Raw genomic sequence first — 112,081 nt, 5'->3', positions numbered from 1 at the left:
TGCATTGTGTTGGCGGATTCGCTCGTTGCCATCCAGTTGCAGCACGCCCTGTTCCAGCTGCTGCAACAGCTCACCCAGCTGGTGCAGTTGCCGCTGGCGGCGCAGCAGCAGGCCGAGCAGCACCAACGAGGGCAGGGCGCAGACGAGTATCAGCAACAGGAGAAGCAAGGCGCGAGCATCCATTTCGTCGGCTTGGGTGTTCGCATTATGCACGGCGAATATGTGAAGTTCGCCACGCATTTGTATCGGCTTCGTCTGATCGCCGACCACAACTAGGGGAAACATCGGCACGTGCGCCGGGGTCACAACTCTGTGAACCGAAAAAGGAGCATCCGCATGCTGAAGTTTCTCGGAGGTACCGTCGGCATCATCTTCATCATCGGCCTGATCGTGGTGATCGGCCTGTTTCAGCTGATTTTCTGACGCGCAAAACAAAAGCCCCGCTGCCTGGCAGCGGGGCTTTTTTACGTGCGGCTCACAGGCGCCGCTTGTTCTTCTGATGCTGCTCGCAGGTCATGAAGCCCTTGCCCTCGACCCTGCCGTTGGCATCGAAGGTCACGTAGTAGGGCTGTTCCTTGCCCTCTTCATTGAGGATGTAGTTGTTGCAGGTGCCGGGGGTGACCGTGTTCTGCACTTCGGACGAGGGCGGCCCGCCGACGGTCAGAACCTCTTCCTTGGTCATGCCGTCGCTGACTTGCTGGACCAGCGGCTGCTCGGCATAGGTGGCGTAGTCCACCGGGTTTTCCATGGTTGAACAGCCGCTGGCAACGGCGGCCAGCGCCAGTACTGCAAGAGTGTGCTTGTTCATCGTGTCGCTCCGTCGCATGAGCCTGACCGGCTCCCTGCAGATTTGGAGCGCTGCGCTTGCGGCGAAGTTCGAGGTTTTTCCATGCACACGGGCTAGAGGCTCTGGCTGACCCGCGGGTTGTGGCGAAAGCGTTAGCCAGCCGGCAGTTCCTGGTGTGCCGGCTCGCTTTTTCGCCGGCCTGCGAGCAAGCTCTGGCTTTCTTCAGCTGCCGTCACTACAGGAGTACGACCCATGAACAGGACTTCCCCGCTGACTATCGCCCTGGCGCTCGCCCTGGCTGCGCCGGGCGCATTTGCCGACGAAGCTGCGGCGACCGACCCGAGCACCATCAAGGACTCCGCCAAGGCGGCCGTGTCGACGGCGATCACCGCCGGCAAGAACCTGCTCGGCGGCGTGTCCGATGGCGTTACCGAGGGTCGTGTGGAGGCTCAGGGCGCGGATGGTTCTATCGTGGTTTCCAATCTGGAGCAGCTCGATGGCCAGGTCAGCGTGCAACTGCTCAAGGTCGAGACCGTCGAAGACGGCAACCTGAACGCGCTGCTGGGCTTCAAGAACACCACCGACAAGCCGCTGCGCCTGATCAACCTGCGCCAGACCGGCGCCTTGCTGGCCATCGACCAGGAAGGCTACTCCAGCGCGCCGCTGCCAGGCCTGCTCAACCCGGACGACGTGACCATTCCGGCGCTGACCGGCGTGCGGCAGAAGTTCGTCTTCGAAGGGCCGAGCGCGGAAGTGACCTCGATCCGCCTGTGGGGTCGCGATTTCGAGGTGAAGAAGTAACCTACTCCCTCACATGAAAAAGCCCGCGACAGCGGGCTTTTTTCTTTCCGCTGATGCCTCAGCGCTTGGCCACGGTCATGGCGATCAGCCGCGACACCACTAGCGCCAGATACATCACCCCGGCGAACTGCTCGATCATCACCAGCGAGCGCGCCACCGGCGTGAGCGGGATGATGTCGCCCAGGCCGACGCCGGACAGGGTGGTGAAACTGAGGAACAGCAGCTCCATCCAGGTACGCGCCGCCTCGGGCTCGATGGCCGCGGCGAAGCTGCCCGGCGCCAGCAGCTGGCAGAAGGTGAACAGGTGGGCGAAGGCCCAGGCCAGCAGGGTGAAGGTGGCGCCCACGGCGTACAGTTCATCGGTGCTGGCGTGCAGGTCGGCGCTCATGTAGGCGATCAGGCTGGCCGCCGCATAGAAGTAGAACGCCGCCTCGAGGATGGCGATCAGCGCCTCCAGCAGCGTGCTGGGACTGAGCATGTCGAGCAGGTTCAGGCCCACCACCAACAGCGCCAGCAGGCCGGCCACCCAGGTCTGCACCGGACTGCGCTTGACCACGTGCAGCGCCATGCCCAGCACCAGCAGGCCGAAGGCGCCGAACAGCGCGCGGCCGATCTGCGTGTCCTCCATCCAGGGGTAGAGCAGCACGCCGAGCAGCTGGATGAACAGCAGGCCGGCGGAGGGGTGGAGGCGGATATAGGTGATGGGCGACATGGCGTCCTGCGTGGTCGTTAGGTGGGGTGGGCAGTTGCTTGGATCAAACCAGTGTAGAGCCGGAGTCGAGCAGCCGGTGCAGCTGTTCGGCGACGCGCGCCTCGCGCTCGTGCCAGTCGCCGCCGATCTCGAGCCAGGTCTGCCCGTGGCGAGCCAGCCATTCCTTGCATTGCTGGTGGAAGCCCAGGCGATCGGCCAGCAGCGGCTGGCAGCGCTGGCCATCGTCTTCCCAGTCCACACCGTCGGGCGAGAGCAGCAGGTGCAGGTCGTAGTGGCGGTCCAGCAGTGCCGCCTCCAGCCAGCCCGGGCAGTCGCCGAACAGCGTCTGGCTCCACAGGATATTGCTGAGCAGGTGGGTGTCGAGAATCAGCAGCTCGGGCGCCTGGGCGCGGGCGGCGTCTTCCCAGGCGAGCTGGACGCGGGCGATGGCGGGGATGTCCGCCAGGCTGGTGTCGCGCTGTTCCCGGTCGATGAAGTGGCGTACGTACTCGCCTACCACCAGGCCGCCGAAGCGGCGTTGCAGGCGCTCGGCGAGGAAGGTCTTGCCGCTCGATTCGGGGCCGGTGAGCACCACCACCTTCATGCCAGGCTGCTCCGCGCGGCGCGCCATTCGCGCAGACCGAGCATGGCCAGGGCGGTGAACACGCCGTACAGCCCGGCGGTCAGCCAGTATTCCTGGAAGGCGAAGAAGCCGACGTAGAGCACATCGATCACGATCCACAGCAGCCAGCATTGCCAGCGCTTGAGCGCCATCCACAGCTGGGCGAGCAGGCTGAAGGCGGTGAGCAGTGCGTCCGGCCAGGGATAGACCGCCTCAGTCAGGCGATCCATGGCCAGCCCCAGCGCCAGGCCGACCAACAGGGCTGCACCCAGACCTATCAATATCTCGCCACGGCCGGCGTCACTAACCGGCCGCCGGCCGTTGTCGTAGACGCCCTGGCGCCACTGCCACCAGCCATACAGCTGCATGGCGGCGAACACGCCGTGCAGCAGCACCAGCGAGAAGAGGCGGGCGTCGAAGAAGAACCAGGCATAGAGCAGCACCATAACCAGGCCGATGGGCCAGCACAGCGGGTTCTGCCGCACGGTCAACCAGACGGAGGTGATGCCGAGGGCGGCGGCGATGATTTCCAGTGGTGTCATTCGGGATGCTTGATGTTCAGGCCTGCAGGTCTACCAGCAGTTCGCACGGGATCATGCTGTTGTGGTCCCAGGTGTCCCGCTTGAACTGTCGGTGCACGGCATCGACTTCCAGCGTCGACTGCGCACCGATGGCCTCGGCACGGGCGATGTCGCCGCTGCGGATATAGGCCAGCAGGTAGTGCTCGCCCGCCAGCTGCACCTGAAACCAGGACTCGACCGCGATACCCTCGTTACGGATGGACTCGATGGCCTGCTCCTTGAGGCGCAGGATCTGCTCGCGCCAGTCGGCGACCAGGGTGGCGGTGTCGGGCTTGAGGCGGATCAGTACGGCTTTGGCGTCCACGGCTCTGGTCCATGCGTTGGGCCGCACAGGCTAGCGGAAAGCGCCGGGCTGTGCACCCAACGCTCCGGGCTCACGCGAGCAGTTGGTGTGCCAGTTGCTCGGCATGCTGGCGGAGTTCGGGAACGGCGGTGCTCTCCCAGTAGCGCGAACGCAGCATGGGGCTGAGCAGGTAAAGATTCTCCTGCGCCTGCCCTGCAGCGTTCTGCAAGCGGTAGTGGTCGTCGACCCTCAGGCCGATGCGGTTGTCGTCCTGGACCAGTTCTCCGCGTGCTTGCAGCGCCTTGAGCAGCGGCTCGTCGAGGCTGCGCAGGTCGTTGCAGGGACCGGTGCAGTTGATGACGTAGTCTATTTCCAGCACTTGCTCGGCGTGGCTGCCCCGCGGGCAGAGGTGCAGATGCAGCGCCGAGTTCGCCGTGCTGGTGGCTAGCAAGGTGCGTGCGGCCCTGACCTGAAGCATTCCCTGCTGGCGCATCTGCGTGATGCGGCTGGCGATGGCGGGAGCCGCGCGATGGCGGTGAATATCCCAGTAAGCCTGCAGGTGACAGAGGAAACGCCGCTGTTGCCGGCTATCCAGTGCCTGCCAGAGCGCTGGAGTGATTGGCCTGATGGCCGCTACCGCGTCGCGCCAGTCGAACCCGTCCGCTTCGGCGTTACGGGCGAATGCCCTGACCTGCGCCAGGAGCTGACGGATGCTGCCGGTTTTCATCAGCGTGTCGGGCAGCTCTGGCAGCAGCGGGTGATGGCTATTGTCGCGGTGGCCATGCGGTAGCAGCGCCCGGCGGGATATGGCCTGCAGCGGGGTGCAATGGCCTCGGTCGTGCAGTGTCAGGGCCACGTCATACATCGTCAGGCCGGAGCCAAGCAGCAGGACTCGCGCATCCTGCGGGATGCCATCGAGCGCACCGCCAAGCCATGGATCATTGATATAGCGTGGGTTGCCGAGCAACTGGCGCAGGGGCGGCGGGGTGGCCGGGCTGAAGTTGCCCGTTGCGATGACGACGCTGTCGCAGGTGACCAGGCGATCATCGTCCAGCCGGAGTTGAAAGCCTTCGTGCTCGCGGGCCAGATCGATCACATGGGCATGCACGTAATCGAAGCTGACCCCCGGCGAGCGTCTGGCAATGGCCTGATCAAGGCGGTTCTGCAAGTAGTCGCCATAAAGGCGGCGGGGCAGGAAGTCGCCGGGCTGCGCCGCAGGCAGCTCAGCCCGTGCGAAGTCGAGAAAGTCGCTGGGCCTGTCGGGGAACAGGCTCATGCGCTCGGCGGGCACGTTGAGGATATGACTGGCCGAGCGAGTGCCATAGGCCAGCCCACGTGCTAGGCGACCGGAGCGGTTGAACAGATGGATATGCAGGGGGCGATCTGCGCATTGCAGCAGCTGAATCGCCAGGGCCGTGCCGCAGAAGCCACTACCGATGATGCCGATTCGTTCCATGTGCGCCTGTCCCAATGAAAGTGTCGACGGTAGTGATGTTGGCTCGGCGAGACAAGGTATCTGGCGGGGTGTTTCAGTGGTAGTGACTAGGGGCCGCACCCGGTGAAGCAACGGAACAGGGCTAGGAAGCGCGTGGTATTGCCCTTACATGCAATGAGGCCCGCAATTGCGGGCCTCATTTCTGCAGTCTGCTCTTAGCTGTCGTAGCCGAGGTTCGGCGCCAGCCAGCGTTCGGTTACGGACAGTTCCTGGCCCTTGCGCTTGGTGTAGCACTCGACCTGGTCCTGATCGACCTTGCCCACGGCGAAGTACTGCGCCTCGGGGTGGGCGAAGTACCAGCCGGATACCGCGGCGGCCGGGAACATGGCGTAGTGCTCGGTGAGGAACACGCCGCTGCGGCCGGCCTGGTTGTAGTCGGCGGCCGGGTCGAGCAGTTTGAACAGGGTGGCCTTCTCGGTGTGATCCGGGCAGGCCGGGTAGCCTGGGGCGGGGCGGATGCCGGCGTACTGCTCGCGGATCAGCGCCTCGTTGTCCAGGGTCTCGTCCTTGGCGTAGCCCCAGTACTGCTTGCGCACGCGCTCGTGCAGCCACTCGGCGCAGGCCTCGGCCAGGCGGTCGGCGAGTGCCTTGACCATGATCGAGCTGTAGTCGTCGCCCTTGTCCTGATAGGCCTTGGCCACTTCCTCGGCACCGATGCCGGCGGTGGTGATGAAGCCGCCGACGTAGTCGGTCTTGCCGCTTTCCTTGGGCGCGACGAAGTCGGCCAGGGACAGGTTCGGCTTGCTGTCGGCCTTGATGTTCTGCTGGCGCAGGTGGTGCAGGGTGGCCAGCGGCTTGCCGTCGTCACCGTAGACTTCGATGTCGTCGTGGCGCACCTGGTTGGCCGGCCAGAAGCCGAACACGGCACGGGCCTTGATCAGCTTCTCGTCGATCAGCTTGTTGAGCATCGCCTGGGCGTCGTTGAACAGGCTGGTGGCGGCTTCGCCGACGATCTCGTCGGTGAGGATGCGTGGGTACTTTCCGGCCAGGTCCCAGGAGATGAAGAACGGCGTCCAGTCGATGTACTCGGCCAGTTCACGCAGGTCGATATCGTCCAGCACCTGCGTGCCGGTGAAGCTCGGCTTGGGCGCAACGTAGGTGGACCAGTCGAAGTCCAGCTTGTTGGCGATAGCCTCGGCATAGGGCAGGCGCTCGGTGCGCGAGGCGCGGGCGGCGGTGCGCTCGCGCACTACCACGTACTCCTCGCGGGTCTTCTTGACGAAGTCGGTCTTCAGCTCCTTGGACAGCAGCTGGGTGGCCACGCCCACGGCGCGCGAGGCGTCGGTAACGTAGATCACCGCATCGTTCTGGTACTTGGGCTCGATCTTCACCGCGGTGTGGGCCTTGGAGGTGGTGGCGCCACCGATCATCAGCGGCAGGGTGAAGCCCTGGCGCTGCATCTCCTTGGCGACGTGGACCATCTCGTCCAGCGACGGGGTGATCAGGCCGGACAGGCCGATGATGTCGCACTTCTCGGCAATCGCCGTCTGCAGGATCTTCTCCGCCGGCACCATCACGCCCAGATCGACGATGTCGTAGCCGTTGCAGCCGAGCACCACGCCGACGATGTTCTTGCCGATGTCGTGCACGTCGCCCTTCACGGTGGCCATGAGGATCTTGCCCTTGGCTTCCGGCTTGTCACCTTTCTCCGCTTCGATGAAGGGGATCAGGTGCGCCACGGCCTGCTTCATCACGCGGGCGGACTTGACCACCTGGGGCAGGAACATCTTGCCCGAGCCGAACAGGTCGCCGACCACGTTCATGCCGCTCATCAGCGGGCCTTCGATCACTTCGATGGGGCGCGCGCACTGTTGGCGGCACTCTTCAGTGTCTTCGACGATGAAGGCGGTGATGCCCTTGACCAGTGCGTGCTCCAGGCGCTTGCCGACCGGATAGCTACGCCATTCCTCGTCCTCGGCTTCCTTCACCGCGCCGCCGCCACGGTAGTTGTCGGCGATGGCCAGCAGGGCGTCGGTGCCGCCCGGTGTGCGGTTGAGCACCACGTCCTCGACCTTGTCGCGCAGCTCTTTGGGGATCTCGTCGTAGATCTCCAGCTGGCCGGCGTTGACGATGCCCATGGAGAGGCCGTTCTGGATCGCGTAGTAGAGGAAGACCGAGTGGATTGCCTCGCGCACCGGGTTGTTGCCGCGGAACGAGAACGACACGTTGGACACACCACCGGACGACAGCGCGTAGGGCAGCTCGTCACGGATGAAGGCGCAGGCCTCGATGAAGTCCACCGCGTAGTTGTTGTGTTCCTCGATGCCGGTGGCGACGGCGAAGATGTTCGGGTCGAAGATGATGTCTTCCGGCGGGAAGCCGACTTCGTTGACCAGGATGTCGTAGCTACGCTGGCAGATTTCCTTCTTGCGTGCAGCGGTGTCGGCCTGGCCGACCTCGTCGAAGGCCATCACCACCACGGCGGCGCCGTAGCGCTTACACAGCTTGGCGTGGTGCTTGAACTGCTCGACGCCTTCCTTCATGGAGATCGAGTTGACGATGCCCTTGCCCTGGATGCACTTGAGGCCGGCCTCGATCACTTCCCACTTGGAGGAGTCGATCATGATCGGCACGCGGGAGATGTCCGGCTCGGAGGCGATCAGGTTGAGGAAGCGCACCATGGCTGCCTGGGAGTCGAGCATCCCTTCGTCCATGTTGATGTCGATCACCTGGGCGCCGGCTTCCACCTGTTGCAGGGCGACTTCCAGGGCCTCGGTGTAGTTCTCCTCACGGATCAGGCGGGCGAACTTGGCCGAACCGGTGATGTTGGTGCGCTCGCCGACGTTCACGAACAGCGAGTTGCGGTCGATGGTGAACGGCTCGAGGCCCGACAGGCGGCAGGCCTTGGGGATATCCGGAATCACCCGCGGCTGGTACTTGGCCACGGCCTCGGCGATCGCCTTGATGTGCGGCGGGGTGGTGCCGCAGCAGCCGCCGATGATGTTGAGCAGGCCGCTTGCTGCGAACTCCTCGACCACCGCGGCCATCTGCGCCGGGGTCTCGTCGTATTCGCCGAAGGCGTTGGGCAGGCCGGCGTTGGGGTGGGCGGACACATGAGTGCCGGCCTTGGCCGACAGCTCGGCCAGGTACGGGCGCAGTTCCTTGGCACCGAGGGCGCAGTTCAGGCCTACGGAGATCGGCTTGGCATGGCTCACCGAGTTCCAGAAGGCCTCGGTGGTCTGGCCGGACAGGGTGCGGCCGGAGGCGTCGGTGATGGTGCCGGAGATCATGATCGGCAGCTCGACGTTGTCCTCGTCGAACACCTGCTGCACGGCGAAGATCGCCGCCTTGGCGTTGAGGGTGTCGAAGATGGTCTCGATCAGGATCAGGTCGGCGCCGCCCTCGATCAGGCCGCGGGTGGCCTCGACATAGTTCTCTACCAGCTCGTCGAAGGTGACGTTACGGAAGCCGGGGTCGTTGACGTCCGGGGAGATCGAGCAGGTGCGACTGGTTGGGCCGAGTACGCCGGCGACGAAGCGCGGGCGATCCGGGGTTTCCAGGGTCTTGGCATCGGCCACCTGGCGGGCGACGCGGGCGCCGGCCACGTTCAGCTCGTAGGCCAGGCCTTCCATGCCGTAGTCGGCCTGGGACACCTGGGTGGCGTTGAAGGTGTTGGTCTCGAGGATGTCGGCGCCGGCATCCAGGTAGGCCTTCTCGATCTCGGCAATCACATGCGGCTTGCTCAGCAGCAGCAGGTCGTTGTTGCCCTTCACGTCGCTCGGCCAGTCGGCGAAGCGCTCGCCGCGGTAGTCCTCTTCCTCCAGCTTGTAGCTCTGGATCATGGTGCCCATGCCGCCGTCGAGGATCAGGATGCGTTCTTTCAGGGCTTGCTGAAGGGCCTGGAGGCGGGCGCTGCGGTCGGACATGGAGACTACCTGGGTGAGCGGTATAGAAAGGCCGTGGATGATAGCAAAGCTGCATGGCTCTCAGACGCTTGCACGATCTGCATGAAAATGGCTCATATTGAGCCGTTTCGCTGTCATAGCCCTACAATGCCCTGTCGTTGCATAAGGACTTTGCCATGCCCCGTCGTTTTCTCGCCCCGCTGGCGCTGCTGTGTGCGCCGTTGTTCGCTGCCGAGCCGGTCTCCTACAGCCGAGATGTCCAGCCGATCCTGACCAACAAGTGCGTGGCCTGCCACGCCTGCTATGACTCGCCCTGCCAGCTCAACCTGGGCAGTGGCGAAGGTGTGCTGCGCGGCGCCAGCAAGCTGCCGGTGTATGACGGCGGCCGCACCAAGGCGCAACCGTCCACCCGCCTGTACTTCGATGCCCATGGCGAGGCGGCCTGGCGTGACAAGGGCTTCCAATCGGTGCTCGACCCGCAGGGCGGGCAGGCTGCGCTGATCACCCGCATGCTGGAGCTGGGGCGCAGCAACCCGCCGACGCCCAACGCCAAGCTGCCGGAGGACCTGGACATCGATATCGACCGGGAGAACCAGTGCCCGCTGCCCGGCGAGTTCGATGCCTATGCCAAGAAGTTCGCTCATGCCGGCATGCCCTTCGCCGTTGCCGGCCTCAGCGATGCCGAGTACGCCACCCTGCAGCGATGGCTGAAGGAGGGCGCACCGGTGGAGGAGCAGGCGCTGCAACCCTCGGCCGTGGAGCAGAAGCAGCTGGCCGACTGGGAGGCCTTCCTCAATGCGCCTGGCGCGCGGGAGAGCCTGGTCAACCGCTGGCTGTTCGAGCACCTGTTCCTCGCTCACCTGTACTTCGAGGGCGGCGAGCCGGGGCACTTCTTCCAGCTGGTGCGCTCGCGTACGCCGAGCGGCCAGCCGATCGACCCCATCGCCACGCGCCGGCCCAACGAGGACCCGGGCACCCAGGTGTACTACCGCCTATGGCCGATCCAGGGCGTGATCGTGCACAAGACCCACATTACCTACCCACTCAGCGCCAAGAAGCTCGCGCACACCCGTGAGCTGTTCTACGCCGGCGACTGGAAGGTGGATGCTGTGCCCGGCTACGGCGCCCAGCGCCGCGCCAATCCCTTCGAGACCTTCCAGGCGATTCCCGCCCAGGCGCGCTACCAGTTCATGCTGGATAACGCCGAGTACTTCGTGCGCACCTTCATCCGTGGCCCGGTGTGCCGCGGGCAGATCGCCACCGACGTGATTCGCGACAACTTCTGGGCGCTGTTCCAGGACCCGCGGCACGACCTCTACATCACCGATGCAGAGTACCGCGGCCAGGCCACGCCGCTGCTGGCCATGCCCGGCCAGTTCGACGAGATCAGCGACCTGCCAGGCCTGTGGAAGGCCTATCGCGACAAGCGCAACGAGTACGAAGACCTGCGCCGCGAGGCCTATGCCGACGCGCCGCTGCCGGGCTGGTCGACCCTGTGGGACGGCAATGACAACGCATTGCTGTCGATCTACCGCCATCACGACAGCGCCATGGTGCGCAAGGGCCTGATCGGCGAGATCCCGCAGACGATGTGGCTGATGGACTACCCGCTGCTGGAGCGCACCTACTACCAACTGGTGGTCAACTTCGACGTGTTCGGCAACGTCGCGCACCAGGCGCAGACGCGGCTGTACTTCGACCTGATCCGCAACGGCGCCGAGCTGAACTTCCTCCGCCTGCTGCCGCCGGATTCGCGCCAGGGCTACCTGGACGACTGGTACCAGAACAGCGGCAAGCTGAAGATGTGGCTGGACTACACCGAGGCCGATTTCGACACGGCGAGCGGTATCGCGCTGCCGGAACAGGGGGCCAAGGGCGCTTTCGCCCAGGCGCTGCTGGCGCGCTATGCCGACCTCAACGCACGGATCGACCCGATCAACCGCTGCGAGGGCGCCGATTGTCACAGGCCAGGCCTACCGGCCGACCTGGAGGATGCCGAGCAAGCTCTGAGCCGCCTGACCGGGCGCCCGGCCGGTGGACTCAAGGTGATCGACCAGCTGCCCGAGACGACCCTGCTGCGCGTCGAGCGCGCCGACGGCCAGCGCGAGGTCTACAGCCTGTTGCGCAACCGTGCGCACAGCAACGTGGCCTTCATGACCGGCGAATCGCTGCGCTACCAGCCGGGGCTGGACACCCTGACGGTCTATCCGGGCGTGCTCACCAGCTACCCCAACTTCATGTTCAGCCTGCGCGCGAGCGAGGTGCCGGAGTTTGTCTCGACCATGGAGCAGGTGCGTGACCCGCAGGCGTTCGACAAGCTGGTGGAGCGCTGGGGCATCCGCCGCAGCCATCCCGAGTTCTGGCGCTACTTCCATGACCTGTCGGCCTACATCCGGGAGACCGAACCGACTGAAGCCGGTGTGCTGGACATGAACCGCTACCGCAACCTCTGAGTGCAATGAAAAAGCCCGCCGATTGGCGGGCTTTTTCATGCTGCGGCGCGTGCTTAGAAGTGCACTTTGGCCAGCAGGCTGATGGCGCTCTGGTCGGTGCCACCGAGGATGTCGTCGCCGAGGAAGCTGTCGTCGTCGATGCCGTACTTGTCGCTCCAGTAGTCGTATTCCACGCCTACGTAGAACTTCTCGCCCCAGCCCAGGGCCTTGGCCAGGTCGTACTTGATCTGCGGGTTGAAGTGCAGGTTGGCGTGGTAGCTGTCGTCGTTGTCCACGACCCAGTCCATGAAGCCGTCGATCACCACGTTGGAGTTGCCGACCGGGATGGTGTAGCTCCACACCGGGGTGATCTGCCAGACGTTGTCGCCGTCGCGCTTGCCGTCGGTGGTGCGCAGGTAGGTGTTCAGCTGGAAGTAGTCGAAGCCGGGGATGTTCAGGTCCACGGCCGGGCCGATCAGGTAGGAGTCGACGTCGTCTTCGCCGAACTCGTAGGTGGCGGCCAGCAGCACGTCCTTGATCGGGCCGAACGACAGGTCGGCGCCGCTGATCTTGCCGAACGACAGACGCGGGCTGATCTCGCCATAGAAGGTGTGGCCGTCACCGGCGCCGTTGGTGGCCTCGGTGTTGTACTTGATGCCATCGACGAAGACGAACAGGTCACCGAAGCTCCAGCCGCTGGCGTGCTCGAAGGTCACGGTCTGCTGCTTGGGCGGGTCGATCTTGAAGTCGATGCCGTTGAGGTAGGTCAGGCTGTTGTCCTGCCACAGCAACAGGTCGCCGGCCATGGCCTGACCGGTTGCCAACAGGCTGCCGGCCAGCAGCAGGGAGGTGGTGGTGCGATTCATCGAGTGCTCCTGGAATTATTAATGTTTTATGTGTTGAACCTGTCGAATTGGTCAGGCTTTCACTGCTGAGCAAGAACGGCGCCAGTTCTTGTCCCGCGGGACAGAAAACAGGCTTTTTCTCGGATTTTTCCCCTTCTTGCCGGTTTCTCGGCGTAACACCGGGCTGCCCGCTCCGGCGTCACGCTCAAAGCCTTCTCGCGGCCGCTGCTGGCGGCCGTGGCGAAGGCGTTGGTCGAGGTCTTTGCTGCTTCAGGATGGCGCGTTGCTGCGCCATCGCGGGTCATTTCACCAGTCGTGCATCCATGCTGTTCTGCGCCAGGCGTTGCGCCTGTTCGCGGGTCATGCCGAGGCTGTCGTGCATGGCCATGAAGTTCTCGCCGACGTAGCCACCGAAGTAGGCCGGGTCGTCCGAGTTCACCGTGACCTTCACGCCGCGCTCGAGCATGGCCAGGATGTTGTGCTGGGCCATGTCGTCGAACACGCAGAGCTTGATGTTGGACAGCGGGCAGACGGTCAGCGGGATCTGCTCGTCGATGATGCGCTGCATCAGACGCTCGTCCTCGATGGCGCGTACGCCGTGGTCGATACGCTCGATCTTGAGCAGGTCCAGGGCCTCCCAGATGTACTCGGGCGGGCCTTCCTCGCCGGCGTGGGCGACGGCCAGCAGGCCTTCGCTGCGGGCCTTGGCGAACACGCGCTCGAACAGGCGCGGTGGGAAGCCCATCTCCGAGCTGTCCAGGCCGACGGCGACAAAGGCGTCGCGGAACGGCATGGCCTGCTCCAGGGTTTTGAACGCCTCTTCTTCGGAGAGGTGGCGCAGGAAGCTGAGGATCAGGCCGTGGCTGATGCCGAGCTGTTTCTCGCCATCGACCAGCGCCTGCTTGATGCCGCGCAGCACCACTTCGAAGGGGATGCCGCGGTCGGTGTGGGTCTGCGGGTCGAAGAACGGCTCAGTGTGCACCACGCCCTGTTCCTTGCACTTGAGCAGGTAGGCCCAGGTCAGGTCATAGAAGTCCTGCTCGGTGCGCAGGACGTTGGCGCCCTGGTAATAGAGGTCGAGGAATTCCTGCAGGTTGTTGAACGCGTAGGCGCCGCGCAGGCTCTCCACGTTGTTCCAGGGCAGGGCGATCTTGTTGCGTTCGGCCAGGGCGAACAGCAGCTCGGGCTCCAGCGAACCTTCCAGGTGCAGGTGCAATTCTGCCTTGGGCAGCTCGTTGATCCATTGGTGCATGTGGCGAATCTCGTCATCGGGCGATGTTTTGGCCGCGCATTCTAATCGCGCGGGGCGTGCAGGGGCAGGGCAGTGGTCGGGAAACGGCCGGGCATGATTCCGGCCGAATGCGCCGACGCAGAATCTGCTTGCGACCTTCTGAATTAGAGCCAGGCAAGGCAGAAATAGCTGAGAAAGCGCAGTTTACGAGCGGTAAATGAGCATTTCGAAGCTGTTTCTAACGCGGCCTGGCCGCGAGTCAGGAGGTCGCAAGCTGGTTCTCAGGCGGTGGCCTCCTGACGTCGGTAAGCATAGGTGTCGGCGAAGCGCGACAGCATGTAGTCGCTGCAGGAGATCGGTGCGTACTTGGGCGGGTTGTTCGCGTCGAAGCAGCCTGGCAGGCAGCTGATCTCGGTGTCCGGGTGCGGCTCGGCGAAGAACGGCATGGAGTAGCGGTCGACGCCCAGCGGGCTGATCACCCGGTGCGGGGTCGACTTGTACCGGTCGTTGCTCCAGCGCGCCATCATGTCGCCGATGTTGACCACGTAGGTGCCTTCCACCGGCGGCGCGTCGATCCACTCGCCGCGCACGTCCTGCACCTGCAGGCCGCCGGCGTTGTCCTGGTACAGCAGGGTCACGCAGCCATAGTCGGTATGGGCGCCGGCGCCTTGCTGCTCGGCGCTGCTGGCGGTCTGGCGTGGCGGGTAGTGGATCATGCGGAACACGCTGATCGGGTCGGCGAAACGCTGGTCGAAGAAGTCATCCTCGATGCCCAGGGCTTCAGCCATGGCGCGCAGCAGGGTCAGCGACAGCTCGTGCATGTCCAGGTAGTGCTGCTGCATCAGCGCTTCCCAGCCGGCGATCTGCGGGTGCCGGTTGGGGCCGCGCAGCGCCTTGCCGGCGAGCACGTCGGGGTGCGCAGCGTCCATGTGGAAACCCATGTCGAAGGTTTCCTTTAAGTCGCTTGGCTTGCTCGGGTCGAGCTGCTCGGTAGCGATGGCGCCATAGCCGCGATGGTGCGCGGTCTGGGTGATGTCGATGCGCAGTTTTTCCTCGGCCGGGCGGGCGAAGAAGTCCACGGCGGCGGCCTTCAGCTCGGCGATGCGCGCGTCAGGAATCGGGTGGCCTTTGATGTAGTAGAAGCCCCATTCGCGGCAGGCGTGGTCGATCTGCCGGGCGACTTCGAGCCGGGCGGCCTGGTCGTCCTGGTAAAGGGGGGCGATATCGATGATGGGCAGGGTGTTCATGCTGGCTCCAAGAAGTACGGTCCGCGGCGCCGGTCTGGCGGGTGAGCGCGGTCCGGGTTGCTGCGAGTCTTCTCGTACCCATGCAGCGAAGAGGCCGACCTTGGGTCGGCCCTGTGCGCGGTTCTCCCGGAGGAGGGACGGCAGCACGTCTTCAGTAAAACCGCCACGCGGGGTGCGCGGCGGCGGAATTCTACGGCAGTTCGGGGGCGCCTGGCGCCCCCGTTGGCCGGTTACTTCGGCAGTTCGGCGGTGATGCCCTTGACGTAGTAGTTCATGCCCGCCAGTTCGGCGTTGCTGGCCACAGCGCCCTCGGCGATCTTGACCGTGCCGCTCTGGTCCATGATCGGGCCGGTGAACGGGTGGAAGGTACCGGCCTTGATGTCGGCGATGATCTTCTCGGCCTCGGCTTTCACGTCGGCCGGTACCAGGTCGTTGATCGGCAGTTCGATGGTGCCTTCGGCCAGGCCGCCCCAGTAGTCCTGCGACTTCCAGTTGCCATCCATGACCGCCTGGGCGCTCTTGATGTAGTGCGGGCCCCAGTTGTTGACGATGGAGGTCAGCACGGCTTTCGGGCCGAAGTGGGCCATGTCCGAGGCGTAGCCGACGGCGTACACGCCGCGACGCTCGGCGGTCTGGATCGGCGCCGGGCTGTCGGTGTGCTGGAACACCACGTCCACGCCCTGGTCGATCAGCGCGTTGGCGGCGTCGGCTTCCTTGCCCGGATCGAACCAGGAGTTGACCCACACCACCTTGATCTCGGTGCCCGGGTTGTACTTGTTCAGCGCCAGCTGGATCGAGTTGATGTCGCGGATCACTTCCGGGATCGGGAAGGAGGCGATGTAGCCGATCTTCTTGGTCTTGGTCATCTTGGCGGCCAGGTAGCCACCGACGTAACGGCCTTCATAGGAGGTCGACAGGTAGGTGCCGAGGTTCTTGTCCTGCTTGTAGCCGGTGGCGTGCTCGAAGGTGACCTTGGGGAACTGCTTGGCGACCTTGGCAGTGGGGTTCATGTAGCCGAACGAGGTGGTGAACACCAGGTCGTAGCCGCCCTTGGCCATGTTGCGGATCACGCGCTCGGCGTCGGCGCCTTCGGCCACGTTCTCGACGAAGCTGGTCTCGACCTTGTCGCCGAACTGCTTGATCAGCGCCTGACGGCCCTGTTCGTGCTGGTAGGTCCAGCCGTGGTCACCGATCGGGCCGACGTAGACGAAGCCGACCTTCAGCGGGTCCGCGGCGGAGGCGGAGAGGGTAGCGCTCAGGCCGATGGCGGCGGCGATGCCGCAAACCAGGCTCTTCAGGGAAGTGGTGGACATAGGGGTTGCTGTGCTCCGTAGCGGGTTGTTGTAGTGGCCTCTGAGGGCCTTGTGCTCAATGCAATAAATTGACCAGAAAGACAAAAAAGCGCTGTTGCGTGTTGCTTCGGGCTTCTGCGCCGTAACGGCTGGCGCAGAAGTTGGCGAAATGGTCAAAACTGGCGCGCCGTGACGAGCTGCGGCGTGAATCTGGTGCAGTCCGGCGCCCATGTTCAGTGGCCCGCCTTCCACGGCTGGCCGAGGGAAACCGGGGCGTACAGACGGGTCTTGATCGCATCGCGCGAGAGCACCACCAGCACCAGGATGGTCGCCACGTAGGGCAGCATCGCCAGCAGGTTGGACGGCACGCTGATGCCGATGCCCTGCGCGACCAGGTGGAGGATGCTGGCCAGGCCGAACAGGTAGGCGCCGAGCAGCACGCGGAACACTCGCCAGCTGGCGAATACCACCAGCGCCAGGGCGATCCAGCCGCGCCCGGCGGTCATGTTCTCCGCCCACATCGGCGTGTAGGCCAGCGACAGGTAGCCACCGGCCAGGCCGGCCATGGCGCCGCCGAACAGCACGGCCAGGGTGCGCACGCGCAGCACCGGCAGGCCCATGGCGCTGGCCGCGTCCGGGTTCTCGCCGACGGCCTGGAGGATCAGGCCGATGCGGCTCTTCAGCAGTACCCAGGCGATCAGCGCGAACAGGGCGAAGGACAGGTAGACCAGCACGTCCTGGTTGAACAGCATGTGGCCGATCAGCGGAATGTCGGCCAGCAGCGGGATGGCCACCGGCTCGAAGCCGGTCAGCGGTTTGCCGACCCAGGCGGCGCCGACGAAGGCCGACAGGCCGACGCCGAAGATAGTCAGCGCCAGGCCCGTGGCCACCTGGTTGGCCTGGCAGCCCAGCGCCACCAGGGCGAACAGCGAGGACAGCAGCATGCCGGCCAGGCACGCCAGCAGTACGCCGAGCCACAGGTTGCCGCTGGCGAAGGCGACGATGAAGCCGATCACCGCGCCGAACAGCATCATGCCTTCCTGGCCGAGGTTGAGGACGCCACTCTTCTCGCACACCAGCTCGCCGAGGGCGACCAGCAGCAGCGGGGTGCCGCAGCGCACCATGGCATAGAGGATGTTGGACAGCAGATCGATATCCATGGGTACTCCGGATCAGGCCAGGGCGTCGCGGGCGACCGCACGCTTGTGCCACAGCAGTTTCAGCCGCGGCTTGTAGAGGATCAGCACGTCGCAGGCGAGCAGGTAGAACAGCATCATTCCCTGGAACAGCTCGGTCAGCGATTGCGGCAGGTTGAGGTTCATCTGCGCGTTTTCGCCGCCCAGGTAGAGCAGGGCCATGAGCAGGCCGGCGCAGACGATGCCGATCGGGTTCAGGCGGCCGAGGAAGGCCACGGTGATGGCGGCGTAGCCATAGCCCGGCGACACCTGCGGCACCAGTTGGCCAATCGGCCCGGTGACCTCGCTGACGCCGGCCAGGCCGGCCAGGCCGCCGCTGATCAGCAGCGCCAGCCAGACCAGGCGCTTCTCGCGGAAACCGACGAAGCCGGCGGCGCGCTGGTCGAGGCCGAGCACTTTGATCTGGAAGCCGAGGAAGCTCTTCTGCAGCAGCACCCAGACCGCCACCAGGGCGAACAGGGCGAAGAACAGACCGATATGCACGCGGCCGTCTTCGAACAGCTGCGGCAGGCGGCTGGCGTCACCGAACATCGCCGACTCGGGGAAGCTGAAGCCGTTCGGGTCCTTGAGCGGGCCGTGGACGAAGAACAGCAGCAGGTTCAGGGCGATGTAGTTGAGCATGATGGTGGTGAGGATTTCGTTGGCGTTGAACTGCGTGCGCAGCCACGCCGCAAGAGCGCCCCAGGCGGCACCGGCGAGTGCGCCGACGGCGATCACCAGGACCAGCGCCCAGCGGCTCTCCCAGTCGATGATGTGCACCGCCAGGGCACTGCCCACCAGCGCGCCCATCAGCAACTGGCCCTCGGCGCCGATGTTCCAGATCCGCGCCTGGTAGGCCACGGCCAGGCCGAAGGCGCAGAGCAGGATCGGCAGCGCCTTGATCAGCAGCTCCGAGACGCCGTAGAAATCGCTGATCGGCTCGATCAGCAGGGTGTGGAAGGTGGCCAGCGGGTCGTGGCCGAGCGCAGCGAACAGGATCGCCCCGCTGATCAGCGTCAGCAGGCCGGCCAGCAGCGGCGATAGCAGGAGCATGGCGCGCGACTGCTGGGTACGGGGTTCGAGGGATAACAGCATGTCGGGCTCTCGTCAGGCAGCGTCTTGCGGGGTGTCGAACTGGCCGGCCATCCAGCCGCCGACCTCCACGGTATGGGTCTCGGCGGTGGCCTTGAGCGGCGACAGGCGCCCGCTGCACAGGGCGCCGATGCGGTCGCTGATCTGGAACAGCTCGTCGAGGTCCTCGGAGATCACCAGGATCGCCGCGCCCGCGTCGCGCAGGGCGATCAGCGCTCGGTGAATGGCGGCGGCGGCGCCGACGTCCACGCCCCAGGTCGGGTGCGCGGCCACCAGCAGCTTAGGGTTCTGCAGGATCTCGCGGCCGAGGATGAACTTCTGCAGGTTGCCGCCGGACAGGCTGCGGGCCGGGGTATGGGCGTCCGGGGTTTTCACCGCGAAGCGGCGGATGATCTCCTCGGCCAGTTCCAGCACCTTGCCGGCGCGGATCATGCCGCGGCTGACCAGGCCCTGCTGGAAGGCGGTGAGCAGGGCGTTGTCGGAGAGGCTCATCTCCGGCACGGCGCCGTGGCCGAGGCGCTCGGCGGGCACGAAGGCCAGACCTCGAGCGCGGCGGGCGTCGGGGTAGAGGTGGGCCATCGGCTGGCCGTCGAGGGTGATGCGCTCGCGCTCGGCGGTTGGCAGGCGCACCTCGCCGGAGAGCAGGCCGAGCAGTTCGTCCTGGCCGTTGCCGGCGACCCCGGCGATGCCGACGATCTCGCCGCTGCGCACTTCCAGGCGCAGGTTGGCGAAGGAGGTGCCGAACGGGTCCTTGTTGCGCCAGGTCAGGTCGTCCACGCGCAGCCGCGGCAGGCCGCCGGCCACTTTCGGGTAGCTGGCCTCCAGGCCCTCGGCGTCGCCGACCATCAGGCGCGCCAGCTGCAGATCGCTGCACTCGGCCGGCACGCAGTCGCCGGACACCCGGCCGCCGCGCAGAACGGTGGCGTTGTGGCAGAGGGCGCGTACTTCGCCGAGCTTGTGGCTGATGAACAGGATGCTGCAGCCCTCTGCGGCCAGGGCGCGCAGGGTGACGAACAGTTCCTCGACCTCCTGTGGGGTGAGCACCGAGGTCGGTTCGTCGAGGATCAGCAGCTTGATGTCCTGCATCAGGCAGCGAACGATCTCCACGCGCTGACGCTCGCCGATGGACAGGCTGTGCACCAGGCGCTCGGGCTCCAGACCCATGCCGTAGCGCTGCGAGACCTCGCGGATGCGCGGCGCCAGCTGCTTCGGCGTACCGGCCTCGCGTCCCAGGGCCAGGGCGATGTTCTCGGCCACGCTCAGGGTCTCGAACAGCGAGAAGTGCTGGAACACCATGCCGATGCCCAGCTCGCGGGCCTGGGCCGGGTCGCGCACCTGCACCGGCTGGCCTTCCCAGAGCACCTCGCCGGAGTCTGGCTGGGTCACGCCGTAGATGATCTTCATCAGGGTGCTCTTGCCGGCGCCGTTCTCGCCGAGCAGGGCATGAATCTCGCCGGGCTGGATGCTCAGGTCGACGCGGTCGTTGGCCAGCGTGCCCGGATAGCGCTTGGTGATGGCGCGCAATTGCAGGCGTTGCGGCAGATCAGATTGGGACATGGTCGGCTCGGTGAATGGTCGATGTGCGGCAGATAAGCAAAAACATGGCCAGATGGTCAGGATGGTTTGCCGGCCCCGTGGTTGCGGGCTTTGCGACGTGTCGCTGGCATGTGTGGCTGCATCTGTGGGCGATGTTGGTGCGTCTGCTCGTTACTAACGGAAGCGTTGCACCACTATGCTCCGGCGGGCGGAGGCTGCAGGCCACAACCCTTGAGGATCACGTGGGTGAGCGAGCGTCTTGCTCGTTCGAATTCGGCCTCGTCCAGGTGCTCGCGCCCTAGCACGCGGCAGATCTGCGAGCCGAAGTCGGCGTAATGCTGGGTGCTGCTCCATAGCAGGAAGATCAGGTGAGCCGGGTCGACCGGGTCCATGCGGCCGGCGGCGATCCACTGCTTGAACACCGCCGTGCGGCCGATGAACCAGGTCTGGTAGTCCTGATCGAAGTGCTCGCTGAGGCAGGGGCAGCCGCCGATCACCTCCATGGCGAAGATGCGCGAGGCCTCCGGGTGCAGGCGCGAGAACTCCATCTTGGCGCGGATGTAGGCGCTCAGCGCGGTGGCGGGGTCGTCGTCGACGCTGAGGTGATTGAAGGTGCTGTCCCACAGCTCGATGATGTCGGTGAGCACCGCCACATACAGGCTCAGCTTGTTGGTGAAGTAGTAGTGCAGGTTGGCCTTGGGCAGCTCCGCCTGCTCGGCGATGTTGAGCATGGTGGTGCCCTTGAAGCCGTGGCGGGCGAACTCCTGGGCGGCGGCGGCGAGGATGCGACTCTCGTTAGCCTGGCGGATGCGGCCGGCCGGCTTCTCCGCACCGGCCGTATGGGAGGGGATCAGAATGGTCATTGCGGCTCTCGCTGGGGCAGGTGCCGCTCCCTTGCAAATAGCTGACCAATTGATCAAAGGCCCGGATGCATGGGGAATCGAAGTGCAGCGGCCTGGGTAGCCGCCCCGCGCTGAGGCGCGAGTGCGCTTTTGGTGCGACGGATTCTTATTCCTACTGAAATACTAGGACTTTGTCGGGAAGAGGCGATTGGCGTACACTGGCGCCACGTTTGCGAGGAGTTGCCATGAGCGCCATCACCATTACCGACGCCGCCCACGATTATCTGGCTGATCTGCTGAAGAAGCAGAACACCACCGGTATCGGCATCCGCGTCTTCATCACCCAGCCCGGCACGCCTTACGCTGAGACCTGCATCGCCTACTGCAAGCCGGGCGAGCAGAAGGCCGAAGACACCGCTCTGGCGCTGAAGGAATTCACCGCCTGGATCGATGCTGTCAGCGAGCCGTTCCTGGAAGACGCCGTAGTCGACTACTCCACCGACCGCATGGGCGGTCAGCTGACCATCAAGGCGCCGAACGCCAAGGTGCCGATGGTCAACGAGGACAGCCCGATCACCGAGCGCATCAACTATTACCTGCAGACCGAGATCAACCCCGGCCTCGCCAGCCATGGCGGCCAGGTGAGCCTGGTCGACGTGGTCGAGGAAGGCATCGCCGTGTTGCGCTTCGGCGGCGGCTGCCAGGGCTGCGGTCAGGCCGACTTCACCCTCAAGGAAGGGATCGAGAAGACCCTGCTGGAGCGCATCCCCGAGCTGAAGGGCGTGCGTGACGTGACCGACCACAGCAACCGCGAGAACGCCTACTACTGAGTGTTCGCGGTGGCATGAGAAAGGCGCCCTAGGGCGCCTTTCGTCTTTTCTGGCGAGCCGTTTCGCTAGGCCGGCACTGCCTGGCGGCGACCACTGGCCAAGGCCAGCAGCGCCAGGACCAGCAGTGGCAGCATGGCCAGGTTGACCGGGTTCCAGCCCAGGCCGCTGATCAGCGCGCCGGAGGCGAAGGAGGCGCAGGCCGCCACCGTGCCGTTGCCCAGCTCCATCAGGCCTTGGGCCTGGCCGCGTTCCTCTGGCGCATGGCCTTGGCCGAGCAGGGTGGTGCCGGCCACCAGCATCAGGTTCCAGCCCATGCCCAGCAGCAGCGAAGACACCAGGAAGTAGCTCTGCAGCTGCCCGCTCAGGGCGATGCCGGCGCTCGCCGCCAGCAGCACGATGCCGAGCAGGGCGACGCGGCGGCAGCCAAGACGGTCGACCAGCGGGCCGGCGAAGAAGGCTGGCAGGAACATGCCGACCATGTGCCAGCGAATCACCTCGGCGCCGGCCTCCAGCGGCAGGCCGCACAGGCTCATGGCCAGCGGCGTGGAGTTCATCACCAGGATCATCAGGCCGTGGCCGATGGCGGTGGTGGCGATGGCAGTACGCACCACCGGGCGGCTGAGCAGCGTGCGCAGGGCGGCCAAGCCGCCACCATTGCCAGGCGGCAGGGCGCCCTGCTGCAGGCCGGACAACAGCAGCAGGCCCAGGCTGGCCAGGGCGGCGACCGCCAGATAGGCGCCGACGAAGGGCGTGGCCAGGGCGTTCTGTGCCCACAGGGCGAGTGGCGGCGCGAGCAGCGCCGCGCACAGGCCGCCGCCGATCACCCAGGCAGTGGCGCGGCCCTTGTGCGCCTCGTCGACCGCCTCCAGGGCGGCGAAGCGGTAGTACATGGCGGAAGCCTGGTAGATGCCCAGCGGCAGGGCGCCCAGGCAGAACAGCCAGAAGTCCGCCAGCCATATCCCGCTGGCGCTGACCAGCCCGCCGAGGATGCCGCTGGCGGCGCCCAGCAGCAGTCCGGCGCGGCGGCCGTGACGCTGCATGAACAGCGACAGTGGCTGGGTCGAGAACAGGTAGCCGAGTACCAGCAGGGCCAGCGGCAGGGTGGCCAGACCGTTGTAGGGCGCCAGCTGCAGGCCAACCAGTGAGGTCAGCGTCACCCCGATCAGGGTGCAGCTCCAGAACAGCGCCTGGGCGAGGAACAGCCGCAGCAGCGTGGGGTTGCGTAGCAGGAACATGCGGGGCCTCACTGGCAGCCGGCGGGTTTGTGGGTGCGCTCGTTGACGGCCGGGAAGCGCTCCAGCTTGTTGGCCGGGCGAGTCGGACGGCGCACCAGTTCGCCGGCACAGTTGGGGCAGTGACCTTGCAGATGGCTTTCCGCGCAGTCGCGGCAGAAGGTGCACTCGAAGGAGCAGATCATCGCCTCGCGGGAATCCGGGGGCAGGTCGCGGTCGCAGCATTCGCAGCCGGGGCGCAGTTGCAGCATGGTGGTTCTCCTTGGCGTGGTGGTTGGCTTTCAGGCGAAGCGCTGGGCGTAGTCCTGGGGGCTGACCGCCAGGTGCTTGTGGAAGGTGCGGCGCAGGTTTTCCGGGTGGCGGAAGCCGGTCAGGCGCGCCACCGTGCCGATCGACGCGCCGCTGTCCTGCAGCAGCCCGCGGGCAGCCTCCAGGCGCAACTGTTCGACGTAACGCCCCGGCCCCATGCCCAGTTCCTGGACGAACAGTCGCGACAGGCTGCGGGTGGACAGGCTGGCGTGCTCGGCGAGCTTTTCCAGCGACAGGTCGGCGGCGAGGTTCTGCGCCATCCACTCCAGCAGGCCGAGCAGGCGCGGAGTGCGGCTGGCGTCCGGGGCGAGCAGGGCGCTGAACTGCGCCTGGCCGCCGGGGCGGCGCAGGAACATCACCAGGCGCCGGGCCACGGCCAGCGCCAAGGGCCGGCCCAGGTCGGCCTCGACCAGCGCCAGGGCCAGGTCGATGCCGGCGGTGACACCGGCGGAGGTGAAGATGTGGGCGTCGCCGTCACGGCCGCTGGGGTCGTAGGTGTGCAGGCGATCGCCGTCCACCTCGATGCCGGGGTGGCAGCTCAGCGCAGCCACGTCGGCCCAGTGCGTGGTGGCGCGGCGCCCTTCGAGCAGGCCGGCGGCGGCCAGGATCAGCGCGCCGGAGCACACCGAGCCGAGGCGGCGGATCTGTGGCTCGGTCGCGCGCAGCCAGTCGAGCAGCTGCTGGTTGTTGCACTGGTCGATCTCGCCGAGCCCGCCGGGAATCAGCAGGGTGTCCAGCTCGCCGGGATCGCAGTCACTCCAGGCGCGCTGCGCGACCAGCTGGAAGCCGGCGGAGGTGGCTATCGGCCCGCTGGCATCGGCCAGCACCAGCACGCGATAGGCCTCGGGCAGGCCCTGGCGGCGCAGCTCGACGTTGGCCGAGGCGAACACTTGCAGCGGGCCGGTAATGTCCAGGCTCATCACATCCGGATAGAGCAGGCTGGCAATGGTCTTCATGGGCTATCTCCAGGAGTTGGAGAGAGTCTGCGCCTGCCGCCGAATGGCAACAAGGACAACTAACCCACAAATATTGCCAATCTAGTTGCCAGGCGCCTGGCCTCCGAGAAAGCGCAGCAGCAGGCTTTCCTCCTCGCGCAGGCCCTGCCGTGGCCGGCTGGCGCGCAGCTTGGCCAGGCTACCGTCGAGGAACGCCTCGATCACGGCGGGGTGGATGTAGCACTTGCGGCAGATGGCGGGGGTGTTGCCCAGCAGCTGCGACACCTGCCGGGTCACCTCTACCACCTGGCTGCGGGCCTCGTTCTCCGTGGCCGGGGTGAGCTGCCTGAGCAGGTGCAGCGCCTGGGCGCTGCCGGCCCAGGTGCGGTAGTCCTTGGCGCTGAAGTCGCTGCCGGCGTGCTCCTGCAGGTAGGCGTTGACGTCCGCCGAGCTCACGTCGCGACGTTGCCCGTCGTCATCCAGGTACTGGAACAGCTGTTGCCCCGGCAGCTCCATGCAGCGCCGCACGGCACGGGCCAGGCGTGGATGGTCGAGGCTGACGCGGTGCTCGATGCCGCCCTTGCCACGGAAATGGAAGCGAATGGCGCCGCCGCTGACCTCGACATGGCGGTTGCGCAGGGTGGTGAGGCCGAAGGATTTGTTCTGCCGCGCGTATTGCGGGTTGCCGACGCGGATCAGCGTGCTGTCGAGCAGGGCGATCACCGTGGCCATGACCTTGTCGCGGCACAGGCTGCGCAGTGCCAGGTCGGCCTCGACACGGCGGCGCAGGGCCGGCAGGGCCAGGCCGAAGTCGAGCATGCGTTCGTACTTGTTGCTGTCGCGCACCTCGCGCCAGCGCGGGTGGTAACGGTACTGCTTGCGCCCGCGGGCGTCGCGGCCGACCGCCTGCAGATGCCCCTGTGGGTCGGGGCAGATCCACACGTTGCTGTAGGCCGGGGGAATCGCCAGTGCATTGATGCGGCGAACTTCCTCGTCATCGCGGATGCGCTCGCCGTCGGCGCTGAAGTAGGCGAAGCGACCGCGCAGTTTGCGCCGGCTGATGCCGGGCTGGCGGTCGTCGACGTAGTGCAGGTCGGCCGGCAGCTCGGGGCACAGTGGCGTGCCGGTATCGCAACCCTCGTCTGCCGGCAATGGGCGCACGCCGCTGGCCAGGGGCGGTACCCGTTCGCTCATGGGTAGCGCTGCCTCTGCAGCGCGTGGCTCCAGCAGCGGCCGGCGCAGCGTGGGCAGGTAGCTGCCGCGTTGCCTGCCAGTTGCAGGGCGTTGCCGCAGCGATTGCAGGCATACAGGCCGTCTTCGGGAGTCTGCTGGAAGCTCGGGTTGAGCGCTTCCGGCAGCACCGACAGGCCGCTGTGCGTGTCCTCGCCGGGGTAGAAATACAGGCTCAGGTCACCATCGACCTCGAGGATGCCCAGGCGCACCTGGCCCAGATGCTCGACACCGGCGCGGCGCAGCTCCATATGGAACTCGTCGCTGGAGATGTTCTGCTGATCCAGGGTGCCGAGCTCGAACATACCGTCGCGGATGATCACCACCGGCTTGCCCTCCACCCATTCGCCGAAGCGCGGGCAGTGTTTGATCAGCCTGGTCGTCAGGTTGTACAGCAGGAGCAGGGTGGCGAAGACCATGAACACTGGCAGCAGGGCCACGTCGTCATAGAAGGACACATCGCCGGCGGCCGAGCCCAGGGTGAGGATCACCACCAGTTCGAACAGCGACAGCTGGCGCACGCCGCGCCGGCCGGAAATCTTGAGGAAGACGAATACCGCGAGGTAGGCGAGGAAGGCGCGCAATGCCACCTCGCCGAGAAAGGCCAGGGGAAAGTCGTCGAGCAGCATGCGCTGCCAGTCGAAGGCCTGCATGCGCGCCTCCTCACGAACTCTGCGGGTTGCTCCAGGGCATCGACCAGGGCGTGAGCTCGTAACCGTCCTTGCTCAACTCCTGCCGCGCCAGCTCGATCAGGCCGGCCAGGCGTGTGGCGTCGGCGTACTGCGAGCGCGCCACGTGGGGCTGGGACAGCAGTTCGACCTCGCTGTCGTCGAACACGCGGAAGGAGAAGCTGGCGTCCTCGGAGGTCGTCAGGGTGGCGCAGGCGTGGGGCAGGAAGGCCTGCTCGACGATGCTCCGGGCTTCTTCGAGGCTGAGAGGCGTGCTCATGCCGGCTCCTTGGTCCGTGGCTGTTAATCCATAGACGGGGCGGCGGGCGTTAGGTTCGTACAGAAACAACAAGCCCCCTGGCCTTGCGGCTCAGGGGGCTGGGGCTCGGCGGCAGGCCGGGGTCTTGCGAAGCGTTTACTCGGGCATGCTCCACGGATCGAGATCGTAACCCTGGCGGCTGATCTGCTCGCGGGACTGGATCAGGGCATCGGCCAGCTGTGCAGGATCAGCATAGGTGCGGCTGTCCAGTTGTGCCTGGCCCAGGCGGCGGTTGGTGCGGTCGATCACGGCCAGGGTGATCGAGCCGGTGCCATCCTGTGGCTGCCAGGCGACGCACTGGAACGGCTGGAAGGCGCGGCCGGCAATCAGAAGGGCTTCGTTGACGCGGAGCGAGGTATTCATGGGTCTGTTCTCCAAGAGTGCCCAATATGCGATCTGGCCAGCGAAGGCGCGTATTGCCGTGGCCTGTGCCTAATGGATGGCGAAATATGACCTTGGAGTCACATGCTGTCGTAAAAACATAGCAATTTGTCGCATGTAGGGGTTTTTTCAGGGTTTTACCGGCCTGCGTGGTGATTTTTGGATCGTTTTGCAGGGCGGACCTATCTTAGTTGGGTAGCTATTTCGAACAGGAGTGTCGTCATGGGTTCCACTCTCAGCGGTCTTGTCAGCCTGGCCATTCTCGCCCTCGACATCTGGGCCATCATCAATGTGATCAAGAGCAGCGCGGAAACCGGGATGAAGATCCTCTGGGTGCTACTGATCATCCTGCTGCCGGTGATCGGGCTGATCATCTGGGCCCTGATGGGGCCGCGTGGCAACGTGAAGATATGAATGGGCGCCGCTGAGACGGGCGCAGAAAAGAAAAAGGCCGGCATTTGCCGGCCTTTTCGTGCCTGTCAGCTACAGCGTGATCAGGCCCTTCAGCAGGGCCTGGTGGAAGCGCTCCGGCGCTTCTACCTGGGGTGAATGGCCCAGTTCGGGGAATTCGACCAAGGTGCCCTTGGGCAGCGCAGCAGTCGCTTTGCGTCCCAGTTCCGGGTAATTGCCCAGGCGCTCGGCAAGCTCCTTGGGCGCGCGGGCGGCGCCCGGCGCGGTGCGGTCCTTGCCGCCGATCAGCAACAGGGTCGGTGCCTGGATGCGGCCGAACTCGTGGATCACCGGCTGGGTGAACAGCATGTCGGCGGTCTGCGCCTGGTTCCAGGCCACGATCTCGCGGCCCTTGCCGTGGTACAGGCCAACCTGCATGTCCACCCAGCGGTCGTACTCAGGCTTCCACTGGCCGTTGTAATAGAACTTCAGCTGGTAGTTCTTGATGCTCTCGTGGTTGGCCTTCAGCTCACCCTGGTTGAGCTGGTCGATGCTCGCGTAGGGCACGCCTTCGGCTTGCCAGTCCTCCAGGCCGATGGGGTTGACCAGTACCAGCTGCTCGACGCTCTGCGGGTGATTGATGGCGAAACGCGCGGCGAGCATGCCGCCCATGGAGTGGCCGATCACCGTGGCCTGTTTCACCTCGAGGCTGTCCAGCAGGGCCTGGGTGTTCAATGCCAGCTGGTTGAAGCTGAACTGGTAGCCGCGCGGTTTGCTGGAGGCGCAGAAGCCGATCTGGTCCGGCGCGATCACCCGGTAGCCCTTGTCGCTCAGGGTGGCGATGGTCTGCTCCCAGGTGGCGCCGCAGAAGTTCTTGCCGTGCAGCAGCACCACGGTGTGGCCGTTGGCCTGGCCCTTGGCGGCCACGTCCATGTAGGCCATGGACAGCTTCTGGCCCTGGGACTGCAGCTCGAAGCGCTGCTGCGGGTAGGGATAGGTGAAACCTTCCAGTTGCTCGCCATAACTCGGCGTGGCGGCATGGGCCGTGGCGCTGGCGAGCAAGGGGGCGAAGAGCAGGGCTGGGGTGATCCTGGACATGCGCGGACTCCTGACGGGAAAGCGGCAGTTGTAGGACAACTGCCGCCCCGGGAGAAAGCTCCGCTCTGTGCCCGGATGTTTCCGCAGGCGCTCCTCAGCTGCGCTCGACGACGCGCTGGTGCAGTTGCTGCGACAGCTGTTCCAGACGCTCTCCGAGGGTAACCAGCGAGTCCTGGGCTTCCAGCAACTCGGCGGTGGCGATGCGCTGATGCTGGCTCGCCTGGCGCTGGGCAGTGCTGTGGTTGCGCACCTGGATCAGCTGGTGGTGCGCCTGGTCCAGCGCCTGGCTGTGCTCGAGGATGGCCCCGGACAGGTTGGCGGTCAGTGCGGCGTTCTCGGCCAGGGCCTCGCCCACGTCGCTGACCTGCTCGGCGCCGGTATTGACGATCTGCTCGGACTCGCCGAGGACGCTCTGCACGGTGTCGGCGGTCTGGTTGCTGCGTTGCGATAGGTTGCGTACCTCGTCGGCCACCACGGCGAAGCCGCGGCCATGCTGGCCGGCACGCGCCGCCTCGATGGCCGCATTGAGCGCGAGCAGGTTGGTCTGCTGGGCGATGGCGCTGATCATCTGCATGGATTCGGCGATGCGCAGGTTGCTCGCCTGGATCGCCTGCATGCTGGATTGCGCCTGCTGCATGCGGGTGGCGCAGGCGTTGACCTGGCCGCTGCTGTGCTGGGTGTCCTGGCTCAGCTGCTGCATGTGCTCGGTACTCTGCTCCAGGCCGGCGAGAACCTCGTGCACGGCCAGGTCGAGGTGGTGCATGGCATCCGCCTGCTGCTGCACGTCGCCGTCGATGCTCTGGCAGCGCTGGCGCATGCTGTCGAGGGTGGCGTAGAGCTGCTGCGACAGTTGGCGCAGGTCGCCGGCGCTGTGCCGTACTTCATCGAGCAGGCCGGCCAGTTGCTGGGCTCCGGCGGTGGCACTCTTGCCAATGCGCTGGGCCTCGTCCAGGTGCTGCTGGGCACCCTCCAGCGCCTGTTGGCGTACTCGCGCGCTGTACCACTGGGCCAGCCACATGGTGATCACCGGCAGCATGTAGCCGGAGTACTCGTTGAGCATGGCGTCGCGCGGGCTCAGCTCGAACTGCGGCAGCGCGGCGCCGGAACGGTCCAGGCGGATCAGCCAGAACACGAAGATCAGCTGCAGCAGACCCCAGAATGCCGCGCTGCGCCCGCCCAGCAGCAGGTAGGCGAAGCCGATCACCACCAGCGGCCAGAACACATGCGCCGAGTGCAGCCCACCGAGCTGGTAGATGAGGATCATCGCGTAGCTGCTGATCAGCGCCATCGCGAAGTTCGCCGCGCCCCGCGCCGGCAGCCATGCCTGGCGCAGGACCAGCAGGGCGATGGGCATGCCGATGATCAGCAGCAGCGAGCCTTGCACCAGAGCCTCGTTGCCGAGGCGGCCCCATTTGATGCCGCTGTACAGGCCGATGGCGATGCCGCACAGGCAGAAGAAGGCCAGCATGCGGCTCAGCAGCTCGTCGCTGCGGTCCAGTTCGGCTTGCGGCATGAGAGTGGCTAACAGCCCTTGTTGCATGGGTAGGCTCCGTTCTTGTCGTTGTTGCCGCAGCTATCGGCGCGGCTGCGCTGCGGCTTTAGTCGGAAAACCGAATGATGGCACTTGGCCGTGTCGGCAGATTACCCAGCCAAACGGGTGACGTCGCACTTTTGACGACAAACAGGCGGATACGGCGTTTTCGTCGCCCACAAAGGCGGGAAAGTCGCCTTATTCGGACCAGACGGCGTATTCGTTGTCGCTGGGGTCGGCGAAATGGAAGCGCCGGCCGCCTGGGAAGGCGAACACCGGCTTGAGGATGCGCCCGCCGGCGGCCTCGACTGCATTCTGGGTGGCATTGAGATCGGCGCTGTACAGCACGATCAGCGGGCAGCCGCTATCACTGCAGAAGGCCTGCGGTGAGCGGAAGAAGCCACCGTCGATACCGGCGCCGATGAAGCAGCTGTAGTCCGGGCCGTAGTCGGTGAAGGTCCAGCCGAACACCTGGGCGAAGAACTGCTTGCTCGCCTCGGGCTGGCGGCAGGGGATTTCCAGGTAGTTGATGCCGTGGTGCTGGTGCATGACGGGGCGCTCCTTGCAATGGAGGCCCCATCCTCCGGCTTGTCGCTGCGCCGGGCAAGCCTCAGTGGGCTTCCTCGTCGGGGGCGTCCTGCCAGCTGCTGTCCGGATCGAAGCGGGTCATGGCCAGCGCCTGTTTCGCGCCGTCTGGCCCCAGGTCCTTCTCGAATACTTCGCCGTCGTGGCTGATCATGAAGCTCATCACGCCGCTGCTGCCGTAGTCGGCCGGCCAGGCGACTAGCGCGAAGCCGCGGCTCATGATGTTGCCGATCCGATAGTCGTAGGCACCGCCGGGCGCCGAAGGCCCCTGGGCGGTGAGGATGCGATAGCGATAGCCATGCCAGTCGCCATTCGGCAGTTCGTCGCCAAACAGCGGGCCCAGCGGGCTCTCTTCCTCGCCGGGGCGCTCGGCCCAGTACAGGCCATCGTGCTTACCATTGCTGCTGACGAACTTCTGCGCGTATTCCAGGGCGCCATCGCCGTTGCGATCCACCTCGGCATAGTCCATCTGCGCGTCGTGATAGGCGCGAACGGCCTCCAGGGTGGCCAGTTCGTTGCGGCCGATGCGGCGCAGGCGGATGGTCTCGCCACCGGCGCGGGTGTCGAAGAACCAGCCGTCCTTGCCGCGCACCAGTGGCAGCGGCAGCTCCCAGGCACTGTTGCCGACCACCAGGCGCGAGCGGTCACGGGCCTCGGGACGGATCTCGTGTTTCTCCTGGTATAGGGCGAGGAAGGCTTCGACGTCGTCGCGCTGCACGCCTTGTAGCGGGATGTAGTCGCGCCAGTCGTCACCCAGCAATGCGGCCAGGCGCTTGGCATCGGCGTGCTCGGTGCCCAGTGCGGAAACGAAAGCCGCGGCGGCTTCTTCGGGGGCTGAGAAGGCCTGCTGCGCCTGGGCGGGCAGGGCGAGGAAGGGGGCCAGGGCGAGGAGGGTACGCAAAGTCAGATTCATGACGGGTCTCCTTATCAGCGCCGACGGGCGCCGCCGCGAGAGGACATGGCCGGGCGGCTCACCGCGCGCCCGCTGGCGCGCGCCGCCTGCGGCCGGCTGACCGAGGCCCGGCTGGCTTGGCCACGTTGCTGGTAGGCGCGCTCCCGGTCGGGTGCACGCGCGCCGGCGAAGGCATTGTCACGGGCGCCACGCGTGGTGGCGTGCTGCTGGCGAGCCTGTTGGCGGCTCTGCGCCGTGTTGCGCGGTTCGCGGGACTGGGCGCGCTGGCGCAGCTGGTCCGAGTTGCGCATCTCGCGGTTGGCGCTCTGCGCCCGCTCCAGAGCCTGGCGATTGTTGGTGGCGGGGCTCTCGAAGCCATGCTGTTGCAGGCTTTGCCGTGCGCGCTCACGGTCGGCGGCCTGGGCCGGGTCGCGACCACGCAGGGACTGGCGCTGTTCGCCGTTGGCCAGGCGCTGGCTGAATTGCTCGCGGCTGGCCCGGTCGCGGTAGGGCACGCCATCGCGGTTCGCGGCGTTGTGCTTCCAGGTGTTCTGGTTGACGTTGAGCTGACGGTTGTCGTTGATGTTGTTGTAGCGATTGACGTCGATGTCGATGTCGCCGTGGCCCCAGTTGCAGTCACCCCAGAGCGAATCGACTATGGCCACGCCCGCGGCGAAGCCTATGCCGGCGACCACGGCGGAGCCGAAGTAGTAGCCGGGCGGCGGATAGTACACCGGCGGGTAGGATGGATAGGGCCAGGTGCCGTAGACCACGGTGGGGTTGTAGCTGGGCACGTAGACCACCTGCGGGTCGGCCGACTCGATGATGATGGTTTGTTGCGTGCTGCCGGAGCTGGTCACCTGGGCGGGCTCGGCTGGCTTCTCGCTGACCTTCTGCTTGTCGTTGGACTCCAGGTTGCCGGCTGCCTTGGCCTGTTGGCGCAGGCGCTGGACCGAGCTCATCACCGCGTCGGGCTGAGCGAGGAAGGCGTCCCCGACCCGCTGCACCCAGGCCGGGTCCTGGCCCATGGTGGCCAGCACGGCGGGGAAGGCGACCAGCGACTGCACGCTCGGGTCCCAGGACTGATCGGAGACCTGACGCACCGCATCGTCGCCGCTGGCATCCGGGTGCTCGGTGGACCAGGTCACCGCGTCGGCCACATCGCCGGGGTAGGTGGTGGCCATCAGCACTTGAGCCAGCAGGGCATCGGGATACAGAGCCAGCGGGGCGAGCATCTGGTCCAGCTCTTCGGTGCTGAACACCTGTTCGCTTGCGGAGCTGGCGGGGGCCGGCTCCTCGGCCACGGCCGGTGTGATCGGTGTGACTCCCAGCACCATGAGCAGGGGCAGCAGGCCGAGCCCGGTGTGAATTCGCATGGCGTTCCTCCTTGCGCAGATGCGCGAACCTGAGGCGGCTGCCGCCGCGCTCAGCCAAGCATAGGTCAGCTGGGCGAGAGCACTCGGGATGTATAGCCGTCCTTCTTCAGTGCCTTGCTCAGATCCTTCAGGGTCTTTTCCGCTGTGGCCAGTGCCGCTTCCGCACACTGTTGCCAGTGTGCACGCAGGGGCTCCAGATCGGGCTCGTGGGCGATGCGCGCGCACCACTGGAAGTGGTCGTGCCAATCGCCCAGGGCCGACTGGGTGGCCCTGAGTGATGCGAGGCTGCGCTTGGACAGGTCGGATAGCTGCGGATAGGTCTCGGCGGCGTAGCGCACGCGTTTGACCAGCAGGCGCAGGCGGTGGCGGTCATAGCCTGGCGTGGCGAGGGCGCTGGCCAGGCGCTTTGCCTGCTTGTGCAGATGGCGCTGAATCCGTGCCTTCAGGCGGCGCAGTTCGCCATCCCGCTGGGCGTCCCGCAGCTCGCCGGGCCAGGCGTCGAGCAGGGCCAGCAGGCGCTGCAGTTCGTGGCTGTCGAGAATGGCGGCATAGCGGTCTGCCAGGTGTTCGCGGCGAACGCTGGCCAGTTCGGCATAGCCGCGCTCTTCGAGTTCGGCGGCCAGCACCTCCAGGTCTCGCACCGGGGCGCTGAGCGTGCCGAGTGCGGCGGCGGCCTCGTACAAGGGCGGCAAATCGGCGGCCCGGCGCAGCGGCGTGAGCAGGCTGCGCAGGCGGCGCACGCCGATGCGCAGGTCGTGCAGCGCTTCGTCGTCGCTGCCGGCCTCGAGGCGCAGGCCGGCGTGCAGCATGGCAACCTGTTGCGTGATGAGCGAGGCAACCAGCGAGTCGACCAGGCGGGACACCTAGAAGCGCTCTTCGACCAGCCGGAACGGGTAGTGCGGGCTCTTGTAACGGCCGATCTTGCCGCGCTTGGGCAGCTCGATCTTGCTGTCCTTGGTCAGGTCCTCGTAGGGAATCTGGCTGAGCAGGTGGCTGATGATGTTCAGCCGCACACGCCGCTTGTCCTCGGAGTGGGCCATGTACCACGGGGCCCAGGCGGAGTCGGAGGCGGCGAACATATCGTCGCGGGCGCGGGTGTAGTCGTCCCAGCGGCCGAACGACTTGAGGTCCATCGGCGACAGCTTCCAGATCTTGCGGCCGTCGGTGATGCGATCCTCCAGCCTGCGCTGTTGTTCTTCGGCGCTGACTTCCAGCCAGTACTTGATGAGGATGATGCCGGACTCGACCATCATCTTCTCGAAAAGAGGGATCACCTGAAGGAACTTGTGGCTCTGCTCCTCGCTGCAGAAGCCCATGACTCGCTCGACGCCGGCGCGGTTGTACCAACTGCGGTCGAAGATCACCACTTCACCGGCCGCCGGCAGATGCTGCAGATAGCGCTGGGCGTACATCTGGGTCTTCTCCCGCTCGGTCGGCGCCGGCAGCGCTACCACGCGAAATACCCGCGGGCTGACCCGCTCGGTGATGGCCTTGATGGTGCCGCCCTTGCCGGCACCATCGCGCCCCTCGAAGATGACGCAGACCTTGAGCCCCTTGGCCACCACCCACTGCTGCAGCTTCACCAGCTCCACGTGCAGATGCTTGAGTTCGTCCTCGTAGACCTTGCGCTTGAGGGGTTCGGTAACCGGCTGCTTTTCCTTCTTTTTAGGCATTTCCGTATTCCATCAATGGAAGGGGAAGAAGTAGTTCATCCACGACGACATGCGCAGCAGAATCTTGCGCATGATCGCGACGTGGTGGAAGTGCTCGGAATACAGCGCCGCCTGGCCATAGGCACCGCCGGGCATAAGCCCGCGGTACTCGTCGAACCTGGGGTCGATGACTTCCAGCACTACCGGGACGCGCCCGGCCGGCGGCGAGCCGGTAAAGCCGATCAGGTTTCCGCTGGGCTGTACCTGGCCCTCGGCGATCACTGGCAGCACCATCTTCACCTTGGCCTTGAACACCTCGCCGGGGATACCGTCGAAGGCGATCTCCGCCTCATCGCCCAGGGTCAGGCGCAGCTGGCTGTTCTGGCGCATCCAGGCGACGTAGGAGTAGTCCTCGAACGGCACGAAGACCATGGCCGGGCGCAGCGGCATCCGCACCGCGCGAATGCCCGGGCGCAGCGATACCTGGGTTACGTAGCCGCGCGAAGGCGCACGGACCACCGTGCTGTCCAGGTCGTACTGGGCGCCGATGATCTGCGCCTGCAGGTCTTCCACCCGAGCGGTGGTCAGGTCGACGTCGCGGCGGTTGCCGACGTTGCGCCGAGCCAGCTCGGAGGCACGGGACTGATCAGCACGGGCCGAGACCAGTTGCGCCTTGAGCGACTTGACCTTGCTCTCGAAAGGCGTCGGGTCGAGGCGGAACAGCACATCGCCCTTGTTCAGCATCTGGTGCCCCTTGACCGGCACCTCGATCACCATGCCGCTCACGGCCGGCACTATCGGCGTGCTGACGAAGTAGCTACGCGACACCTCGGAGTAGGGGTGGTTGTAGTTCATGGTGAAGATCAGCGCGCCGATGATCACCACGCCACCGAGTACGGCGGTCGGCACCGTCCACTTGTTCAGCGGGATCTTGAAGATCTTGAAGATGGCAACGCAGATGGCGGTGTAGGTGAGGATGAGCAATAGATCCATGGCTCAGCCCTCCTGCCGCGGCAGTTCTGGCGCTGCCGGCGTCGTTTCGATCGGTGGTGGTGACGTAGGCGTTTCCAGCGCGGCCAGGCGTATCTGCATCTCGCCGAGCTGTTGCTCCAGTGCCTGTAATCGCGGGTCGTCCGCCGCTGCGGCGGCCTGTGCCGTGCTGGAAAAGCCCCAGCCACGATCCTCGCGGTAGAGGGTCGCCCAGATCCACAGGAACGGCCAGATGGCATGCAGGGTGAACAGGCTGATCCAGCCCGCCACGTGAATCGCATCCTGTTGTGGATGCTTGCGGTGTACCGCTATCTCGTAAGGGATGTCGTGGATCGCGATCACCCCGTAGAACAGTGTTATGCCAACGAAAATCAAAATCCCCAACGCGACGTAGTCCAGCATCCCAGCCCCCTGATATCTGCTCGCTCCCAGCAGGCTAGCAGGGTAAGTCGAGGGTCGCCACGCTTCGCTATGTCATGAAATGAAAAGCCCCTGTCGTGCGATGAGAAGCACCCCGCGGAGGCCGGTTTTACAGTCCGATCCACGCTATTGGTGGCTAATAACAAGACTGGAGAACAGGCATGGCCAAAGCCGTCCGTTTTTATGAAGCCGGGGGTCCGGAAGTACTGCGCTACGAGGACGTCGAGGTCGGCGACCCCGGCCCGGGCCAGGTACGCATTCGCCACGTCGCCGTGGGCCTGAACTACGCCGACACCTACTTCCGCAACGGTACCTACCCGATCCCGCTGCCCAATGGCATCGGCGTGGAGGCGGCCGGCGTGGTGGTGGCGCTGGGCGAGGGGGTGAACAACGTGGCGGTGGGTGACCGGGTCACCTACACCGGCTTCATCAACACCCTCGGCGCCTACAGCACCGAGCGCCTGATTCCGGCCGCGCCGCTGATCAAGCTGCCCGAGACCATCGCCTTCGAGACCGCCGCGGCGATGACCATGCGCGGCCTGACCTCGGCCTATCTGATGAAGAAGATCCATGCCTTCCGTGAGGGCGACAGCATCCTGCTGCACGCTGCCGCCGGCGGCGTCGGCCTGATCGTCTCGCAGTGGGCCAAGCTGCTCGGCCTGACCGTGATCGGCACCGTGTCCAGCGTGGCCAAGGCCGAGGTGGCGCGTGCCCACGGCTGTGACCACGTGATCGACTACAGCCACGAGGACGTCGCCCAGCGCGTACGCCAGCTCACCGGTGGGCGTGGCGTCGACGTGGTGTTCGACAGCGTCGGCAAGGACACCTTCATGGGTTCGCTGGACTCGCTCAAGCGCCGTGGCCTGCTGGTCTGCGTCGGTACCGCCTCCGGCACCATCCCGCCGTTCGACCCGCAACTGCTGGCGATGAAGGGCTCGTTGTACATGACCCGCCCGGCGCTGGCCGACTACATCGCCGAGCCACAGGAGAAGGCCGCGCTGGCAGAGGAGCTGTTCGGTCTGGTCGGCAGCGGCCTGATCCGCATCGAGATCAACCAGCACTACGCCCTGCAGGACGCGGTGCAGGCACACCGCGACCTGGAGTCGCGCAAGACCACTGGTTCGTCGATCTTCATCATCTGAGGAGGCCGTCATGCGAGTCGAACAACTGACCTGCGCCATCGGCGCCGAGCTGAGCGGCGTCAACCTGGGCGATGCCTCCCGCGACGACGGCCTGTTCGCCGAGATCAAGGCGCTGCTGCTCAAGCACAAGGTGCTGTTCCTGCGTGACCAGGACATCAGCCGTGCCGAGCACGTGGCCTTTGCCCGCCGCTTCGGCGAGCTGGAAGACCACCCGGTAGCCGGCAGCGACCCGGAGCATCCGGGCCTGGTGCGCATCTACAAATCGCCGGAAGTGCCCAACGACCGCTACGAGAACGCCTGGCACACCGACGCCACCTGGCGCGAGGCGCCGCCTATGGGTTGCGTGCTGCGCTGCGTGGAATGCCCGCCAGTGGGCGGTGACACCATGTGGGCGAACATGGCGCTGGCTTATGAGCGTTTGCCGGAAGAGGTGAAGCAACGCATCGCCGGCCTGCGCGCGCGCCACAGCATCGAGGCCAGCTTCGGCGCGGCCATGCCGATCGAGAAGCGCCTGGCGCTGAAGGCGCAGTTCCCGGATGCCGAGCACCCGGTGGTGCGCATTCATCCGGAAACCGGCGAGAAGGTGCTGTTCGTCAACGCCTTCGCCACCCACCTGACCAACTTCCACACCCCCGAGCATGTGCGCTACGGCCAGGACTACAGCATGGGCGGCAGCGACCTGCTGCGCTATCTGGTCAGCCAGGCCTACATCCCGGAGTACCAGGTGCGCTGGCGCTGGAAGCCCAACAGCGTGGCGATCTGGGACAACCGCAGCACCCAGCACTACGCCGTCATGGACTACCCGCCGTGCCATCGCAAGATGGAGCGCGCCGGCATCATCGGCGACAAGACCTACTGAGTCGAAACATCCCATTCGCGCCATCTACTAATAAATATCTGAGGCAACAGGCATGAACTTCCTCGACGGTTCTCTCTTCCCTGAAAACCAGGACAAGCTCGTCATCACCGCGGCCCCTTACGGCCCCGAATGGTTCCCCTCGGACTATCCGGAAGACATTCCGGTGACCATGGAAGAGCAGATCCAGAAGGCCGTCGACTGCTACGAGGCCGGCGCCGCCGTACTGCACCTGCACGTGCGGGAGCTGGACGGCAAGGGCTCCAAGCGCCTGTCCAAGTTCAACGAGCTGATCGCCGGCGTGCGCGAGGCGGTGCCGGACATGATCATCCAGGTCGGCGGCTCCATCTCCTTCGCGCCGCCGGAAGACGGCGCGGCGGCGAAGTGGCTGCACGACGACACCCGGCACATGCTCGCCGAGCTCGACCCCAAGCCCGACCAGGTCACGGTGACGGTCAACACCACGCAGATGAACGTCATCGAGCAGATGGATGTGCGCGACTACACGGGCACCTCCATGGGCAGCGATACCTACGAGGCCTACCGCGAGATGATCGTGCCGTCCGGCCCGGGCTTCATCGAGGAACACGTCAAGCGCCTGAGCGCCGCCGGCATCCAGAGCGCCTTCCAGTTCTACAACATCAACAGCTACGAGTCGGTCGAGCGCCTGATCCGTCGCGGCGTCTACAAGGGTCCGCTGGTGTGCAACTGGGTGGCGATCGGCGGCGGCATGGACCAGCCGCATATCTACAGCATGGCCAACTTCCTGCGCGCCATCCCCGACGGAACCATGCTCACGGTGGAGAGCACCATGCTCAATACCCTGCCGGTCAACGTGATGGGCATGGCGATGGGCCTGCACGTGCGCTGCGGCATCGAGGACAACATCTGGACCCAGGATCGCTCGCGCAAGATGACTTCCGTCGAGCAGATCGAGCAGCTGGTGCGCATCGCCAAAGAGATCGGTCGCCCGGTCGCCAACGGCAAGGAAGCCCGCGAGATCCTCAAGATCGGCGTGTTCTACGACACGGTTGAAGAAACCCTGGCCGCCAACGGCTTCGCCCCGAACCCGAAGGGCGGTCAGCAGGGCTTCCTGCGCAAGCACGGCTGAGGATGCCGGCGGCCCCCGCAGGTCAGGTCGGGGGTCGCCGTGCCGCGTACAGCGAGGACGTTGGGCAAAGACCTCTGCCGCAGGCGGCGCACCGGCCACGATCCGGGCGCGCCACCTGCGGAGCAACGACGGCCCCACCGGGCTGCTCGGGAGGTCTTTGCCGAGAGTCGTCGAAAACGACCTACAACAATAACTAGCAGTACAGAACGAGGAGGCAGCATGGCCTTTCATCACAGCCCCGCGAGCGACGAGGTCGATACCTCGGCCGGCATTCCGCGCAGCTACGCCTGGGTGGTCTTCGCCCTGACTTTCGGTCTGCTGATCTCCGACTACATGTCGCGGCAGGTGCTCAATGCCGTGTTCCCCCTGCTGAAGAGCGAGTGGGCACTGTCCGACAGCCAGCTGGGCCTGCTCAGCGGCATAGTCGCACTGATGGTAGGCCTGCTGACGTTCCCCCTGTCGCTGCTTGCCGACCGCTTCGGCCGGGTGCGCAGCCTGACCCTGATGGCCATCCTGTGGAGCCTGGCGACCCTTGGTTGCGGCCTGGCCGAGAAGTACGAGCACATGTTCGTCGCGCGCTTCCTGGTCGGCGTCGGCGAGGCGGCTTACGGCAGCGTCGGCATCGCCGTGGTGCTCTCGGTATTTCCCAAGCACATGCGCGCCACCCTGACCGGCGCCTTCATGGCCGGTGGCATGTTCGGCTCGGTGCTGGGCATGGCCCTGGGCGGCGCCATCGCCCAGCACCTGGGCTGGCGCTGGTCCTTCGGTGGCATGGCGCTGTTCGGCCTGCTGCTGGCGCTGGTCTACCCGCTGGTGGTGAAGGAGGCGCGGGTATCGCCCAAGCGCTTCGCCGATGCGGCGCGACTGGCCGCGGACAAGGCCGCCAGGCCGCTGCGCACCCTGTACAGCAGCCGCTCGGTGATCGCCGCCTATGTCGGCAGCGGCCTGCAGCTGTTTGTCGGCGGCACCGTGATCGTGTGGATGCCCAGCTACCTCAATCGCTACTACGAGATGGGCACCGACAAGGCTGGTGCGCTGGCCGGCATCATCGTCCTGTGCAGCGGCGCCGGCATGATCCTCTGCGGCATGCTCAGCGACCGCCTGTGCCGCAACGCCCCGGAGCGCAAGATCGCCCTGGCCATCGCCTATTGCCTGGGCAGCTGCCTGCTGCTGTCGCTGGCCTTCGCCCTGTCGGCCGGGCCGCTGCAGCTGCTGCTGATCGCCCTCGGCATGCTGATCGCCGCCGGCACCACCGGCCCGTCCGGCGCCATGGTGGCCAACCTGACGCACTACTCGGTGCACGGCACCGCCTTCGCTACCCTGACCCTGGCCAACAACCTGCTGGGGCTGGCGCCGGGGCCGTTCATTACCGGCAAGCTGTCCGATCTGTTCGGCCTGCACACCGCCTTCCAGCTGGTACCGCTGGTGAGCATCGCCGCCGCCGCGGTGTTCTTCTACGCCCGCTGCCACTACCTGCAGGACATCGCCCGTCTACGTGGCGAGCAGGGCAAGGATGAGCCCGCCGAGGCCATGCTGGAGGCACAGCCGTGAACCAGGCACTACGCATCGACGTGGCCTTCGACTTCGTCTGCCCCTGGTGCCTGATCGGCAAACGCCAGCTCAAGCGCGCCGTGGTGCAGTTGCAGCAGGTGATGCCGCTGCAGGCGGTGAGTATCGACTGGCAGGGTGTGCAGCTGTTGCCGCAGTTGCCGGTCGAGGGCGAGCCGTTCGACGAGTTCTACATCCGGCGCCTGGGCAGCGAGACGGCGGTACGCCTGCGCCAGGCCCAGGTGCAGGAGGCCGCGGCGGCGGTGGGGCTGAGTTTCGATTTCTCGCGGATCGAGCGCATGCCCAATACCGCGGACGCCCATCGCCTGCTGCGCCATGCCGCCGAACTGGGCACGGCGGAGCAGCATGACCGCCTGCTGGAACGTCTGTTCGCCGCGCACTTCCAGTACGCCGAGGATCTGGGGGACGCCAACACCCTGCTGGCCATCGCCGAGGGTTGCGGCTACCCACGCGAGGAGATGGTGCGCGCGCTGTACCGCGACGGCCGTCCCTTCGTCGGCAGCTCCCAGAGCCAGGGCAGCGTGCCGCACTTCGTCTTCGAGGGGCAGCTGGCGCTATCCGGCGCGCACCCTGCGGAGTTGCTGCTGCGCGGCATGCGCGAGGCCCTCAACCTGCCCGAGCGCCGGGGCCTGCCGGCATGACCCGGCGTCATCCGGTGCCGGCCACTCACGTGCCGGCGGCAGGCCAGTGCGCGACGGGCTACCAGCTCAACTCCGACAAGCTCAAGGTCGCCACCTATCTGGTGGAGAAGGACGGCGAGCGCGTCACCATCGTCAGCGAGGATTCCGCGCCATGAGCGCCATCGCCCTTACCCAGATCAATGACCGCGCCCGCGAGCTGGCGCCGGGCATCAGCGTCAGCCTGGTGGTGGCCGCGGCCGCCACCTTCCTATCCGAGCACTACGGCGCGCCGGTAATGCTGTTCGCTCTGCTGCTGGGCCTGTCGCTCAACTTCCTCGCCGGCGAGGGCAAGTGCAAGGCCGGCATCGAGTTCACCGCGCGTACCGTGCTGCGCATCGGCGTGGCCCTGTTGGGCATGCGCATCACCCTGGAGCAGATCGCCGCCCTGGGCTGGAAGCCGCTGGCGCTGGTGGTGATCCTGGTGGTGGTGACCATTTCCGCCTCGGTGCTGGCAGCGCGGCTGATGGGCTTCAAGCGCATCTTCGGCATGCTCACCGGCGGCGCCACCGCCATCTGCGGCGCTTCGGCGGCGTTGGCCCTGGCGGCCGCGCTGCCCAACCACCCGCAAAAGGAAAAGGCCACGCTGTTCACCGTGATCGGTGTGTCGGCGCTGTCGACCCTGGCGATGATCCTCTACCCGATGATCGCCAATGCCTTCGGCCTGTCGCCGCAGGTCGCCGGGGTGTTCCTCGGCGCCACCATCCACGACGTGGCCCAGGTGGTCGGCGCCGGCTACAGCATGTCGCCGGAGACCGGCGACACCGCCACGGTGGTCAAGCTGATGCGCGTGGCCATGCTGCTGCCGGTGATCGTTGTGGCCGCCATGGTCACCCGCCTGCAGGGCGCGGAGGGCGGCGGCAAGCGTCCGCCACTGCTGCCCTGGTTCGCCGTCGGCTTCCTGGTGCTGGCCTGCGTCAACAGCACCGGCTGGGTGCCGGCGCTGGTGCAGGGCGGAGTCAACGAGCTGTCGCGCTGGTGCCTGGTGGTGTCCATCGCCGCCCTGGGCATGAAGACCCAGCTCAAGGAGCTGGCCAGCGTCGGCATCAAGCCGATCCTGCTGATGCTCGGCGAAACCATCTTCCTGGTCGTTTTGGTGCTGCTGTTGCTGCACTGGGGCCTGTGACATGCGCGCCGGCCTCGCGGCCGGCACAACCCGAGAGAGACAGTCGATGAACAAGATCTACCCCAGCGCCCAGGCGGCGCTCGCGGGGCTGGTGGAGGACGGCATCAGCATCGCCTCCGGCGGCTTCGGCCTGTGCGGCATACCCGAGGCGCTGATCGCGGCGCTGGGGGAGACCGGCAAGCGCGGCTTCACCATCATCAGCAACAACTGCGGGGTCGACGACTTCGGCCTCGGCCCGCTGCTGTACAGCCGGCAGATCGGCAAGATGATTTCCTCCTACGTTGGCGGCAACAAGGAGTTCGAGCGCCAGTACCTGGCCGGCGAGCTGCAGCTGGAGTTCACCCCCCAGGGCACCCTCGCCGAGAAGCTGCGCGCCGGCGGTGCCGGCATCCCGGCGTTCTTCACCCGCACCGGCTACGGCACGCAGATCGCCGAGGGCAAGGAGACCCGCCAGTTCGACGGCGACTGGTACGTGATGGAGCGCTCGCTGACCGCTGACCTCGCGCTGATCAAGGGCGCTAAGGCCGATCGTGCCGGCAACCTGGTGTTCAACAAGACCGCGCGCAACTTCAACCCGCTGTGCGCCAAGGCCGGCCGCGTCTGCGTCGCCGAGGTCGAGGAAATAGTCGAAGTGGGCGAGCTGGCCGCGGACGAGATCCACCTGCCGGGCATCTATGTGCAGCGCCTGGTACTCAACGCCAACCCACAGAAGCGCATCGAGATGCGCACCACGAGGAGCTGAGCATGGCCTGGACCCGCGAAGAAATGGCGCAGCGCGCCGCCGCCGAGCTGCAGGACGGCTTCTACGTCAACCTCGGCATCGGCCTGCCGACCCTGGTGGCCAACTACATCCCCGAGGGTATGGAGGTCTGGCTGCAGAGCGAGAACGGCTTGCTCGGCATCGGCCCGTTCCCGGGCGAGGAGGAGGTCGATGCGGACCTGATCAACGCCGGCAAACAGACCATCACCACGCTGCCCGGCAGCAGCTTCTTCGACAGCGCCGAGAGCTTCGCCATGATCCGTGGCGGCCATATCAACCTGGCCCTGCTCGGCGCCATGCAGGTGTCGCAGAACGGCGACCTGGCCAACTGGATGATCCCCGGCAAGATGGTCAAGGGCATGGGCGGCGCCATGGACTTGGTCGCCGGGGTCAAGCGCGTGGTGGTGCTGATGGAGCACTGCGCCAAGGACGGCGAGGCGAAGATCCTCGAGCGCTGCTCGCTGCCGCTGACTGGCGTCGGCGTGGTCGACCGCATCATCAGCGACCTGGCTGTGCTGGACATAACCGCCGCGGGTCTAGAGCTGGTGGAGATGGCGCCCGGCGTCGACTTCGACCAGCTGCAGGCGGCTACCGGCTGCACCATCCTGCGCTGAGCCGCGCAGGCCGGGCGATGCGGCCCGGCAGAGTGTCTGCTGCACCCCGTTACTCCATGGCGGGGTGTGGTGTGGGCCACCGGGGCCTGGCCCCCGGTTTTGTGCGACGGCTGCCGCTCCAGGGGCCGTTCGCATTTTTTCCCGGAGGCGGTACGCAATAACAACAAGAAGCGAGGAAGGACGATGCGAAGGACTGTTCTGCCGTACCTGCTCTGCCTGTTCTGTCTGCCTGTTCATGCCGATTCCCAGGCGCTGCGCCAGCTGCATGAGCTGGACAGCCATAGTCGCCTGCTCTGTGCCAGCGCCATGCTGTACTTCGACCCGCGTGAACGTGATCCCGACCCACGCCTGCTCACCGCGGTGTTCCACCACCTCAACACTCTCGAGACCGACGCCCTGCAGCTGGGCCAGCCGGCGGAACTGATGCAGCCCCTGCTGGTGATGCAGGACCTGTTCCGCGAGCTGGACGGTCTGCCGCGCAGCCAGCGGCAGCGCTATCCGCAACTGGTCGTGAGGCTGCTTGAGCAGCGCCGCCAGCTGGGTGAAGCGGTGGCCCGCGAAGTCGGGCGCATGGGCGCGCCGGCGCAGGCATTTGGCGAGCAGAGCCGCGACCTGGCAGGCCTGCTGCTCGATCATCAGCTGCACCACTACCCACTACCGCAACGCGAGGGCTGGTTGCTGGCGGATGAGCAGCGGATGGCACTGGAGGGCGATATCGAACGGCGTTTCGACCGGCTGCTAGCCGAGCAACCGGCGCAGGCGGCCGCCCTGGGCAAGATTCGTGGCAGCTACCGCTTCGTACAGCGTCAGCTGCGTCAGGGCTCGGCGGAGGGTGGCGGCGCCGAGTTCTACCTCAGCCGCGCGGTGCTGGACCTGGATGAGCTGGCACTGGCGGCGGAGCAGGGCGCGCGCTGAAGAAGCGCCCGCGCGGCTACTTCTCCTTGCGCGCACCGCCGTGCTCGCTGCGCCAGGCCGCCGGCGGCATACCGAACTGGCCGATGAACCAGCGCGTGAATGAGCTGGGCATCGAATAGCCGAGCATGTCGGCGATGCGCCCGAGCGAGTAGTTGGGGTTCTCCAGGTAGCGCAGCACCAGGTCGCGGCGCACGCCATTGATCAGGTCGCTGAAGGTGGCCTGGTTCTCCTCCAGGCGTCGCTGCAGGGTGCGCACGTTCATGCCCATGGCCATGGCGATCTGCTCGATGGTGGCGCGGCCCATGGGCAGCAGCAGGTAGATGGCCTTGCGCACCTCGAACATCAGCGGCGTTTCCTGCTCGGCCGCCAGCGAGTCGAGGAAGCGCTGGGCGTAGCGCGCCATGGCCGGGTCGGCCTGCGGGTTGGGCACGTCGAAGTCGGCGGCGTGGCAGACGATGCCGTTGAACTCGCTGTTGAACTCCAGCTTCTGCCCGAGCACCCGGCGGTGTACCTGCAGGTCTTCCGGGGCCGGGTGGGTGAAGCACACGCTGATCGGCCGCCAGTGCGTGCCGAGCAGGGCCGCGCACAGCCGGTACATCACGCCGATGGCCAGCTCGTTGGCCTGGCGGCAGTTGAGGCTGGTGGTGGTGACCACTTCCTCGCGGATGATCACCATGCCGCCGGCTTCCTCGATGAAGATGGCCAGCGAATCGTTGAGCAGGTGGCGGTACTGCACCACCACCTGCAGGGCGTCGCGCAGGGTGCGCTGGTGGGTCAGCAGCAGGCTGACCGCGCCGAAGTCGGAGAGCTGGCGTGACTCGGCCATGCGCAGGCCGAGAGTCGGGCAGCCGCTGGCCACGGCCGACTCTTCCAGCAGGCGCACGGCGGCGTCGATCGGAATGCGGTGTTCAGGGTCCTGCAGCAGGGTCTTGCTGAGGCCCACATCGTTGAGCAGCGCCTGAGGCTTGAGTCCCAGATGCTGGGCCACCTCGAGGTAGTTGGTGAGTACCGCTGCGCGAACCAGTGTTGTCATTGTTCTAGTTCCTTCACAGACACGGCCGCTTGTGACGACCGTGGCGCATGATGCCGCAAGCCCGTGACCAGGGTCACGGGGCTGTCATGAAATGAAAAATCGGGTCCGCAGAGCTCAGATTAGCAGGGCTGCGGCGGGCGACTGCTCCGCGCCAAACACCTGGCCCGTCGAGCCATGTCATGAATTGCGAAATGGCTGACGCCTAATGTGAAGCGTCGCCGAGGTCGCGACCTCTACTGTCTGCTCAACCCGGCGCCCATGCGCCACGGAATCAACGGCAGTCAGGAGCCCGGCGTGGCCAGCAAAACATTCACCGTTCTCATCGTTCCCGGCCTGCGCGACCACGTCGCCGACCATTGGCAGACCCTGCTCGCCGCGCGCTTGCCCAACTGCCGCACGGTGCCGCCGCTGGAGCACGACAAGCTCGCTCTGGACGCCCGCGTCGCCGCCATCCAGAGCGAGCTGGAACGTATCGACGGGCCGGTGGTGCTGGTCGCCCACAGTGCTGGCGTGCTGATGACAGTGCACTGGGCTGCGCGTCACTCGCGGCCGATCCTCGGTGCGCTGCTGGTGACCCCGCCAGATATGAACCACGAATGGCCGCCGCAATATCCCAGCCCGCAGGTGCTCGAGGAAAACGGCTGGTCACCGCTGCCGCGCGGCCCGCTGCCATTCCCCAGCATCGTTGCGGCCAGCAGCAACGATCACCTGGCCAGCCTCGCCGCCGTGCATGCGATGGCCGACGACTGGGCCAGCAACCTGGTCGAGCTCGGCCCGGTCGGCCACCTCAACCCGGCCTCGGGTTTCGGCGAGTGGCCACAGGCCGAAGTGCTGATCAACGCACTGCTCGGCTGAACCCCACAGAACACGCAGCAGACCCGAACCGACAAGGAAGCCCAACCCCATCCGTAGCTGCGGCACTGGCCGCGGCTGCACATGCAGTAAGTCAACACAATGCGGAGCCAACGCAATGCACAACAATAAAAAGCAGCAGCGTCATCCCTTGCACAGAAGCCTGTTGGCCACGGCCATCATGCTGGCCTCGGTACCGGCCGCGCAGGCCTTCGAAGTCGACACCGGCCATCCCGACTGGTCCGTGCGCTTCGACAACACAGTGAAGTACAACTACGGTGTGCGCGCCGAGAGCGCCGATTCGCGCATGCTCGGCACGCCGAACAACAACGACGGCGACTACAACTTCCGCAAGGCCGGCACCAACATCACCAACCGCGTCGACCTGCTCACCGAGCTCGACGTGGTGTACCTGAACCGCATGGGCTTCCGTGTCAGCGCCGCCAGCTGGTACGACAAGGCTTACGACAACACAGGCTCCAACTCCAATCCCTTCGTCAACGGCAACGGCGCCACCTCCGGCCTGGCCGCCAACGACCCGCGTCTGGGTTATGGCGGCGCGCCCTTCGGTGCCAATGTCAGCAACGACAACGTCGGCAACGGCAGCGCGCACCTGAGCCGCTATGCCAAGCGCTACTACAGCGGCCCCTCCGGCGAGATTCTCGACGCCTTCGTGTTCTACAGCACCGAGATTGGCGATGAGTCGTTGTTCAGCGTCAAGGCCGGCCAGCACAACGTCTACTGGGGCGAGACCATCCTCAACCCGGTGCACTCGATGAGCTATGGCCAGTCCGGCCTGGACCTGGCCAAGCTGGCTTCGTCGCCCGGCACCGAGGCCAAGGAACTGTTCGTCCCGCGCAACCAGATTTCCACCTCGTTCACCGTCAATCCGGAGCTGACCATCGCGGCCCAGTATTTCTTCGACTGGAACGCCGCGCGCCTGCCGGAAGCCGGCACCTATTACGGCACCTCGGATCTGGTGGGCTTCGGCGCCCAGTCCTTCCTGCTGGGCAACACCAACGGCGCACCGGGCAACGATGCTCTGGGCAACCCGGCCTGCGGCCTGGCACCGTGCAGCGCGCTGACCAACGTGCGTCGCGGCGATGACCTGACCCCGAACGACAGTGGCGACTGGGGCGTCATGGCCAAGTGGTCGCCGCAGTGGCTGGACGGCACCCTGGGCGCTTACTACCGACGCACCTCCGACATCCTGCCGCAGGCCTGGTTGAACGCCAAAGGCATGACCATCCTCAACCCGGATGGCAGCATGCCGAGCGCCCCGGCGGCGCTGCGGGCCAACGTCAACCTGCTCAACTCGCTGAGCTCCACCACCTACCAGTTTGCCTACAGCGACGATATCGACATCTTCGGCCTGAGCCTGTCCAAGGATGTCGGCGGTATCAGCGTCGGCAGCGACCTGAACATCCGCCACAACATGCCGCTGGCCAGCATCCCGGCCATCCTCAGCTCGGACAGCCCGTTCGGCCTGGGCAACGGCTTCGGCCTGCTGCCGGCGCGTACCGCCGCCAGCGGCGTGGTGTATGGCAACCCGCACGACGGCGACAGCATGAGCGCCACCGGCGACACTCTGCACTGGACCATCAACGGCCTGATGACCATTGCCGACACCCCGCTGTTCGACTCGGCGACCCTGCTCGGCGAGCTGTACTACAGCAACCTGCTCAAGCTCGATGACGAGAACGAGGCGCTGTACAAGGGCGAAGACAGCTACCGCGGCATCGACAAGCCGACCCGCGACAACTGGGGCATCGCCGTCAACTTCACCCCGACCTGGTACCAGGTCTTCCCGGGCGTTGACCTGAGCGCGCCGATGTCGATCAACGTCGGCATCGACGGCGTCTCCCCGGTCGCCGCCGGTGGCGCAGAGGACACCGGCAACTATTCGATCGGTGTCGGCGCTGCGATCTACAACCAGTACTTCGTCGACCTCAAGTACGTCGACTCCTTCGGCGACTCCGACAAGTGCGAGGACAGTGGCTATAGCGCCCTGGCTGCCGATCCGAGTGGTGGCAGCGGCGATGGCTCGACTCCCAACGCCTTCAGCGCCAATGAGAACTACGCCTGCTACGCCGGCGGCTACTCCTCCTTCTCCGGCGGTGGTGCCACCGGCGAGGACCGCGGCGCCGTCTACCTGACCTTCAAAACCACTTTCTGATCCACGAATTGCCCAGCCTCTGAGCAGGAGAACAACAAGATGAAATTCGTGCATACCGTACTGGCCGCCTCACTCACCCTGGCCATCGTCGGCCAGGCCAGCGCCGCCGTTTCCGCCGATGAAGCGGCCAAGCTCGGCAGCAGCCTGACCCAGGTCGGCGCCGAAGTCTCCGGCAACGCCGATGGCTCGATTCCCGCCTATGCCGGTGGCCTGACCCAGGCTCCGGCGGCCTTCAAGGCCGGTGACAGCGTGCGTCCCGATCCCTTTGCCGGCGAGAAGCCGCTGGCGGTGATCGACGGCAAGAACGTCGAGCAGTACAAGGACCAGCTCAGCGCCACCACCGTGGAGCTGGCCAAGCGCTTCCCCAGCTTCCGCGTCGAGCTGTATCCGACCCACCGCACCGTGGCTATGCCCCAGGCAGTGCTGGACAACAGCGTGAAGAACGCCATCGGCGCCAAGGTGCTGGAGGGCGGCCTGGCCGTCGACAACGTGCTGCCGGGCGTGCCATTCCCGATCCCGCAGTCGGGCGCCGAGGCCATGTGGAACTTCCTGCTGCGCTACCAGGGCGTGACCATCAACTCCAAGTACGACTCCTGGAACGTCGACGCCGCCGGCGTGGCCAGCCTGGCCACCACCGGCCAGGCCTACATCAGCTACCCGATCTACCAGGACATGAACAAGCCGATCGGTGCGGCCGACACCTATTACCAGATGAAGCTTTACTACACCGGCCCGGCTCGCCGCGCCGGCGAAGCGATCATGCTGCGAGACGCCGCCAACCCGCTGCAGCAACCGCGCCGTGCCTGGCAGTACCTGCCGGGTGTGCGTCGGGTGAAGCTGGCGCCGAATCTTGCCTACGACACGCCAAACCCGGGCACCGCAGGCGCCGGCACCTATGACGACGTGTTCGTGTTCAACGGCGCGCTGGACCGCTTCGACTGGAAGCTGGTGGGCAAGCAGGAAATGATCGTGCCCTACAACACCTACCGCCTGACCTACGCCCCCGAGGCCAAGGCCATCACCACCCCCAACCACCTGGCACCGGACCTGGTGCGCTGGGAGAAGCACCGCGTCTGGGTAGTCGAGGGCACCCTCAAGCAGGGCGAGCGCCACATCTACGCCAAGCGCCGCTTCTACCTCGATGAGGACAGCTGGGTGGCTCTGGCTTCCGACCAGTACGACGCTCGTGGCCAGCTCTATCGCGGTTCCTTCGCCTTCCTCAGCCAGAGCTACGACAAGAGCGTGCCGGACTCCACGCCGTTCATGATCTACGACCTGGTCGGCGGCTCCTACAACATCAACGGCGTGGTCGGCCCGTACGGCGGCATCCGCTACATCGACGCCCTGGCCAAGTCGCAATGGGCACCGGAATCGCTGGCTGGCGCCGGTATCCGCTGAGTTTCGGGTCGCAGTTCCCGCCACCAGTACCCCCGGATTCCCCCTGGACGGATACGTCAGCCGTCCAGCGGTCGGGCCGGTGTGGTACGGCGGGAGATTGATCCGGCGCCGCCGGGCATGACACCCGTGCCCGCGGTGCAACCTTATTGCCGAGATTGACCATGATTGATTTCTACAGAGTCCTGTTCCCTCTGCTGGGCCTGCTGCTGGGCGCGCTGCCTGGTGGCGCACGGGGCGAGTTCATCGATGTGCTGGACCTGCCGGCGAGCAACAGTGCGCTGGCCGAGCGCGCGCCGCTCAACGATGTGGCGCACAGCGGCGAAGGCCTGGTAGCGGTAGGCCAGCGCGGCCATATCCTCTATTCCGGCGTCAGTGGCGAGCTGTGGCAGCAGGCGCGGGTGCCGGTCAGCAGTGACCTCACTGCGGTTTATTTTCCCTGCCGGCGAGCGGGCTGGGCGGTGGGGCATGATGGCGTGATCCTGCATAGCGACGATGCTGGCGTCAGCTGGAACAAGCAGCTCGACGGCCGCCAGATCGGCGCGCTGATGCAGCAGCACTACGCGGCGCTAGCCGCCGCCGAGCCGGCCAGCGAAGAGTGGGCGACACGCCTGGCCGAGGCCCAGCGGATGGTCGAGGAGGGCGCCGACAAGGCGCTGCTCGATGTCTGGTTCGCCAACGATCAGCTGGGCTACGCCGTCGGCGTGTTCGGCCTGATCCTGCGTACCGAGGATGGGGGCCGTCACTGGCAGCCATTCGGCGAGCGCACCGACAACCCCCAGGGCCTGCACCTGAACGCCATCAGCGCGGTCGACGGCGTGCCCTACATCGCCGGCGAGCAGGGCCTGCTGCTGCGCTGGGACGAGGCGCAACAGCGCTTCACCTCCCTGCAGACCCCCTACAGCGGCAGCTTCTTCGGCGTCATCGGCCAGGGGCGCGAGCTGCTGGTCTACGGCCTGCGCGGCCATGTGTGGCGCAGCACCGACGGCGGTGCCAACTGGAGTGCACTGGATAGCGGCCTGCAGAGCAGCATCACCGCCGCCTTGCTGGACGGTGCCGGGCGTTACCACCTGTTCAGCCAGGCTGGCCATGCGCTGCGCAGCACGGCGGACGGCAGTGCGCTGGAGCTGTTGCCGCAGAGCGACCTGGCGCCGGTCACTGGCGCCGGTTTCGCCAGCGACCAGGACCTGGTGCTGGTCGGCAGCCGCGGTATGCGCACCCAGCGCCTGCCTTAACGAGATCAACGAGAAGCCATCATGGGCAACATCAAACAAGACAGCATGCCGGTGATCCGCGACCTGCGCGATTTCGACCGCAACAGCGGCAATTTCCTCGAGCGCCTGCTGTTCAATCATCGTCTCTGCTTCATCGCCATCATCGCCGGGCTCTCCGTGCTGTTCGGCTACATGGCGCTGACCCGCCTGGAGCTGCGCCCCAGCTTCGAGAAGATGCTGCCGCAGAGCCAGCCCTACATCCGCAACTTCCTCGACAACCGCGACCAGTTGCGCGGCCTGGGCAACTCGGTGCGGGTGGTGGTGGAGAACCGCGACGGCGACATCTTCGACCCGGCCTACCTGGCCGTGCTCAAGCAGGTCAGCGACGAGCTGTTCCTCACCCCGGGCGTGGACCGCGCCTGGCTGCGCTCGCTGTGGGCGCCCAGCGTGCGCTGGACCGAGGTGACGGAGGAGGGCTTCCAGGGTGGCACAGTGATGCCCGATGGCTACGACGGCAGCCAGCCGAGCATCGAGCAGCTGCGGCAGAACATTGGCCGCGCCGGCATCGTCGGCAGCCTGGTGGCCAACGACTTCAAGTCGAGCATGCTGGTGGTGCCGCTGCTGGACAAGGACTCGGCCACCGGCCATGGCATCGACTACTACACCTTCGCCCAGACCCTCGACGAGCTGCGCAGCAAGGTCGAAGGCCTGAATGTCGGCGCCGACGGCGAGGGCTCCTACAAGGTGCGGGTGATCGGCTTCGCCAAGCTGGTCGGCGACCTGATCGACGGCCTGCTGCAGGTCATGGCCTTCTTCGCCCTGGCGGTGGTCGCCGCCTTCGCCATCATCCTGCTGTATACCCGCTGCCTGCGCAGCACCCTGCTGGTGATCGGCTGTTCGCTGCTGGCGGTGGTCTGGCAGCTGGGCATCGTCGCCTGGCTGGGTTACGCCATCGACCCTTACTCGGTGCTGGTGCCGTTCCTGATCTTCGCCATCGGCGTGTCCCACGCGGCGCAGAAGATGAACGGCATCATGCAGGACATCGCCCGCGGCACCCACCGGCTGATCGCCGCGCGTTACACCTTCCGCCGCCTGTTCCTCGCCGGTGTCACCGCGCTGCTGGCCGATGCCGTGGGCTTCGCCGTGCTGATGCTGATCGACATCCCGGTGATCCAGGACCTGGCCATCGCAGCCAGCATCGGCGTGGCCGTGCTGGTATTCACCAGCCTGCTGCTGATGCCGGTGGCGCTGTCCTATGTCGGCGTCGGTGCCAAGGCTGCCGAGCGCGCCCTGCGCATCGACGACCAGGGCAAGCAGCACCGTGGCTTCGGCCGTATCTGGGATTGCCTGAACCGCTTCACCACGTCGAAGTGGGCCACTGGCGCCGTGCTGTTGGCGGCCGTACTCGGCCTGGCCGGCTTCGCCGTGAGCCTGCAACTGAAGATCGGCGACCTCGACCGCGGCGCCCCGGAGCTGCGCGCCGACTCGCGCTACAACCTCGACAACGCCTACATCACCAGCCACTTCGCGCTATCCAGTGACCTGTTCGCGGTGATGATCAAGACCGGCCCCGAAGGCTGCCTGAACTACCGCACGCTGGTGCTGGCCGACCGCCTGGCCTGGGAGCTGCAGCAGCATCCGGGCGTGCAGACCACCATGTCGCTGGTCAATGCGGTGCGCCAGATCACCGCCGGCTCCTTCGAGGGCAACCCGAAGATGGCCAGCCTGCAGCGCAACCAGGACGTGCTCAACTACGCCGCCCAGCAGGCCTCGGTGAATGCGCCCGAGCTGTTCAACACGCAGTGCTCGCTGATGCCGGTGATCGCCTTCCTCAAGGATCACAAGGCCGAGACCCTGGACGGCGTGGTGGCCATCGCCGAGCGCTTCGCCAAGGAGAACAGCACCGAGGATCGCCAGTTCCTGCTGGCTGCCGGCAGCGCCGGAATCGAGGCAGCGACGAATCTGGTGGTGCGCGAGGCCAACCGCAGCATGCTGCTGTATGTGTACCTGGCGGTGGCAGTGTTCTGCCTGATCACCTTCCGCAGCTGGCGCGCCATGTTGGTGGCTCTGCTGCCGCTGGTGCTCACCTCGGTGCTGTGCGAGGCGCTGATGGTGGCCATGGGCATCGGCGTGAAGGTGGCGACCCTGCCGGTGATCGCCCTCGGCGTGGGCATCGGCGTGGACTACGCGCTGTACCTGCTCAGCGTGCAGCTGCACTACCAGCGCCAGGGCCGCAGCCTGGGCGACGCCTACCGCAGCGCAGTGTCCTTCACCGGAAGGGTGGTGGCGCTGGTTGGCATCACCCTGGCTGCCGGTGTGGTGTGCTGGGCCTGGTCACCGATCAAGTTCCAGGCCGACATGGGCGTGCTGCTGACCTTCATGCTGCTGTGGAACATGCTCGGTGCGCTGATCCTGATCCCGGCGCTGTCGCATTTCCTGCTGCGCAACGTCGGCCAGAAGCCGCGCACCTCGATCATCGGCTGGCCGTTCGGGCGCACCGCGTCCGCCGGGCGTGGCGAGGTGCAGGAGGAGCAGCGCCGGGTGGCAGGGCACTAGTCGCCCTGCCGCGGGCGTACGCAGTCGCTTGAGCAGGCGCTAGGGAATCTGCCGTTTCGACGGAATTTTCACCTGGCGTCGACAACAATTCGCGTTTGCTCAACCGACTCAGGACGCCCTTCGTCATGCATTCCATGGACGCCCGACTGCAGCCGAGCCTGCGCAGTCATCTCGCTTTCACCCTCGCCTGTACGCTACTTCTGCTGCTGATGTTCTCGGCCCTGCGCCTGGCTTTGCTGCAGCACAACTCCGAACTGATCGGCGACACCTCCAGCAGTGACCTGCTGGAGGCCTTCTTCAACGGTGCGCGCTTCGACCTGCGCGTGGTGGTCTATATCGTCGCGCCGCTGCTGCTGTCGCTGCTCAGCCTGCGGGCGATGGCGGCGCGGCGTGCTCATGTGGTGTGGCTGAGCATCGCCGCCAGCATCGCCCTGCTGCTCGGCATCACCGAGATGGACTTCTATCGCGAGTTCCACCAGCGCCTCAACAGCCTGGTGTTCCAGTACATGGAAGAGGACCTGGGCACCGTCTCCAGCATGCTCTGGAACGGCTTCCCGGTGGCCCGCTACCTGCTGGCCTGGGCCCTGGGTACGCTGGCGATGGTCATGCTGTTCAACTGGATCGAACACATCACCCGGCCGCGCCAGGCCCGCCCGGTCATGGCCTGGTACAAGCGCTTCGCGGTGTTCTTCATCTGCCTGCTGTTGGCGGTGATCGCCGCGCGCGGCACCCTCAAGCAGGGCCCGCCACTGCGCTGGGGCGACGCCTATACCACCGATTCGATCTTCGCCAACCACCTCGGCCTGAACGGCATCCTGACCCTGTTCGATGCCGCCGAGAACAGCTTCTCCGACCACCGCGACAACGCCTGGAAATCCACCATGCCGGACGCCGAGGCGCTGCCGGTAGTGCGTCAGATGCTGCTCGGCGCGAACGATGTACTGGTGGACGAGGGCAGCGCCGCGGTGCGCCGCGACTTCACCCCGCCGCAAAGTGGTGTGCTGCCGGCCAAGCATGTGGTGGTGATCCTCATGGAGAGCTTCGCCGGGCGCTGGGTCGGCGCGCTGGGCAGCGATGCCGACATCACGCCGAATTTCGACCGCCTGAGCCAGGAGGGGCTGCTGTTCACCCGTTTCTTCTCCAACGGCACCCACACCCACCAGGGCATGTTCGCCACCATGGCCTGCTTCCCCAACCTGCCGAGCTTCGAGTACCTGATGCGCATGCCCGAGGGCAGCCACCAGTTCTCCGGCCTGCCGCAGCAGCTCAGCGCCCGCGGCTACGACGACCTGTACGTCTACAACGGCAACTTCCAGTGGGATAACCAGTCCGGCTTCTTCAGCAACCAGGGCATGCGCAACTTCATCGGCCGCGAGGATTTCGTCGACCCGGTGTTCATCGATCCGACCTGGGGCGTGTCCGACCAGGACATGTTCGACCGCGCCGCCGTCGAACTGGACAAGCTGGACCCGAACAAGCCGTTCTATGCACTGCTGCAGACCCTATCCAACCACACCCCCTACGCGCTGCCGGAGCAGCTGCCGGTGGCGCCGGTGACCGACCGTGGCTCGCACAACGAGCACCTCACCGCCATGCGCTACTCCGACTGGGCGCTGGGGCAGTTCTTCGAGAAAGCCAAGAAGTCGCCGTACTACAAGGACACCCTGTTCGTGATCGTCGGCGACCACGGTTTCGGTAGCCCGGAGCAGCTCACCGAGATGGACCTGTACCGCCACAACGTGCCGCTGCTGTTGATCGGCCCGGGTGTGCGCGAGCAGTTCGGCGAGCGGCGCGACACCGTCGGCACGCAGATCGACGTGGTGCCGACCATCATGGGCCGCCTCGGTGGCAGCACCCGCCACCAGTGCTGGGGGCGTGACCTGCTCAGCCTGCCGCAAGGCGACCAGGGCTTCGGCGTGATCAAGCCGTCGGGCAGCGACCAGACGGTAGCCATCGTCGATGGCGACAGGATCCTGGTGCAGCCCAAGGACATGCCGGCCAAGCTGTATCGCTACCAGCTGGCCGAGCGCAAGGTCGAGGTGTTGCAGGGCGATGCACAGCAGCCGGAGCTGCAGAAGCGCCTGGAAGCCTTCCTCCAGGTTGCTACCCAGAGCCTGCTGCGCAACACCACCGGCGTGCGTGATGCGGCAGGAGCGGCGGCGCGCAAGGAGTAAGACCTAGGTGACCGCGCCGCGCTGGAACTGGCGCGGCGTCACGCCTTTCCAGCGCTTGAAGGCGTGGATGAAGTTGGAGACTTCGCCGTAGCCCAGGCGCTCGGCGATCTCTTCCAGCGTCAGCCCGCCGGTGGCCAGCAGTTCCTCGGCCAGGGCCTGGCGTACCTCATCCAGCAGCAGGCGGAAGTTGCTGCCGTCCTCGTCCAGGCGCCGGCGCAGGGTGCGCGAGCTCATGTGCAGGCTGGCGGCCACCTGTTCCATGTCCGGCAGCCGGCCGGGGCGCGCCAGCAGCAGGGCGCGAATGCGTCCGGCCAGGCCGTCGTCCTGGCTGCGCTTGGCCAGCAGGCGCTGGCACTGTTCCTCGCACAGCTGCGCGGCTTGCGGATGGGCACCGGCCAGCGGCAGGTCGAGCAGGTGGCGGGGGAAGACGAAGCGGTTGTGCGCCTGCGCGAAGCGCGGCAGCTGGCCGATTTCCCCGAGGTAGGGCGCCGGGTCCGCCGGCTCCGGCAGGCGCAGTTCCACCCGCAGGATCGGCAGGTCGCGCTGCCACAGCTCACGCAGCACCTGGAGCATGCCGGAGAGGTCACGCTCGAGCAGGAAGCCGCGCAGGTCCTCGGGCACGTCGTGGTCGTCGAGCAGCAGGTGTACTTCTTCGTCCTGCTCCTCCAGGCGCATGCCGTGGAAGGCGTAGGTCAGGTCGAGGTAGCGCAGGCCCAGGCTGGCGGCGGCGCGGAAGGTCGGACTGGCCAGCAGGGCGAAGCCCCAGATGCCATAGCTGTTGAGGCGGTAGCGGCGGCCCAGCGCCAGGCCCAGGCCTGTGCGGTTGTCACAGGCCTGCACCAGGTTGCGCACCAGGCGCAGTTCCTGCTCGGCGTCCACCTCGGCGCCGGGGTCGGCCAGCAGGCCCCAGTCCAGGCCTGTGCCCTGCAGGCAGACGTCCAGGCTCAGGCCCAGGTCCAGACCGTACTGGGTGAGGAGTTGCACGCTGACGGCGCTGCGACGGGGGCGGGCCATGCTTTGTCCGAAAGTCACAATTTATTGGCCGACTATGCCATAAACCAGGCTGTGGCGAGTGGGTAGCATCCGTTCATCCGCAATACTGGCGGCTCACGGAGATAACAATGAACAACAACACTCCCGAGCAGGCGCCCCTGCGCGCGCTGATCATCGGTGCCGGCTTCGCCGGCCTCGGCCTGGCCATGCTGCTGCGCAGGCAGGGCCATGACGATTTCCTGATCCTCGAGCAGGGCGCCGAGCCCGGCGGCACCTGGCGGGACAACCATTACCCCGGCGCAGCCTGCGACGTGCCCTCGCACCTGTATTCCTTCTCCTTCGAGCCCAAGCTCGACTGGAGCCGGCGCTACGCGCCACAGCCGGAAATCTTCGCCTACGTGCGCCAGTGCATCGACAACCACCAGCTGGCGCCACGTATCCGCTGCAACAGCGAGGTGGCCGAGGCCAGGTTCGACGAGGCGGCTGCCCTGTGGCGGGTCACCACCACCGATGGCGCCGAGTTCAGCGCGCGGGCCCTGGTCAGCGCCTGTGGCCAGCTCAACCGGCTGCTGTATCCCAAGCTGCCGGGGCTGGAGCGCTTCGCTGGCGAGAGCTTCCATTCGGCGCGCTGGCGCCATGATGTCGATCTCGCCGGCAAGCGCGTGGCGGTGATCGGCACCGGTGCCAGCGCCATTCAGTTTGTGCCGCAGATCGTGCCCAAGGTCGCTCGCCTGCACCTGTTCCAGCGCACCCCGGCCTATGTCATGGCCAAGCCTGATCGCCCGTACAGCCGCTTCGAGCTGGCGCTGATGAAGCGCTGGCCATGGACGCAGAAGATCGACCGCGCCTGGCAGTACTGCTTCCACGAGGTGCGCGGCGTGGCGTTCTTCCTCTGGCCCTGGGTGATGAAGCTGCAGCGCATACTGGTGCTGCGCCACCTGACCCGCGAGGTGCCAGAGGCCGGGCTGCGGGCGCAGCTGACCCCGGACTACCCGTTGGGCTGCAAGCGCATCCTGATCAGCAACGACTATTACCCGGCGCTGCGCCAGCCGCAGGTCGAGGTGGTGAACGAGGCAATCCGCGAGGTGACCGAGCGTGGCATCGTCACCGCCGATGGCGTGGAGCGCGAGCTGGACGTTCTTATCTATGGCACCGGCTTCGCCGCCAGCGACTTCCTCGCGCCGATGCGCATCCGCGGCCTCGGCGGCCTGGACCTCAACCAGGCCTGGCGTGACGGTGCCGAGGCCTACAAGGGCATCAGCATCAGTGGCTTCCCCAACCTGTTCGTCCTCTACGGGCCGAACACCAACCTGGGCCACAACTCGATCATCTACATGCTCGAGAGCCAGTTCCCCTACGTGCTCGACTGCCTGGCCAAGCTGGACGAGGGCGTGCGCTACCTGGACGTGCGCCGCCACGTGCAGGACGCCTGGAACCGCCAGGTGCAGCACGACATCGGTCAGTCGGTATGGGAGCAGGGCTGCAGCAGCTGGTACAAGAACGCCGCCGGCAAGCACACCAACAACTGGGCCGGCTTCACCTTCAGCTACCGCAACCACACCCGCCGGCCGCAGTGGAGCGACTATGAACTGGTCCGTTGAGCTACCTGCAGCGAGCACCGGCCAGCGTCTGCTCACCGCCATGCTGCGCGCCAGCACGCGCCTGGTGTTCCGCACCGGCATGCATCCGTGGCTGCCGCCGAGCGTGCAGCGCCGGGTGCTGCGCCTGGCCACCCTGAGCGCGCCACGGGCGAGAGGGGTGAGCATCGAGACTGGGCAGCTCGGCGGCGTGCCCTGTGAATGGTTGTGCTCTTCGCGGGACAACGGTTGGGTGTTGCTCTATCTGCATGGCGGCGCCTTCATGGTCGGTTCGCCGCAGACCCATCGTGCGATCACCACCTGCCTGGCCGCGCACAGCGGTGCACGGATCTGCGCCCTGGATTACCGCCTGGCGCCCGAGCATCCCTGGCCGGCAGCTGCCGACGATGCCTTGGCCGCCTACCGCGCACTGCTGGAGCAGGGCCAACCGGCCGAGCGCATCGTCATCGCCGGCGATTCGGCCGGCGGCCAGTTGACCCTGAGCACGGCGCTGCGCCTGCGTGACGCCGGGCTGCCGCTGCCGGCGGCGCTGGTCTGCTTCTCGCCGGTCACCGATCTGAGCGGCGCCACCTGGCACGAACCACCGGCCGGCGACCCGCTGCTCAGCGGCGCCTGGCTGGAGCAGGGCGTCGCTGCCTATTGCCCGTCGGGCGTGGATCGCGGTGCGCCGCTGCTGTCGCCGCTGAATACCGACCTGTCCGGCCTGCCGCCGCTGCTGGTGCAGGTCGGCGAGGACGAACACCTGCTGAGCCAGAGCCTGCGCCTGCGTGACAGCGCCGGGCTGGACCTGCGCCTGGAGGTCTATCCCGGGCAGTGGCATGTGTTCCAGATCAATTGCGCCTTGTTGCAGGTGGCCAGGCTGGCCATGCAGCGTGTCGTCGAGTTTCTGCAGGAGAAGGGCTGTCGATGAACACCATCCTGATCACCGGTGCCGCTTCCGGCATCGGCGCCGCCAGTGCGCGGCTGTTTCATGCTCGTGGCTGGACCGTGGGTCTGCTGGATATCGATCACCGTGCCTTGTCCGCATTGTCTGCCGAGCTGGGCGGCGTGTGGCATGCCGAACTGGACGTCACCGACGCCGGCGCGGTGCGCGAGGCGTTGCAGGACTTCTGCGGCCAGCATGGCGGGCGCCTGCGCGTGCTATTCAACTCGGCCGGGGTTCTGCGCTTCGGCCTGTTCGAGGAGATCAGTCTGGAGGAGCATGCGCGCATCCTGCAGATCAACGTGCTCGGCCTGTTGCAGGTGACCCATGCAGCCTTTCCCTATCTCAAGGGATCGCCGGGTGCGCAGGTGATCAACATGGGCTCGGCCTCCGGCCTGTACGGCACGCCGCACATGGTCAGCTACTCGGCCTCCAAGTTCGCCGTGCGCGGTATGACCGAGGCGCTGGAGCTGGAGTGGCGGCGCCACGGCATTCATGTCGGCGACCTGATGCCCCCGTTCGTCGCCACACCCATGGTCGACAGCCAGTCCTTCACGCCACCGGCATTGCGCCGTATGGGCGTCAACCTGGGCGCGGATGATATTGCCGCGGCGCTATGGCGGCAGGTCGAGCGGCCCAGGGTGCACCGACCGATCCACTGGCTGTTCCGCCTTATGTATGCCGCAGGGCAAATGTCGCCTCCATCGATCAGCCGGCTGCTGATGGGCTGGCTCAGCCGCGACTGAGCCGCCCGTCGCCGAGGGCGCGGCCAGCGGTCAGTGTTGCAGCAGGGTGACTGAGCAGACGCTACCCTGAACAGACGGCGGTGCCGGCCAGCGTTCCTGTGGCCAGCCGCCTGCGGGCTTCAGCCTGCGCATGACAGATCAGGCAGGTCCTGCCTGGTTCTCGGGCGGCACCGTGCGGTGCCGCATGGCCGCCGAGCCTTCGGTGGCTGCGGTCGATCCATCGCCTGAGAGGAGGTCGTTTATGAGCACAGCCTTCCAAGATGATGTCAGCAACAATGTTCTGCGCCGCATGAAAGAGGGTGGTTTCGACTTCGCCCGCGTCCATCCCATCGAGTTCTACGCCATCTTCCCGAATGAGGATCGGGCCAGAGAGGCGGCAAGACAGTTTCGCGGCGAATCACTGAACGCTCAGGTCAGCGTCCGCGAGGACGGTGCCTGGCACCTGCAGGTGAGCAAGGTGATGTACGCCACCCACGCCGGCATCGGCGATTTCGAGCAGGACCTGGAGGCGCTGGTAGTGCCGCTGGGCGGTGTAATGGACGGCTGGGGCGTGACCCAGGAAGTCCGTCTCGACGCTCATCTCGCCAGTCGGCTCTGAGCGCTGTGATACCGGCCAACCGCGTGGTTGGCCGGCTCCCGATCAAACCCCTATGTGAATCAGGCCGCGGTGCGCTTTTGTAGCGCCTCGAGGTAGCCGATCACGTCTGGCGCGCCGGCCTGGCGCAGGCCCTCGCCGAGGGCGTTGGCTTCGGGCGAGTCCTTGGGCAGCAGGAGAAACTCCGGGGCGTTCGGATAGCGCAGCAGCGACAGGCGCGCATAGGGCAGGCCGTGGTCGAGCAGCAGGCTCATGAAGGCCGGTTCGCTCCAGGCCTGCACCGGCATGGCCGTCATGTGGTAAAGCCGGCGCAGTTCGGCCAGGCCGCTGGCGCTCAGGCGATAGCGAACCAGCTCGGCCGGCAGGGTTACTTCCAGGCCACGCAGGCGGGCGTAGGCGATGGCGCAGGCGAACTCCTCGCCATGCTGTTCGCCGCCCCAGAACATGCGCTCGCCATACCAGCTTGCCTGGCGCAGCTCCACCGCCTCGGCGGCGAGGAAGCGCGGCATGGCATTGCTGATGGTCTTGAGGAAATCCTTGTAGCTGATGATGCGTGCGCAGCGGCCCAGCGCGCTGCCGGCCAGCTCTTCGAAGCTGGCCAGGGTGTCATCGAGGCGCGGCGGGGCGCTGCACAGGCCGTCGATCTGGCGCAGGTCGAAATCATCGAGGTGCTGCACTTCGCGCTCGACCACCTGCATCAACACGGCGCGGGCGGCGGCCTTGTCTTCCTGCACGGGGCCGGAGAGGGCGTCGCGTGGCAGGTCGACCAGGCGTTGCAGGGGCGGGCCGGCTTGCCACCAGACGCTCGGCGCAGGTATCGGCAGTCCCATGAATGGCAGGCGCAGCGCACGAGCTCGTTCGAACACCAGGCGCGGCACACGGCCACTCAGGCCCAGGCGCTGAGCCAGGGCCGAAAGGCGCGACGCGATGCTGGTAGGGGATTCGGACAAACTCATGACCCGCAGGATGCTCCCGGTACTACCGTCTCAGTGTGGCAGAGCGATGGCTGCGCTGCATCATTGCGATACGGGTCCGCGGCGGAGAGGGCCTGCGCCTGTGGCAGAATGGTGCCATTCATTGTCGAGGGTGCCTCCATGCCCAGCCTGGTGCTGGATATCGCTTTGCCTGCGGAACGCTTCCTGGCCGTATACCAGGGGCGCGCCAACCGGGTTCTGCTGTTCAGCCGCGACGGCCGCAAGGTCAGTCTGCCGGCCCATCATCTGCGTCCATTCCTGCGCCACGACGGCATCAATGGCGTGTTCGAGCTCGAATTCAGCACGGCCGGAGAGCTGCTCGACCTGCGTCAGCTGCAATAAGTGCTTAAACGGAGCTCCTTATTACTCCCTTGCCTCGCCTGAGGCTAGTGGCGGCGGCTATAATCGCGCCCTGCTTCCCACTGCCACCCTTATCCGAGCCGATCCGCCCATGTACGACCTGGCCCGCGCGCTGCTGTTCCGTCTTGCCCCCGAAACCTCCCACGAGCTGTCCATCGACCTGATCGGTGCTGGCGGTCGCATGGGCCTCAATGGCCTGCTGTGCAAGGCGCCGAGCCAATTGCCGGTGCAGGTGATGGGCCTGGAATTCCCCAACCCGGTCGGCCTGGCTGCCGGCCTGGACAAGAATGGCGACGCCATCGATGGCTTCGCCCAGCTCGGTTTCGGCTTCGTCGAGATCGGCACCGTGACCCCGCGTCCGCAGCCGGGCAATCCGAAGCCGCGGCTGTTCCGCCTGCCGGAAGCCACCGCGATCATCAATCGCATGGGCTTCAACAACCATGGCGTCGATCACCTGCTGGCCCGGGTCGCCGCGGCCAAGTACAAGGGCGTGCTGGGCATCAACATCGGCAAGAACTTCGACACCCCGGTCGAGCGTGCGGTGGATGACTACCTGATCGGCCTGGACAAGGTCTATGCCCACGCCAGCTACGTCACCGTCAACGTCAGCTCGCCGAACACCCCCGGCCTGCGCAGCCTGCAGTTCGGCGACCAGCTCAAGCAGCTGCTCGAAGCGCTGCGCCAGCGCCAGGAAGACCTGGCCGCACAGCACGGCAAGCGCGTGCCGCTGGCGATCAAGATCGCCCCGGACATGAGCGACGAGGAGACCGTGCAGGTGGCCCAGGCGCTGGTCGAGACCGGCATGGACGCGGTGATCGCGACCAACACCACCCTCGGCCGCGAGGGCGTGGAGAACCTGCCGTTCGGTAACGAGGCCGGTGGCCTGTCCGGTGCGCCGGTGCGCGACAAGAGTACCCACACCGTGCGCGTGCTGGCCGGCGAGCTCAAGGGCCGTCTGCCGATCATCGCCGTGGGCGGTATCACCGAGGGCGCGCACGCGGCCGAGAAGATCGCGGCCGGCGCGAGTCTGGTGCAGATCTATTCCGGGTTCATCTACAAGGGACCGGCGCTGATTCGCGAGGCAGTGGACGCCATCGCCGCATTGCCGAAGAAGAACTGAGGCAATAAAAAAGGGCCCCGGAGGGGCCCTCGGGCTCTCGCCCACCGCCCGGATGGGACGGTCTGGTGAAGTCGGGGTGATCCTGATTCAGCCGACGGCGTGGAGTTCGTTGAGTCTATGGATGCCGGCGGTGCCGGTCAGTCCGTCCCAGTTGTCACCGCGGCCCTCGCGCCAGCCGTTGATCCAGGCTTGACGGGTGGTAGGGTGGGTGAAAGGACACATATCGCGGGATTTACCATGAATGCCGTGCTGATAGCCGCGCAAGAATGCTCGTTCCAACGGATCACGCTTAAGTCTTCTCATCGGGTGTTGCCCTCACTGTTGACTGTTATGTCCCGTTGGCCCCTTGTTGGGACCAGGCAGAAAAGCTTCTGCCAGTGAGCCCGCTGCCGGCGTGGCGGGCTATCTGCCAACACCGTTGCGGTGCCGGCCTGAGTTGATTTCTATCGAATGCGTTCCACCCTGTGAATGATCGTTTTGTCATAAGGACGTAACGTGAGGGGGGAAGGAGCCATAAGGTTCAACCCTTTTTTCGCCGCTCGATTGTCCGGGCCCGCGTCATTGGGGAGGCTGGGCAGGGGAGGAAGGCGCTTTGCCATTGCGAACCGCTCTCGCCTGCGAGCGTTGTTTATTCCGACGAAGGGTCGCGCTGCGACCTTCCGTCACACTAAGGTGGCCGAGTGGCCACCCCGATTACTGGATGCCCCATGTCTGACCGCTATGAACTGATCCTGACCTGCCCGAAAAGCCTGGAAGGCCTGCTACTCGAAGAAGCCAGCGGCCTGGGGCTGGAGGAGGCCCGCGAGCAGACCGCCGCCGTGCGTGGCTTCGCGCCCATCGAGGTGGGTTATCGCCTGTGCCTGTGGTCGCGCCTGGCCAACCGTGTGCTTCTGGTGCTGCGCCGTTTCCCGGTGCAGAACGCCGAGGAGCTGTACCAGGGCGTCCTGGCGGTGGACTGGGCCGAGCATCTGGAGCCGGACGGCACCCTGGCGGTGGAGTTCAGCGGCCATGGCGCCGGCATCGACAACACCCACTTCGGTGCGCTGAAGGTCAAGGACGCCATCGTCGACAAGCTGCGCACGCCGGCCGGCACCCGACCGTCGATCGACAAGGTCGACCCTGACATGCGTGTGCACCTGCGTCTGGACAAGGGCGAGGCGGTGCTCTCGCTCGACCTCTCCGGACACAGCCTGCACCAGCGTGGCTATCGCCTGCAGCAGGGCGCCGCACCGCTCAAGGAAAACCTGGCCGCGGCCATCCTGATCCGCAGCGGCTGGCCGCGCATTGCCGCCGAGGGTGGTGCTCTCGCCGACCCTATGTGTGGTGTCGGTACCTTCCTGGTCGAGGCGGCGATGATCGCCACCGACATGGCGCCGAACCTGCGTCGCGAGCGCTGGGGCTTCAGCAACTGGCTGGGCCATGTGCCGGCGATCTGGAAGAAGCTGCATGCCGAGGCCGAGGCGCGCGCCGCCACTGGTCTGGCCAAGCCACCGCTGTGGATTCGCGGCTACGAGGCCGATCCGCGACTGATCCAGCCGGCGCGCAACAACATCGACCGCGCCGGTCTCGGCGAGTGGGTCAAGCTGTACCAGGGCGAGCTGGCCACCTTCGAGCCGCGCCCGGACAAGAACCAGACCGGCCTGATCGTCAGCAACCCGCCCTATGGCGAGCGCCTGGGCGACGAGGCGAGCCTGCTGTATCTCTACCAGAACCTCGGCGAGCGCCTGCGCCAGAGCTGCCTGAACTGGGAGGCGGCGGTGTTCACCGGCGCGCCGGAACTGGGCAAGCGCATGGGCCTGCGCAGCCACAAGCAGTACTCCTTCTGGAACGGCGCGCTGCCGTGCAAGCTGCTGCTGTTCAAGGTGCTGCCCGAGCAGTTCGTCACCGGCGAGCGGCGCTCCAGCCGCGCCAACGAAGATGCTGCCGATGAGCCGGTGGTCGCCTCGGCACAGCAGGCGGCACGCCTGTCCGAAGGCGGACAGATGTTTGCCAACCGCCTGCAGAAGAACCTCAAGAGCCTGGGCAAGTGGGCGAAGAAGGCCGGCGTCGAGTGCTATCGCCTGTACGACGCCGACATGCCGGAATACGCCCTGGCCATCGACCTGTACCGCGACTGGGTGCATGTGCAGGAGTACGCACCGCCGCGCTCCATCGATCCGGACAAGGCCCAGGCTCGTCTGCTCGATGCTCTGGCCGCCATTCCGGTGGCGCTGGGTATCGCCCCGGACAAGGTGGTGATCAAGCGCCGTGAGCGTCAGGCCGGCACCAAGCAGTACGAGCGCCAGGCCACGCAGGGCCAGTTCATGGAAGTTGACGAGGGCGGCGTGCGCCTGCTGGTCAACCTCACCGACTACCTGGACACCGGCCTGTTCCTCGACCACCGCCCGCTGCGCCTGCGTATCCAGAAGGAGGCGGCCGGCAAGCGCTTCCTCAACCTGTTCTGCTACACCGCCACGGCCACCGTGCACGCGGCCAAGGGCGGTGCGCGCAGCACCACCAGCGTCGACCTGTCGAAGACCTACCTGGACTGGGCGCGGCGCAACCTGTCGCTCAACGGCTTCTCCGACAAGAACCGCCTGGAGCAGGGCGATGTGATGGCCTGGCTGGAGGCCGATCGTGGCGAATACGACCTGGTCTTCATCGACCCGCCGACCTTCTCCAACTCCAAGCGTATGGAAGGCGTGTTCGATGTGCAGCGCGACCACGTGCGGCTGATCGACCTGGCCATGTCGCGCCTGGGCCAGGGCGGCGTGCTGTACTTCTCCAACAACTTCCGCAAGTTCCAGCTCGACCCGAGCCTGGCCGAGCGCTACGCGGTAGAAGAGATCAGCACGCAGACCGTCGACCAGGACTTCGCGCGCAACGCGAAGATCCACCGTGCCTGGCGTCTGACCGCCAAGGTGTGAGAGCTGCGTCCATGAAAAAGCCCGCCGAATGGCGGGCTTTTTTCGTTGCGGCGATATCAGCGCCGGTAGATGTCCAGCAGCACCTGGTCGAGGATCGCCGAGGCGCCCCAGGGACGCGGGTCGTTGAGGATCGCCACCACCACCCAGTTCTGCCCCTTGGCCGTGCGAGTGAAGCCGGCGATGGCGCGCACGTTGTTCAGGGTGCCGGTCTTGATGTGGGCCTGGCCCTGCATCGCGGTGTTCTTCAGGCGCTTGCGCATGGTGCCGTCCATGCCCACCAGCGGCAGCGAGGCGATGAATTCCGGCGCATAGGGGCTGTGCCAGGCGGCCTGCAGCATGCCGGCCATCTCACGGGCACTGACCCTTTCTGCGCGTGACAGGCCCGAGCCGTTCTCGATCACCAGGTGTGGCGCGGTGATGCCTTTCTTTGCCAGCCAGCTGCGGATCACCCGCTGGGCGGCCTTGGCGTCGTCCGGGTCGGCACGGTCGCGGAAGGTCTGGCCGATGCTGAGGAACAGCTGCTGGGCCATGGTGTTGTTGCTGTACTTGTTGATGTCGCGGATCACCTCGGAGAGGTCCGGCGAGAAGGTGCGCGCCAGCAGCTGGGCGCTCTTCGGTACGTCACCGACGCGGTCCTTGCCGTGGATGCTGCCGCCCAGCTCCTGCCAGATGGCGCGTACGGCGCCGGCGGCGTAGCCGGGGTGGTCGAGCAGGGCCAGGTAGGTCTGCGCGCTGCAGCCTTCGGCGAGCTTGCCGGTGACCACCAGGGTGGTGCCGTCGAACTGGGTCACCGGGTTGTAGCGCACGTCCGGCCAGGCCGGGCATTTGGCGCCGCCGAGGGCCTTGACCTGGTTGTCGATGCGCACGTTGGTCAGCGGCGGCTCCATCATCACGCTGACCTTGCCGCCGGAGGTGCGGGCGATCATGCGCACGGCCTTGAGGTTGACCAGCAGCGAGTCGGGGGTGACCAGGAACGGTTTGTTCGGGTCGCCGCCGTCGTCGTTGAAGGTCGGCAGGCTGGGGTGATGGAAGTGGCTGCGGTCCAGCACTAGGTCGCCGGTGATCTGCTGCACGCCGTTGGCGCGCAGGTCGCGCATCATCAGCCAGAGCTTTTCCATGTTCAGCTTGGGGTCGCCGCCACCCTTGAGGTACAGGTTGCCGTTGAGCACCCCGTTCTTCAGCGGGCCGTCGCCATAGAACTCGGTACGCCACTGGTGCGTGGGGCCGAGCAGCTCGAGGGCGGCATAGGTGGTGACCAGCTTCATGGTCGAGGCCGGGTTCACCGACACATCGGCGTTGTAGATGATGCCGTTGCCAGCGCCGTCCAGTGGCAGGGCCACGACGGACAGGCTGTTGGCGGAGATCTTGTTGGCCTTGAGCGACTGCTGCACCTTGCTCGGCAGCACGCTGCTGGCCTGGGCGGCAGAGAGGGGAAGGGCGATGGGGAGAAGCAGTGAAGCGACGACGAGATTGCGGAGCGTTCTGATCATTGGCACTGGCCCAGGCAGAAAAAAGGGCGAAAAGAAGGTGCAGATGGGGTTTGGCTGCGCATTATGCCCGATGCCGAAGCCGGTCATAGGCGCTTTTTTCTGAACGGGCGGGCAGTGGAAGCGGCAACCTGCTAGAGTGCCGCCCGTTGTAACTATTGAGTATCTAGGAGTGTATATGGCCACTAACCGTTCCCGCCGCCTGCGTAAGAAACTGTGCGTCGACGAATTCCAGGAGCTGGGCTGTGAGCTGACCCTCAGTTTCCATGAAGGCCTGAGCGAAGAAGGCGCCGATAAGTTCGTTGACGAATTCCTGCTCGACGGCATCGACGCTAACGGCCTGGGCTATGTCGGTGGTGATGACTACGGCTTCGTCTGCCTGGCCAAACGCGGCTCGGTCAACGAAGAGCAGCGCGCGGCGCTGGAGGCCTGGCTGAAAGGCCGCAAGGAGCTGAGCGAGTTCACCCTCAGCCCGCTGATGGACGTGTGGTACCCGGAGAATCCGGTCAGCCCGAAGGCCTGAGCCTTCAGCTGAAATGAAAAGCCCGGTCTAGGCCGGGCTTTTTTGTGACTGCGATTCAGGCCAGGCCGGCCTTGGCCAGGATGGCTGCCGAGTCCACCGCATCGATCTGCTCCGGACGCAGGAAGCGTTCGGCATAGGCCTGCGGAATGCCCGCCGCGATGAACAGGCCGAACAGCTCCGGGTCGATGTGGGCGCCGCGGCACATGCCGGCCATGATCCCCAGCGAGTCGCTGAGGGTCTTGCCCTTCTTGTAGGGACGGTCCACCGAGGTGAGCGCTTCGAAGATGTCGGCGATGGCCATCATCCGCGCCGGCAGGCTCATTTCCTCGCGCTTCAGGCGCTTCGGATAGCCGCTGCCATCCATCTTCTCGTGATGCCCGCCAGCGATCTCCGAGACGTTCGCCAGGTGCTTGGGGAACGGCAGGTGATCGAGCATGCGGATGGTCTGCACCATGTGGTTGTTGATGATGTAGCGCTCTTCGGCGGTGAGGGTGCCGCGGGCGATGCCCAGGTTGTACAGCTCGCCGCGGTTGTGCTTGAACTCCGGAACCTCGAGCCTGAAGCCCCAGGGGTTGTCGGCAGGGATGAGCTCGCTGGCCGGGCGCTCGAGCACGTGCTCGGGCTTGTTCGCCAGCAATGGCTCCTGCACCGGCAGCTGCGGTGCCGGGCTGCGTGCCTGGCGCTGGTTCTCCTCCCAGGACACGCCGAGGCGATCATCCAGGGTGCGGGTCCAGGTACGCGCCGCGATGGCCTGCAGGCGTTCCTGGTCGGCATCGGCCATGGCCTCGCCACCCAGGTTGCAGCGCGCGACGAAGGCGAACTCATCGTCCAGCGCGGCCAGGCTCTCGTCGCGCAGGGCGCTCAGCGTGGGCTCGTCGCCCCCTTGGGCCAGGCCCTGCCAGTAGACGACCCAGGCGTCGCGCTTGAGCAACTCGAAGCGCATGCGCACCTCGTGGATGCGGTCGTAGATGGTTTCCAGCTTGGTCGCCTTGTCCACCACGTATTCCGGGGTGGTGACCTTGCCGCAGTCATGCAGCCAGGAGGCGATGTGCAGCGCCTCCCATTCTTCGTCGCTCGGCTGGTAGTCGCGGAACGGCTCGGCGTCGCTGCTGGCGGCGGCACGGGCCAGCATCAGGGCCAGTTCGGGTACGCGCTGGCAGTGGCCGCCGGTGTAGGGACTCTTGGCGTCGATGGCGCCGGCGATCAGTTGGATGAAGGCATCGAGGAGCTTCTTCTGCTGCTCCAGCAGGCGCTGGCTCTCGATGCACAGCGCGGCGACGCCGGACACTGCCTGGACATAGGCGATGCGCTGCGGACGCACCATGGCCAGCTCGGATTCCTTGCCGCTGTCGCGGTTGATCAGCACAAGCACGCCGAGGGTGTCGCCCTGGCGGTTGTGCAGCCCGGTCGCCATCAAATGTACGCGCGGGCTGTCGAGTGTGTGCAGCACGCTCTGGTAGCCATCGGCCTGATCGAAGCCGAGCGACAGCACGCTGGTACTGCCACCTTCTGCCGGCTGGCGCAGCCAGTGCGGCAGCTCGCTGGAGCCTGCCGGATAGCTGGGGATTCGATGCTCTTCGAGGTTGTGCTGCTCGTCGTTGATGAACAGGCCATGGGCCTCGAGGGCGCCGCTGTCGGTGTCACGCAGGAAGAGCAGGCCGGCACTGGCTTCGCTGAGATCCACGGTCTCCTTGAGCACGCGACGCAGCAGGGCGTCGAAACGGGTCTCGGCGGACAGGCTGGCGGTGATGTCGAGGAAGCTGGACAGGGTGTCCTTCATCTTGCCCATGGCTACGGCCAGCTGGTCGATTTCCAGCACGGGCGAGCGGCCGCTGGCCGGGTGGCTGAAGTCGAAGCTGCGGATCGCCTCGGCCTCGAGCACCAGGGCGTTCAGCGGTTTGACCAGCACCCGCGACATCAGCCAGCCGAGGGGGATGCACAGCAGCAGGATGGCCAGGGTCAGGATCGCGCCCTGCCAGCGGATGCGGTATGCGTCGGCCAGCAGCTCTTGCTCGGGCGCCAGCAGGGCCAGGCGCAGGCCGTTGGGGCCGCCTTCGTCGAGCTGGCTGTAGGAGACCTGCCAGGGTTTGCCGACCAGCGTCATCGCGCCCTGGCGGTCCTTGTCCAGGTCTCTCTGGAACAGCTCGGCCAGCGCCGGGCTGAGGCTCTCTACCTGCGCCAGGTGCACGGTACCGTTGCTGACCACCAGCTTGCCGGCGTCCGGGTAGGCCACGGCGGCGCCGTCCGGGCGGTACAGCACCACCTCGGAGGAGGGCGTCACCCTGTGCTTGGCCAGCGTGGCGGAGAGATCGGCCAGGGTCAGGTCGGCGGCCAGCACCGTCTCGCCGCTGCTGATCAGGGCCAAGGTTGTGCCGACATCCTTGGTGGAGAAGAAGGCATAGGGATCGGTGGTGATCAGCTGGTTGCCTGCGCGCGCGCTCTTGTACCAGTTGCGGGTACGCGGGTCGTAGGACTCCTTGAGGTTCTGCCGGCGGCTGATCCAGTTCAGGTCAGCGTCGAAATATTGCGACTCCGAAACCGGCCGGGCATCGCCGTTGCGGTCGATGGTCCAGACCTGGTAGGCGGCGTTATCCGGGGCATCGAAGATCTGCTTCAGGCGCTGGTCGCGCAGCGGGCGGACCATGAAGAAGTCGCCATCCTCGTAGCCCAGATAGAGCGCGGCGAGCTTGGGGTTGTCCTTCAGCGCCTGGGCGAACATCGGCAGCAGGTTCATGCGCTGGTAGCTGTCGTGCGCCAGGTTGCGCTCGTTGAGCGCGAGCAGGCCGAGCAGGTGGCGAATCGGCTGGTAGGTGTACTGCAGGTCGGCTTCCACTTCCTCGCGCATCTGCTGGAACAGCTGCTTGCTGCTGGAGAGGATGACCTGGGTGGTCTGGTAGTAGTTGAACAGGCCGAGGATCACGCCGCTGCCGAGCAGCAGCAGGGTGAACAGCATGCTGATGTGCATGTGCAGCGGAAAGCGCCGTTCTTTGCCCTGCATGACCTCACTCCTTTGACTGCAGAACTTCAGGATAAGGACAGAAGCATAGCCGCTTCGCTAGCTTTTCAAGCGCTCTGCCCTGCGTGTCAGCCACTGTTCCAGAGCATGCATCAGCAATGCCACCAGCATCGCCAGAACCACGCCGATCAGGCTGTTGAACAGGCGCACCTGAGCCAGGTGCCAATCGTGCGACAGACTCTCGGCCAGGAGCACGAAACTGACCGTCACCTGCAGCACGAACAGGCCGTAATGGTGGGCCTGGAATGCACGGCTGAAGACGATCAGCGGCAGGATGATGGCGACCATCAGCGGCGGGTTCTGCAGGCTGTGGCCGAAGTAGATCAGCAGCACGGCGGCGGCCAGGCTGGCCATGCTTAGTTGCAGGGCGCGCACCAGGCTGCCGCGAAACTCCAGCTGCAGGGTCGCAAGCAGCGCCAGGGTCAGCCAGTAGCCGCGTTGTAGCCCGGCCAGCTGGACGATCAGGCCGGCGCTGGCACAGCCCAGAGTGCAGCCCAGCGCGTGCAGGCGCCAGCGGTGTTCCGGCAGGCGCCTGGCGTGGCGCTTGAGCACCTTGAGGACGGCCATGAAGCGCGGCATGTACGGCCACATGCGCAGCCCGTGCAGGCCGCGCAGGCCAAAGGCGAGCAGGGCGACCCACAGCCCGCCGAGGATAAAGAGCGAGGCCACGGCGTCGGCGTTCTTCAAACTGCCCAGGCCGAACTGGCCCTGGCCGAGACACAGGCACACGGCCAGGCCGATGCCCAGCTTGCCTGCCTCTGTGCCGAAGCGCTGCAGCCAGGCCAGCAGGAAGCCGTAGCAGGCGAACAGGCCGAGGCTGAGCATGGGATGGCTGGCCGACCAGAAGCCCAGGCCGGCGCTGCAGGCCCCGAGCAGGGTGAGCAACAGCAGGCGCAGCATGCCGAAGCGATGCAGCGGGTTGGCCTGGGCGGCCTGGAAGGCGCCTGCCGAGGCCCACAGGAACCCCGGATGGCCGCTGAACAGGCCGAGCAGCAGCGGCAGCCCGCAACCTAAGCCGGCGACCACGGCCGGCCCCCAGGCCGGCGGGCCGGCATGCCAGCCGAAGGCTTGCTTGAGGGCTGCTTTCATCGACTCATACCGGGCTGGAGCGCCCGGTCATCTCCCGGGCCATTTCGGTAGCGTAGCTGTCGGTCATGCCGGCAATGAAGTCGATCATGCGCAGGAACGACAGGTACAGCGGCCAGCCCGGCTCGGGCGCGTAGTGCGCGAGCAGGTCGAGGATGCGCCGGTTCTTGAACGACAGCTCGCGACCGCTGTGCTGCTCCAGCGCGGCGCCGCAGAAGGCGTTGAGCAGGATCTCCAGGGTCGTGTAGGCGCCGATCTCGTGCAGGGTCTTGCGCTTGTCCTGGAAGATTTTCTCCCGGGCCATGCCCTTGGCGCGCAGCACGCAGCGCTTGGCCGGACCATGCATGTGCTCGACCAGATCGCCCTCCAGGGTGCCGGCGAGCAGGGCTGGTTGCTGCTCGACGAAGGCGCGGGCAGCAGCGTTGGTCAGGTGCTCGATGGCCTTGCCGCGCAGGATCGCCAGCTTGCGCCGGCGCGAATCGCTGGCGCCGAGTTGGCGGTAGGTTTCCGGCAGGTCGTCACCGACCAGGTCGAACAGCAGCGCCTCGACCTCGGCGTAGTCGAGCAGCTCCATCTCCACGCCGTCTTCCAGGTCGATCAGCGCGTAGCAGATGTCGTCCGCGGCCTCCATCAGGTACACCAGCGGGTGGCGCGCCCAGCGCTGCTCGTCTAGCTGCGGCAGGCCGAGCTTGGCGGCGATCTGCTCCAGGCGCGGCAGCTCGTGCTGGTAGCAGCCGAACTTGTGCTTCTTGTAGCCGAGCGCCTCGGCGTGGCGAGCGGTCCAGGGGTACTTGAGGTAAGTGCCGAGGGTCGCGTAGGTCAGGCGCATGCCGCCGTCGAACTGGTGGTATTCCAGCTGGGTGAGCACGCGGAAGCCCTGGGCATTGCCCTCGAAGCTGAGGAAGTCACCGCGTTCGGCCTCGCTCATGTCGTCCAGCCAGCCGCGCCCTGCGGCCTGGCGGAACCAGTGGCGGATGGCGTCTTCGCCGGAGTGGCCGAAGGGCGGATTGCCGATGTCGTGGGCCAGGCACGCGGACTGCACGATCACACCCAGGTCGCTGGGCGCGCACCAGTCGGGTAGTTCGTCGCGCAGCATCTCGGCCACGCGCATGCCAAGGGAGCGTCCCACGCAGCCGACTTCCAGCGAATGGGTCAGGCGCGTGTGGATGTGATCGTTACTGGAGACCGGATGGACCTGGGTCTTGCGCCCCAGGCGGCGGAAGGCGCCGGAGAAGATGATGCGGTCGTGATCCTTGTGGAACGGGCTGCGGCCCAGCTCGTCGGAGCTGTAGAGCGACTTGCCGAGCCGTTCGCGGGTAAGCAGGGTCTGCCAATCCAAGGGCTATCCTCGCCGGTGGGTGGTGAGCTGCTAGCTTCGGTGTTCGCGGCCATGCCTGCAAGTAGCGGTGCAGTTTGCCGCTCTGCCGGTCGGCGGGCGACGGGTGGCAGGAAGAGGGTGGGTTTTCTGTGATCACAGATGATATCGTCGTGACATCGCGGAAAGACTTATACCCATAACAATAAGAGTGATAAGCACGTGATTTCAGAAGCTGCCTTTTCCGAGGACTCGCAGCAGCAGCTCCGCATCCGCCGCTTCATGATGAGCGTGGCGATGTATGTCCTGGCCAGCGTCCCGCAGGGTGTCTCGCTCTACAACGGCATTTCTCCGGCCTGGGTGATGCTGGTCTGGGCGGCCATCGCGGTGGTCACCAACCTCGTTTTCTATCTGCTGTTCCGCTTCGGCCTCAACCTGCGTTTTCGCGACCCCAGCCTGACGCTGCCGCAGATGGTCGCCGCCATTGCCATGGTGCTGTTCACCCAGAGCTACGCCGGCGAGGCACGCGGTGCCTACCTGGTGGTGCTGCTGATCATCATGGTGTTCGGCTGCTTCAAGCTGCATACCCGCGAGCTGCTGGGGCTGAGCCTGGCCACCATCGTCGCCTACGGCATGACCCTGCCCTTTATCCAGAAGGTCGACGGCGAGGATTTCAACCTGGCCGTCGAGGTGGTGCTGTGGTGCAGCTTCTCGGTGTTCCTGCCATTCATTTCCATCCTTGGCGGTAGCATCAGTGACCTGCGCAAGCGGCTGATGGCGAGCAACGGCCAGCTGCAAGAGGTGCTGCAGCAGGTGACCGAACTGGCCACCCACGATGAACTGACTGGCGCCTACAACCGCCGCTATCTGCTGGAAATGCTCAACCACGAGAAGAATCGTACCGATCGCGGCGGTGCCGGCTTCTGCGTGTGCATCCTCGATCTCGACTATTTCAAACGGATCAACGACACCTACGGGCACCCGGTGGGCGACGAGGTGCTCAAGACCTTCGCCAACGTCGTGCAGCCGCTATTGCGCAGCACCGACTTCTTCGCCCGCTATGGCGGTGAGGAATTCCTGCTGTTCCTGCCGCAGACCTCGCTGGAGATGGCCCAGCACTGCATCAAGCGCATTCAGGATGCCCTGGCCGAGACCGGCTTCGCGGGCTTGCCCGGCGAGGTCCGCGTCACCGCTTCGATAGGTGTGGCCCAGTACTACCTGCAGGAGTCGGTGGCGGCGCTGATCGAGCGGGCCGACAAGGCCCTGTACCGGGCCAAGCAGAACGGTCGCAACCGTATGGAGCTGGCGCCGTTCCACAAGCCGATACTGATCTGAGCCTCAGGTCAGGCCCGCCGCGTCGATGTCGAGCAGCAGCAGGCGGCGGCCATTGTCGATGAACTGGCCGGCGGTCAGGCAGTACTGGTTGGTGGTGGCGTCGCGGTAGGTACTCGACAGGGTCAGGCGGCGCTCTTCCCAGCCCTCGGCCAGCAACTGGTAGAAGTAGGGGCGCCACGACCAGTTATGGCCCAGGTAGCGGGCGTCCTCCTGCCAGCATTGCCCGTCCCACTGCAGGTTCGGAGTGAGCTGGGTGCCATGCCGGTCGCACTGGTAAATACGCAGTAGCCAGGGGTATTCGCCGGGGTTCAGCAGCGAGTCGAGCTCGCCGCCGCGCTCGGCCCAGTGACGCACCAGGCTCATCAATTCGGCCAGCTGCTGGCGCAGGCTCATCAGGCGTGCGCGCTCGGCCAGCTTGCGCTGCACATACTGCTCGCGCAGCTGCGCGAAGCGCTCGACGAAGGCATCCGCCGCGAAGAACTGTTCTTCGGGCCGGGCGAACAGGTAGCCCTGCACATAGCGGGCGCCGCACTCCAGGGCGAAGTCCAGTTCCGCCTCGGTCTCCACCCCCTCGGCGATGATCCAGCAACCGGTCTTCTCCGCCATCTGCGCCAGGGCGCGTACCACCTCGCCGCTGGGGCCGCCGCGGGCGGCTTCCTGGAACAGGCGCATATCGAGCTTGAGGATGTCCGGCTGCAGTGCCAGCACCCGGTCCAGCTGCGAGTAGCCAGCGCCGAAGTCATCGATGGCGATGCGCGCGCCGGCCTCGCGGTAGCGCTCCACCACACCCATCAGCTTCTGGCCGCCGCCGCCCAGCTCGGTGATCTCGAACACCACCCGCTGTGGCGGGACGTCATGGCGCTCCAGCTGTTTGAGGCTGGGCAAGGCCTGGTTGGGACGCAGCCAGGTGATCCAGCGTGGTGAGATGTTGATGCTGAGGAACCATTCGGCGGGCGCGTCGCGCAGGCGGGCGAGGGCGTCGTCGCGGATCTGCCGGTCCAGCCTGCGCAGGTGCGCGGGCGAGACCTTGGGGTCGACGAACAGCGGGCCGACCGAATGCAGGCTGCCATCTTCGTGGCGCAGCCTGCCGAGGGCTTCGAGGCCGGCGATGCGGCCGGTGGCGGTGTCGATGAAGGGCTGGAACACTGCTAAAGGTTGCCCGTCGATCACGAACAGTTTCCTTGCACTGATGAAAAACTGACCAGTCAGTTAGACCGATCGCGCTGCATCGCGTTTGCAAGGATGGGGCCAGATGTTTCAGCGATGGTGCTGTTCGATATTGCTCCGCTGCGTTGCCTGTACGCCGCGAACGACCGGGTAGAGCATCAGGGCGGTTCGGGCCAGCTTGCCGAACACGCCCAGGCGCCCGCCGAACAGCGTCAGCAGCACGCCGGCGGCGACCAGCAGTGGAGTCTTGGCGGCTGCCGGGTCTGCGTGGCGCAGTTGCTGTAGCGGATGGGTCAGCGGCTGGACGTTGTAGCGCAGCTGCTGTCGATGCATTTCCAGGCGCAGACGCACCAGTTCCTTGCGCATGTTGCGGCGGGCGGAGGCAGACAATGGTTCACTCATGGCAGCAGGCGCTCCTTGTCGCGGGCCAGTTCCGCCAGCGTGGCGCGGAACGGCGATTCACCCTCGCGCGCCAGGCACATGGCCTTGCGCACACACAGCAGCAGGGCTGCGGCATAGACCACGCAGAGGCCGATGGCGGCGGGTAGTCGGTAGGTGTCCCAGCAGGCGATGAGCACCACGGTGGAGAGTGCCAGCAGCACCAGCAAGCCGAAGATCAGGCTGAGGCCGGAGAATACGAAGAGGCGGAATGAACGCGACTTCTCCTCCTGAATCTCGATACCGAGCAGCTCCAGGTGACCCTGCAGCAAGCCGACGAAGGCGCCGCCCAGTTTCTTAAGCGAAGGTTTGGGCGCTTCCGCCGCCGGCTGCTGAAGGTCTTCCTGCATGGCATTCCTCCGTCAGCGGCGACTGGCCAGCAGGCCGAGCAGGAAGCCCACGCCGGCGGCGACGCCGATGGTCTGCCAGGGGTGCTGCTGCACATATTCCTCGGTTTTTTCCACCGCGATGCGGCCCTGCTGCTCCAGGCTCTGCTCGGTTTCCTTGAGCAGGCCGCGGGCGCGGGTGAGGTTGTCGCCGATCTTCGCGCGCAGTTCCTGCACCTGATGGCCGGCCACCTCCGAGGTCTGCCGCAGCAGGCTCTCGGTGTCGTGCACCAGCGTCTGGAACTCGGCAGACAGGGCGTCCTGCGCCTGGCGCAGGTTGCGGCGATGGGCTTCCTTGTCGATGACCGAAGTGCTAGCGACCTCGGATAGATCGGCGCGTTGCTTGGTGGTCATGGCGCTCTCCTCATGGGCGTGGTTGCGAACTCATGAGTTTCGAGCGAAGCCTGTTCGGCTTGGTTCAGGCTAATTTGCGCCCCGTAATGGCACAGCTTTTGCCTTCGCATGGTGCATGGCGTCGCGCGAGCGCCCCTTGTTGGTTCGCTCGGTTCGCGATGGGGCTGCCATTCGCTTTGCTATGTCACTGAAATTAAAGGATGAAAATCGCGAGTGCGATTTTTCTGAAAGGGCCTGGCTCCATTTGAGAGCATTTTCCTGGCCTTCCTTTTTGTGTCTGTGCTCATGGTTGGTGCGAGTGGTGGGTTTTGAGATCGCTTTTGGTGCTTTATAGGCCGGGACAACCATTCGATGGAAAACCTGAATAGTGCCGTGGAAACCCTGATTCACGGCTCCAACACCCTGTTCATCCTGCTCGGCGCCATCATGGTGCTGGCCATGCATGCCGGTTTCGCCTTCCTCGAGGTCGGGACCGTGCGGCACAAGAACCAGGTCAACGCACTGTCGAAGATCCTCTCCGACTTCGCCATTTCGGCCCTGGCCTACTTCTTTGTCGGCTACTGGGTGGCCTACGGCGTCACCTTCTTCGAGCCGGCTGCGGTTCTTACCGCTGGCAACGGCTATGCGCTGGTCAAGTTCTTCTTCCTGCTGACCTTCGCCGCAGCCATCCCGGCGATCATCTCCGGCGGCATCGCCGAGCGCGCCAGGTTCGGTCCGCAGCTGTGCGCCACGCTGCTGATCGTGGCCTTCGTCTATCCCTTCTTCGAGGGCCTGATCTGGAACGGCAACTTCGGCCTGCAGGCCTGGCTGACCGAGCGCTTCGGCGCCGCCTTCCATGACTTCGCCGGCTCGGTGGTGGTGCACGCGGTAGGCGGGTGGCTGGCCTTCGGCGCGGTGATCCTGCTCGGTCGTCGCGACGGTCGCTACCGCGACGGCCGCCTGGTGGCTTTCGCACCGTCCAACATCCCGTTCCTGGCCCTGGGTTCGTGGATCCTGATCATCGGCTGGTTCGGCTTCAACGTGATGAGCGCGCAGACCCTGGGCAGCATCAGCGGCCTGGTCGCGGTCAACTCGCTGATGGCCATGGTCGGTGGCACCGTGGCCGCGCTGTTGGTCGGCCGTAACGACCCTGGCTTCCTGCACAACGGCCCGCTGGCCGGCCTGGTCGCCATCTGCGCCGGTTCCGACCTGATGCACCCGGTCGGCGCGCTGGTGACTGGCGCCATCGCCGGCAGCCTGTTCGTCTGGGCGTTCACCGCGACCCAGGTGAAGTGGAAGATCGACGACGTGCTCGGCGTGTGGCCGCTGCACGGCCTGTGCGGCGTGTGGGGCGGAATCGCCTGCGGCATCTTCGGCCAGAGCTATCTGGGCGGCCTCGGCGGCGTCAGCCTGGCCAGCCAGCTGATCGGTACCGCGCTGGGCGTGCTGGTGGCGCTGGCCGGCGGCTTCCTGGTCTACGGCCTGCTGAAGGCGGTGACCGGCATTCGCCTGAACCAGGAGCAGGAGTACTACGGCGCCGACCTGGCGATCCACAAGATCGGCGCCAACAGCCAGGACTGATCGAGTCGTGAAAGAAAAAGCCCGCCAATCGGCGGGCTTTTTCATGGGGCTGGGTTTACCAGAGCGACAGGCTGTAGCTGAGGATCAGGCGATTCTCATCCAGGTCGTTGCCGAAGTTGCTGCGTGCGGTGGCGTTGCGCCACTTCACGCCGAAGTTCTTCAGCGGGCCTTCCTGGAACACATAGGCGATGTCGGTGTTGCGCTCCCATTCCTTGCCGTCATTGCCGGCGGCGCCCATGTCGACATCGTCGCCGCTCAGGTAGCGGGTCATGAAGGTCAGGCCGGGAATACCGATGGCGGCGAAGTTGTAGTCATAGCGGGCCTGCCAGGACTTCTCGTCCTTGTTGGCGAAGTCGCCGATCTGCACATAGTTGACCAGGAACGGGTCGGTACCGTTGATGTAGGCGAAGCCGGTGTCGCCGCTCATCTTCTGGTAGCCGAGGCCGAAGGCATGGCCGCCCAGGCTGTAGGTGAACATGGCGTTGAGCGCCTTGTTGTCGACGTTGGTGTTGCCATCGTCAGTGGAGCGCGCCCAGCGGATATCGGACTTCAGCGACTGCTTGTCGGCGATCGGCAGGACGTGTACCAGGCTCAGGTAGTGCTGCTTGTACAGGTCTTCCAGTGCGCCGTAGTGGTAGCTGGTGGTCAGGCTGTCGTTCCACTTGTAGCTGAGGCCGCCGAAGTCGAACTTGTCAGCGGTGACGCCAGTGGTGCCGGTGATGTTGCGGCGTGCGCCGGTGGTCATCACCATGTCCTCGTAATCCGAGGAGTCACGTTGGTTGTACTGCTTGAGGCGGCCGGCATCGACGGTCAGGCCATCGATCTCGGTGGAGTTCAACGCACCACCGCTGAAGGCTTGCGGCAGCAGGCGCGAATCGTTGGCCTGCACCACTGGTAGCTTGGGCATCAGGGTGCCGACTTTGACCACACTCTTGGAGATCTTCATCTTGGCGGTGGCGCCCAGATCGCCGTAGTCGTCCTGCGCGCGGCCGGTCTCACGGTCACGTTGCAGCAGGCCGGTACCGGCGCGATCAGGGCTGGAGTCCAGTTTCACGCCCAGGGCGCCGATGGCGTCCACACCGAAGCCGACGGTGCCCTCGGTGAAGCCGGACTCGTAGCGCAGGATGAAGCCCTGGGCCCATTCCTCGGCCTTGGACTGGGCTGCGCCTTCCTGGCGGAAGTCGCGGTTCATGTAGAAGTTACGCAGTTCGATACTGGCCTTGCTGTCTTCCAGGAAGGCCGCCTGCGCGAGGGAGGGCAATGTGAGGCTGGTGCCCAGCGCGGCCAGGGCCACACCGCGGGCGAGAGGGGTTTTGCTCATTGTTATTGTTTCCTCGGCTGGTGAAGGCGCTTCGGTTGTCCGAAGTCGTTGCAGCCTGAAGACTAAAACATTTCGAAAATATTGCTGCCTCTAGACATTGGTCGAGGGTCACTCCACCCAGTGCGGGTAATAGCCGAGCTTGCGCTGCACGGATTCGTCATGGGCCGGGACCACGGTCAGCCCCGGGTGCTCCTGCAGCAGGGCATGCACCTTTTCCAGCTGCAGGCGGGTGCCTTCTCGGTCGTTGTCGACCATGTTGCGGCTGATCCAGAACTTTTCCCTGGGGCCGGTGAAACCCTCCAGGCGCCAGCTGGCATCGCCGGTGAAGAAGAAACGCCGGCCATCGTCGAGGGTCAGGAACAGGCCAACCCCTCCGGGCGTATGGCCCGCCAGTGGCACCAGCACTAGGCTGCCGTCGCCGAACAGGTCGTGGCTGCGCTCGAAACCCATGAACGGTTGGTCGTCGAACTGATAGGGCACCCAGCGGATGGCATGCGCGAACTGGCTGGGCAATACCGCCGGTGGTACGGCGATGCGGCTGAACTCGATCTCCTCGTAGGGCGCCCAGACCGGTACTTCGGGGAAGTCGGCCAGGCCCGAGGCGTGGTCCCAGTGGCTGTGCGTGAGGAGGATGCGGTCGACCCGTACTCCATCGCGATCCAGTTGGTCGCGCACCGGCGTCACCGCGCCGTATTGCAGTAGCGGCTTGTCGTACCAGGGCATCTCGGAGTCGAACTGGCGGTCCACCTGGCGCCCCAGTGAGGTATCCAGCAATAGCGTGGCGGCATGGTGCTCGATCAGTACGGCGACGTGGTTGGCGATGACCTTCTCGGTCCAGGCGCCATCCTCTACGGTGAAGGCGTCGAGCGTCTCGGTTTCGGCAGTCTTGACCAGGGCGAAGCGCAGGCCGGCGGCCTGGGTGGCGCCGGCAAGTGCCAGCAGCAAGAGGAAGAGCAGGGCGCGCATGTTCAGTTTCCTCGAACGGGCGAGAGGAGGGTGAAGTCATGGAGCAGCATGGCGAGGACCTTGTATTTATTAGTTTCTCGATAATAGACAGACAGGTCTGTATATTTCAAGCGTGGCTTCCCATGCTGGAGCGTCGGTCGCCGCCGCCCGCATAATGTCCGCCCGATGGAGGACCCTGATGGCTTCGAACAAACGCAAGCAACTGATCAATACCGCGCTGGAGTTGTTCTACCGCGAGGGGTATCACGCGACCGGCATCGACCGCATCCTGGCCGAGTCTGGTGTGGCCAAGATGACCCTGTACAAGCACTTCAAATCGAAGGACGAGCTGATCCTGGCGGTGCTGGAAAACCGTGGGCAGGCCGTGCTTGAGCAGTTGAATGCACTGCGTGACAGCGCGGCGCCGCGCGAGGCGGTGCTGCTGGTGTTTGATGGCCTGCATGCTTGGATCAGCGCGGCCGATTTCTGCGGCTGCAGCTTCATCAATGCCGCCGCCGAGTTCCATGATCGCCAGCACCCGATTCATCGGCAGGCGGCGACCTTCAAGGCGGCCTTTGCCGAGCATCTGCGCCAGTCGCTGGAGCAGCTCGGCGTGGCGGATGCGCTGCCGCTGGCGAGTCAGCTGCAATTCCTCTTCGAGGGCGCGCTGAGCATGGCCCACGTGCAGGGACCGGGTGATCAGGCGCTGCAGGCGCGCGCCGCCGCCGAAACCCTGCTGCAGGCTCGCGGGGTATAGCCATCGGCTGATGCCCGCTGGTCGGTTTACCCTCAAATTTTCCGGACTGCGGCCGTCAAACTGGCAGTTCACCCTGCCTGGTACGCCATCATGACCAATCTGGCTTCCCTCTCGCCCTCCCAGTCGCGCCCGACTGGTATCAATACCCTGGCCAATCAACGTGGCCAGGTCGATCCGCAGAGCACCCTGGCCAACCGTCTGGCCAATCGCCTCGGCCTCGAGCCCGGCGCCCTGGACGGCAAGCGTGACGACTTCACGCCGGACAAGGTGGCCGACCGCGTGGTCGGCTTCATCGAGCAGCGTATGAAGAGCGAGGCCGCTGCTGGCGCCGATCCGGCCAAGCTGGAGAGCCTGCTGGCTCAGGCCCGCGAAGGCGTGGAGAAGGGCTTTGCCGAGGCGCGCAAGATTCTCGACGGCATGGGCGTGCTCAAGGGCAAGGTGGCCGAGGACATCGATGCCACCTACGACAAGATCCAGAACGGCCTGAATGGGCTGCAGTCTGACTACGGCAAGACTACTCCCGGCGGCAACGGCAATACCGTGGCCGTGGCGGCGCGCAGCGAGCGTTTTGCCGCCCAGGCCGAGACCTTCGACATGCAGGTCACCACCCGCGATGGTGATCGCCTGAAAATCTCCATTGCCAGTGCCTCGGCCAGCTGGTCGCAATCCAGCGTCGCCGCTGCCAGCAATGGCAGCACCTCGGTGGGCAGCGCCAGCAGCAATTCCGGCAGCATCCAGATCGGCGCCTGGCAGGTGCAGGTGGAAGGCGAACTGGATGACGAGGAGCGCAGTGCTCTGGAAGACCTGTTCAAGCAGGTGCAGGACATCTCCAGCGACTTCTACTCGGGCAACCTGGAAGGCGCCTTCGACCGCGCCATGCAGCTGAACATCGACGGCTCGCAACTGGCCTCCATGTCGCTGCAGCTGACCCAGACCAGCGTGCGGCAGGCTACCGATACCTACGGTGCCGTCGCCCAGCAGGGCGGCCAGGCCGCCAGCGCGGTGAACGACGACCTGATCGACTATGCCCGCGGCCTGCTCGATGCACTGCGCACTGCCGACAAGGTGTCGGAGGACGCCAAAGGAACTCTGGAGCAACTGCTGGAGGGCGGCTTCAGCCTCGACGAGCGCTTCGATGAGTCGCTGCTGGACAAGGCGAAGGAGCTCAACAGCCGCCTGCTCGATGGCCTGCAGGGCATGCTCGGCACCCAGCCCAAGGCCGAGGAGGCCTGAGCGGGTGTTAGACTGCGTCTCTGATCGAATTCGGAGACGCACCGATGCCCCCTGAATGCCAACTCTTCGGCACCCTCGGCTGCCACCTTTGCGAGGTGGCCGAGGCGTTGCTGATGCCCTTCGTCGAGCATGGCTTGCTCGTCGAACTGGTGGATATCGCCGAACGCGAGGACTGGGTCGAGCAATACGGCCTGCGTATTCCGGTGCTGCGTCGCAACGACAGTGGCGCCGAGCTCAACTGGCCCTTCGATGCCGATCAGGTCGTGGCCTTCCTGCGCTGAATCCCTCCCTGTTTTGACTGCTTGAAATCTTGAACGGCTGATGCGTATTTTGTACGGATCAATAACAAGGACAAGCAGTTATGAATACCGACGGCCGTAGTTCGCTCGTAGAGCGCTTGACCGGAATAGGCGAAGTCGAATGTGTCACCGCGGATCTCAATGGCGTGCCGCGAGGCAAGGTCATGACCGCAGAGGGCTTTCTCGAAGGGCGCCGTTTGCAGCTGGCGCGAGGAGTGCTGCTGCAATGCATCATGGGCGGGTATCCACCGGCGCGCTTCTACGGCAGCGATGATGGCGACCTGGTGCTCAGCAGCGAGCCGGAGCGCGTGTTCCGCCTGCCCTGGAGTGACTCGCCGCGGGCCATGGCGATCTGTGATGCCGACGAGCTGGATGGGCGCAGCTCCGGCCTGTCCACGAGGGGCTTGCTCAAGCGCATAGTCGCCGCTTACGCCGAGCATGGTTGGCAGCCGGTGGTGGCCGCCGAGCTGGAGTTCTTTGTCTTCGAGCGGCATCTGGACGCCGCACAGCCGTTCCGCCCACCGCTGGGCCTGGATGGCAGTCGCGAGAGCGGCTGCTCGGCCTTCAGTGTGTCATCGGGTAATGGTCTGCGGCCGTTCTTCGAGGAGGTCTACCGCTGCATGGCCGCGCTCGGCTTGCCGCGCGATACCTTCATGCACGAGATGGGCGTCAGCCAGTTCGAGATCAATCTGCTGCATGGCGACCCACTGCTGGTGGCCGACCAGACGTTCCTGTTCAAGCACATGTTGCGCGAGGTCGGGCTCAAGCACGGCCTAGCCGTGGTGTGCATGGCCAAGCCGCTGCCGCATACACCGGGTAGCTCCATGCACATCCATCAGAGCGTGGTGGTGCAGGGTAGCGGTCGCAATATCTTCACCGCCGAGGATGGCGAGGCGACGCCGGCGTTCTTCCACTTCATCGGTGGCCAGCAGGCGGCGCTGGCAGACTTCACGCTATTGTTCGCGCCGCACGTGAACTCGTATCAGCGCTTGTGCCATCCCTATGCTTCGCCGAACAACGCCTGCTGGTCGCATGACAATCGCGCCGCTGGTCTGCGCATCCCGGCCAGCGGGCCGGCAGCGCGGCGGGTGGAGAACCGCCTGCCTGGTGCCGACGCCAATCCGTACCTGGCCATCGCCGCCAGCCTGGCCGCCGGCCTGCATGGCATGAGGCAGGAGCTTGAGCCGCACGCGGCGATCCAGGGGGAGTTCGAGGTGCCGCCGGCGCTCAGTCTGCCGTGCACCATGCATGCTGCGCTCCAGCGGCTGCAGGGCAGTGAGCTAGCCAGGCAGTGGTTTGGCGAGGAATTCATCGGAGGCTACTGCGCGAGCAAGGGCATGGAGCTGACGAGCTACCTGGACGAGATCACGCCCTGGGAGCGGCGAGTGCTCGGCGGCCAGGTCTGAATGAAAAAGGCCGCTCTGGGGCGGCCTTTTCTTCAAGCGTTTGCGTTAGTCGTCGCGGCGCGCCTCGCGCTGCAGCTGGTAGACGAAGCGCTCTACCTGGCGCTGTTCCAGACCGCTCAGGCGGTGGAAGCGCAGGCCGGCGAAAGTCATGTCGACCTTCTCCACATAGTGCACATGGCGTAGCTCTACTGCCATGGTCATGGCGCCGATCGGCAGGGACGCGGCGAAGCGTTCATAGACCTGGCCGGCCTGCAGACGGCCACAGACATCACCAGCGAAGCGCAGGCGGCAGCCGGTGGCGGAGATGTCCAGCATCTGGCCCTTGAGACCTGGGGTGAGGCGGGTGCCGGACAGCTCGATGTTGACCAGTTGGCCCTGGCCGAGAGAGGCGCGAAATGCGTTGCGGCGCTGGTGATAGGTGACCCGCTCCGGCATGTGGCTCCAGTAGCAGCGAGAGCCTTCCAGCTCACCGATCTGTACCGGGTCATCGCAGTCCCAGGCGATGCGCACGCCGTCGTGAAAGCCCTCGACGCGGAACGGTTCGCCGTTCTGCATGAAGCGCTCGCCGTCGTTGGGCACCATTTCGTCCAAGGCGATCACGCCCCGTTCGCGGTTGACCTCGACCAGGAAACTCTGGAAGCGCTGGTTGCGCTCCTTGAACATGATGATCAGCGGGTCGTTGCTCTGCTGCAGCATGCGCAGGTTGGCGAAGATCTCCAGTGGCGCGCTCAGCACCTTGGGTGGCTGCGGGCCATCGTCTTCGTGGAATGGATTGGACACGATCCAACAATCTCCGGGGTACTACCGCACTAGCATACTGGCATATTGCCGGCATGTCCCTGTGCTTGTTGTTATGGGGCTCAGGCCTGGCTGAGCGGGCGTTGCTGCGCGATTCTAGCGGCGCCGCCGCGGCTGTCATAGAGCCCCGGTGTTTCTCCGCCGCGGAGAATGCCGAGTACGCTTTTCAGGGATGCCTGATTGGCACGGATCAGCCGGCCATTGCGTTGGTTGGCGTCGCGGCAGCTTTCAAGAAGTTGGCTCAGCTCGTCGCTACGGGCAAGCAGCTCGGCGCCGTTGGTGCTGCGGCTGGCCAGGGTTTCCAGGCCGGCACGGTCGGCGCTCAGCTGCTGCGCGGCGAGCAGTTTGCTGCGTGCCGTGCCGTGCTGGTCGAGCAGGCCGAGGAGGGGGATTTTTTCACCAAGGATTTGTTCCAGGCGTGGCAGGTCGCGCTCGCCCATGGCCTGGAATTCGGTATCGATCAATTCAAGCAGGCGCTGTGCCGTGCCGATATCTTCGATGAACAGTTGCAGCAGTTCGTTACTTTGCATCGCGGGCTCTGGGGATCGGGCGTCCAACACCCCCAGCGCAGCCCTGAGACTAGCGCTGGGATTCGAAATCGAGCAGCTTGCCGGCGACGCGCTGGGCATCGACCTGGTAGCTGCCATCGGCGATGGCCTGCTTCAGTTTGGCGACGCGCTCTTTGTCCACGGTCGGCAGGTCACGCAGCTTGTCGCTCACTTTCTGCAACTGCTGGGCTTCACGGCTGAGCTGAACGGATTCACCCGTCTTGCCGGCAGTGGCCTGCTCATCGGCAACCTGAGCCGCATTCGGCGGCGTGCTGCTGACGGCTTCATTTCGGCCGCTGGCCTGAGCATTGCCGGTACGCCCGCTGTTGGCGGCGTTGGAGGCATTGTTCAGCCTGTTGAAGTCGATAACCATGTTGTGAACCTCTGACGGTATCTGGACGCTTGACTGGGTTGTCGGCCGGTCCCGTCGAAACTTTAGGGCGCAAATGTGTGCGTCGTTTAACAGTGTAGGAAATCGTCGGTTAATTGCGCTACAAGAATCGTGCCTACATTTCCACCTCGACCTGACCTGGACCCACCACCCGGGCCCTGACCACCCGCTGTGAGGCCAGGTTGCGCACGCTGATCTGTTGGCCGAGAGTGCCGGCAGACAAGGCTTCGCCCTGCATCCGTACGCTGATGCCGCCACTCTGCGCGGCAATGACTACCTGGTCGCCGCGGCGTACGCTTTCGGCCAATTGCAGCTGTGCGGGAGTCAGCACCTGATCCATTTGTGCCGGTCGCGTCATTTTTTTGCCGATGGCCTGGGCTGGATCGGTTATGTAGCCTCGGTTGAGCAAGCCAATGTCCTGCTCGACCAGCGCTATGTCTGCTGGCCCTACAATGGCGTCGCGCTTGAGCGCTGTCTTCAGCACTACCACCGGTCGGAAGATACGCACCTGGGCGGGGACAAACACTGTCCAAGGCGTACTGCCCTCGCAGCTGACCCGCACGGTAACCCTACCGACTGGTTGTGCCGGGCTTTCCAGGCTCTGCGTCAAATCACTGTCACAGGCGGCCAGGCGCAGGCGCGGGTCAAGCTGATTCACTTGAATTTCATGGCGTGCTGGGATTTCGCTACGCTCTAGATAGTCCTCGACCATGAACTCAAGAAAGCCCTCGGTAGCGCCGATAAGCTCCTCGGGCAGGGTTAGAGGTGCAGCGTGTAGCGAGCTGTAGCCGAACAGGCCCAAAGCGGGTAAAACACCGGCAAGGCCGAGGCGTTTTGCCATCATGCGTCGGGAAAGTGTCGTGAATGTGTTCATGGCGCTTACAAAGCAAGGCCCGTGCCGCCTGCTAGGCTTTAGCAGGACGCACGGCGATATGAACAATAAGGAGTCTGGGCATGGCCGGAGTATTGGACTCGGTTAACCAGCGTACCCAACTGGTCGGGCAGAACCGCCTGGAGCTCTTGCTGTTCCGCTTGGACGGTCCGCAGCTCTACGGCATCAACGTGTTCAAGGTGAAGGAGGTACTGCAGTGCCCCAAGCTCACCGTGATGCCCAAATCCAGTCAGGTGGTGCGCGGTGTGGCGAACATTCGCGGGGGCACCATCCCTATCCTGGATCTGGCACTGGCCACTGGTAGGTCCGCGCTGGACGACATCCAGAACAGTTTCGTGATCATCACCGAGTACAACACCAAGGTTCAGGGTTTTCTGGTGCGCTCGGTGGAGCGCATCGTCAACATGAACTGGGGCGAGATTCATCCGCCACCCAAGGGCACGGGTCGTGACCACTACCTGACTGCGGTAACTCGCGTGGACAACAGGCTGGTGGAGGTCATCGACGTGGAGAAGATCCTCGCCGAGGTCGCGCCCATGTCGGAAGCGATTTCCGAGGGTGTGGTGGACGTCGAGACGCAGGCCAAGGCGGTGTCCAAGCGCGTGCTGATCTGCGACGACTCCTCGGTGGCGCGCAAGCAGGTCTCGCGTTGCCTGGAGAGCGTTGGCGTGGAGGTCGTGGCGCTCAACGACGGGCGTGAGGCCTATGACTACCTGCGCAAGATGGTGGAAGACGGCAAGGATCCGGCGAAGGAATTCCTCATGCTGATCTCCGACATCGAGATGCCGGAGATGGATGGATACACCCTGACGGCGGAGATTCGCTCCGATCCGAGGATGCAGACCCTCCACGTGATTCTGCATACTTCACTTTCCGGCGTGTTCAACCAGGCGATGGTGAAGAAGGTCGGCGCAGACGATTTCCTGGCGAAGTTCCGCCCGGATGACCTGGCGTCGCGTGTGGTTGAACGCATCCGTGTAGCTGATGGGGGCTGAGGGCTCGGCCCTCGGTTAGGACTATGTATGGTGAGGCGGCATTAGTGTCTTCAGGTAATTTGGATTTCGAGCAGTTCCGGACCTTTCTGGAAAAGGCCTGCGGCATTCTGCTGGGGAGCAATAAGCAGTACCTGGTGTCCAGCCGCCTGAACAAGCTGATGGAGCAGCAGGGGATCAAGACCCTCGGCGAGCTGGTGCAGAAGATGCAGGCTCAGCCCCGTGGAGGGTTGCGTGAGCAGGTGGTGGACGCGATGACCACCAACGAAACCCTGTGGTTCCGCGATACCTACCCCTTCGAGGTGATGAAGAACCGGGTTCTGCCGGAACTGATCAAGGCTAATCCCAGCCAGCGCCTGCGCATCTGGTCTGCGGCCTGCTCCTCGGGGCAGGAGCCTTATTCACTGTCCATGACCATCGACGAGTTCGAGAAGACCAATCTCGGTCAGCTCAAGGCCGGCGTGCAGATAGTGGCGACCGATCTGTCTCCGTCGATGCTGACCAACTGCAAGTCCGGCGAGTACGACAGCCTAGCCATGGGTCGTGGCCTGTCACAGGATCGACTGCAGCGTTACTTCGACCCCAAGGGGCCGGGGCGTTGGGCAGTCAAGACACCGATCCGGAGTCGAATCGAGTTCCGCCCGCTGAACCTGCTGGAGAGCTATGCGGCTCTCGGTAAATTCGACGTGGTGTTCTGCCGCAACGTGCTGATCTATTTTTCGGCCGAGGTGAAGAAGGACATCCTCACCCGCATCCATGCCACGCTGAAGCCGGGTGGCTATCTCTTCCTCGGGGCTTCCGAGGCGCTCAATGGCCTGCCAGACCTCTATCAGATGGTGCAGTGCAGCCCTGGGATCATCTACAAGGTGAAATGATCCGGAGTTGAAATGAAAACGGGAGGCTGAGGCCTCCCGTTTTCTTTTTGGGGCGGCAAAAGGGATTGCCGGTTTTGCCGCCTAGGCCGGTTTAAGCGGAAAAGCCTTGCCGCTTGCCGCTGAGTTGCCAGCCTTTAAATCAATAAGTCATTGAAAAATAAGTAAAAATAAAACTGGCACAACCTTTGCTGAATGTCTGGCAACACGCCCAACCGGCAAAGGTTCCAGATCATGAGCATCAGCTTCGAAAGCGCACTTGGCATCCACGAAACGGCCCTAGGCTTCCGCGCCCGCCGCGCCGAGGTCCTGTCCAACAACATCGCCAACGCCGATACCCCGAACTACAAAGCGCGTGATCTGGACTTCTCCGCCGTACTGGCCGAACAGAGCGAGAAGCAGAGCGGCAAGCAATTCGGGCTGAGCCGTACCGACGGCCGCCACATTGCCGCAGACGGTATCGAGCTGGCCGACCCAGCATTGCGCTACCGCACCCCGTTCCACCCGTCTATCGATCAGAACAGCGTCGACATGCAGCAGGAGCAGGCCAACTACACCGAGAACGCGGTGCAGTTCCAGGCCAGCTTCACCCTGCTCAACAGCAAGTTCAAAGGGCTGGTCAGCGCCCTGCGCGGCGAATAAGGGAGATCACCACCATGTCACTCGCCAGTGTCTTCAATATCGCCGGTACCGGCATGAGCGCCCAGAGCACTCGCCTGAACACCATCTCCAGCAACATTGCCAACGCCGAGACGGTCTCTTCGAGCATCAATCAGACCTACCGCGCTCGCCACCCGGTGTTCGCCACCACGTTCGAATCGACCATGGAAGGTGATCGCGGCTCGCTGTTCGCCGACCAGGATCAGCCCGGCCGTGGGGTGCAGGTACTGGGTGTGGTCGAGGACCAGAGCAGCCTGATGCCTCGCTACGAGCCGAACCATCCGGCGGCCGATGCGAAGGGCTACGTGTATTACCCCAACGTCAACGTGGTCGAAGAAATGGCTGACATGATCTCTGCCAGCCGCGCATTCCAGACCAACGTGGAAATGATGAACACCGCCAAGCAGATGATGCAGCGCGTACTGACCCTGGGTCAGTAAGCCGCGAACGAGGAGCTAGACAATGAGTGTCAGTGGCGTTAGTTCCGCACTGGACCAGTACCAGATTCAGCAGGACACCACGCAGAACAAGGAGCTCGGCAAGAACCAGTTCCTCGAGTTGCTGGTGGCCCAGTTGAACAACCAGAACCCGCTGGAGCCGCAGGAGAACGGTGAGTTCATCGCCCAGCTTGCGCAGTTCAGCCAGGTCGAGGGTATCGAGCAGCTCAACTCCAGCATGGAGTCGCTGCTCTCCGGCTACCAGTCCTCTCAGGCGTTGCAGGCATCGTCCCTGGTGGGGCGCAAGGTGATTATTCCGACCGAGAAGGCCGTGGTGGATACCAGCGAGACCTTCAAGGGCAGCCTGGTCCTGCCGGTTACCAGCAGCAACGTGTACGTCAACGTCTATGACAGTGCCGGCAAGGCGGTGAGCCGCGTGAATCTTGGCCAACAGTCTGCCGGCAATGTCAGCTTCATGTGGGACGGCAAGGACTCGAGCGGCAATCTGTTACCGCCCGGCACCTACAAGTTCGAGGCGCAAGCCACTTATTCCGACGGTACCAAGGGGCTCTACACCTTGCTGCCGGCGAACGTCGATAGCGTCACTCTCGGCCAGAACGGCGGCGAGCTGATGCTCAATCTTGCAGGGCTTGGCAGCGTAGCGCTGTCCCAGGTCCAGATCATTGGTCAGTAACCCCAGGCCGTAAGCGCCGGCAGTAGCGGCAAAGGAGTAAATCCATGGCTTTCAATATCGGTCTCAGCGGTCTGCGGGCAGCCACCAAGGACCTCAACGTCACCGGCAACAACATCGCCAACGCCGGCACCGCCGGCTTCAAGCAGTCGCGTGCCGAGTTCTCCGACGTGTATGCCGCCTCCATGCTCGGTAGTGGCTCCAACCCGACGGGCAGCGGTGTGCTGCTGTCTGACGTGTCGCAGCTGTTCAACCAGGGCAACATCAACTACACCCAGAACGCCCTGGACCTGGCCATCAACGGCAATGGCTTCTTCGTCACCAGCAACAATGGTGAGATCAGCTATACCCGTGCTGGCTATTTCGGTACCGATCGCGATGGCTATGTGGTCAACAACTTCGGTTACAAGCTGCAAGGTTATGCGGTTGATGCCGCCGGCAATCTGCAGAATGGCATCGTGGATGACATCCGGATCCAGACCGCTGCTCAGTCTCCCCGCGCCACGGAGAACATGAGCCAGACGTTCAACCTGAACTCGAACAATACGGTGCCTACTACCACTCCGTTCGATCCGGCCGACCCGACCACCTACAACTCGTCGACCTCGACCAACATCTATGACACTCAGGGCAATGCCCACGTCATGACCCAGTATTTCGTCAAGACTGGGCCGAATGCCTGGACCATGAACGTATTGGTCGACGGTCGTAACCCCAACGATCCAACCTTGACGACGCCCTATAGTGCGACGCTGAACTTCACTGCCGCCGGGCAGCTGGATCTGACGACGCTGGCGTCGCCGGAGTTTACGGTGAATGCCGATGGCACCATGACCATGACTAACTGGGTGCCTGCGGCGCCGGATAGTGCGGTTCCTCCGGTCTGGAGCGCCAACGGTGCTGATGCCGCTACTGCGGGCGTGACTATTGATATCCGCGATGCCACTCAGTTCGCCAGCTCCTTTGCTGTTACCTCGGTAAGCCAGGATGGCTATACCACTGGCGAGTTGGCCGGCCTGGAGATCGATGACACCGGTGTGATTTTCGCTCGTTACACCAATGGCCAATCGTTGATCCAGGGACAGGTGGTGTTGGCTAACTTCGCCAACGTTCAGGGCCTGACTCCGGTAGGCAAGACGGCCTGGGTGCAATCCTTCCAGTCCGGTGAGCCGGTGATCGGCACGCCGCGCTCGGGCACCCTGGGTGCTCTGCAGGCCGGTGCGCTGGAGGACTCCAACGTCGAGCTGTCCGATCAGCTGGTGAACCTGATCGTTGCCCAGCGCAACTACCAGGCCAACGCCAAGACCATCGAGACCGAAAGCGCCATCACCCAGACCATCATCAACCTGCGTTGATGAGTACGGAAGGGGCTTGCCGGCAGCGGCAAGCCCTCGCCGGAACACCTCTCCTGTGAGCTCTATCCTGAGCTTTTGTTTTTAATAATTACTTAAAAATCATATAGATATAGATTTTGTCTGGTTCTGGCACGCGGTTTGCTGAAGTGCAGGTAACTGAGTTACGAGCGGCAACAGCCGACCTGCGGAGCAAACCATGGACAAGATGCTTTATATCTCCATGAGCGGCGCCAGCCAGAACACCCTGGCCCAGCGCGCCCACGCCAACAACCTGGCGAACATTTCCACCACCGGTTTCCGTCGCGACTACGAGCAGGCGCGCTCCATGCCTGTATTCGGCGAGAGCTACCCGGCACGCGTCTATGCGATGAGCGAGCGCCCGGCTACCGATTTCACCCCCGGCTCCCTGCAGGAGACTGGCCGCGACATGGACGTAGCCGTCGATGGCCAGGGCTGGATCGCCGTGCAGGCTGCCGACGGTGGCGAGGCCTATGTGCGTACTGCCAGCCTGCAGATCGATGCCCTTGGGCAGCTGCGCACCGGCAACGGTTTGCCGGTGCTCGGCAATGGCGGGCCGATTGCCGTACCGCCGGAGCAGAAGGTCGAGATCGGCCAGGACGGCACCATCAGTATTCGTGCCCTCGGCGAAGCGCCGAACGTGATGGCAGAGGTGGACCGCATCAAGCTGGTCAATCCGGACCCGAAGACCATGGAGAAGGGCACTGACGGCCTGATCCGCGTCAAGGGCGCCACCGAGCCGGTCGCCGCCGACGCCAACGTACGGGTCACCTCCGGCTTCCTCGAGTCGAGCAACGTCAATGCCGTCGAGGAGATGACCGCGATCCTCTCGCTGTCCCGCCAGTTCGAACTGCACGTGAAGATGATGCGTACCGCCGAAGACGATGCGGCAGCCATGGCACGGGTCATGCAACTCAGCTAATCACCAACGCGAAGCGCCATGAATCTGGCGCTCGAGGAGAAAGAATATGCTTCCTGCACTCTGGGTTGCGAAAACCGGTCTGTCCGCCCAGGACATGAACCTGACCACCATTTCCAACAACCTGGCCAACGTTTCGACCACCGGCTTCAAGCGCGATCGCGCCGAGTTCGAGGATCTGCTGTACCAGATCCGTCGTCAGCCCGGTGGTCAGTCCAGCCAGGACAGCGAACTGCCAACCGGGCTGCAGCTGGGTACCGGTGTGCGTATCGCTGGCACCCAGAAGATCTTCACCGCCGGCAGCCTGCAGACCACCGAACAGCCGTTGGACCTGGCGGTCAATGGTCGCGGCTTCTTCCAGGTGCTGATGCCGGATGGCACCGTCGGCTATACCCGTGACGGCAGCTTCCACCTGGACTCCGATGGCCAGATCGTTACCTCCAGCGGTTTCCCGCTCGAGCCGGCCATCGTCCTGCCGGCCGAGGTGCAGACCTTCACCGTAGGCGAGGATGGCACCGCTTCGGTCACCGTTGCCGGTAACCCGGCCTCCCAGGTGATCGGCAACATCCAGACCGCCGACTTCGTCAACCCGGCGGGCCTGCAGGCCATCGGCAACAACCTGTTCCTGGAGACCGCTTCCAGTGGTGCGCCGCAGGTCGGCACCCCGGGCCTGACCGGCCTGGGCACCGTGCTGCAGAACACCCTGGAGAACTCCAACGTCAGCGTGGTGGAAGAGCTGGTCAACATGATCACCACCCAGCGCGCCTACGAGATGAACTCCAAGGTGATCTCCACCTCGGACCAGATGCTCTCCTTCATCACGCAGAACCTTTAATACCGCAGGCGCCCTAGGCGCCGGCAACTAGCAATACGTACACCGTGAGGTAAGTGGTTATGAACCGGCCGATGATTTTTCTCCCCCTGCTGGCCAGCGTGGTCCTGAGTGGCTGCGTTGCGCCTGCGCCGAAGCCGGACGACCCCTATTACTCCCCGGTGCTACCGCGCACTCCGCTGCCGGCCGCGCAGAGCAATGGCTCCATCTACCAGGCCGGTTTCGAGACCAACCTGTACGACGATCGCAAGGCCTATCGCATCGGCGACATCATCACCATCACCCTCAGCGAGCGCACCCAGGCCAGCAAGTCGGCCGGTTCGGACATGTCGAAGAACAGCACTGCCAACCTCGGTCTGACTTCGCTGTTCGGCGGCGCCGTGTCGTTGAACAATCCGAACTCCGGCCTCAACCCGCTGAAGACCAACGATCTCAGCCTGGACGTAGGCTATAGCGGAACCCGTGCAACCGAAGGCGACTCGGCAGCCAATCAGAGCAACAGCCTGTCCGGCTCGATCACCGTGACGGTCGCGGAAGTTCTGCCCAACGGCATCCTGGCTGTACGCGGCGAGAAGTGGATGACGCTGAACACCGGTGACGAACTGGTGCGCATCGCCGGCATGATCCGTGCCGATGACATCGCCACCGACAACACGGTGTCCTCGACTCGGGTGGCCAACGCCCGCATCACCTACTCGGGTACCGGGGCCTTCGCCGATGCCAGCCAGCCTGGCTGGTTCGACCGGTTCTTCATGAGCCCGTTGTTCCCGTTCTGAGTAGGTAGCCGATCATGAAACGACTGATTTCCGTCCTTTGCCTGCTGTTCGTCGCCAGCGCCGTACAGGCCGAGCGTCTGAAGGACCTGGCGAGCATCCAGGGCGTACGGACCAACCAGCTGATCGGTTACGGCCTGGTGGTCGGCCTCAACGGCACTGGTGACCAGACCACGCAGACACCGTTCACCCTGCAGACCTTCAACAACATGCTGGCGCAGTTCGGCATCAAGGTGCCGACCGGTGGCGGCAACGTGCAGCTGAAGAACGTTGCCGCAGTATCCGTGCACGCCGAGCTGCCGCCCTTCGCCAAGCCGGGGCAGGTGATCGACGTGACCATCTCCTCGATCGGTAACTCGAAGAGCCTGCGCGGCGGCAGCTTGCTGATGACGCCGATGAAGGGCATCGACGGCAACGTCTACGCCATCGCCCAGGGCAACCTAGTGGTCGGGGGCTTCGATGCCACTGGCGGCGATGGCTCGCGCATCACCGTCAACGTACCGTCGGCCGGCCGCATTCCTGCCGGTGCCACGGTCGAGCGCCCGGTGCCGAGCGGCTTCGATCAAGGCAACAGTCTGACGCTCAATCTCAATCGTCCGGATTTCACCACGGCAAAGAACATCGTCGATCAGATCAACGGCCTGCTCGGCCCTGGCGTGGCCCAGGCCATCGACGGCGGCTCGATCCGCGTCAGCGCGCCGCTGGACCCGAACCAGCGCGTGGATTATCTGGCGGTGCTGGAGAACATCGAAATCGAGGCGGGGCAGGCGGCGGCCAAGGTCATCATCAACTCGCGTACCGGCACCATCGTCATCGGCCAGAACGTCAAGGTGCAACCGGCTGCCGTGACCCATGGCAGCCTGACCGTGACCATCACCGAAGACCCGATCGTCAGCCAGCCCAATGCGCTGTCTGGCGGGCAGACCGCAGTGGTGCCGCGCTCCCAGGTCGATGCACAGCAGGAAGCCAAGCCGATGTTCAAGTTCGGCCCGGGCACCACGCTGGACGAGATCGTGCGCGCGGTTAACCAGGTGGGCGCCGCGCCCTCCGACTTGATGGCCATCCTCGAGGCGCTGAAACAAGCCGGCGCCTTGCAGGCTGACCTGATCGTGATCTGACGGAGGCGACCATGGACTCCAGACTCGCAGCCGGCCTAGACAACGGCGCCTACACCGACCTGAACCGGCTCAACCAGTTCAAGGTCGGCGGTGACAGCGAAAGCAACATCAAGAAGGTCGCCCAGGAATTCGAGTCGCTGTTCCTCAATGAAATGATGAAGGCCATGCGCAAGGCGAACGAAGTGTTCGGCGAAGGCAACTTCATGAACAGCAACGAGAGCAAGACCTACCAGGACATGCACGACCAGCAGCTGGCCGTGACCCTGTCGAAGAACAACGGTGGCATCGGTCTGGCCTCGGTGCTGGAGCGTCAGCTCAGCCAGATGAAGAGCGGACCGAAACGGGTCAACCCCTTTGCCCAGGTCGAGTCGCCGGGCGCCAACGCGCGCGCCGGAGCATTCAAGGCGGCGGGCGAGGGTGGTGTCGCTCGCGACGACTCGCAGCTGCTCAACCAGCGCCGCCTGAGCCTGCCGAGCAAACTCACCGATCGCCTGTTGGCCGGCATAGTCCCGGCCGCCGAAGGTCAGCCACTGGCCGGCAGCGACTGGGTGCCGGCGCAGACCAAGGCCGTGGCCGACAGCAAGCCGCTGAGCCTGGACGATAGCGACGCCATCAGCGGTCGCCGTGTCGCTCAGCCACCGCTGGCCAAGGGCAAGTCGGCCTTCTCCTCGGCCGCCGAGTTCGTCGAGACCATGCTGCCGCTGGCAGAGGAGGCCGCGCAGAAGATCGGTGTCGACGCCCGCTACCTGGTGGCCCAGGCTGCCCTGGAAACCGGCTGGGGCAAGTCGATCATCCAGCAGTCAGATGGCTCCAGCAGCCACAATCTGTTCGGTATCAAGGCGCATGGCGGCTGGCAGGGTGACTCGGCGCGGGTGCTGACCACCGAGTACAAGGGCGGCGAGGCGGTGAAGGAGGCGGCATCGTTCCGCGCCTATGACTCCTACCGCCAGAGTTTCAACGACTACGTGAGTTTCCTGCAGGGCAACGGTCGCTACCAAGAAGCCCTGGATGCGACCGAGAACCCGGAAAGCTTCGTGCGTGAGCTGCAGGAGGCCGGTTACGCCACCGACCCCCAATACGCCCGCAAGATCGCGCAGATCGCCCGGCAGATGCAGACCTATCAGGCTGTAGCTGCCGCCGATAGCCCGACCACAAGGACCTGAGAGCTAGATCATGGCTGACCTACTGAGCATTGGCCTGTCGGGCCTCGCCGCGAACAAGACGTCGTTGGCGGTCACCGGCCACAACATCACCAACGTCAACACGCCGGGTTTCTCTCGGCAGGACACGATACAGGCCACGCGCACTCCGCAGTTCAGCGGCGCCGGCTATATCGGCACGGGGACTACCCTGGTCGATGTACGGCGCATCTATAACGAATTCCTGACCACCCAGGTGCGCACCAGCACTGCGCTGAACAGCGACGTAACCGCCTACCTGGATCAGATCAACCAGCTGGATTCGCTTCTGGCTGGTAGCACCACCGGTATCACCCCAGGCCTGCAGAAGGTGTTTGCCGCGCTGCAGACCGCGGCAGAGGACCCAGCCAATATTCCGGCGCGCCAGCTGGTGCTGTCGGAGGCCGAGGGCCTGGCCAAGCGTTTCAACACCATCTACGACCGCCTCTACGAACAGAACTCCTTCATCAACAAGCAGCTCTCGGCGGTCACCGACCAGGTCAATCAACTGGCCACTTCCATTGCGGGCTACAACAACGCGATTGCCGTGGCTGCTGCCAACGGTCAGGCGCCCAATGACCTGTTGGACGCCCGCGAGGAAGCGGTTCGCAAGCTCTCCGAGTTCATCGGCGTGACGGTGGTTCCGCAGGATGACAGCAGTTACAACCTGTTCATCGGCTCCGGCCAGCCATTGGTGGTGGGCGCTACCGCGGCGAAGCTGGAGGTGGTGCCGGGCACGGCCGACCCGCTGCGCTCAGAGGTGCAGTTCGTCAGCGGCAACTCGCGCCAGGGCATCACCACCCTGATTACCGGTGGCGAGATGGGGGGCTTGATCCGCTATCGTGAAGACGTGCTGGATGAGTCGCTCAACGCCGTTGGTCGTCTGGCGCTATCGATCTCCGACCAGATCAACAGCCAGCTGGGGCAGGGCCTCGATCTCAAGGGCAACTTCGGCGAGCCGTTGTTCCGCGATATCAATGATCCGCTGCTGATCGGCCAGCGCAGCCTGGCACGGGTCGGCAACAGTGATACATCGGCCAACCTCAACGTCCTGATCGAAAACACGACTGCGCTGACCACCAGCGACTACGAGATCGAGTTCACCAGCGCCACCGAGTACACGGTGCGTCGGGTTTCCGATGGCCAGACCGTCTCGGCTCTGTATGACGACGATGGGGATCCGGACACCCCGATGGTCGCTGCGCCATCGCCCTACGACATCACCAGCGGAACACCGCTGGTATTCGATGGGTTCTCGATGAACGTTGCGTCCGGCACCTTCGCTGCTGGCGACCGTTTCCGGGTGATGCCGACGCGCACTGCTGGTAGTGATATTCGTGCCGATCTGAAGAACGCCGAGGAGCTGGCCTTCGCCTCGCCACTCAAGGCTGAGACCAGCCCGGGCAATATCGGCAACGGTACGATTACCCAGCCCAGTCTGATCACAAAGATCGATATTTACGATCCGGTGGCGCAGGCTGCGATGGAAACCAGCCTGCGTGATACGCCGCCGTTGCGCATCGTATTCACTTCAGACACCGGCTACGACGTGGTCGATACCACGGGTGCGGTACTGAGCAGCAATACCATCGTGCCGGGGCAGAACAACACCCAGCAGATCACTGCCGGTACGCCGCCGAATGATTTCACCTTCGAATTCACCATCAGTGGCCGTCCCAGTACAGGCGACAACTTCACCATTTCCTTCAACACCAACGGTGTGTCGGATAACCGTAACGCCCTGAAACTGGCGGATCTGCAGAACAAAGCGACGATCGGCATCGATCCGAACTTCCCCGGCACCACCGGTGCGAGTTTTACTGACTCCTACGGTGATCTTGTGGAACGGGTCGGTACCCTCACTAGTCAGGCGCGTGTGGACGGTGAGGCGACCGGCGCCATCCTCAAGCAGGCCACTGACAATCGCGACTCGGTGTCGGCAGTCAACCTCGATGAAGAGGCGGCCAAGCTGATCCAGTTCGAGCAGTATTACCAGGCGTCCGCGCAGATCATTCAAGTCGCGCGCAGCCTGTTCGATACTCTGATCAATACCTTCTAAGTCGGACAGCCATCATGGTCATGCGTATCTCCACCATTCAGGCGTTCAACAACGGTGTGAACGGCATCGGGCGCAACTATTCCGATGTGATCCGCACTCAGGAGCAGATCAGCAGCGGCAAGCGCATTCTCACCCCGGCGGACGATCCGGTTGCCTCGGTGCGTTTGTTGCAGTTGGAGCAGCAGCAGGCGGTGCTTGGCCAGTACAAGGACAACCTGACCGCCGCCAAGAACAGCCTGACCCAGGAAGAAACCACTCTCAACTCGGTCAACACTGTGCTGCAGCGTATTCGCGAGCTAGGTGTGCAGGCCGGTGGCGGTGCGCTCTCGGCCGAAGACCGCAAGTCCATTGCAAAGGAACTCGAGCAGCGCGAAGCGGAGCTGCTCAATCTGATGAACACCCGCAACGCCCGAGGCGAGTATCTGTTCGCCGGTAACCTGGGCAAGACCGAACCCTTCACGCGAAACCCCGATGGCACCTATTCCTACTTCGGCGATGAGGGGCAGCGCAGCCTGCAGGTCGCCAGCTCGACAACTGTGCCGATCAATGACAACGGCAAACGTCTGTTCGAGGACGTAACCAACGCTGACCGTGTATTGCGCAGCAGTGGCGTTGACAATCCGGCGTTGGCCGGTCAGATACCACCGTTGCCTGCCACGACCATTCCGGCCGTGCCGTCGGATGAGCAGAGGGTGTTCATGTCACCGGGACTGGTGCAGGACAACGACACTTTCAACAGCACGTTCCGTGCCGGAGAGCCCTATTCGCTGGTGTTCGTAAGCGGAGATGAGTTCCGTATCTATGACGGTAGCGGGGCTGATGTAACGTCAGAGATTCCAGGTGGTGGTCAGATTGATCCACTGGCTAGCGACGGCAACGTCATCAACTTCCGAGGTATGCGCTTCCAGCTCGACGTGGTGCTACAGGAGGGTGATAACGAGCAGGATCTCGACAATCTGCTGGCAAACACGGCCACTCCGGGTACGCCGGGGATTGGTACCCACAGCTTCACTTTGGCGGTGGCTCCGACTGAGTTCGCTGTGACTCGCTCCTCTACCAATGCCTCCACCGCGTTGGTCAGTGGTGGCACTATCAGTAACCAAGCGACGTTCAACTCGCAGTTCCCGACTTCGGGAGTGGTGTTGCGCTTCACCAACGCTACCGATTTCGATGTATATGCCCAGCCAGTGGGAGCCAGCAGCACGCCAATTGCTAGTGGCACGGCAACGGCTCCCGGCACCTTCAGCGTGTTTGGTGCCGACTTCAATATCGATGTCGCTGCCGCAGCCGGCGATGAGTTCGGCATCAAACCGCAATTCCAAGAGCAGCGCAGTATTCTCAATACCATCTCTCAGCTGAGACAGGCTTTAGAGAGTTCGCCGACCACCACCGCTGGTAACTTGGCGGTTCGCGATGAAGTAGCTATTGCTTTGCAGAACCTCGACAACGGCATAGGTCAGGTGTTGGAGGTGCAGACCGAAATCGGTTCGCGGCTCAACATGATCGAGACCACCGAGATCGACAACGAAGACGTCACTCTGGTCAACAAGTCGGTGCAAGCCGATCTGCGCGAGCTGGACTACGCCGAGGCCTTGTCGCGTCTGTCGTTCCAGACGGTGATTCTTGAGGCGGCTCAGCAGAGCTATGTGAAGATCGCAGGGTTGAGTCTGTTCAACCAGTTGCGCTGAGTGAGATCGCTGGATCTTAACGATGTGCCCGCTGGTCCCATCCCCCTGATTTTTCTGATTTCATCTGGCTTGTTAATTGCTAACTTGCATAGATAGTGATGAAAAATTGACGGGACCAGCATGTCAGTCGATACCGAATGGTTAGTGGACTTCTTTCGCCGCCAGGCACGCCTGGGGTTTGAGGAAGGTGATTACACGCGCACCCGTAATAGTTGCCGAGAGTTGCTGCAACAGCAGCCTAAGGATCGTGAGGCTTGGCAGCTTCTTGGCGAGGCTGCTTTAGCTAGCCACGATAGCGTTACCGCTCTCCGTGCTTTCGATCACCTACTGGAGCTGGAACCGCAGAATTCCGATTACGCGATGCGACTTGGCCAGGCTAGCCTGCAAGCGCAGAACTGGCCTTCGGCCATATCCGCATTCGACCAGGTTCTGGCGCTGCAGCCCGGTCACCCAGGGGCTCTAGAGGCTTTGCAGCTGATTGGTCAGCTGCAGGCCAAGCTGGATATCCTAGGGCAGCTTCCTGATGTGCTTCCCTCTCGCAATGCCCCCTGCTTCTGCGGCAGCGGCCTGAAGTACAAGAAGTGCTGCCTGCTCAAAAGTTCTCTACAACTGGTTCAGCAGCGCATTGATCAGGCTTTTAGCGCTGGTGAATGGGAGCAGGTCATCAGCCTGAGTATGGACCTTGATGTCCTCAGCGCAGGTGAGAAGTTGCAGCTCGCGCTGGCTCGTTATCAGTTGGGTCAGCGCCAGCAGGCGTATCCGCTACTCAAAGCGGCGCGTCGTGAATGGCCGGCTGATCTCGATGTGGCTGCGGCGCTGGCTGACTTGGAACTGGATCATGACGTCGCCGCTGCGCAGCGCCTGGCCGAGGCGGTGCTGGTTGAGCAGCCGGGGCAGTGGCGGGCAAGCCTGGTGTTGGCGGCTGTTCACGCGAGAGCGGGGCGGACCGAGGAGTCGGAGAGAACTCTGCGCGACTTGGTACGTATAGATCCCACTTGCGATACTGCCTGGCAGCGCCTGAGCAACTTCTTGCGTAAGTCGCAGCGCGAGCATGAAGAGTCGCTGCTGATGCGTGAGTGGACAGAGCGTTGCCCAGGCAACCCCAAGGCTTGGTTCCATCGTGGAATGTCGGCCGTACTGGCTGCCAAAGGCGAGGAAGCTAGAGGCTATTTGCAGCAGGCATTGGCACTTGACCCGCAGCATCATGAGGCACAGTGCTGGATCGGACAGTCCTACCAGAACGAGCAGAATCCGCATCGAGCACTTGAGCACCTGATGCTCGGTCTGCAGATGAAGCCTGACTATCAGGTGGGCTGGAATATGCTCGGCGGGGTTTATCACTCGGTGGGGCGTCAGCATGAGGCAGAGGGCTGCTTCATGCGGGCGCTAGCGATCACCCCTGATCAGGCTGAAGCATGGAACAATCTGGCCAATACCTACTTGGATGCGCGGCTGCTCGACGAAGCCGAACGGGTCATGCATGTAGGCATCAGCCTCAACGGCCGCGAACCCAATCTGTGGAACAACCTCGGCAATATTCTCAGTGCAGCTAAGCGCATCAGTGAGGCGCGTGATGCTTACCAGAAAGCCTTGGAGGTAGCTCCTGACTATCGGCCGGTGTTGATCAACCTGGCGGGAGTGGAGGCCAACTTCGGTAATCTGGATCGCGCCATAGAGCTCTTGAGGGATGTACTGGATGCCCCTCAAGCTCGTACCAATACATTTTTCTTTGCCAACTATCACGCAGACTGGACTGGCGAGCAGGTCTTCGCGATCTATCAGGACATCGTCGAGCGCTTCTATCCTCAGCGGCGCTACTTTGACTACACCAATGCCCTGCTTCCCAAACGCAGATTACGCATCGGTTATATCTCGCCGGACTTCCGTCACCACGTTTGTGCGCTCTTTATCGAGCCTCTGATGCGTAACCACGATCATGCCCAGGTGGAAGTGTTTGCCTATTCACTGGTGCGACTAGAGGATCAGGTGACCGAGCGCTTCATGGGCTATGCGGACCACTGGCGGCATTGTGTCGGCCTGAGCAACGAGCTGATCGCTGAACAGATCCGGACTGATCAGATCGATGTTCTGATCGATCTTGCCGGCCATACGGCCAACAATGGCCTGGCCTGTATGGCCCTCAAACCGGCCCCGGTACAGGTCAGTTGGTGGATGGGTTTCGCCTTTGGTACCGGCTTGAAGGCGATTGATTATTTCCTCGCTGATGAACAGATGTTGCCGCCAGGTTGTGAGAGCTCTTTCGCAGAGCAACTCTGGCGGATGCCCGGCCCTGCGGTAGCCTACATGCCCAATGCGATGATGCCGGAGGTGTCGTCATTGCCGGCGCTCAGCAACGGCTACATCACATTTGGCAGCTTGACTCGGCCGGTGCGCCTCAACCACCAGGTGATTCGTGTTTGGTCTGAGCTGCTTAAACGTGTTCCCAACTCACGGCTGATCCTAGACAGCAGTGCTTTCGATGATGTCGGTTTGTGCGAACACTACCGTCTCAAGTTTGCCGAGCATGGCATAGACGCGGTGCGCCTGGAGTTCGGCTATACCTCGCCGGTCTGGGATGCGCTCGGCAAAATGGATATAGCTCTGGACTGCTTCCCGCATAATTCGGGGACCACGCTCTACGAGAGTCTGTGGATGGGATTGCCGGTCGTTACGTTGCGCGACCGACCATCCATGGGCCGGGTCGGCGCATTGATCCTGCACGGCATGGGGCGTGGGGAGTGGTGCGCCGACAGCGAGGAGGAGTATCTGGACAAACTGGTGAGTTTGGCTGCTGATACCGGCAAGCTGGCCCGTATTCGCGCGGGACTGCGTGAGGAAATGCGCAATTCGCCCCTGTGCGACGGCGTCAATTTCGCCCGCCGTATGGAGCGGACCTACCAGCAGATGTGGCAACGCTACTGCGAACAAGGAGAACAACAATGAAGGCAGTGATCCTGGCCGGTGGCCTGGGGACCCGCATCAGCGAGGAATCGCACCTCAAGCCCAAACCGATGATCGAGATCGGCGGCAAGCCGATCCTCTGGCACATCATGAAGCAGTACTCGGCCCACGGTATCCAGGACTTCGTCATCTGCCTGGGCTACAAGGGCTATGCGATCAAGGACTTCTTCGCCAACTACTTCCTGCACACCTCTGATGTCACCTTCGACATGCGCAACAACCAGATGGAAGTGCACCAGAACTACAGCGAGCCATGGCGCGTGACGCTGGTCGACACCGGCGAAGAGACCATGACCGGCGGGCGTCTGCGCCGGGTCGGGCGCTTCCTGGAGCAGGACGAGGCCTTCTGCTTCACCTACGGCGACGGCGTGTCCGATCTGGACATCGCTGGGCTGGTGGCCTTCCACAAGCAGCATGGCAAGCACGCCACGGTGACAGCCGTGCAGCCGCCCGGCCGCTATGGTGCGCTGGCTCGCGAGGGCGACCAGGTGACCGGTTTCGTCGAGAAGCCGCGTGGCGATGGTGGCTGGATCAATGGCGGTTTCTTCGTTCTGTCGCCCAAGGTCCTGCCTTACATCGCCGATGACGCCACCACCTGGGAGGCTGAACCCCTCGACAAGCTGGCCGAAGACGGTCAGTTGATGGCCTTCCAGCACGAAGGCTTCTGGCACCCGATGGATACCCTGCGCGACAAGAACTACCTGGAACAACTGTGGCAGAGCGGAGAGGCACCTTGGAAACAGTGGAGCTGAGCCGCGAATTCTGGCGTGGCAAGCGCGTCCTGCTGACCGGTCACACCGGCTTCAAGGGCGGCTGGCTGGCACTGTGGCTGCAGAGTTGGGGTGCCCAGGTCACCGGCTTTGCCCTCGAGCCTTCTACCGAGCCAAGTCTGTTCGAGCTGGCGCGGGTGGGTGAGGGCATCGATAGCCGTATCGGCGATCTGCGCGATCTGCCGACTCTGTTGGCCCTTGTGGCCGAAGTGAAGCCGGAGATCGTCCTGCATCTGGCGGCTCAGCCGCTGGTGCGCGAGGGCTACCGAGACCCGCTGGGCACCTACGCCAGCAACGTCATGGGTACCCTGCACCTGCTCGAAGCGGTGCGCCAGGTCGGCGGTGTGCGTGCCTGCGTGGTGGTGACCACCGACAAGGTTTACGCCAACAACGAGTGGGCCTGGCCTTATCGGGAGAATGAGCCGCTCGGCGGACATGACCCCTACAGCAGCAGCAAGGCTTGCTGTGAACTGGTGGCGCAATCCTTCGCCGCCTCCTATTTCCCCGTGACCCGTTACGCCGAGCACGGCCTGGCCCTGGCCACGGCGCGGGCTGGCAACGTGCTGGGTGGTGGCGATTTCTCCGCCGACCGCCTGGTGCCGGACGTCCTTGCCGCCTGGACCCGTGGCGAGCGGGTGACCCTGCGTTACCCGCAGGCCGTACGCCCCTGGCAGCATGCCCTGGAGCCGCTGGCCGGCTACCTGCAACTGGCCCAGGGCCTGTATGAGCAGGGCACTGCCGTGGCCGGGCCCTGGAACTTCGGTCCGGCCGATAGCGATACCTGCAATGTCGGTGAAGTGGTGGCACGCCTGGCTGCGCGCTGGCCGCAGGCGCCGGGTCTCAAGATCGAACCGAGCGAGCTGCATGAGGCTGGCCTGCTGCGCCTGGACAGCAGTCGCGCGCGCCAATTGCTTGGCTGGCAGCCGCGCTGGGCGCTGGATGACTGCCTGCAACAGACCCTCGACTGGCACCTGGCCTGGCAGCGTGGCGAAGACATGCGCGCCGTCACCCTGGCTCAGCTGGCTGGCTACTGGGGGCAGGCATGAGCGATCTGCAATTGATCGAGCTGCCGCTGCCCGGCCTGTTCGCCCTGCAGCACCGCGTGCACCGGGACGAGCGTGGGCGTTTCGCCCGTCTGTACTGCGAAGGCAGCCTGCAGCTGTTCGGCCAGCCGTTTCATGTACGCCAGATCAATCAGTCGCTGACCCGCGAACGCGGCACCGTGCGCGGCCTGCACTACCAGTATCCACCGCACGCCGAGAGCAAACTGATCAGCTGTCTGCGCGGCGTGGTATGGGATGTAGCAGTGGATGTGCGACAGGGCTCGCCGACCTTCCTGCACTGGCATGCCGAGCGGCTGGAAGAGGGTGACGGCCGCAGTCTGCTGTTGCCACCGGGTTTCGCCCACGGCTTCCAGGCAATCAGCGACGATGCCGAGTTGCTCTACCTGCACAGCGCCGATTACACCCCGGGCCATGAGGGCGGCTTGTCCGTCAGTGACCCGCGTCTGGCCATCGACTGGCCGCTGCCATTCAAGAACCTGTCGGCCCGCGATGCCGGCCATCCGCTGCTGGATGAGAGTTTCCAAGGAGTTCGTCTATGAATTGCCGTGGCTGTGGTGCGCACCTGCACCTGCCGTTGATCGACCTGGGCACGGCGCCGCCGTCCAATGCCTATGTCAGTGTCGATCAGCTCGACCAGGCGGAGCAGTGGGTGCCGCTGCGGGTACAGGTGTGTGACGCCTGCTGGTTGGTACAGACCGAGGACTATCGCGCCGCCGACAGTCTGTTCGATGCCGACTATGCCTACTTCAGCTCCTTCTCCAGCAGCTGGCTGGCGCATGCCGACCGGTATGTGTCGAGCATGACCGAGCGTTTCGGCCTGAACGCGCAGAGCCAGGTGGTGGAAATCGCTGCCAACGACGGCTACCTGCTGCAGTACGTGGCCAAGCGTGGCATTCCCTGCCTGGGTATCGAACCGACTGCCAGTACCGCGCGGGCGGCGCGGGACAAGGGCCTGGAGATCCGCGAGCTGTTCTTCGGCGAGGCGGTTGGGCGCCAGCTGGCGGAAGAGGGCTGGGGCGCCGACCTGATGGCGGCCAATAACGTGCTGGCCCACGTGCCGGACGTCAACGACTTCCTCAAGGGCTTCGCCGCGCTACTCAAGCCGAGCGGTGTGGTGACCTTCGAGTTTCCCCATCTGCTGCGGCTGATGGCCGAGCACCAGTTCGACACCCTTTACCACGAACACTATTCCTATCTGTCGCTGACCGCCGTGCAGGCGCTCTGCATACGCAATGGCCTGGCGGTGTTCGATGTCGAGGAGTTGCCGACTCACGGCGGCTCGCTGCGGGTGTTTGCTCAGCGCACTGCTGGCGAGCGTCCGGTATCGGCGGCAGTCGCTGCGATGCTGACGCGCGAGGAGGAGAGCGGCGTGAAGACCGCTGCCTACTACGCCAGCCTGGCGCCGGCCGCCGAGCGCATCAAGCACGAGCTGCTGCGCTTCCTGCTCAAGGCCAAGGCCGAAGGCAAGAAAGTAGTGGGTTACGGCGCGGCGGCCAAGGGCAACACGCTGCTCAACTACGCCGGCGTGCGTGCTGATCTTTTGGCCTGGGTGGCCGACGCCAACCCGCACAAGCAAGGCAAGTTCCTGCCGGGTAGTCGCATTCCCATCGTCCCGCCGGCGCGTATTGCCGAAGAGAAGCCTGACTATGTGCTGGTGCTGCCGTGGAATCTGTTGGCCGAGGTGATGGAACAGCAGGCGGTGGTCCAGACATGGGGCGGGCGCTTCCTGGTTGCTGTGCCGGGGCTACAAGAGTTTGCTGCTTGTTAAGGTATTGAGTGCCTCCAGGGGGGACCATGGCTAACTACATTACGGAAGCGTTCTACGGCGTACGAGATCAGGAGCAATTTGTCGACGGTATTGCTCGCGCGCTCAACACCTTGCAGCCAGATGGGATTTTCGTTGCCGACAATTTGATTACCTGGAACCGGAATATGGGGTTCCTGCAGGATGAAAAGTTCGTCTCTGCAGTCAATGACAACTCCCCGGATATTCAGGAGCAGTCGCTGATATGGCGTTTGCACACGTTGTGCTGGGCGGCCCGGCAGTGCAGTCGGCTGGATGGGGATTTTGTCGAGGCCGGGGTTTACAAGGGTTTCACGGTTAAAGTCATCTGCGATTACTTGGGCTTCAACTCTTTGGAGCGGGATTACTATTTATACGACGTATTTTGCCACTCCCCGGAGATGAAACATCATGCCTTGAGCGCGCATGGGGATCATCTGTACGCGCAGGTTTGCGAGCGATTCAAGGATTATCCGAGGGTGAAGGTTGTGCAGGGATTGGTGCCTGAGTCTTTTGCCAAGGGAGTTCCCGAGAAGATCGCCTTCATGCATATCGATATGAATAACGCAGATGCAGAAGTTGCGGTTCTGGAGCGGTTCTATGAGCGCCTGGTACCCGGTGGAATGATAGTTTTCGATGATTATGGCTGGCTGTGGTATCAGGCCCAGCAGCATGCCGAGGATGCGTGGCTCAATCGGCACCAGGGGGAGCGCATCCTGGAGTTGCCAACCGGGCAAGGCCTGCTGGTCAAACTCTGAATATGCCAAGTGCTCGCGGACGTGTTCTGGTTACAGGGGCGGGGGGCTTCGTCGGCCGCCAGGTGCTGGGTCAGCTGCTTGATGCTGGCTGGGATGTACATGCCGTTTATCGTCCAGGAAGTCTACCGGCGGAGGGATGTGAGAACACTCGCATTCATTCGGCGGACTTGCTGGTGCCCGGGGCCGCTGGAGCGTTGTGCAGGGCTGTAAAACCGCAATGCTTATTGCACTTGGCGTGGTGTGCCAAGCCCGGCGGGTACTGGACCTCGCCAGAAAACCTTGGCTGGGTGCGGGCCACTCTGGAGTTGCTCGAGTCTTTCCAGCTTCATGGCGGCGAGCAGGCTGTGCTGGTCGGTAGCTGTGCCGAATATGACTGGAGCGGTGAGGGCATCTGCCAGGAGTATGCAACGCCGCTTAATCCGGCGACTCCTTATGGTCGCTGCAAGAATGCGACTCGCGAGTTGGCCGAGCTATTCGCTCAGCTGCATGGCCTGCCAGTGGCCTGGGCGCGTATTTTCCATGCCTATGGCCCCTTCGAGGCTCCCGGGCGACTGGTCCCGGCGGTGTTGGGAGCATTGCTCAAGGGCGAGCCGGCACGCTGTTCCCATGGCGAGCAATTGCGTGACCTGCTGCATGTGGCGGATGTCGCTGCCGCGCTGGTGCAGTTGATTAATGTGAAGGCCGATGGAGCATTCAATATTGGCGGTGGCCAGCCGATACGCCTGCGCGAGGTCATCGAGTATCTGGCCAGGCAGCTGAACGCAGAGCATTTGGTGCAATTCGGGGTCATCCCGGTTGCGGCTAACGACCCCCCGTTGCTGGTTGCCGACAACCAGCGCCTGCTGGCGACGGGCTGGCAGCCACGGTTCGATCTACACAGTGGTTTGGATGATGCCCTCGCTTGGTGGCGCGGGACAATTTGATACTCGGAAAGGAGCAGGGCGTGAAACTGACAGTCGATACCGATAACAAGAAGCTGATCCTGGAAGAGGGCGGTGCCGTCCGCGAGCTGGATCTCTATACCGACGAGTCCTTCGAGATTCTGTCCCAGCAGTGGGTCAACCTCGGCTGGAACCAGAAGTATCCCTATACCTTCTCCTGGATGGGCCGCCCGGTGATCCAGCTGCCGGAAGACATGATCCGCATCCAGGAAGTGATCTACAGCGTCAAGCCGGATGTGATCGTAGAAACCGGCGTCGCTCACGGTGGCTCACTCATCTATTACGCCAGCCTGTTCAAGGCCATGGGCAAGGGTCGGGTGATCGGTGTGGACATCGAGATCCGCCCGCACAACCGCAAAGCCATCGAAGAGCACGAGCTGTCCAGCTACCTGACCTTGATCGAAGGCAGTTCGGTTGCCGATGATGTCGTAGAGCAGGTCAAGTCGCTGATCAAACCGGGCGAGACCGTACTGGTGATCCTCGACTCCAACCACACCTATGCCCACGTCGCCGAAGAGCTGCGTCTGTACTCGCCGCTGGTAACCAAGGGCTCCTACATCGTTTCCACTGACGGTGTAATGAAAGATGTGAAGGATGTACCGCGAGCTGGCAAGGATTGGGGCGTCGATAACCCCTCCAAGGCTGCGATCGACTTTGCGGCGGGTAACTCCCAGTTCGTGATCGAGCAGCCGACCTGGCCTTTCAACGAGAGTGGCTTGAGCAAGAACATCACCCATTGGCCTGATGCCTGGTTGAAGAAGGTCTGATGTGGCCTGTGAAATTGACGCGTACAGCTCGTTGGCGCGTCAATTTCCTCTGTTTCCTGCCCATGTTGGCAGCTTTGTTTTTGTAAGTTACTGTTTGTAAAGGGATAAAAAAAATCGAAATTCCTTGCTAAAGCCGCCTAAAGTTGCCGCCACTAGCGCCGATAAAATTACCGAATGCGAACTTTATGGGGCGTCTGAGCAATGCAGGCCCGAAGCTCGCAAGCTCAGACAAACTCAGTAGCACGGTCCTTTGGAGGCAATCACCATGGCCCTGACAGTCAACACAAACGTAGCCTCGCTGAACACTCAGCGTAACCTCAACACCTCGTCGTCCAGCCTGAATACCTCGCTGCAGCGCCTGTCGACCGGCTATCGCATCAACAGCGCCAAGGACGATGCCGCTGGTCTGCAGATTTCCAACCGTCTGACCAGCCAGATCAACGGTCTGAACGTCGCTACCCGCAACGCCAACGACGGTATCTCCCTGGCGCAGACCGCTGAAGGCGCGCTGCAGCAGTCCACCGGCATCCTGCAGCGTATGCGTGACCTGGCCCTGCAATCGGCCAACGGCTCCAACGGCGCTAGCGAACGTGCTGCTCTGCAGTCCGAAGTGTCCCAGCTGCAACAAGAGCTGAACCGTATCGCCGATACCACCAGCTTCGGTGGTCGCAAGATCCTCGATGGCACCTTTGGCTCGCAGAGCTTCCAGGTCGGTGCTAACGCCTTCGAAACCATCAGCGTTTCCATCGGTGCCGCTGGTGCTTCGCGCATTGGTGCCAGTCGCTTCAACAGCAGCCTGGCTGACTCCACCAACTCGCAGGATGGTATCGCCGCTTCCACCGTGGCCAACTTTGCTGCCTACACCACCGCATACGGCTACGCTTCCTCGCCGGCTACCAGTGCTGGTCTGACCATCTCCGGCAAGCTGGGTGAGGCCTCGGTTGCTCTTAGCAGTGGTGCCTCCGCTCGTGAACTGGCTGCGGCCGTAAACGGCGCTTCGGGTTCCACTGGCGTTACTGCTACTGCCCGTACTGGGGCTCGTCTGGAGAACTTCACCGGTACCACTACCGATCCAGGCACTGTCAGCTTCACTCTGTACGGCTCGAACAATGCCCAGGAGTCCGACGGCGTGTCGATTTCTGCCAGCATCTCCGATTGGAGCGATCTGTCTTCGGTGGCTGATGAAATCAACAAGGAAACTGGTCGTACTGGCATCTCTGCCAAGATCAATACCGATGGCACCCTGGAAATGACCAGCGAGCGCGGTGACGACATCGTCATCACTAACTGGGCTGCTGAGCTGGAAGACGGTACTGCAGTCGGTGCTGACCTGCAGAGCCTGGCCTTCAATGGCGACAACGGTGTCGATGATGCCGAGGACGCTAGTGATCTGGTTGGCGCGGTAGCTACTCTGGCCGCTGGTGCCGGTGCTGTATCGGTTGGTCAGGTGCGCTTCGAGTCCGCTGATGCCTTCCAGGTCGAGAACTTCGACACCATCGATGGTGGCGTTCAAGCGGACAGCGTGTTCAGCAACCTGGAGGCCGTCGATAGCGTCGACATCAGCACCTCCATCGGTGCGCAGAATGCTCTGGGTATCATCAGCTCCGCGATCTCTAACATCGACAGCCAGCGCGCTCAACTCGGTGCCGTGCAGAACCGCTTTGACAATACCATCGCGAACCTGCAGAACATCTCCGAGAACGCCTCCGCTGCTCGTAGCCGGATTCGTGACACCGACTTTGCTGCCGAAACTTCGGAACTGACCAAGAATCAGATCCTGCAGCAAGCCGGTACCGCAATCCTGGCCCAGGCCAACCAACTGCCGCAGGCTGTACTCAGCCTGCTGCAATAAGGCCAGAAGCGCTAGACTGCGGGGGGAAGGGCTTAGCTCTTCTCCCCGCTACCTCATTGTGAGGAGAATTTTATGGACGTCGGCTCAATCAAGAATTCGCTTAACCCAGGTGTGGCTCCTGCTCTCACTGCGCCAGGCGACAAAGCTGTTGGTGCCCAAGCGGGTGGCGAGGAGCGGGCGGACCGTGCCGCCGCGGCGGAGGCAGATACCGTCTCCCGCGAGCAGGTCGAGTCTGCGGTATCGACTATTCAGGAATTTGTTCAGTCGGTACGTCGTAGCATCAACTTTTCTCTGGAGGACGGTTCCGGCCGGGTGGT

109 protein-coding genes (2 of these 109 cut by a window edge) are annotated in these 112,081 nt (G+C 64.6%); 58 read left to right on the top strand and 51 right to left on the bottom strand.

Annotated elements, in window-relative coordinates:
• Positions 1–168, bottom strand: partial view of a diguanylate cyclase domain-containing protein gene (locus tag PTT45_RS14445; protein ID WP_273814096.1) — the beginning only. The gene continues 1,089 nt to the left of window position 1, outside the view; 168 of the gene's 1,257 nt are visible here — the first part of the coding sequence; the start codon lies at positions 166–168; its stop codon lies beyond the left edge, outside the window.
• Between the two features lie 144 nt (positions 169–312).
• On the opposite strand from PTT45_RS14445, the gene PTT45_RS22395 reads away from it, so the two are divergent.
• Positions 313–423, top strand: a complete 111-nt coding sequence (locus tag PTT45_RS22395; protein WP_443218183.1) for a hypothetical protein — start codon at positions 313–315, stop codon at positions 421–423.
• Between the two features lie 52 nt (positions 424–475).
• Here the strand turns inward: PTT45_RS22395 and osmE are convergent, their stop codons facing one another.
• Positions 476–808, bottom strand: a complete 333-nt coding sequence (gene osmE / locus PTT45_RS14440; protein WP_273814094.1) for an osmotically-inducible lipoprotein OsmE — start codon at positions 806–808, stop codon at positions 476–478.
• Positions 809–1,039: 231 nt separating this feature from the next.
• Here osmE and PTT45_RS14435 point away from each other — a divergent pair, with 231 nt between their 5' ends.
• A complete protein-coding gene (locus PTT45_RS14435; protein ID WP_273814093.1) occupies positions 1,040–1,588 on the top strand; it encodes a hypothetical protein in 549 nt (182 codons plus the stop codon).
• Positions 1,589–1,646: 58 nt separating this feature from the next.
• On the opposite strand, the gene PTT45_RS14430 is transcribed toward PTT45_RS14435, so the two are convergent.
• The 6 genes from PTT45_RS14430 to metH form a co-directional block, all read right to left on the bottom strand.
• Positions 1,647–2,300, bottom strand: a complete 654-nt coding sequence (locus PTT45_RS14430) for a potassium channel family protein (protein WP_273814091.1) — start codon at positions 2,298–2,300, stop codon at positions 1,647–1,649.
• A 43-nt stretch (positions 2,301–2,343) separates the two neighbouring features.
• Entirely contained in the window at positions 2,344–2,883 is a 540-nt protein-coding gene (locus tag PTT45_RS14425; RefSeq protein WP_273814090.1) for an AAA family ATPase, read from the bottom strand.
• Complete coding sequence (gene pnuC, locus PTT45_RS14420; protein WP_273814087.1) at positions 2,880–3,443, bottom strand: nicotinamide riboside transporter PnuC; 564 nt, start codon at positions 3,441–3,443, stop codon at positions 2,880–2,882. The genes PTT45_RS14425 and pnuC overlap by 4 nt, the downstream gene beginning before the upstream one ends.
• A 16-nt stretch (positions 3,444–3,459) precedes the next feature.
• Positions 3,460–3,786 (bottom strand): DUF6176 family protein, encoded by a 327-nt coding sequence (locus tag PTT45_RS14415; RefSeq protein WP_273814085.1) that lies wholly within the window; start codon positions 3,784–3,786, stop codon positions 3,460–3,462.
• Between the two features lie 70 nt (positions 3,787–3,856).
• Positions 3,857–5,221, bottom strand: coding sequence for an FAD/NAD(P)-binding protein (locus PTT45_RS14410; RefSeq protein WP_273814083.1), 1,365 nt, complete (start codon positions 5,219–5,221; stop codon positions 3,857–3,859).
• A 194-nt stretch (positions 5,222–5,415) separates the two neighbouring features.
• Positions 5,416–9,126, bottom strand: coding sequence for a methionine synthase (gene metH / locus PTT45_RS14405; protein WP_273814082.1), 3,711 nt, complete (start codon positions 9,124–9,126; stop codon positions 5,416–5,418).
• A 155-nt stretch (positions 9,127–9,281) separates the two neighbouring features.
• Here metH and PTT45_RS14400 point away from each other — a divergent pair, with 155 nt between their 5' ends.
• A complete protein-coding gene (locus PTT45_RS14400) occupies positions 9,282–11,558 on the top strand; it encodes a fatty acid cis/trans isomerase (protein WP_273814081.1) in 2,277 nt (758 codons plus the stop codon).
• Between the two features lie 53 nt (positions 11,559–11,611).
• Here the strand turns inward: PTT45_RS14400 and PTT45_RS14395 are convergent, their stop codons facing one another.
• The 9 genes from PTT45_RS14395 to PTT45_RS14355 all read right to left on the bottom strand — a co-directional run bounded on the left by PTT45_RS14395 (position 11,612) and on the right by PTT45_RS14355 (position 20,818).
• Positions 11,612–12,403 (bottom strand): outer membrane protein OmpK, encoded by a 792-nt coding sequence (locus PTT45_RS14395; protein ID WP_273814079.1) that lies wholly within the window; start codon positions 12,401–12,403, stop codon positions 11,612–11,614.
• Positions 12,404–12,462: 59 nt separating this feature from the next.
• The gene (locus PTT45_RS14390) at positions 12,463–12,687 is read right to left on the bottom strand and encodes a hypothetical protein (RefSeq protein ID WP_273814077.1); all 225 of its coding nucleotides are present in this window, start codon (positions 12,685–12,687) and stop codon (positions 12,463–12,465) included.
• Entirely contained in the window at positions 12,684–13,634 is a 951-nt protein-coding gene (locus PTT45_RS14385; RefSeq protein ID WP_273814076.1) for an adenosine deaminase, read from the bottom strand. Before PTT45_RS14385 ends, PTT45_RS14390 begins: the two co-directional genes overlap by 4 nt.
• Before the next feature lie 260 nt (positions 13,635–13,894).
• The gene (locus tag PTT45_RS14380; RefSeq protein WP_273814074.1) at positions 13,895–14,860 is read right to left on the bottom strand and encodes a 2-oxoglutarate and iron-dependent oxygenase domain-containing protein; all 966 of its coding nucleotides are present in this window, start codon (positions 14,858–14,860) and stop codon (positions 13,895–13,897) included.
• Between the two features lie 230 nt (positions 14,861–15,090).
• Positions 15,091–16,173, bottom strand: a complete 1,083-nt coding sequence (locus tag PTT45_RS14375) for a BMP family ABC transporter substrate-binding protein (RefSeq protein WP_273814073.1) — start codon at positions 16,171–16,173, stop codon at positions 15,091–15,093.
• Between the two features lie 212 nt (positions 16,174–16,385).
• Complete coding sequence (locus PTT45_RS14370) at positions 16,386–17,312, bottom strand: ABC transporter permease (protein WP_273814071.1); 927 nt, start codon at positions 17,310–17,312, stop codon at positions 16,386–16,388.
• 12 nt (positions 17,313–17,324) lie between these two features.
• On the bottom strand, positions 17,325–18,422 hold the full coding sequence (locus PTT45_RS14365; RefSeq protein WP_273814069.1) for an ABC transporter permease: 1,098 nt from the start codon (positions 18,420–18,422) through the stop codon (positions 17,325–17,327).
• A 12-nt stretch (positions 18,423–18,434) separates the two neighbouring features.
• On the bottom strand, positions 18,435–19,976 hold the full coding sequence (locus tag PTT45_RS14360) for an ABC transporter ATP-binding protein (protein ID WP_273814067.1): 1,542 nt from the start codon (positions 19,974–19,976) through the stop codon (positions 18,435–18,437).
• 173 nt (positions 19,977–20,149) lie between these two features.
• Positions 20,150–20,818: a TetR/AcrR family transcriptional regulator gene (locus PTT45_RS14355; RefSeq protein WP_273814066.1), complete on the bottom strand. Its 669-nt coding sequence runs from the start codon at positions 20,816–20,818 to the stop codon at positions 20,150–20,152.
• Positions 20,819–21,042: 224 nt separating this feature from the next.
• Between PTT45_RS14355 and nfuA the strand changes: the two genes are divergently transcribed.
• Complete coding sequence (gene nfuA / locus PTT45_RS14350) at positions 21,043–21,627, top strand: Fe-S biogenesis protein NfuA (protein WP_043307800.1); 585 nt, start codon at positions 21,043–21,045, stop codon at positions 21,625–21,627.
• A 65-nt stretch (positions 21,628–21,692) separates the two neighbouring features.
• On the opposite strand, the gene PTT45_RS14345 is transcribed toward nfuA, so the two are convergent.
• The 7 genes from PTT45_RS14345 to PTT45_RS14315 all read right to left on the bottom strand — a co-directional run bounded on the left by PTT45_RS14345 (position 21,693) and on the right by PTT45_RS14315 (position 26,683).
• The gene (locus tag PTT45_RS14345) at positions 21,693–22,862 is read right to left on the bottom strand and encodes an MFS transporter (protein WP_273814062.1); all 1,170 of its coding nucleotides are present in this window, start codon (positions 22,860–22,862) and stop codon (positions 21,693–21,695) included.
• An 8-nt stretch (positions 22,863–22,870) separates the two neighbouring features.
• Positions 22,871–23,110: a DUF1272 domain-containing protein gene (locus tag PTT45_RS14340; protein WP_273814061.1), complete on the bottom strand. Its 240-nt coding sequence runs from the start codon at positions 23,108–23,110 to the stop codon at positions 22,871–22,873.
• A 30-nt stretch (positions 23,111–23,140) separates the two neighbouring features.
• On the bottom strand, positions 23,141–24,124 hold the full coding sequence (locus PTT45_RS14335) for a GlxA family transcriptional regulator (RefSeq protein ID WP_273814060.1): 984 nt from the start codon (positions 24,122–24,124) through the stop codon (positions 23,141–23,143).
• Between the two features lie 81 nt (positions 24,125–24,205).
• Positions 24,206–25,297 carry a DNA topoisomerase IB gene (locus PTT45_RS14330; RefSeq protein WP_273814058.1) on the bottom strand — a complete coding sequence of 364 codons (1,092 nt, stop codon included), beginning with the start codon at positions 25,295–25,297 and terminating at the stop codon, positions 24,206–24,208.
• The gene (locus PTT45_RS14325; protein ID WP_273814056.1) at positions 25,294–25,986 is read right to left on the bottom strand and encodes a YetF domain-containing protein; all 693 of its coding nucleotides are present in this window, start codon (positions 25,984–25,986) and stop codon (positions 25,294–25,296) included. The genes PTT45_RS14330 and PTT45_RS14325 overlap by 4 nt, the downstream gene beginning before the upstream one ends.
• A gap of 10 nt (positions 25,987–25,996) precedes the next feature.
• A complete protein-coding gene (locus PTT45_RS14320) occupies positions 25,997–26,281 on the bottom strand; it encodes a DUF1652 domain-containing protein (RefSeq protein ID WP_273814055.1) in 285 nt (94 codons plus the stop codon).
• Positions 26,282–26,416: 135 nt separating this feature from the next.
• The gene (locus tag PTT45_RS14315; protein WP_273814054.1) at positions 26,417–26,683 is read right to left on the bottom strand and encodes a hypothetical protein; all 267 of its coding nucleotides are present in this window, start codon (positions 26,681–26,683) and stop codon (positions 26,417–26,419) included.
• Positions 26,684–26,923: 240 nt separating this feature from the next.
• Here PTT45_RS14315 and PTT45_RS14310 point away from each other — a divergent pair, with 240 nt between their 5' ends.
• On the top strand, positions 26,924–27,115 hold the full coding sequence (locus PTT45_RS14310; RefSeq protein WP_273814053.1) for a PLDc N-terminal domain-containing protein: 192 nt from the start codon (positions 26,924–26,926) through the stop codon (positions 27,113–27,115).
• 69 nt (positions 27,116–27,184) lie between these two features.
• Here the strand turns inward: PTT45_RS14310 and PTT45_RS14305 are convergent, their stop codons facing one another.
• The 9 genes from PTT45_RS14305 to PTT45_RS14265 all read right to left on the bottom strand — a co-directional run bounded on the left by PTT45_RS14305 (position 27,185) and on the right by PTT45_RS14265 (position 35,617).
• Positions 27,185–28,189 (bottom strand): alpha/beta fold hydrolase, encoded by a 1,005-nt coding sequence (locus PTT45_RS14305; RefSeq protein WP_273814052.1) that lies wholly within the window; start codon positions 28,187–28,189, stop codon positions 27,185–27,187.
• Between the two features lie 94 nt (positions 28,190–28,283).
• Entirely contained in the window at positions 28,284–28,826 is a 543-nt protein-coding gene (locus PTT45_RS22390; protein WP_443218197.1) for a methyl-accepting chemotaxis protein, read from the bottom strand.
• Positions 28,827–29,918: 1,092 nt separating this feature from the next.
• Positions 29,919–30,269, bottom strand: coding sequence for a VOC family protein (locus PTT45_RS14295; RefSeq protein WP_273814050.1), 351 nt, complete (start codon positions 30,267–30,269; stop codon positions 29,919–29,921).
• A gap of 61 nt (positions 30,270–30,330) precedes the next feature.
• Complete coding sequence (locus PTT45_RS14290) at positions 30,331–31,218, bottom strand: DUF2950 domain-containing protein (protein ID WP_273814049.1); 888 nt, start codon at positions 31,216–31,218, stop codon at positions 30,331–30,333.
• 14 nt (positions 31,219–31,232) lie between these two features.
• On the bottom strand, positions 31,233–32,573 hold the full coding sequence (locus PTT45_RS14285; RefSeq protein ID WP_443218182.1) for a DUF3300 domain-containing protein: 1,341 nt from the start codon (positions 32,571–32,573) through the stop codon (positions 31,233–31,235).
• Between the two features lie 65 nt (positions 32,574–32,638).
• Positions 32,639–33,436 carry a CHAD domain-containing protein gene (locus PTT45_RS14280; protein ID WP_273814048.1) on the bottom strand — a complete coding sequence of 266 codons (798 nt, stop codon included), beginning with the start codon at positions 33,434–33,436 and terminating at the stop codon, positions 32,639–32,641.
• Positions 33,437–34,246: a polyphosphate kinase 2 gene (gene ppk2, locus PTT45_RS14275; protein WP_273814047.1), complete on the bottom strand. Its 810-nt coding sequence runs from the start codon at positions 34,244–34,246 to the stop codon at positions 33,437–33,439.
• Positions 34,247–34,258: 12 nt separating this feature from the next.
• Positions 34,259–35,218, bottom strand: coding sequence for an HlyD family secretion protein (locus PTT45_RS14270; RefSeq protein ID WP_273814046.1), 960 nt, complete (start codon positions 35,216–35,218; stop codon positions 34,259–34,261).
• Positions 35,219–35,221: 3 nt separating this feature from the next.
• Complete coding sequence (locus PTT45_RS14265; protein WP_273814045.1) at positions 35,222–35,617, bottom strand: DUF3302 domain-containing protein; 396 nt, start codon at positions 35,615–35,617, stop codon at positions 35,222–35,224.
• A gap of 179 nt (positions 35,618–35,796) precedes the next feature.
• Between PTT45_RS14265 and PTT45_RS14260 the strand changes: the two genes are divergently transcribed.
• The 10 genes from PTT45_RS14260 to PTT45_RS14215 all read left to right on the top strand — a co-directional run bounded on the left by PTT45_RS14260 (position 35,797) and on the right by PTT45_RS14215 (position 44,405).
• Positions 35,797–36,777: a quinone oxidoreductase family protein gene (locus tag PTT45_RS14260; RefSeq protein ID WP_273814043.1), complete on the top strand. Its 981-nt coding sequence runs from the start codon at positions 35,797–35,799 to the stop codon at positions 36,775–36,777.
• Between the two features lie 10 nt (positions 36,778–36,787).
• On the top strand, positions 36,788–37,636 hold the full coding sequence (locus tag PTT45_RS14255) for a TauD/TfdA dioxygenase family protein (RefSeq protein ID WP_273814042.1): 849 nt from the start codon (positions 36,788–36,790) through the stop codon (positions 37,634–37,636).
• A gap of 52 nt (positions 37,637–37,688) precedes the next feature.
• Entirely contained in the window at positions 37,689–38,744 is a 1,056-nt protein-coding gene (locus tag PTT45_RS14250) for a 3-keto-5-aminohexanoate cleavage protein (RefSeq protein ID WP_273814041.1), read from the top strand.
• A 219-nt stretch (positions 38,745–38,963) separates the two neighbouring features.
• The gene (locus PTT45_RS14245) at positions 38,964–40,295 is read left to right on the top strand and encodes an MFS transporter (RefSeq protein WP_273814040.1); all 1,332 of its coding nucleotides are present in this window, start codon (positions 38,964–38,966) and stop codon (positions 40,293–40,295) included.
• The gene (locus PTT45_RS14240; protein WP_273814039.1) at positions 40,292–40,954 is read left to right on the top strand and encodes a DsbA family oxidoreductase; all 663 of its coding nucleotides are present in this window, start codon (positions 40,292–40,294) and stop codon (positions 40,952–40,954) included. The genes PTT45_RS14245 and PTT45_RS14240 overlap by 4 nt, the downstream gene beginning before the upstream one ends.
• A complete protein-coding gene (locus PTT45_RS14235) occupies positions 40,951–41,109 on the top strand; it encodes a hypothetical protein (protein ID WP_273814038.1) in 159 nt (52 codons plus the stop codon). Before PTT45_RS14240 ends, PTT45_RS14235 begins: the two co-directional genes overlap by 4 nt.
• A complete protein-coding gene (locus tag PTT45_RS14230) occupies positions 41,106–42,116 on the top strand; it encodes a YeiH family protein (RefSeq protein WP_273814037.1) in 1,011 nt (336 codons plus the stop codon). The genes PTT45_RS14235 and PTT45_RS14230 overlap by 4 nt, the downstream gene beginning before the upstream one ends.
• A gap of 46 nt (positions 42,117–42,162) precedes the next feature.
• Entirely contained in the window at positions 42,163–42,858 is a 696-nt protein-coding gene (locus PTT45_RS14225; RefSeq protein WP_273814036.1) for a CoA transferase subunit A, read from the top strand.
• Between the two features lie 2 nt (positions 42,859–42,860).
• On the top strand, positions 42,861–43,490 hold the full coding sequence (locus PTT45_RS14220; RefSeq protein ID WP_273814035.1) for a CoA transferase subunit B: 630 nt from the start codon (positions 42,861–42,863) through the stop codon (positions 43,488–43,490).
• Between the two features lie 183 nt (positions 43,491–43,673).
• Positions 43,674–44,405, top strand: a complete 732-nt coding sequence (locus PTT45_RS14215) for a hypothetical protein (RefSeq protein WP_273814034.1) — start codon at positions 43,674–43,676, stop codon at positions 44,403–44,405.
• A 16-nt stretch (positions 44,406–44,421) separates the two neighbouring features.
• Here the strand turns inward: PTT45_RS14215 and PTT45_RS14210 are convergent, their stop codons facing one another.
• Positions 44,422–45,438 (bottom strand): AraC family transcriptional regulator, encoded by a 1,017-nt coding sequence (locus PTT45_RS14210; protein ID WP_273814033.1) that lies wholly within the window; start codon positions 45,436–45,438, stop codon positions 44,422–44,424.
• 294 nt (positions 45,439–45,732) lie between these two features.
• Between PTT45_RS14210 and PTT45_RS14205 the strand changes: the two genes are divergently transcribed.
• The 6 genes from PTT45_RS14205 (at position 45,733) to PTT45_RS14180 (ending at position 55,805) form a co-directional block, all read left to right on the top strand.
• Positions 45,733–46,293, top strand: coding sequence for an RBBP9/YdeN family alpha/beta hydrolase (locus tag PTT45_RS14205; protein WP_273814032.1), 561 nt, complete (start codon positions 45,733–45,735; stop codon positions 46,291–46,293).
• A gap of 115 nt (positions 46,294–46,408) precedes the next feature.
• On the top strand, positions 46,409–48,466 hold the full coding sequence (locus PTT45_RS14200; protein ID WP_273814030.1) for a DUF1302 domain-containing protein: 2,058 nt from the start codon (positions 46,409–46,411) through the stop codon (positions 48,464–48,466).
• A 39-nt stretch (positions 48,467–48,505) separates the two neighbouring features.
• Positions 48,506–49,864 carry a DUF1329 domain-containing protein gene (locus tag PTT45_RS14195; RefSeq protein ID WP_273814028.1) on the top strand — a complete coding sequence of 453 codons (1,359 nt, stop codon included), beginning with the start codon at positions 48,506–48,508 and terminating at the stop codon, positions 49,862–49,864.
• Between the two features lie 161 nt (positions 49,865–50,025).
• Positions 50,026–51,096 carry a WD40/YVTN/BNR-like repeat-containing protein gene (locus tag PTT45_RS14190; protein WP_273814026.1) on the top strand — a complete coding sequence of 357 codons (1,071 nt, stop codon included), beginning with the start codon at positions 50,026–50,028 and terminating at the stop codon, positions 51,094–51,096.
• Between the two features lie 21 nt (positions 51,097–51,117).
• The gene (locus PTT45_RS14185; RefSeq protein WP_273814025.1) at positions 51,118–53,631 is read left to right on the top strand and encodes an efflux RND transporter permease subunit; all 2,514 of its coding nucleotides are present in this window, start codon (positions 51,118–51,120) and stop codon (positions 53,629–53,631) included.
• A gap of 125 nt (positions 53,632–53,756) precedes the next feature.
• A complete protein-coding gene (locus tag PTT45_RS14180; RefSeq protein WP_273814024.1) occupies positions 53,757–55,805 on the top strand; it encodes an LTA synthase family protein in 2,049 nt (682 codons plus the stop codon).
• 3 nt (positions 55,806–55,808) lie between these two features.
• On the opposite strand, the gene PTT45_RS14175 is transcribed toward PTT45_RS14180, so the two are convergent.
• Entirely contained in the window at positions 55,809–56,819 is a 1,011-nt protein-coding gene (locus PTT45_RS14175; protein ID WP_273814022.1) for an AraC family transcriptional regulator, read from the bottom strand.
• Positions 56,820–56,926: 107 nt separating this feature from the next.
• On the opposite strand from PTT45_RS14175, the gene PTT45_RS14170 reads away from it, so the two are divergent.
• The 4 genes from PTT45_RS14170 (at position 56,927) to PTT45_RS14155 (ending at position 60,662) form a co-directional block, all read left to right on the top strand.
• On the top strand, positions 56,927–58,399 hold the full coding sequence (locus PTT45_RS14170) for a flavin-containing monooxygenase (RefSeq protein WP_273814019.1): 1,473 nt from the start codon (positions 56,927–56,929) through the stop codon (positions 58,397–58,399).
• Positions 58,383–59,306, top strand: a complete 924-nt coding sequence (locus PTT45_RS14165) for an alpha/beta hydrolase (protein ID WP_273814017.1) — start codon at positions 58,383–58,385, stop codon at positions 59,304–59,306. The genes PTT45_RS14170 and PTT45_RS14165 overlap by 17 nt, the downstream gene beginning before the upstream one ends.
• Entirely contained in the window at positions 59,303–60,064 is a 762-nt protein-coding gene (locus PTT45_RS14160) for an SDR family oxidoreductase (protein WP_273814016.1), read from the top strand. Before PTT45_RS14165 ends, PTT45_RS14160 begins: the two co-directional genes overlap by 4 nt.
• A gap of 241 nt (positions 60,065–60,305) precedes the next feature.
• Positions 60,306–60,662, top strand: a complete 357-nt coding sequence (locus PTT45_RS14155) for a ribonuclease E inhibitor RraB (protein WP_273814014.1) — start codon at positions 60,306–60,308, stop codon at positions 60,660–60,662.
• 59 nt (positions 60,663–60,721) lie between these two features.
• Here the strand turns inward: PTT45_RS14155 and PTT45_RS14150 are convergent, their stop codons facing one another.
• A complete protein-coding gene (locus PTT45_RS14150) occupies positions 60,722–61,615 on the bottom strand; it encodes a DUF6685 family protein (protein ID WP_273814013.1) in 894 nt (297 codons plus the stop codon).
• A gap of 138 nt (positions 61,616–61,753) precedes the next feature.
• Here PTT45_RS14150 and PTT45_RS14145 point away from each other — a divergent pair, with 138 nt between their 5' ends.
• Together PTT45_RS14145 and PTT45_RS14140 are read left to right on the top strand one after the other, a co-directional pair.
• On the top strand, positions 61,754–61,975 hold the full coding sequence (locus PTT45_RS14145) for a DUF2835 domain-containing protein (RefSeq protein ID WP_273814262.1): 222 nt from the start codon (positions 61,754–61,756) through the stop codon (positions 61,973–61,975).
• A 109-nt stretch (positions 61,976–62,084) separates the two neighbouring features.
• Positions 62,085–63,113, top strand: coding sequence for a quinone-dependent dihydroorotate dehydrogenase (locus PTT45_RS14140; protein WP_273814011.1), 1,029 nt, complete (start codon positions 62,085–62,087; stop codon positions 63,111–63,113).
• A gap of 87 nt (positions 63,114–63,200) precedes the next feature.
• Here PTT45_RS14140 and rmf read toward each other — a convergent pair whose 3' ends face one another.
• The gene (gene rmf / locus PTT45_RS14135; RefSeq protein WP_043216230.1) at positions 63,201–63,416 is read right to left on the bottom strand and encodes a ribosome modulation factor; all 216 of its coding nucleotides are present in this window, start codon (positions 63,414–63,416) and stop codon (positions 63,201–63,203) included.
• A gap of 404 nt (positions 63,417–63,820) precedes the next feature.
• On the opposite strand from rmf, the gene rlmKL reads away from it, so the two are divergent.
• The gene (rlmKL, locus tag PTT45_RS14130) at positions 63,821–66,019 is read left to right on the top strand and encodes a bifunctional 23S rRNA (guanine(2069)-N(7))-methyltransferase RlmK/23S rRNA (guanine(2445)-N(2))-methyltransferase RlmL (RefSeq protein WP_273814009.1); all 2,199 of its coding nucleotides are present in this window, start codon (positions 63,821–63,823) and stop codon (positions 66,017–66,019) included.
• Between the two features lie 56 nt (positions 66,020–66,075).
• Here the strand turns inward: rlmKL and dacB are convergent, their stop codons facing one another.
• On the bottom strand, positions 66,076–67,509 hold the full coding sequence (gene dacB / locus PTT45_RS14125) for a D-alanyl-D-alanine carboxypeptidase/D-alanyl-D-alanine endopeptidase (protein WP_273814008.1): 1,434 nt from the start codon (positions 67,507–67,509) through the stop codon (positions 66,076–66,078).
• A 175-nt stretch (positions 67,510–67,684) separates the two neighbouring features.
• On the opposite strand from dacB, the gene PTT45_RS14120 reads away from it, so the two are divergent.
• On the top strand, positions 67,685–68,029 hold the full coding sequence (locus tag PTT45_RS14120; RefSeq protein ID WP_273814006.1) for a YggL family protein: 345 nt from the start codon (positions 67,685–67,687) through the stop codon (positions 68,027–68,029).
• A gap of 55 nt (positions 68,030–68,084) precedes the next feature.
• Here the strand turns inward: PTT45_RS14120 and PTT45_RS14115 are convergent, their stop codons facing one another.
• The 3 genes from PTT45_RS14115 to PTT45_RS14105 are packed head-to-tail and all read right to left on the bottom strand — an operon-like array spanning position 68,085 to position 73,470.
• Positions 68,085–71,027, bottom strand: coding sequence for an HD domain-containing phosphohydrolase (locus PTT45_RS14115; protein WP_273814004.1), 2,943 nt, complete (start codon positions 71,025–71,027; stop codon positions 68,085–68,087).
• Between the two features lie 57 nt (positions 71,028–71,084).
• The gene (locus tag PTT45_RS14110) at positions 71,085–72,134 is read right to left on the bottom strand and encodes an FUSC family protein (RefSeq protein ID WP_273814003.1); all 1,050 of its coding nucleotides are present in this window, start codon (positions 72,132–72,134) and stop codon (positions 71,085–71,087) included.
• Positions 72,135–72,138: 4 nt separating this feature from the next.
• The gene (locus tag PTT45_RS14105; RefSeq protein WP_273814002.1) at positions 72,139–73,470 is read right to left on the bottom strand and encodes a deoxyguanosinetriphosphate triphosphohydrolase; all 1,332 of its coding nucleotides are present in this window, start codon (positions 73,468–73,470) and stop codon (positions 72,139–72,141) included.
• Positions 73,471–73,668: 198 nt separating this feature from the next.
• Between PTT45_RS14105 and PTT45_RS14100 the strand changes: the two genes are divergently transcribed.
• Positions 73,669–74,781, top strand: a complete 1,113-nt coding sequence (locus PTT45_RS14100; RefSeq protein WP_273814000.1) for a GGDEF domain-containing protein — start codon at positions 73,669–73,671, stop codon at positions 74,779–74,781.
• A gap of 3 nt (positions 74,782–74,784) precedes the next feature.
• On the opposite strand, the gene PTT45_RS14095 is transcribed toward PTT45_RS14100, so the two are convergent.
• The 4 genes from PTT45_RS14095 to PTT45_RS14080 all read right to left on the bottom strand — a co-directional run bounded on the left by PTT45_RS14095 (position 74,785) and on the right by PTT45_RS14080 (position 77,126).
• Positions 74,785–75,951, bottom strand: a complete 1,167-nt coding sequence (locus PTT45_RS14095; RefSeq protein ID WP_273813998.1) for an EAL domain-containing protein — start codon at positions 75,949–75,951, stop codon at positions 74,785–74,787.
• Positions 75,952–76,038: 87 nt separating this feature from the next.
• Positions 76,039–76,350 (bottom strand): hypothetical protein, encoded by a 312-nt coding sequence (locus tag PTT45_RS14090; RefSeq protein WP_273813996.1) that lies wholly within the window; start codon positions 76,348–76,350, stop codon positions 76,039–76,041.
• Positions 76,347–76,736, bottom strand: a complete 390-nt coding sequence (locus tag PTT45_RS14085) for a phage holin family protein (RefSeq protein WP_273813995.1) — start codon at positions 76,734–76,736, stop codon at positions 76,347–76,349. The genes PTT45_RS14090 and PTT45_RS14085 overlap by 4 nt, the downstream gene beginning before the upstream one ends.
• Before the next feature lie 12 nt (positions 76,737–76,748).
• The gene (locus PTT45_RS14080) at positions 76,749–77,126 is read right to left on the bottom strand and encodes a DUF883 family protein (RefSeq protein ID WP_273813993.1); all 378 of its coding nucleotides are present in this window, start codon (positions 77,124–77,126) and stop codon (positions 76,749–76,751) included.
• 351 nt (positions 77,127–77,477) lie between these two features.
• Here PTT45_RS14080 and PTT45_RS14075 point away from each other — a divergent pair, with 351 nt between their 5' ends.
• Positions 77,478–78,686, top strand: a complete 1,209-nt coding sequence (locus PTT45_RS14075; RefSeq protein WP_273813991.1) for an ammonium transporter — start codon at positions 77,478–77,480, stop codon at positions 78,684–78,686.
• Positions 78,687–78,741: 55 nt separating this feature from the next.
• On the opposite strand, the gene PTT45_RS14070 is transcribed toward PTT45_RS14075, so the two are convergent.
• Positions 78,742–80,007, bottom strand: a complete 1,266-nt coding sequence (locus PTT45_RS14070; protein WP_273813989.1) for an OprD family porin — start codon at positions 80,005–80,007, stop codon at positions 78,742–78,744.
• Between the two features lie 108 nt (positions 80,008–80,115).
• Complete coding sequence (locus tag PTT45_RS14065; protein ID WP_273813988.1) at positions 80,116–80,973, bottom strand: MBL fold metallo-hydrolase; 858 nt, start codon at positions 80,971–80,973, stop codon at positions 80,116–80,118.
• Between the two features lie 178 nt (positions 80,974–81,151).
• Between PTT45_RS14065 and PTT45_RS14060 the strand changes: the two genes are divergently transcribed.
• The 4 genes from PTT45_RS14060 (at position 81,152) to PTT45_RS14045 (ending at position 84,647) form a co-directional block, all read left to right on the top strand.
• Positions 81,152–81,709 (top strand): TetR/AcrR family transcriptional regulator, encoded by a 558-nt coding sequence (locus PTT45_RS14060; protein ID WP_273813986.1) that lies wholly within the window; start codon positions 81,152–81,154, stop codon positions 81,707–81,709.
• A gap of 90 nt (positions 81,710–81,799) precedes the next feature.
• Complete coding sequence (locus tag PTT45_RS14055; protein WP_273813985.1) at positions 81,800–82,942, top strand: DUF5610 domain-containing protein; 1,143 nt, start codon at positions 81,800–81,802, stop codon at positions 82,940–82,942.
• Between the two features lie 44 nt (positions 82,943–82,986).
• A complete protein-coding gene (locus PTT45_RS14050) occupies positions 82,987–83,223 on the top strand; it encodes a glutaredoxin family protein (RefSeq protein WP_273813984.1) in 237 nt (78 codons plus the stop codon).
• Between the two features lie 182 nt (positions 83,224–83,405).
• The gene (locus PTT45_RS14045) at positions 83,406–84,647 is read left to right on the top strand and encodes a glutamine synthetase family protein (protein WP_273813982.1); all 1,242 of its coding nucleotides are present in this window, start codon (positions 83,406–83,408) and stop codon (positions 84,645–84,647) included.
• A 45-nt stretch (positions 84,648–84,692) separates the two neighbouring features.
• On the opposite strand, the gene PTT45_RS14040 is transcribed toward PTT45_RS14045, so the two are convergent.
• The 4 genes from PTT45_RS14040 to flgA form a co-directional block, all read right to left on the bottom strand.
• A complete protein-coding gene (locus PTT45_RS14040) occupies positions 84,693–85,427 on the bottom strand; it encodes a flagellar brake protein (protein ID WP_273813980.1) in 735 nt (244 codons plus the stop codon).
• An 80-nt stretch (positions 85,428–85,507) separates the two neighbouring features.
• On the bottom strand, positions 85,508–85,975 hold the full coding sequence (locus PTT45_RS14035) for a flagella synthesis protein FlgN (protein ID WP_273813979.1): 468 nt from the start codon (positions 85,973–85,975) through the stop codon (positions 85,508–85,510).
• A 49-nt stretch (positions 85,976–86,024) separates the two neighbouring features.
• A complete protein-coding gene (flgM, locus tag PTT45_RS14030) occupies positions 86,025–86,366 on the bottom strand; it encodes a flagellar biosynthesis anti-sigma factor FlgM (RefSeq protein WP_273813976.1) in 342 nt (113 codons plus the stop codon).
• A gap of 133 nt (positions 86,367–86,499) precedes the next feature.
• Positions 86,500–87,258, bottom strand: a complete 759-nt coding sequence (gene flgA / locus PTT45_RS14025) for a flagellar basal body P-ring formation chaperone FlgA (protein ID WP_273813974.1) — start codon at positions 87,256–87,258, stop codon at positions 86,500–86,502.
• Between the two features lie 80 nt (positions 87,259–87,338).
• Here flgA and PTT45_RS14020 point away from each other — a divergent pair, with 80 nt between their 5' ends.
• From PTT45_RS14020 to PTT45_RS13905, 23 genes are all read left to right on the top strand, one after another.
• A complete protein-coding gene (locus PTT45_RS14020) occupies positions 87,339–88,271 on the top strand; it encodes a chemotaxis protein CheV (protein ID WP_273813973.1) in 933 nt (310 codons plus the stop codon).
• Between the two features lie 44 nt (positions 88,272–88,315).
• Entirely contained in the window at positions 88,316–89,143 is an 828-nt protein-coding gene (cheR, locus tag PTT45_RS14015) for a protein-glutamate O-methyltransferase CheR (RefSeq protein WP_043307888.1), read from the top strand.
• A 231-nt stretch (positions 89,144–89,374) separates the two neighbouring features.
• Complete coding sequence (flgB, locus tag PTT45_RS14010) at positions 89,375–89,782, top strand: flagellar basal body rod protein FlgB (protein WP_273813972.1); 408 nt, start codon at positions 89,375–89,377, stop codon at positions 89,780–89,782.
• 14 nt (positions 89,783–89,796) lie between these two features.
• Positions 89,797–90,240: a flagellar basal body rod protein FlgC gene (gene flgC, locus PTT45_RS14005; protein WP_273813971.1), complete on the top strand. Its 444-nt coding sequence runs from the start codon at positions 89,797–89,799 to the stop codon at positions 90,238–90,240.
• Between the two features lie 22 nt (positions 90,241–90,262).
• On the top strand, positions 90,263–90,931 hold the full coding sequence (gene flgD / locus PTT45_RS14000) for a flagellar hook assembly protein FlgD (protein ID WP_273813970.1): 669 nt from the start codon (positions 90,263–90,265) through the stop codon (positions 90,929–90,931).
• 44 nt (positions 90,932–90,975) lie between these two features.
• Positions 90,976–92,283: a flagellar hook protein FlgE gene (flgE, locus tag PTT45_RS13995; RefSeq protein ID WP_273813969.1), complete on the top strand. Its 1,308-nt coding sequence runs from the start codon at positions 90,976–90,978 to the stop codon at positions 92,281–92,283.
• 196 nt (positions 92,284–92,479) lie between these two features.
• Positions 92,480–93,223 carry a flagellar basal-body rod protein FlgF gene (gene flgF, locus PTT45_RS13990; protein WP_273813968.1) on the top strand — a complete coding sequence of 248 codons (744 nt, stop codon included), beginning with the start codon at positions 92,480–92,482 and terminating at the stop codon, positions 93,221–93,223.
• A 46-nt stretch (positions 93,224–93,269) separates the two neighbouring features.
• Complete coding sequence (gene flgG / locus PTT45_RS13985) at positions 93,270–94,055, top strand: flagellar basal-body rod protein FlgG (RefSeq protein ID WP_043310589.1); 786 nt, start codon at positions 93,270–93,272, stop codon at positions 94,053–94,055.
• Between the two features lie 59 nt (positions 94,056–94,114).
• A complete protein-coding gene (flgH, locus tag PTT45_RS13980; protein ID WP_273813967.1) occupies positions 94,115–94,828 on the top strand; it encodes a flagellar basal body L-ring protein FlgH in 714 nt (237 codons plus the stop codon).
• 14 nt (positions 94,829–94,842) lie between these two features.
• The gene (locus PTT45_RS13975; RefSeq protein WP_273813965.1) at positions 94,843–95,943 is read left to right on the top strand and encodes a flagellar basal body P-ring protein FlgI; all 1,101 of its coding nucleotides are present in this window, start codon (positions 94,843–94,845) and stop codon (positions 95,941–95,943) included.
• Between the two features lie 11 nt (positions 95,944–95,954).
• Complete coding sequence (gene flgJ / locus PTT45_RS13970; RefSeq protein ID WP_273813963.1) at positions 95,955–97,106, top strand: flagellar assembly peptidoglycan hydrolase FlgJ; 1,152 nt, start codon at positions 95,955–95,957, stop codon at positions 97,104–97,106.
• Positions 97,107–97,116: 10 nt separating this feature from the next.
• Positions 97,117–99,180 carry a flagellar hook-associated protein FlgK gene (flgK, locus tag PTT45_RS13965; protein ID WP_273813961.1) on the top strand — a complete coding sequence of 688 codons (2,064 nt, stop codon included), beginning with the start codon at positions 97,117–97,119 and terminating at the stop codon, positions 99,178–99,180.
• 14 nt (positions 99,181–99,194) lie between these two features.
• The gene (locus PTT45_RS13960; RefSeq protein WP_273813960.1) at positions 99,195–100,868 is read left to right on the top strand and encodes a flagellar hook-associated protein 3; all 1,674 of its coding nucleotides are present in this window, start codon (positions 99,195–99,197) and stop codon (positions 100,866–100,868) included.
• Positions 100,869–100,988: 120 nt separating this feature from the next.
• On the top strand, positions 100,989–103,811 hold the full coding sequence (locus tag PTT45_RS13955) for an O-linked N-acetylglucosamine transferase family protein (protein ID WP_273813958.1): 2,823 nt from the start codon (positions 100,989–100,991) through the stop codon (positions 103,809–103,811).
• The gene (gene rfbF / locus PTT45_RS13950) at positions 103,808–104,581 is read left to right on the top strand and encodes a glucose-1-phosphate cytidylyltransferase (RefSeq protein WP_273813957.1); all 774 of its coding nucleotides are present in this window, start codon (positions 103,808–103,810) and stop codon (positions 104,579–104,581) included. The genes PTT45_RS13955 and rfbF overlap by 4 nt, the downstream gene beginning before the upstream one ends.
• Positions 104,572–105,645 carry a CDP-glucose 4,6-dehydratase gene (rfbG, locus tag PTT45_RS13945; RefSeq protein WP_443218196.1) on the top strand — a complete coding sequence of 358 codons (1,074 nt, stop codon included), beginning with the start codon at positions 104,572–104,574 and terminating at the stop codon, positions 105,643–105,645. Before rfbF ends, rfbG begins: the two co-directional genes overlap by 10 nt.
• Positions 105,642–106,202: a dTDP-4-dehydrorhamnose 3,5-epimerase family protein gene (locus PTT45_RS13940; RefSeq protein ID WP_273813954.1), complete on the top strand. Its 561-nt coding sequence runs from the start codon at positions 105,642–105,644 to the stop codon at positions 106,200–106,202. The genes rfbG and PTT45_RS13940 overlap by 4 nt, the downstream gene beginning before the upstream one ends.
• A complete protein-coding gene (locus tag PTT45_RS13935; protein WP_273813952.1) occupies positions 106,199–107,431 on the top strand; it encodes a methyltransferase domain-containing protein in 1,233 nt (410 codons plus the stop codon). The genes PTT45_RS13940 and PTT45_RS13935 overlap by 4 nt, the downstream gene beginning before the upstream one ends.
• 26 nt (positions 107,432–107,457) lie before the next feature.
• Positions 107,458–108,204 (top strand): TylF/MycF/NovP-related O-methyltransferase, encoded by a 747-nt coding sequence (locus PTT45_RS13930; protein ID WP_273813951.1) that lies wholly within the window; start codon positions 107,458–107,460, stop codon positions 108,202–108,204.
• A gap of 2 nt (positions 108,205–108,206) precedes the next feature.
• Complete coding sequence (locus PTT45_RS13925) at positions 108,207–109,127, top strand: NAD-dependent epimerase/dehydratase family protein (protein ID WP_273813949.1); 921 nt, start codon at positions 108,207–108,209, stop codon at positions 109,125–109,127.
• A gap of 20 nt (positions 109,128–109,147) precedes the next feature.
• The gene (locus PTT45_RS13920; protein WP_273813947.1) at positions 109,148–109,912 is read left to right on the top strand and encodes a cephalosporin hydroxylase family protein; all 765 of its coding nucleotides are present in this window, start codon (positions 109,148–109,150) and stop codon (positions 109,910–109,912) included.
• 265 nt (positions 109,913–110,177) lie between these two features.
• Positions 110,178–111,764, top strand: coding sequence for a flagellin N-terminal helical domain-containing protein (locus PTT45_RS22385; protein ID WP_443218181.1), 1,587 nt, complete (start codon positions 110,178–110,180; stop codon positions 111,762–111,764).
• Between the two features lie 72 nt (positions 111,765–111,836).
• A protein-coding gene (locus tag PTT45_RS13905; protein ID WP_273813946.1) for a flagellar protein FlaG crosses the window boundary here: on the top strand, positions 111,837–112,081 show its 5' portion. The gene runs 121 nt beyond the window's last position; only the first 245 of its 366 coding nucleotides appear in the window; its start codon is at positions 111,837–111,839; the stop codon falls past the right edge of the window.

Origin of the sequence: Pseudomonas sp. Gutcm_11s, from assembly GCF_028649395.1 — a bacterium.
GTDB lineage: Bacteria > Pseudomonadota > Gammaproteobacteria > Pseudomonadales > Pseudomonadaceae > Aquipseudomonas.
The sequence above is the reverse complement of the archived record's forward strand: the minus strand, read 5'-3'. Positions and strand labels throughout refer to the sequence as shown.

What these genes read in the sequence shown, in the direction of transcription:
- osmE (WP_273814094.1), bottom strand. Translation starts at nt 808, where the DNA reads ATGAACAAGCACACTCTTGCAGTACTGGCGCTGGCCGCCGTTGCCAGC.
- PTT45_RS14435 (WP_273814093.1), top strand. Translation starts at nt 1,040, where the DNA reads ATGAACAGGACTTCCCCGCTGACTATCGCCCTGGCGCTCGCCCTGGCT.
- PTT45_RS14430 (WP_273814091.1), bottom strand. Translation starts at nt 2,300, where the DNA reads ATGTCGCCCATCACCTATATCCGCCTCCACCCCTCCGCCGGCCTGCTG.
- PTT45_RS14425 (WP_273814090.1), bottom strand. Translation starts at nt 2,883, where the DNA reads ATGAAGGTGGTGGTGCTCACCGGCCCCGAATCGAGCGGCAAGACCTTC.
- pnuC (WP_273814087.1), bottom strand. Translation starts at nt 3,443, where the DNA reads ATGACACCACTGGAAATCATCGCCGCCGCCCTCGGCATCACCTCCGTC.
- PTT45_RS14410 (WP_273814083.1), bottom strand. Translation starts at nt 5,221, where the DNA reads ATGGAACGAATCGGCATCATCGGTAGTGGCTTCTGCGGCACGGCCCTG.
- metH (WP_273814082.1), bottom strand. Translation starts at nt 9,126, where the DNA reads ATGTCCGACCGCAGCGCCCGCCTCCAGGCCCTTCAGCAAGCCCTGAAA.
- PTT45_RS14400 (WP_273814081.1), top strand. Translation starts at nt 9,282, where the DNA reads ATGCCCCGTCGTTTTCTCGCCCCGCTGGCGCTGCTGTGTGCGCCGTTG.
- PTT45_RS14395 (WP_273814079.1), bottom strand. Translation starts at nt 12,403, where the DNA reads ATGAATCGCACCACCACCTCCCTGCTGCTGGCCGGCAGCCTGTTGGCA.
- PTT45_RS14390 (WP_273814077.1), bottom strand. Translation starts at nt 12,687, where the DNA reads ATGACCCGCGATGGCGCAGCAACGCGCCATCCTGAAGCAGCAAAGACC.
- PTT45_RS14385 (WP_273814076.1), bottom strand. Translation starts at nt 13,634, where the DNA reads ATGCACCAATGGATCAACGAGCTGCCCAAGGCAGAATTGCACCTGCAC.
- PTT45_RS14380 (WP_273814074.1), bottom strand. Translation starts at nt 14,860, where the DNA reads ATGAACACCCTGCCCATCATCGATATCGCCCCCCTTTACCAGGACGAC.
- PTT45_RS14375 (WP_273814073.1), bottom strand. Translation starts at nt 16,173, where the DNA reads ATGTCCACCACTTCCCTGAAGAGCCTGGTTTGCGGCATCGCCGCCGCC.
- PTT45_RS14370 (WP_273814071.1), bottom strand. Translation starts at nt 17,312, where the DNA reads ATGGATATCGATCTGCTGTCCAACATCCTCTATGCCATGGTGCGCTGC.
- PTT45_RS14365 (WP_273814069.1), bottom strand. Translation starts at nt 18,422, where the DNA reads ATGCTGTTATCCCTCGAACCCCGTACCCAGCAGTCGCGCGCCATGCTC.
- PTT45_RS14360 (WP_273814067.1), bottom strand. Translation starts at nt 19,976, where the DNA reads ATGTCCCAATCTGATCTGCCGCAACGCCTGCAATTGCGCGCCATCACC.
- PTT45_RS14355 (WP_273814066.1), bottom strand. Translation starts at nt 20,818, where the DNA reads ATGACCATTCTGATCCCCTCCCATACGGCCGGTGCGGAGAAGCCGGCC.
- nfuA (WP_043307800.1), top strand. Translation starts at nt 21,043, where the DNA reads ATGAGCGCCATCACCATTACCGACGCCGCCCACGATTATCTGGCTGAT.
- PTT45_RS14345 (WP_273814062.1), bottom strand. Translation starts at nt 22,862, where the DNA reads ATGTTCCTGCTACGCAACCCCACGCTGCTGCGGCTGTTCCTCGCCCAG.
- PTT45_RS14340 (WP_273814061.1), bottom strand. Translation starts at nt 23,110, where the DNA reads ATGCTGCAACTGCGCCCCGGCTGCGAATGCTGCGACCGCGACCTGCCC.
- PTT45_RS14335 (WP_273814060.1), bottom strand. Translation starts at nt 24,124, where the DNA reads ATGAAGACCATTGCCAGCCTGCTCTATCCGGATGTGATGAGCCTGGAC.
- PTT45_RS14330 (WP_273814058.1), bottom strand. Translation starts at nt 25,297, where the DNA reads ATGAGCGAACGGGTACCGCCCCTGGCCAGCGGCGTGCGCCCATTGCCG.
- PTT45_RS14325 (WP_273814056.1), bottom strand. Translation starts at nt 25,986, where the DNA reads ATGCAGGCCTTCGACTGGCAGCGCATGCTGCTCGACGACTTTCCCCTG.
- PTT45_RS14320 (WP_273814055.1), bottom strand. Translation starts at nt 26,281, where the DNA reads ATGAGCACGCCTCTCAGCCTCGAAGAAGCCCGGAGCATCGTCGAGCAG.
- PTT45_RS14315 (WP_273814054.1), bottom strand. Translation starts at nt 26,683, where the DNA reads ATGAATACCTCGCTCCGCGTCAACGAAGCCCTTCTGATTGCCGGCCGC.
- PTT45_RS14310 (WP_273814053.1), top strand. Translation starts at nt 26,924, where the DNA reads ATGGGTTCCACTCTCAGCGGTCTTGTCAGCCTGGCCATTCTCGCCCTC.
- PTT45_RS14305 (WP_273814052.1), bottom strand. Translation starts at nt 28,189, where the DNA reads ATGTCCAGGATCACCCCAGCCCTGCTCTTCGCCCCCTTGCTCGCCAGC.
- PTT45_RS22390 (WP_443218197.1), bottom strand. Translation starts at nt 28,826, where the DNA reads ATGCAGCAGGCGCAATCCAGCATGCAGGCGATCCAGGCGAGCAACCTG.
- PTT45_RS14295 (WP_273814050.1), bottom strand. Translation starts at nt 30,269, where the DNA reads ATGCACCAGCACCACGGCATCAACTACCTGGAAATCCCCTGCCGCCAG.
- PTT45_RS14290 (WP_273814049.1), bottom strand. Translation starts at nt 31,218, where the DNA reads ATGAATCTGACTTTGCGTACCCTCCTCGCCCTGGCCCCCTTCCTCGCC.
- PTT45_RS14285 (WP_443218182.1), bottom strand. Translation starts at nt 32,573, where the DNA reads ATGCGAATTCACACCGGGCTCGGCCTGCTGCCCCTGCTCATGGTGCTG.
- ppk2 (WP_273814047.1), bottom strand. Translation starts at nt 34,246, where the DNA reads ATGCCTAAAAAGAAGGAAAAGCAGCCGGTTACCGAACCCCTCAAGCGC.
- PTT45_RS14270 (WP_273814046.1), bottom strand. Translation starts at nt 35,218, where the DNA reads ATGGATCTATTGCTCATCCTCACCTACACCGCCATCTGCGTTGCCATC.
- PTT45_RS14265 (WP_273814045.1), bottom strand. Translation starts at nt 35,617, where the DNA reads ATGCTGGACTACGTCGCGTTGGGGATTTTGATTTTCGTTGGCATAACA.
- PTT45_RS14260 (WP_273814043.1), top strand. Translation starts at nt 35,797, where the DNA reads ATGGCCAAAGCCGTCCGTTTTTATGAAGCCGGGGGTCCGGAAGTACTG.
- PTT45_RS14255 (WP_273814042.1), top strand. Translation starts at nt 36,788, where the DNA reads ATGCGAGTCGAACAACTGACCTGCGCCATCGGCGCCGAGCTGAGCGGC.
- PTT45_RS14250 (WP_273814041.1), top strand. Translation starts at nt 37,689, where the DNA reads ATGAACTTCCTCGACGGTTCTCTCTTCCCTGAAAACCAGGACAAGCTC.
- PTT45_RS14245 (WP_273814040.1), top strand. Translation starts at nt 38,964, where the DNA reads ATGGCCTTTCATCACAGCCCCGCGAGCGACGAGGTCGATACCTCGGCC.
- PTT45_RS14235 (WP_273814038.1), top strand. Translation starts at nt 40,951, where the DNA reads ATGACCCGGCGTCATCCGGTGCCGGCCACTCACGTGCCGGCGGCAGGC.
- PTT45_RS14230 (WP_273814037.1), top strand. Translation starts at nt 41,106, where the DNA reads ATGAGCGCCATCGCCCTTACCCAGATCAATGACCGCGCCCGCGAGCTG.
- PTT45_RS14225 (WP_273814036.1), top strand. Translation starts at nt 42,163, where the DNA reads ATGAACAAGATCTACCCCAGCGCCCAGGCGGCGCTCGCGGGGCTGGTG.
- PTT45_RS14220 (WP_273814035.1), top strand. Translation starts at nt 42,861, where the DNA reads ATGGCCTGGACCCGCGAAGAAATGGCGCAGCGCGCCGCCGCCGAGCTG.
- PTT45_RS14215 (WP_273814034.1), top strand. Translation starts at nt 43,674, where the DNA reads ATGCGAAGGACTGTTCTGCCGTACCTGCTCTGCCTGTTCTGTCTGCCT.
- PTT45_RS14210 (WP_273814033.1), bottom strand. Translation starts at nt 45,438, where the DNA reads ATGACAACACTGGTTCGCGCAGCGGTACTCACCAACTACCTCGAGGTG.
- PTT45_RS14200 (WP_273814030.1), top strand. Translation starts at nt 46,409, where the DNA reads ATGCACAACAATAAAAAGCAGCAGCGTCATCCCTTGCACAGAAGCCTG.
- PTT45_RS14195 (WP_273814028.1), top strand. Translation starts at nt 48,506, where the DNA reads ATGAAATTCGTGCATACCGTACTGGCCGCCTCACTCACCCTGGCCATC.
- PTT45_RS14190 (WP_273814026.1), top strand. Translation starts at nt 50,026, where the DNA reads ATGATTGATTTCTACAGAGTCCTGTTCCCTCTGCTGGGCCTGCTGCTG.
- PTT45_RS14185 (WP_273814025.1), top strand. Translation starts at nt 51,118, where the DNA reads ATGGGCAACATCAAACAAGACAGCATGCCGGTGATCCGCGACCTGCGC.
- PTT45_RS14180 (WP_273814024.1), top strand. Translation starts at nt 53,757, where the DNA reads ATGCATTCCATGGACGCCCGACTGCAGCCGAGCCTGCGCAGTCATCTC.
- PTT45_RS14175 (WP_273814022.1), bottom strand. Translation starts at nt 56,819, where the DNA reads ATGGCCCGCCCCCGTCGCAGCGCCGTCAGCGTGCAACTCCTCACCCAG.
- PTT45_RS14170 (WP_273814019.1), top strand. Translation starts at nt 56,927, where the DNA reads ATGAACAACAACACTCCCGAGCAGGCGCCCCTGCGCGCGCTGATCATC.
- PTT45_RS14165 (WP_273814017.1), top strand. Translation starts at nt 58,383, where the DNA reads ATGAACTGGTCCGTTGAGCTACCTGCAGCGAGCACCGGCCAGCGTCTG.
- PTT45_RS14160 (WP_273814016.1), top strand. Translation starts at nt 59,303, where the DNA reads ATGAACACCATCCTGATCACCGGTGCCGCTTCCGGCATCGGCGCCGCC.
- PTT45_RS14155 (WP_273814014.1), top strand. Translation starts at nt 60,306, where the DNA reads ATGAGCACAGCCTTCCAAGATGATGTCAGCAACAATGTTCTGCGCCGC.
- PTT45_RS14150 (WP_273814013.1), bottom strand. Translation starts at nt 61,615, where the DNA reads ATGAGTTTGTCCGAATCCCCTACCAGCATCGCGTCGCGCCTTTCGGCC.
- PTT45_RS14145 (WP_273814262.1), top strand. Translation starts at nt 61,754, where the DNA reads ATGCCCAGCCTGGTGCTGGATATCGCTTTGCCTGCGGAACGCTTCCTG.
- PTT45_RS14140 (WP_273814011.1), top strand. Translation starts at nt 62,085, where the DNA reads ATGTACGACCTGGCCCGCGCGCTGCTGTTCCGTCTTGCCCCCGAAACC.
- rmf (WP_043216230.1), bottom strand. Translation starts at nt 63,416, where the DNA reads ATGAGAAGACTTAAGCGTGATCCGTTGGAACGAGCATTCTTGCGCGGC.
- rlmKL (WP_273814009.1), top strand. Translation starts at nt 63,821, where the DNA reads ATGTCTGACCGCTATGAACTGATCCTGACCTGCCCGAAAAGCCTGGAA.
- dacB (WP_273814008.1), bottom strand. Translation starts at nt 67,509, where the DNA reads ATGATCAGAACGCTCCGCAATCTCGTCGTCGCTTCACTGCTTCTCCCC.
- PTT45_RS14120 (WP_273814006.1), top strand. Translation starts at nt 67,685, where the DNA reads ATGGCCACTAACCGTTCCCGCCGCCTGCGTAAGAAACTGTGCGTCGAC.
- PTT45_RS14115 (WP_273814004.1), bottom strand. Translation starts at nt 71,027, where the DNA reads ATGCAGGGCAAAGAACGGCGCTTTCCGCTGCACATGCACATCAGCATG.
- PTT45_RS14110 (WP_273814003.1), bottom strand. Translation starts at nt 72,134, where the DNA reads ATGAAAGCAGCCCTCAAGCAAGCCTTCGGCTGGCATGCCGGCCCGCCG.
- PTT45_RS14090 (WP_273813996.1), bottom strand. Translation starts at nt 76,350, where the DNA reads ATGAGTGAACCATTGTCTGCCTCCGCCCGCCGCAACATGCGCAAGGAA.
- PTT45_RS14085 (WP_273813995.1), bottom strand. Translation starts at nt 76,736, where the DNA reads ATGCAGGAAGACCTTCAGCAGCCGGCGGCGGAAGCGCCCAAACCTTCG.
- PTT45_RS14080 (WP_273813993.1), bottom strand. Translation starts at nt 77,126, where the DNA reads ATGACCACCAAGCAACGCGCCGATCTATCCGAGGTCGCTAGCACTTCG.
- PTT45_RS14075 (WP_273813991.1), top strand. Translation starts at nt 77,478, where the DNA reads ATGGAAAACCTGAATAGTGCCGTGGAAACCCTGATTCACGGCTCCAAC.
- PTT45_RS14070 (WP_273813989.1), bottom strand. Translation starts at nt 80,007, where the DNA reads ATGAGCAAAACCCCTCTCGCCCGCGGTGTGGCCCTGGCCGCGCTGGGC.
- PTT45_RS14065 (WP_273813988.1), bottom strand. Translation starts at nt 80,973, where the DNA reads ATGCGCGCCCTGCTCTTCCTCTTGCTGCTGGCACTTGCCGGCGCCACC.
- PTT45_RS14060 (WP_273813986.1), top strand. Translation starts at nt 81,152, where the DNA reads ATGGCTTCGAACAAACGCAAGCAACTGATCAATACCGCGCTGGAGTTG.
- PTT45_RS14055 (WP_273813985.1), top strand. Translation starts at nt 81,800, where the DNA reads ATGACCAATCTGGCTTCCCTCTCGCCCTCCCAGTCGCGCCCGACTGGT.
- PTT45_RS14050 (WP_273813984.1), top strand. Translation starts at nt 82,987, where the DNA reads ATGCCCCCTGAATGCCAACTCTTCGGCACCCTCGGCTGCCACCTTTGC.
- PTT45_RS14045 (WP_273813982.1), top strand. Translation starts at nt 83,406, where the DNA reads ATGACCGCAGAGGGCTTTCTCGAAGGGCGCCGTTTGCAGCTGGCGCGA.
- PTT45_RS14035 (WP_273813979.1), bottom strand. Translation starts at nt 85,975, where the DNA reads ATGCAAAGTAACGAACTGCTGCAACTGTTCATCGAAGATATCGGCACG.
- flgM (WP_273813976.1), bottom strand. Translation starts at nt 86,366, where the DNA reads ATGGTTATCGACTTCAACAGGCTGAACAATGCCTCCAACGCCGCCAAC.
- flgA (WP_273813974.1), bottom strand. Translation starts at nt 87,258, where the DNA reads ATGAACACATTCACGACACTTTCCCGACGCATGATGGCAAAACGCCTC.
- PTT45_RS14020 (WP_273813973.1), top strand. Translation starts at nt 87,339, where the DNA reads ATGGCCGGAGTATTGGACTCGGTTAACCAGCGTACCCAACTGGTCGGG.
- flgB (WP_273813972.1), top strand. Translation starts at nt 89,375, where the DNA reads ATGAGCATCAGCTTCGAAAGCGCACTTGGCATCCACGAAACGGCCCTA.
- flgC (WP_273813971.1), top strand. Translation starts at nt 89,797, where the DNA reads ATGTCACTCGCCAGTGTCTTCAATATCGCCGGTACCGGCATGAGCGCC.
- flgD (WP_273813970.1), top strand. Translation starts at nt 90,263, where the DNA reads ATGAGTGTCAGTGGCGTTAGTTCCGCACTGGACCAGTACCAGATTCAG.
- flgE (WP_273813969.1), top strand. Translation starts at nt 90,976, where the DNA reads ATGGCTTTCAATATCGGTCTCAGCGGTCTGCGGGCAGCCACCAAGGAC.
- flgF (WP_273813968.1), top strand. Translation starts at nt 92,480, where the DNA reads ATGGACAAGATGCTTTATATCTCCATGAGCGGCGCCAGCCAGAACACC.
- flgG (WP_043310589.1), top strand. Translation starts at nt 93,270, where the DNA reads ATGCTTCCTGCACTCTGGGTTGCGAAAACCGGTCTGTCCGCCCAGGAC.
- flgH (WP_273813967.1), top strand. Translation starts at nt 94,115, where the DNA reads ATGAACCGGCCGATGATTTTTCTCCCCCTGCTGGCCAGCGTGGTCCTG.
- PTT45_RS13975 (WP_273813965.1), top strand. Translation starts at nt 94,843, where the DNA reads ATGAAACGACTGATTTCCGTCCTTTGCCTGCTGTTCGTCGCCAGCGCC.
- flgJ (WP_273813963.1), top strand. Translation starts at nt 95,955, where the DNA reads ATGGACTCCAGACTCGCAGCCGGCCTAGACAACGGCGCCTACACCGAC.
- flgK (WP_273813961.1), top strand. Translation starts at nt 97,117, where the DNA reads ATGGCTGACCTACTGAGCATTGGCCTGTCGGGCCTCGCCGCGAACAAG.
- PTT45_RS13960 (WP_273813960.1), top strand. Translation starts at nt 99,195, where the DNA reads ATGGTCATGCGTATCTCCACCATTCAGGCGTTCAACAACGGTGTGAAC.
- PTT45_RS13955 (WP_273813958.1), top strand. Translation starts at nt 100,989, where the DNA reads ATGTCAGTCGATACCGAATGGTTAGTGGACTTCTTTCGCCGCCAGGCA.
- rfbF (WP_273813957.1), top strand. Translation starts at nt 103,808, where the DNA reads ATGAAGGCAGTGATCCTGGCCGGTGGCCTGGGGACCCGCATCAGCGAG.
- PTT45_RS13940 (WP_273813954.1), top strand. Translation starts at nt 105,642, where the DNA reads ATGAGCGATCTGCAATTGATCGAGCTGCCGCTGCCCGGCCTGTTCGCC.
- PTT45_RS13935 (WP_273813952.1), top strand. Translation starts at nt 106,199, where the DNA reads ATGAATTGCCGTGGCTGTGGTGCGCACCTGCACCTGCCGTTGATCGAC.
- PTT45_RS13930 (WP_273813951.1), top strand. Translation starts at nt 107,458, where the DNA reads ATGGCTAACTACATTACGGAAGCGTTCTACGGCGTACGAGATCAGGAG.
- PTT45_RS13925 (WP_273813949.1), top strand. Translation starts at nt 108,207, where the DNA reads ATGCCAAGTGCTCGCGGACGTGTTCTGGTTACAGGGGCGGGGGGCTTC.
- PTT45_RS22385 (WP_443218181.1), top strand. Translation starts at nt 110,178, where the DNA reads ATGGCCCTGACAGTCAACACAAACGTAGCCTCGCTGAACACTCAGCGT.